Consider the following 112,737-nt stretch of genomic DNA (forward strand, 5'->3'; position numbering starts at 1 on the left):
GGACAAACGCTCGGTCAACGCCCTGCGCCTGATCTCGGCGCTGCTCGACGGTGGCTACAGCGGGCGCATCCCGGCGCAACTGGAACGCGGCGAAGAGCTGGTCTCCGGCGGCTCGTCGGACTATGACGCCTACACCCGTGGCGACAGCCTGTTCACCCTGTCGGCGACGCCAAATACGCAGAAGAAAAAGACCATCGCCCAGGCCGAAGCCGGCTTGTGGAAACTGCTTGAGCAACTGAAAACCACCGCGCCGTCTGCCGAAGAGCTGGAACGCGTCCGTGCTCAAGTCATCGCTGGCCTGGTTTACGAGCGTGACTCGATCACCAGCCAGGCCACCGCGATCGGTCAACTGGAAACGGTCGGTCTGTCGTGGAAGCTGATGGACACCGAACTGGCCGATCTGGAAAGCGTGACCCCGCAAGACATCCAGAACGCCGCGAAAAACTATTTCACCCGCGAACGTCTCAGCGTCGCCCACGTCCTGCCAATGGAGACGACTCATGAGTGAGCGCAAAACCCCACGCCTGATGCTGCTTGGCCTGCTCGCTGTCGCGGTGATCGGCTCGGCAGCGGTTTATTTGTCGCCAAGCGCTGACAGCAAGGCCAGCGAAGCACTGGATAACGCCAAGTCCAGCCAGAAACTGCAATCGCTGGCCGAACTCGACGGCAAGGCCCCGGCCAGCCGCAAGCTCGATGTGCAGACCTGGAACACCGCTGAAGGCGCGAAAGTGCTGTTCGTCGAAGCCCATGAACTGCCGATGTTCGACATGCGCCTGATCTTCGCCGCGGGCAGCAGCCAGGATGGCAACGTCCCCGGCCTCGCCGTGCTGACCAACGCCATGCTCAACGAAGGCATCGCCGGCAAAGACGTCGGCGCCATCGCTCAAGGGTTTGAAGGCCTCGGCGCCGACTTCGGCAACGGTGCGTTCAAGGACATGGCGCTGGCTTCGCTGCGCAGTCTGAGCGCACCTGAGCAGCGTGAACCGGCGTTGAAGCTGTTCGCCGATGTGGTCGGCAAACCGACCTTCCCCGCCGACTCCTTCGCGCGCATCAAGAACCAGCTGCTCGCCGGTTTCGAGTACCAGAAACAGAACCCCGGCAAACTCGCCAGCCTCGAGCTGATGAAGCGTCTGTACGGCGATCACCCATACGCGCATTCCAGCGATGGCAATGCGCAAAGCGTGCCGAAGATCACTGTCACGCAATTGCGCGAGTTTCATGCCAAGGCCTACGCCGCCGGCAACGCTGTGATTGCACTGGTCGGCGACCTGTCGCGAGCTGAAGCCGAAGCGATCGCCAATCAGGTCTCTTCTGCCCTGCCGAAAGGTCCGGCACTGGCGAAAATCGCCGCACCGCAGGAACCGAAAGCCAGCGTCAACCACATCGAGTTTCCGTCAAAACAGACCAACCTGATGCTCGCGCAACTGGGCATTGATCGCGACGATCCGGATTACGCCGCGCTGTCGCTGGGCAACCAGATCCTCGGCGGCGGTGGTTTCGGCACGCGCCTGATGAGCGAAGTGCGCGAGAAGCGTGGCCTCACCTACGGCGTGTATTCGGCGTTCAGCCCGATGCAGACCCGTGGGCCGTTCATGATCAATCTGCAGACCCGCGCCGAGATGAGCGAAGGCACCCTGAAGCTGGTGCAGGACGTGCTCGCCGACTACCTGAAAACCGGGCCGACACAGAAAGAACTCGACGATGCCAAGCGCGAACTGGCCGGCAGCTTCCCGCTGTCCACCGCGAGCAACGCCGACATCGTTGGCCAGCTCGGCGCGATGGGCTTCTATAATCTGCCGCTGAGCTATCTCGACGATTTCATGCGTCAGTCGCAGAGCCTGACTGTGGAGCAGGTCCGCGATGCGCTGAACAAACACCTGAGCACGGAGAAAATGGTCATCGTCACCGCTGGCCCGACCGTGCCGCAAAAGCCGTTACCGGCCCCATCTGATAAACCTGCCGAGCAACCGCTCGGGGTTCCGGAGCATTAATGGCCACTCGAGCACCGAAAAAACCTGTGCAAAACGTGCACAACGGCGTCAATCAGCTGCGCATCATTGGCGGCCAGTGGCGCAGCCGCAAGCTGAGCTTCCCCGACGCGCCGGGCCTGCGCCCGACCCCGGATCGCGTGCGCGAAACCCTGTTCAACTGGCTTGCGCCGTATGTCGAAGGGGCGAAAGTGCTCGACCCGTTCGCCGGCAGCGGCGCGCTGTTTCTCGAAGCGCTGTCCCGAGGTGCGGCTACCGCTCAGGCGCTGGACGCCAGCAACGTTGCAGTATCGAGCCTGAAAGAGCACCTCGGCACCCTGCGTTGCAGCAACGGCCAGGTGCAAACTGCCGATGCGCTGCGCTACCTGGAAACCCAAACCGCAACGCCGTTCGACCTGGTGTTCCTCGACCCGCCGTTCAACCAGAACCTGTTGCCAGCGGTTTGTACCTTGCTGGAAGAGCGCCAATGGCTGGCGGCCGATTCGTGGATCTACACTGAAAGCGAAACAGCGCCATCGACGCTGGGCCTGCCGGGCAACTGGCGCCTGCATCGTGAACAGAAATCCGGTCGGGTTTTTTACGCGCTGTGGCAGCGCACGGCGGACATCGCCGGCTGACAAGGTCGCAAGCAACCTGCGGCGAGGGGGCGAGCTTCCTCGCCACAAGCCCATCGAGAATCTCGTGCCCCCTTCGCCAGAACGCTTCATCCCCGCCTTCGGCCTCGGCAATCCGCATCTGCAAACCTTGTGGGGGCCGCTGTGGCGCAAGACCGTGCACATCGAGCGCGAACGCGAACGCCTGTGGCTCGAGGACGGCGATTTCCTCGACCTCGACTGGCACGGCCCGCACAGCGCCGAGGCGCCGTTGGTGCTGGTGCTGCACGGGCTGACCGGTTCTTCCAATTCGCCCTATGTGGCGGGCATTCAAAAGGCCTTGGCCGACCAGGGCTGGGCCAGCGTCGCACTGAACTGGCGCGGTTGTTCCGGCGAGCCGAATCTGTTGCCGCGCAGCTACCACTCCGGCGCCAGCGAAGACCTTGCCGAAGCCATCCAGCACCTGCGCGCGAAACGACCGTTGGCGCCGTTGTACGCGGTCGGCTATTCGCTGGGCGGTAATGTGCTGCTCAAGCATCTGGGTGAAACCGGCAGCGACAGCGGCGTGCTCGGCGCGGTGGCCGTGTCGGTGCCGTTCAGGCTCGACCAGTGCGCAGACCGGATTGGCCAGGGGTTTTCGCGGGTTTATCAGGCGCATTTCATGCGCGAAATGGTCGCCTACATCAAGAACAAGCAGCGCCAGTTCCAGCATGACGGGCGTGAAGACGGCCTGGCGAAACTGGCCGCGCTCGGCTCGCTGGAAAACATGCGTACGTTCTGGGATTTCGACGGCCGGATCACCGCGCCGCTGCATGGATTCACCGATGCCGAGGATTACTACCGCCGCGCCTCAAGCCGCTACTACCTCGGCGAAATCCGCACGCCGACGCTGATCATTCAGGCGGCGGACGATCCGTTCGTATTTCCCCACAGCCTGCCGCAAGCCGACGAGTTGTCAGCCTGCACCCGGTTCGAATTGCAGGCGCGTGGCGGTCATGTCGGTTTTGTCGACGGCTCGGTGCGCAGGCCCGGGTATTACCTGGAACGGCGTATCCCGCAATGGCTGGCCGCACTCGGTCAATGAGCGCCGCATAACCCTTGCAGGAGTGAGCCTGCTCGCGATCGCGGTGTGTCAGTCTGGAAATTCAATGCCTGACAGGACGCCTTCGCGAGCAGGCTCGCTCCCACAGGGATTTGTTTCGGCATCAAAATGTATGGCACAACCTGGTTCATTGTGGGAGCGAGCCTGCTCGCGAAAGCGGTGAGTCAGTTGGCTTTTAACTCACAGACATACCGCTATCGCGAGCAGGCTCACTCCTACAGGAGATCGCTGTGTTTATTCGCCGGTGGCAATGCCGCGCGACGGCTCGTTGATCCACTCGCTCCACGATCCCGCATACAGCGCCCCCAGCGGATAACCGGCCAGGCACAGTGCAAACAGGTTGTGACACGCCGTCACCCCGGACCCGCAGTAGGCGACCAGTTCCGACGGTGAGCGATCGCCCAGTTTCGCGGCAAAGCGCTGCTTGAGCTGCTCGGCCGGCAAGAAGCGCCCATCACTGCCGAGGTTGTCGGTGAACGCCGCGCACTGCGCGCCGGGAATGTGCCCGGCGACCGGATCGATGGGTTCCATTTCGCCCTTGAAGCGCGGCAAGGCGCGGGCGTCGAGCAGGGTCAGGATTGGCTGGCCGAGGCGCTGCTGCAATTGTTCGGCGCTGAGCAACAGGCTCATGTCCGGCTGACCACTGAAGTTACCCGGCGTCACGCTCGGCGGATCCAGGCTCAGCGGCAGGCCGGCCGCGTGCCAGGCCTTGAGCCCGCCATCGAGAATGAACACGCCGTCGCGCTTGCCCAGCCATGCCAGCAACCACCACGCCCGCGCCGCATACGCACCCGGACCGTCGTCGTACAAAACCACATCGCTGTCGTTGCTGATGCCCCAGGCTTGCAGGCGCTCGATCAACACCGCCGGCTCAGGCAACGGATGACGCCCGGTCACGCCCTTCTCGACTTTACCGCTCAGATCCCGCTCCAGATCGGCGAAACTCGCCCCGGCAATGTGCCCTTCGGCGTAGCTGCGCTGGCCGTAATCCGGATCTTCGAGGGCAAAACGACAATCGAGAATCACCAGCCCCGGCTGCTCTTTGCGAGCGTCCAGTGCTTGTGGGCTGATCAACTGCGCAATCGACATAACGGGCTCCTGTGGAATTCGGCTGAACGGTTTATTTCACGTCTTCAAGGGCCTGCGCCAGCGGCACATAGAACTCGTCGAACAGTGCGTTGACTTCATCCCGCGCCTGATCGGTAACAAACCCTGCTTCCAGCACCAGCACCTGATACACGCCACGCTTCACGGCCTGTTCGCTGAGGTGGTTGGAGTTTTCCCGCGTGGTGCACAGAAAACGCACCCACGACGTCAGGATGATCCACGCATTGAGGGTCAGCGATTCGATCTGCACACGATCCATTTTCAGAATGCCGGCGGCGACAAAACCTTCGTAAATTGCGGCCCCCTGGATCACGCAGCGCTGGGAGAAACGCCGATAACGCGCGGCCAGTTCCGCATCGCTGTCGAGCAGATGCTCGAGGTCGCGGTGCAAAAAGCGGTAGCGCCACATGGCCGAGAGCAGTTCCTTGAGATAGAAACGCTTGTCCTCGACGGTCGCCGGACGGCCCTGAGGCGGACGCAAAAAGCTGTCCACCAGGGCTTCGTACTCACTGAACAACACGGCGATGATCGCCTGCTTGTTGGGGAAGTGGTAGTACAGGTTGCCCGGAGAAATCTCCATGTGCGCGGCGATGTGGTTGGTGCTGACGCTGCGCTCGCCCTGCTGATTGAACAGCTCCAGGCTGTTCTGAACGATGCGCTCGCTGGTTTTTATTCGTGGGGCCATGGCTTGAGCTTTAATTCAGAGTGCGTTGACGGCGCATCTTACGACCTAACCGGAAATGGATAAAACACTGACGTGCGCGGAAGTCGTTTGACTTTCTAGAGCATCGACTCTAAAAAGTGCTCATTACAATAAAATCCGGAGCCTGCGATGACTGCCGACATTGCCTACCTGCAAACCCTGCAACAGCCTCTTGAAACGCTCGATCGGCAGTTCCAGGCGCAACGAGCCGCGTACTCGGCCAACCCGATGCCGCTGGCCGCGCAACGTCAACAGTGGCTTAAGGCTTTACGCGATTTGCTTAGCAGCGAGCGGCAGGCATTGATCGACGCGATCAGCGCCGATTTCAGTCACCGCAGCGCCGACGAAACCCTGCTCGCCGAGCTGATGCCGAGCCTGCACGGCATTCACTACGCCAGTCGTCACCTGAAAAAATGGATGCAGCCCTCGCGGCGCAAGGTAGGCATGGCGTTCCAGCCTGCTTCGGCGAAGGTGGTTTATCAGCCGCTGGGCGTGGTCGGCGTGATCGTGCCGTGGAACTACCCGCTGTATCTGGCTGTGGGGCCGATGGTCGGCGCCCTGGCTGCCGGCAATCGGGTAATGCTCAAGCTCAGCGAATCGACCCCGGCTACCGGGCTGCTGCTCAAAGAACTGCTGGCGCGGATCTTTCCCGAAGACCTGGTGTGCGTGGTGCTGGGTGAGGCGGATGTCGGCGTGGCGTTCTCGCGTCTACCGTTCGATCATTTGCTGTTCACCGGTTCCACCAGCATCGGCAGACACGTCATGCGCGCTGCGGCGGAAAACCTCACGCCGGTCACCCTGGAACTGGGCGGCAAGTCGCCGGCCATCGTCTCCAGAGACGTACCGCTCAAGGACGCCGCCGAACGCATCGCCTTCGGCAAAACCCTCAACGCCGGGCAGACCTGCGTCGCGCCCGATTACGTGTTGGTGCCGGAAGACCGCGTCGGCGCTTTCGTCGAGGCCTATCGTCAGGCTGTGAAAGGCTTTTACCCGACCCTGGCCGACAACACCGACTACACCGCGATCATCAACGAACGCCAACTGGCCCGGCTGAACGGATACGTCAGCGACGCGACCAGCAAGGGCGCGCTGCTGATCCCGCTGTTCGAACAAGGCCAGGGCCGACGCATGCCGCACAGCGTGCTGCTCAATGTCAGCGATGAGATGACCGTGATGCAGGACGAAATCTTCGGCCCATTGCTGCCAATCGTGCCTTACCGCGATCTGGAGCAGGCATTCGCTTACATCAACCAGCGGCCTCGTCCTCTGGCTCTTTACTACTTTGGCTACGACAAACGCGAGCAGCATCGCGTACTGCACGAGACCCATTCCGGCGGTGTGTGCCTGAACGACACCTTGTTGCATGTGGCTCAGGACGACATGCCCTTCGGTGGCATCGGCCCCTCGGGCATGGGCCATTACCACGGCCACGAAGGTTTCCTGACGTTCAGCAAGGCCAAGGGCGTGCTGATCAAACAGCGCTTCAACGCTGCCCGGCTGATTTACCCGCCCTACGGCACATCAATTCAGAAACTGATTCAGAAGCTGTTCATTCGCTAAACGTTCGTCGACGCCGGGTAATAACAACAATGCACTCAAGCCTGACCGAAACACCCGCCCTGTCGCGCCGTGGCCTGCTGAAATTCAGCCTCGGCGCCACCGCGTTTCTCGCCACCGCCGGCCTTGGCGCCAGCCTCACTGGCTGCTCGTCGAGCGTCAGCGCCAACGGCTTTGTCGTTTTGCGCGACGGCGATCTGCTGTTCCTGCGCGCGCTGGTCCCGGTGATGCTCGACGGCGCCGTCGCCGCCGGGGAAATGCCCGCAGCGGTCGACGGCACGCTGAAGTCGCTGGACTACAGCCTTAATCACGTGTCGCCGGAAATGCTCAAGCTCACTCGGCAACTGTTCGACGTGCTGGGTATGGCCGTGACCCGTGGCCCGCTCACCGGCATCTGGGGCAGTTGGGAAAACGCCAGCCCTGAAGCGATGCGGCATTTCCTCGAACGCTGGGAGAACAGTTCACTGAGCTTGCTGCGCATGGGCCATAGCTCATTGCAGCAGATGGTGATGATGGCCTGGTACACCCGCGCCGAGTCCTGGGCTCACTGCGGTTATCCCGGGCCGCCGAAGGTCTGAAACCGGGGCGCGGCCTTCGCGAGCAGGCTCGCTCCCCTATTTGAAATGCATGTCCCTGTGGGAGCGAGCCTGCTCGCGAAGGGGCCAACTGCATCACCTCAGCATCCAGAATAATAAAGAGAACCTGACCGATGCCCGTACCCGATCCCTTCCGTGAAGGCCTCGCCCGAGGCTGGAAAACCTACAACGGCGCGCAACTGAGCGACGACCTCCCCCTCGAAGCCGACGTGGCGATCATCGGCAGTGGCGCCGGCGGCGGCACCACGGCGGAGATCCTCAGCGCGGCCGGCTACAAAGTCCTGCTGATCGAAGAAGGCCCGCTGAAGACCAGTTCGGATTTCAAACTGCTCGAAGACGAGGCCTACAGCAGCCTCTATCAGGAAGGCATCGGGCGCATGAGCAAGGACGGCGCGATTACTATCCTGCAGGGCCGCGCGGTCGGCGGTACGACGCTGATCAACTGGACCTCGAGTTTCCGCACGCCCGAGCCGACCCTCGAACACTGGGCCAGCGAGCACAACGTCAGAGGCCATAGCCCGGCAGAGATGGCGCCGTGGTTCGAAAAAATGGAGCAGCGCCTCGGCGTCGCGCCGTGGATGGTGCCGCCCAATGCCAACAACGATGTGATCCGCAAAGGCTGCGAGCAACTCGGCTACAGCTGGCACGTGATCCCGCGCAACGTTCGCGGTTGCTGGAATCTCGGCTATTGCGGCATGGGCTGCCCGAGCAACGCCAAGCAATCAATGATGGTCACGACCATCCCGGCGACGCTGGAAAAGGGCGGTGAGCTGCTGTATCTGGCGCGTGTGAAGAAACTGCTGATCAGTGGCGACAAGGTCACCGGCCTGCATTGCGTGGCGATGGACGAGCGCTGCGTCGAGCCGACCGGGCGCAGCATCAGCGTCAAGGCGCGGCATTACGTGCTGGCCGGCGGCGGCATCAACAGCCCGGCGCTGTTGCTGCGCTCCGACGCACCGGATCCGCATGAGCGCGTGGGCAAGCGCACCTTTCTGCACCCGGTGAACATGTCCGCCGCGCGTTTCGCCGAGGTGGTCAATCCGTTTTACGGCGCGCCGCAGTCGATCTATTCCGACCATTTCCAGTGGAAGGACGGCACCACCGGGCCGATGGCGTTCAAACTCGAGGTGCCACCGCTGCACCCGGCGCTGGCAGCCACACTGCTCGGCGGTTTCGGCCAAGAGAACGCGCAACACATGGCTGATCTGCCGCACACACACGCGATGCTGGCACTGCTGCGCGACGGCTTCCACCCGGACAGCAGCGGCGGCTCGGTGGAGTTGCGCGGCGATGGCTCGCCAGTGCTCGATTATCAAGTCTCGCAGTACGCCTGGGACGGTTTGCGCCGGGCCTTTCACGTGATGGCCGAAATTCAGTTCGCCGGCGGCGCGCAATCGGTTATGCCGATGCACGCCGACGGCCGCTACGTGAAGACACTGACTGAGGCGCGCTCAATGATCGATGGATTGAGCCTGGAGCTATATCGCACGCGTTTGGGCAGCGCTCACGTCATGGGTGGTTGTGCGATGGGTGAAGATCCGCAAAGCGCGGTCGCTGACAGCCTCGGTCGCCATCATCAACTGCGCAATCTGTCGATTCACGACGGCTCGCTGTTCCCCACCAGCATCGGCGCCAACCCCCAGCTGTCGGTGTATGGCCTGACCGCGCAACTGGCGACAGCCTTGGCTGACCGACTGAAAAATCCATGAAAAAGCAGAATATTCCTATCGTCTATAGTGCTTACTTACCCAACAGGCGACTTGGCCGACCGGGAAGGCTGCGATACCATCCGACTCCCCAACGGACTCCCGCCAGGACGACGCGATGAACCGAGTGTTGTACCCAGGTACCTTCGACCCTATTACCAAGGGCCATGGCGATCTGGTCGAACGCGCCTCGCGCCTGTTCGATCACGTGATCATTGCGGTCGCCGCCAGCCCGAAAAAGAACCCGCTGTTCCCGCTGGAACAACGGGTCGAACTGGCTCGCGAGGTCACCAAACACCTGCCGAACGTGGAAGTGGTCGGTTTCTCGACGCTGCTCGCGCATTTCGCCAAAGAGCAGAACGCCAATGTGTTCCTGCGTGGTCTGCGTGCGGTGTCGGACTTCGAATACGAATTCCAGCTGGCCAACATGAACCGCCAACTGGCGCCGGATGTGGAAAGCCTGTTTCTCACGCCGTCGGAACGTTATTCGTTCATTTCCTCGACGCTGGTGCGTGAGATTGCCGCGCTGGGCGGCGATATCAGCAAGTTCGTCCACCCGGCCGTGGCCGACGCGCTGACCCTGCGCTTCAAGAAGTAGGAGCTGCTGCAGACTGCGATCTTTACTTTTAAAGATTGCAGTCTCGTGCCCTTGATCGCCCCCGCGTGCACTGCGCTCGCCAATGCGGCACAATTGCGCGCATTGATTTATAGCGCCCGGGCCTGCCGCCCCGGCTGGAGTTAGCATGTCCCTGATCATCACCGACGATTGCATCAACTGCGACGTCTGCGAACCCGAGTGCCCGAACGCCGCCATTTCCCAAGGCGAAGAGATCTACGTGATCGACCCGAACCTGTGCACCCAGTGCGTCGGCCACTACGACGAGCCGCAGTGCCAGCAGGTCTGCCCGGTGGATTGCATTCCACTGGACGAAGCCCATCCGGAGACTGAAGAACAGTTGATGGAGAAGTACCGCAAGATCACCGGCAAGGCCTGATCACTTCAGCGCCTATACCGCCCTCTTCGCGAGCAGGCTCGCTCCCACATTTGCAATGCATTCCCCTGTGGGAGCGAGCCTGCTCGCGAATGGGCCATCAGCCACACCACTGAAACCCGATCAGCTCACTCGCGCTGCTCAAACCCCTCCCCTGTACACCCCAGACACCGCACAAACGCCGCTTTCGCCGGGTCAACCACCAGCGCCTGTCCCGCATCGCCAACACCGCCGCCCAGCGCGGTAAACGGCAACGACACCACAAACGCTCCCGCACCGATCACCGTGGCCACCACCAGCAAGGGCCGGGCAATCAGCAGGTCGCCAAGCATGGCGTAGGCCGGGGGATTCTGGATGGTGTAACGCGGATCACCGCTGCCGGTTTCCGAGGCCTGAACGGCCAGGCTGGAACACAACAGCAGCGTGACGAAGAAAACTTGCAGGACTTTCATGGCACGATCCTTCGAGCTGAGCAGTGAGACTTCTCACTATAGACCGAAGGATTTTTTCAGGTCTGGCAGCGCGGGCAAAACACACTGGCGCGCTGGCCCAGCTTCACTTCGCGCAGGCCCGTGCCGCAAACCTTGCAGTGCTGACCGCCGCGGCCGTAGACAAACAGTTCTTGCTGGAAGTATCCCGGCTGACCGTCACCGCCAATGAAATCGCGCAATGTCGTGCCGCCACGCTCGATGGCGGCAGCAAGGATGCGCTTGATCTCGATCGCCAGTTTCAGATAACGCCCGCGGGAAATCCCCCCGGCTTCGCGGCGCGGGTCGATGCCGGCGGCGAACAGCGCTTCAGTCGCGTAGATATTGCCGACCCCGACCACCACGGCGTTGTCCATGATGAACGGCTTGACCGCCATCGAGCGCCCGCGTGACAGCTGGAACAGGCGCTCGCCATCGAACAGATCGGTCAGCGGCTCCGGCCCGAGGCGAATCAGCAATTCGTGATTGAGCGGGTCATTGCTCCATAGCATCGCGCCGAACCGTCGCGGATCGGTGTAGCGCAGGGCCAGACCCGATTCCAGTTCGATATCGACGTGCTCGTGCTTCAACGCCGGCAACCCGGCCTCGACCAGGCGCAGATTGCCGGACATGCCCAAATGGCTGATCAGCGTGCCGATCTCGGCGTTGATCAACAGGTACTTGGCGCGCCGCTCGACCAGCACGATGCGCTGCCCGGACAGGCGCACATCGAGGTCTTCCGGGATAGGCCAGCGCAAACGCCGGTCACGAACGATGACGCGGCTGACCCGCTGGCCTTCCAGGTGCGGGGCGATCCCGCGACGGGTGGTTTCGACTTCCGGCAGTTCAGGCATGGTGTCCTCGGGATCAATGCGCGCCGAGGTCGCGAATCGTTTGTTTGAGTGTTTCGAAGTCGTAGTCCGACAGACCGACATAATCGAGCACCAGCGGGCCCACCGCGCTCCACTCGAAATCTTCGCTCTGGTTGCCGAGCACCCGATACGAGGCGCAGATGTGCTCGGCCATTTTCAGAATCGCCAGCAAGTTTTTCAGTTGGCTGTTCTTCGACGATTCGTCGCTGAAAATCGCCAGCGCATTGTGGTGGTTGGCGATGGCAGCGCTGACATGCTCCGGCAGGCGCCAGGACTTGGCGGTGTAGTAGCCGACCACGGCGTGGTTGGTGTTGAACACACGGTTTTCCGTATCGACCACGCGGCATTCCGGGCTGGCGCTGGCGTAGGCCTCTTCCAGCACGGTCATGTAATTGGGGAAGCGCTGCAGCATCAATGGCACGCCGCAATCGTGGAACAGGCCCAAGGCATAGGCTTCGTCACCGGCCTGGGTGCCAATGCGCTTGGCCAAGGTCAGGCAAGTCATCGCCACATCCTGCGCGGTGTCCCAGAAACGGTTGAGGGTGACGATGGTGTCATCGTTCATCTCGCCCTTGATCGACTGCGCGTTGATCAGGTTGATGATCGAGCGGCTGCCCAACAGGTTCACCGCACGCTGGATCGAGGTGATCTTGTTGCTCAGGCCGTAATACGGCGAGTTGACGATTTTCAGCAGCGCGCCGGACAGGCCCGGATCTTGGGAGATCAGCTTGGCGATCACCTCCAGGTCCGGGTCGGGCATGTACTGCTCCATTTGCAGATCCACCATGATCTGCGGTTGCGCCGGCACACTGATGCCTTGCAGCGATTGTTGAATCTGTTCGGTGGTCAGCTCTTGGGACATAAGTACACACTCCGGGGCAGGCGGCGATTCTAACCGCTGAAACCGCAGGGCGACACACCGATGGGCACATCGCCGGAACTTTCATCTGTGCCCAGGCTTCGGAATCTGTAGGGCGCAGCGGACCTCAACGGTTCGCTGCGAGGGCAAAATCTCCACAGACTCAGGAGCTTACCGATGGCAACTTCCCTCAATGGCAAACGCGTCGCTATTTTGGTTACCGATGGTTTCGAACAGGTCGAAATGACCGGCCCCAAGGATGCCCTGGAGCAGGCCGGCGTGCAGGTCGATATCCTCTCGGCCGAAGCCGGCACGGTGAAAGGCTGGAACCATGACAAACCGGCGGACGACTTCCCCGTCGCCAACACTTTCCAGGCGGTGAGCATCGATCAATACGATGCCGTGCTGCTGCCCGGAGGCGTGCAGAATTCCGACACCATCCGTATCGACCAGGATGCTCAGCATCTGGTCAAGACTGCCGCTTCGGCGGGCAAGCCGATTGCCGTGATTTGCCACGGCAGCTGGTTGCTGATCTCGGCGGGACTGGTCAATGGCAAGACCATGACCAGCTACAAAACGGTCAAGGACGATCTGGTCAATGCCGGGGTCAACTGGGTCGATCAGGAAGTGGTCAAGGACGGCAATCTGATCAGCAGCCGCCAGCCGGATGATGTGCCGGCGTTCAGTCAAGCGCTGATCGACGCACTGGCTGCATAAGGACTGACATCCCTTTCGCGAGCAGGCTCGCTCCCACAATGGTTTGGTGTTCACCTATGGGAGCGAGCCTGCTCGCGAAGGCATCAGCGTTTCATCGCATCCTCAGCCCTGCGCAGACCTCGACACGCTATACTCCCGCTCTTTTTTCCGGAGCGACGTCATGTCCCTGCCTAGCCTGCGCCTCAAAGCCAACGCCGACCGTCGCCTGCGCAACGGCCACTTGTGGGTCTACAGCAACGAAATCGACGTGGCCGCCACGCCTCTGCACGGCTTCAAGGCCGGCGATCAGGCGGTGCTCGAAGCCGCTGGCGGCAAGCCGTTGGGCATCGTCGCCATGAGCCCGAACAACCTGATCTGCGCGCGCCTGCTGTCGCGCGACATCAAACTGGCACTCGACAAGTCGCTGCTGGTGCACCGTCTGAACGTCGCGCTGTCGTTGCGCGAGCGTCTGTTCGACAAGCCGTTCTATCGTCTGGTCTACGGCGACTCCGACCTGCTGCCGGGTCTGGTGGTCGATCGTTTCGGCGACATCCTCGTGGTGCAGATCGCCTCGGCGACCATGGAAGCGCACAAAGACGACGTGATCGCCGCGTTGACCCAGGTGCTCAAGCCAAGCGGCATCCTGTTCAAGAACGATTCCGCCGCCCGCGACGCCGAAGGCCTCAACCGCTACGTCGAGACCGTGTTCGGTCTCGTCCCGGAGTGGGTCGCGCTGGAAGAGAACGGCGTGAAGTTCGAAGCGCCGGTCATTCAAGGGCAGAAAACCGGCTGGTTCTACGACCACCGCATGAATCGCGCGCGCCTGGCGCCTTATGCCAAAGGCAAACGCGTACTTGATCTCTATAGCTACATTGGTGGCTGGGGCGTGCAGGCCGCTGCGTTCGGCGCCAGCGAAGTGTTCTGCGTCGACGCCTCTGCATTCGCCCTCGACGGTGTCGAACGCAACGCGGCGTTGAACGGCTTCGCTGACAAGATGACCTGCATCGAAGGCGACGTCTTCGAAGCGTTGAAGGAACTGAAAGCCAGCGAAGAGCGCTTCGACGTGATCGTTGCTGATCCGCCAGCCTTCATCAAGCGCAAGAAAGACATGAAGAACGGCGAAGGCGCCTACCGTCGTCTGAATGAGCAAGCCATGCGCTTGCTGACCAAGGACGGCATTCTGGTCAGTGCTTCGTGCTCCATGCACCTGCCGGAAGACGACCTGCAGAATATTCTGCTGACCAGCGCGCGCCATTTGGACCGCAACATCCAAATGCTCGAGCGTGGCGGTCAGGGCCCTGATCATCCGGTGCACCCGGCCATCGCCGAAACCCGCTACATCAAGAGCATTACCTGCCGCCTGCTGCCCAACAGCTGATTGCGATAGAACACGGGGAGCCGCTGAGCTCCCCGTTTTTTTCCACCACCCTCCCCTCTTTCCTTCACACTCAACATGAGTGTTTTGTCGTCTTCCTACAATTACTTTCCAGCTTCCTTGCAGGACGTTTCGCCATACCTGTTAGTTGCGGGAAATTAACCTACAGCGTAGATATCCAACACTCGATCACTCCGACAGAATTACTGGAATATTCCTACTTAATATCCCCTTGCCAATATTCGATTACAAACTATTATGAAGTTGTCGCCATGAGGCGACTTCAACTACTGATGAACAAGGAGTTCACATCATGAAAACCATTTATCTGGAAACAAATAAACTCGCCAACCTCGCCTTCCTGGTTGCAGCCAACGCCCGCTAAGTAAGTCTGGACGCCGGAGAGTGCCGGCACTTCGGCGTCCTCATGACTTTCCCTGAGTGATCTGAACCAATGCATATCAATCCCTTTCTGTTTATATTGCCGCGCCCGCCTGGACAAGTTGTGTGGAACTACAAGAACCATACTCAGCACGAGCTTGATCTTGACTATTCCCACCGCCTCGCCATTCTTATAGACAACCCAAACCTGTTTGACCCAAACAACATAATAGATACACAACTTCTGGACGCAGGCATTCTAACAGTTTCAAAACTAGACAGCCCAACTTGGGGCTGGGATGAACTGTCGAAGATTTATCACATCGGCACGCAAAATATCCCCTGCGAATATACGCCACAGAATATTCAGGAGTGGTCCAGACACTATCTGGCGCACTGCAGCGAAGTATTGGCGAAGCAGAACCCTCAACAGGCAGCAAGCGCCGGCCAGCGGAGGCGCTCATCAACTTGCCTGCACCCGGCGCAATGATCGATGACAGCCTGACTCAGGCATTGCGGACACGCAAAACCTGTCGCTCCTACACCGGTGCGGCGGTGACACTGGCCGAGGTTGCAACGCTGTTGTATTTCACGCTCGGCTATCTTCCCAAGCGCAATCATTCGCAGGACGACCCTGTCGCACCCGGCCTTGAGGCCCGCCGGAGCAGTCCCTCAGGTGGTGGTCTGAACGCTTGCGAAGGCTTTCTTCTGGCTCAGAACATCGTCGGGCTTGAACCGGGCATCTACGCCTACCATTGTGGCGAGCATGCCTTGAGCCGGATCAACCCTTTGCCTGAACCGGCGTTGGGTCAAATGCTCGGCGGCCAGCATTTCATCAACAATCTGCCGCTGGGCGTATTCATCACCGCCAGGTTTGATCGACTCTGGTGGAAGTACGAACACTCGCGCGCCTATCGAATGGCGTTCATCGAGGCTGGCCATCTTTCGCAAACCTTCCAGCTCGTCGCAACGACGCTGGGGCTCAATACCTGGCTGACCGGCGCGTTTGCCGACGCCCAGGTTGAAACCCTGCTCGGGCTCGAAGGCAGCGCTGAGCAACCGTTGTTTTTTGTCGGTTGCGGCGAAAGCGATGGCCAAGCCATGTGCCAGGAAATGCGTGATTTGCTTGCCGGGGTACCGTCATGATTTCCACAGCGCTGGATGAGGGCGAGGCACCGGTGTCGTGGTCGCTCAAATTCACCCTTCCCGACTGGGAAAGCCGCGCATCGGTGCGCAGCAGTACCCATGACTATCGTTTGCCGGGCGATGTCGAGCAGCAACTGCAAAATCGCTATTGGTTTCCCCCGGCCTTTCTGCCTTATCTGGGGCATCCGGCGATCCAGGCCAAAGGTCGCGAAACATTGCACCGTCTGACCGCCAGTCATCTGGTGTATTTCCTCGATTACACCACCCTGCTCGAACACCGCATCGTCAACCGCGCAGTGGAGGTCATCGTCCACCGCGAACTGCCCATCTATATACCGCTGCCAATGAAACACGCTGCATTGCAGCTGTACACCGACGAGGGTTACCACGCGCTTTTCTCCAACCAGATAGCCGAGCAGATCGCCGCGTTCTACAGCATCACCCGGCGACCGGTCATTCCGAAGCGGATCACACGCATGAACGCTCTGATCGCGCGCACGCCGGAGAAGAACCGCGCGCTGGCCTGGTTTCTGCTCGGATTTGTCTCGGAAACCATCATCGCCCGGGAGTTGCTCGAGGTCTGCCGCAACACGATGGTTTCAAGTGTGAACGACATGCTGCGTGATCATCTTGCCGACGAAGCCCGGCACAGCCGTTACTTCGCAGAAGCCTTCCATTACTTCTGGATTGCGATGAACAGTCGCCAGCGCCTGTTCGCCGCCAGGACTCTTGTGGAGATCATCCCCCTCTTCTTCGAGGTCGACGAGAGCTGGCTGCAACAAAGCTTGCGCTCGGCGGGTATTGCCGAAAGTGACATGAAAGAGATTGTCGGTGCGATGGCAACTGTGCAGGCCAGCCGTGCTCGCGCTCGCGCCGGCTGCAAACCCACGCTGGCGGCCCTGCACAAGGCTGGTTTTTTTGCCCTGCCCCATAACCAGACACTTTTCGCCAAAGCAGGATTGATCGATGAATAAACACAGCTGTGCAGTCAGCCGCAGACAACGGCGCGGAGCAGTCAGGCTGTTACTGGCAATGATCCTGCTCGGCGTGTTCCCGCTGGATGTTCTGCTGCCCTCGTTCCCGGCGCTGGCGGCACACTTTGGTCGATCACCGAGCGACATCGCGCTGTCGATCAGTCTGTTCGCCGTCGGTATTGCCTTCGCTCAGCTACTGATCGGCCCGCTATCGGACGTGATTGGACGCAAGGGTTTGCTGCTGGCCGGCATGAGCGTGTCGCTGCTCGGAGCCCTTGGCTGCGTGCTGAGCAATGACTACACGCTGTTCCTCGTTTTCCGGGTGATGCAGGCGATGGGGTGCGGTTGTTTCGTGCTGTCTCAGGCACTGGTGCAGGATCTGTTTGAAGGCCAGGAGCGTGACCGGTTGCGGATCCTGATGGTCACTGCCACGGGCATCTTCATTTCGCTCTCGCCGCTGGCGGGTACGTTTCTGCAAGCCACGCTCGGCTGGCGCGGCAGCTTCTGGGTATTCATCGCCCTTGCGGCTGTGGTTCTGATCAAAACCTGGCGACTGCTCGACAACAGCCGGCCTGTTCAGAACGGTCCACACCTGGGTTTCATTCAGTCCTACAGAAGGGTGCTGAGCAACTTCCCGTTTGTCGGCTATTGGCTGATTTCCGCGTTCGCTTTCGCCTGCCACTTTTCCTTCATCGTCACTTCGCCGCTGATCTTCATGGAGCAGTTGCAGATGGCGCCTTACGATTTCGCCTTGATTCTGCTGATCTATGGCGCCGCTTATGTCTTCGGCGGCCTGCTCGCCAGCGTGCTGAACCGGATTATCAATGCGCAACAGCAGATTTTCACCGGCCTGAGCCTGATCCTGCTCTCGGGTCTGGTGATGCTCTATCTGGCCACCAACCATGAGCTGTCAGCCGCGGCGGTGCTGGTCCCAATGCTCATCTGCACCGTGGGCACCACCATTGCGCGCCCCCCGGCTACCTCCCGCGCCATGAGCGTGTTTGCCGAAAATGCCGGCGCATCGGCATCCGCCGGTAGCACCATCATTTTTATCTGTGGCGGGCTGGTCAGCGCCCTGATCAGCCTCGGCCCGGCCAACCTGCAAGCGACGCTGGGTTACGGTTTTGTGGTGTTGAGCGGCGTATCGCTGTTGCTCAACAGCGTGATTGGCCGTCGCGTCAGCAACCTGCGCAGCAATCCGGTGATGCCGGGAGGCGACCATTGACCCTGCCAGTCGTCATTGCACCGGCCCCTTCAGCACGGGAACAACGCTTTGCGCCATTCCCTCGCGACGCCAGCGGTGTAGAATCGCCTCATTCATCGCCATTCATCCCCGGCGGGTTTATGAGCTCAGGCTGAGACCAGCGGCGATCCCGCAACGTCATCGGCAGCTTCCGGACACACGGCCATTTTTCGGGTGTTTCAGAGGTCAACAGAAGCTCACTCCCCTTTAGTACGTGATTAGCCGCCCGGAGTGCTCCATGCCAGATTACCGCTCGAAAACTTCCACCCACGGCCGCAACATGGCCGGCGCCCGCGCCCTGTGGCGCGCCACCGGCATGAAAGATGACGACTTCAAGAAGCCGATCATTGCCATCGCCAACTCGTTCACCCAGTTCGTCCCGGGGCATGTGCACCTGAAGGACCTGGGTCAGCTGGTCGCCCGCGAGATCGAACGCGCCGGTGGCGTGGCCAAGGAATTCAATACCATCGCCGTCGATGACGGCATCGCCATGGGCCACGACGGCATGCTGTATTCGCTGCCGAGCCGCGAGATCATCGCCGACTCCGTCGAGTACATGGTCAACGCCCACTGCGCCGACGCCATCGTCTGCATTTCCAACTGCGACAAGATCACCCCCGGCATGTTGATGGCTGCATTGCGCCTGAACATTCCGGTGATCTTCGTTTCCGGCGGCCCGATGGAAGCCGGCAAGACCAAACTCGCCTCCCACGGTCTCGATCTGGTCGACGCCATGGTGATCGCCGCCGACTCCAGCGCTTCTGACGAGAAAGTCGCCGAGTACGAGCGCAGCGCCTGTCCGACCTGCGGTTCGTGCTCCGGCATGTTCACCGCCAACTCGATGAACTGCCTGACCGAAGCACTGGGCCTGGCCTTGCCAGGCAACGGTTCGACCCTGGCCACCCACAGTGATCGTGAACAGCTGTTCCTGCAGGCCGGGCGCACCATCGTCGAGTTGTGCAAGCGTTACTACGGCGAGAACGATGACTCCGTATTGCCGCGCAACATCGCCAACTTCAAGGCGTTCGAGAACGCGATGATGCTCGACATCGCCATGGGCGGTTCGACCAACACCATCCTGCACTTGCTCGCAGCCGCCCAGGAAGCCGAGATCGATTTCGACCTGCGCGACATCGACCGTCTTTCGCGCAGCGTGCCGCAGCTGTGCAAAGTCGCGCCGAACATTCAGAAGTACCACATGGAAGACGTGCACCGCGCCGGCGGCATTTTCAGCATCCTCGGTTCGCTGGCCCGTGGCGGCCTGCTGCACACCGACCTGCCGACCGTGCACAGCCGCAGCATGGAAGAAGCCATCGCCAAGTGGGACATCACCCAGACCAGCGACGAGGCCGTGCATCACTTCTTCAAGGCAGGTCCTGCGGGCATCCCGACCCAGACCGCGTTCAGCCAGTCGACCCGTTGGGAAACCCTGGACGACGATCGTGAAAACGGCTGCATCCGCAGTTTCGAGCACGCCTATTCGAAAGAAGGCGGCCTCGCCGTGCTGTACGGCAACATCGCGCAGGACGGCTGCGTGGTGAAAACCGCCGGGGTTGATGAGTCGATCCACGTCTTCGAAGGCAACGCGAAGATTTTTGAAAGCCAGGACAGCGCCGTGCGCGGCATCCTCGCTGACGAAGTGAAGGCAGGCGACATCGTCATCATTCGTTACGAAGGCCCGAAAGGCGGCCCGGGCATGCAGGAAATGCTCTACCCGACTTCCTACCTGAAATCCAAAGGCCTGGGCAAAGCCTGTGCACTGCTCACCGACGGGCGTTTCTCCGGCGGTACTTCCGGCCTGTCGATTGGTCACGCTTCGCCAGAGGCCGCGGCCGGTGGCGCGATCGGTCTGGTGCAGGATGGCGACAAGGTGCTGATCGACATTCCAAACCGCTCGATCAACCTGTTGGTCAGCGACGAAGAACTGGCGGCACGCCGCGCCGAGCAGGACAAGAAAGGCTGGAAACCGGTTGAAGTGCGCCCACGCAAAGTGACCACCGCGCTCAAGGCCTACGCCCTGCTGGCGACCAGTGCCGACAAGGGTGCTGTGCGCAACAAAGCGATGCTCGACGGGATATAAAAACAGCTGCGAGCTTCAAGCTTCAAGCAAGAGCCAAGTTGCTCTTTCTTGCAGCTTGCAGCTCGCAGCTCGCTTCTTCTTTATTGAATATCTTCCGGTTTGACGATCACCCAGTTCTTGTCCGCTGTCACCGGCAAGCCTTCCTTGGCCTGCGCCGCTGCGTGCTTGGCCATCATGCCGTTGATCTGGGTCATGTACTTGTCCTTGCGGTTGATCCACAAGTGAATGCCGCCCTTGGCTACGTCGACGCCATGGAACAGCATGTAACCGTCGCTCGTCGGGGTATCGCCGCCGACCAGTACCGGTTTTTTCCATTCATCGATGTAGGTCAGGATCGCCGCGTGCTTGCCGGCCATCCAGGTTGCCGGGGTCCACAGGTACGGCGTCAGTTCGAGCCCGAGGTTGGCCTTCTCGTCATATTTGCCGGCGGTGATCTGTTTGCGCGCAGTGGTCAGCTCGCCAGTCTTCTGATCCTTGAGCAGCAGTGAAACGCCGATGACGTTCTGCGGTTTGACGTTGTAGCCGTACTTGGGATCCGCCGCGACCATGCGCACCAGTTCCTCTGAGGCGGCGGTCATTACGTAGACCTCGATGCCGTTCTCCATCAGCTTGTTGTACAGCTCCTGCTGGCCAGTGAAGATCTTCGGCGGATTGACGTCGAGTTTCTTCACCACATTGCCTTCGTAATACGTCGCCGGCACCGGTTTGCCCGAAGCCATCAGCTCATCGACGTAGCCCTTGAGCTCCTTGAGGGTGAAGCCGGAGAACACCTGCGCCACCCACGGGTAGCAGACCATGTCGTCGACTTCGCAAAGGCGGTAGTAATAACTGAACAGGCTTTCCTTGTGCTCGGCGGTGTCCTTGAAGGGCATCAGTTTCAGCGAGGGATCGAGCTTGTCGCGGGTGATCAGGCCCTTGTTTTCCATGAACGGCAGCAGGGATTCTTCGAGGTCGTAGCGGTAACTGGTGTTGTCCATGTCGAACACCGCGTAATTACCCTTGTTGGCGTTGGCAGCGATCATCGCGTCCAGCGCCTTGGCCTGATCCGCCGGCCAATGCTTGAGGTCCGTGGCCAATGCATGGCCAGCGAGGCCAGCCGCCAGTGCCACAGCCAACAACGTGCGTGCAATTTTCATAGCGCTACTCCCCGATGCAAAGAGTTCGACGCTAACAAATAAGTGTGACAACCCTCGCCTGTCAGCGACCGCCTGCGTCCCCTGCGCGCCAATTTCATTGCCGACAGCGACACAGGCTTATTCCAAAAACGACGGACGCCCTGCGATTTTGGTATTAATTCATTGCAAATCAAGCTGTTAGGCTTGCCGGTTCGCAGCAGCCCCGGATGGCTGTTGGCACAGTCTTTACTGGAGTCCTCATGAATCTACCGCTGATTCTCAACCTGCTGGTGTTCCTTGCCCTGCTCTTCGGTCTGGCGCAAACCCGCCACACCACCTGGAGCCTGGCGAAAAAAGTCCTGCTCGCACTGGTCCTCGGCGTGGCGTTCGGCGTTGCGCTGCACACGATTTACGGTGCCGGCAACCCGGTGCTGAAAGCCTCGATCGGCTGGTTCGATCTGGTCGGCAACGGTTACGTGCAGTTGCTGCAAATGATCGTGATCCCGCTGGTGTTCGCTTCGATCCTCAGCGCCGTGGCCCGTCTGCACAACGCCTCGTCGCTGGGCAAGATCAGTTTCCTGACCATCGGCACGCTGCTGTTCACCACTGCCATCGCGGCGCTGATCGGCATCGGCCTGACCAACCTGTTCGGCCTCAGCGCTGAAGGTCTGATCGCCGGCACTCAGGAAATGGCGCGCCTGCAAACCATTCAGAACGACTACGCCGGCAAGGTCGCCGACCTCAATGTGCCGCAACTGCTGCTGTCGTTCATTCCGCAGAACCCGTTTGCCGACCTGGCCCGGGCCAAGCCGACTTCGATCATCAGTGTGGTGATTTTTGCCGCGTTCCTTGGGGTTGCTGCACTGCAACTGCTCAAGGACGACGTCGAGAAAGGTCAGAAAGTGATCAACGCCATCGACACCCTGCAAGCCTGGGTGATGCGACTGGTGCGTCTGGTGATGAAGCTGACCCCCTACGGCGTGCTGGCGCTGATGACCAAAGTGGTCGCCGGTTCCAACCTGCAGGACATCATCAAGCTCGGCAGTTTCGTCGTGGTCTCGTATATCGGCCTGGGCCTGATGTTCGTTGTGCACGGCGTGCTGGTGTCGGCCGCCGGGATCAACCCGCTGCGCTTCTTCCGCAAGATCTGGCCGGTGCTGACGTTTGCTTTCACCAGTCGCTCCAGCGCGGCGACCATCCCGCTGAGCATTGAAGCGCAGACCCGCCGCCTGGGTATTCCGTCGTCGGTCGCCAGTTTCGCTGCCTCGTTCGGTGCGACGATTGGCCAGAACGGGTGTGCCGGCCTGTACCCGGCGATGTTGGCCGTGATGGTCGCGCCAACTGTTGGCATCAACCCGCTGGATCCGCTGTGGATCGCGACGCTGGTGGCGATTGTCACGTTGAGTTCGGCCGGTGTCGCCGGAGTTGGCGGCGGCGCAACGTTCGCCGCCCTGATCGTACTGCCGGCGATGGGCTTGCCGGTGTCACTGGTGGCACTGCTGATTTCGGTCGAGCCGCTGATCGATATGGGCCGCACGGCGTTGAACGTGAGTGGCTCGATTACCGCCGGGGCGATTACCAGTCAGGTCATGCAGCAGACGGATAAAGCGCTGCTGGATGCCGATGAACACGCGCAGCTAGTCAGCTGAAGCTGCAAGCTGCAAGCTGCAAGCTGCAAGCCAAGAGCCAATCAGCTTTTACTTGCAGCTTGCAGCTTGAGGCTTAAAGCTGCTTTTTCTCCCAGACTTCGAAGTTGTACGCGGGTTTATCTTCAACCGCCGGGTTTTCAACATTCGACACCAGCTTCCATTCGCTCAGATCAAACTCCGGAAACCACGCATCCCCTTCCGGGCTCAGCGCCACGCGGGTCAGGTACAGCCGATCGGCCTGCGCCAGTCCCTGCGCATACAACTGCGCGCCGCCAATCAGCATCAGCTCATCAACGCCCTGGGCTTTCGCCCATTCCTCGGCGCGGGCCACGGCGGCTTCCAGCGACGGATAGACCTCGGCGCCTTCGAGTTGCAGATCGGTCTGGCGGCTGACCACGATGTTCAAGCGCCCCGGCAGCGGCCGGCCGAGCGAATCCCAGGTCTTGCGACCCATGATGATCGGCTTGCCGAGCGTGGTCGCCTTGAAGTATTTGAAGTCCCCCGGCAGGTGCCAGGGCATGCTGTTGTCGACGCCGATCACGCGGTTTTCACCGAGGGCTGCGATCAGGCTGAGGGGCAGTGATTTAGTCATGCCGGCGAGGATACCAGAGCCGCGCTTACCCCGATAAGCGCCACAGCGGTTATGCTCAGCGCTCGATTTAGCGACGGGACGCCGCGTGACTGAACTGACTCCACTGCAAAACCTCTGGCTCACCGAAACCATCCGCCTGCGCGAAGAACACGCGGGGCCGCTGGATGATCTGGAAGCCAATCGTCTGGCCCGTGCCGCTGGCGGCGATCTGCCGAGCCGCATTGCGCGCCGGGCGCTATGGCTGGCCGAGCGCGACGGACTCACCGCCGCGCTCAGGCACTGGCTGCAAGGCGCGCGCCTGGCGTTGGTGTTGCTGGTGATTTTCGCCGTGCTCAGCGGCGCTGGTCTGGCATTCGCCGCACTTGGCCAGTCGCCGGTGAATGTGTTCTGGGCGCTGGGCAGTCTGCTGGGGATCAATCTGATTTTGCTGCTGAGCTGGGCGCTGGGCTTGATTTTCGCTGGCGAACACGGCGCCACCCTTGGGCGCTTGTGGCTGTGGCTCAGCGAAAAATTCGCCCGCGACGCCAAAGCCGCGCAACTGGCGCCGGCCCTGCTGTTGCTGCTGCAACGCAAGAAACTCAACCGCTGGGCACTCGGCGCCTTGGTCAATGGCTTGTGGCTGCTGGCAATGCTCAGCGCGCTGATCCTGCTGCTGACGCTGATGGCCACGCGGCGCTACGGCTTTGTCTGGGAAACCACGATCCTCGGCGCCGACACTTTCATCCACGTCACCCAGGCCCTTGGCTATCTGCCGTCGCTGCTCGGCTTCAACGTGCCGACCGAGGAAATGATCCGCGCCAGCGGCGACGGTGCCCTCGACATCGAAAGCGCACGACAGGCCTGGGCGACCTGGCTGGTCGGTGTGCTGGTGGTCTACGGCGTGCTGCCGCGCCTGCTGCTCGCGCTGTTGTGCCTGTGGCGCTGGAACAGCGGCAAAGCCGCGCTGCGTCTGGATCTGAATCTGCCCGGCTACGCGCAACTGCGCGAACGGTTGATGCCAACCAGCGAACGCCTCGGCGTCAACGACCCGGAGCCGGCGCAACTGCATCGCGTCGAAAGCAACGTCGGCGAACTCGCCAGTGAAGGCGCGCTGCTGGTGGCGATCGAGTTGGACGAACAGCGCCCATGGCCACCCGCGCTGCCGAAAAACGTCAGCAACGCAGGCATCCTCGACAGTCGCGAATCGCGGCACAAACTGCTCGAACAACTCAGTCGCTTCCCGCCGGCGCGGCTGGCCATCGCTTGCGATCCACGACGTTCGCCGGATCGCGGCAGCCTCGCATTGATCGCCGAACTCGCGCGCAACGCCGGCGCCACTCGGATCTGGCTGCTGCAAGCGCCGCCTGGCGAAGCGCTGGACGGGCAACGTCTGGGTGACTGGCACGCGGCGCTGCAACAGCTGGAACTGCCGTTCGCCGATTGCGCGCCGATGAACTGGCTGGAGAGCGGACATGACTGATGCACGCAAGGCCCCGCTGAAACTCGCGGTGGTCGGCCACACCAACGTCGGCAAGACCTCGCTGCTGCGCACGCTGACCCGCGATGTCGGCTTCGGCGAAGTCTCGCACCGGCCGAGCACCACCCGACATGTCGAAGGCGCGCGGTTGTCGGTGGATGGCGAGCCGTTGCTCGATCTGTACGACACGCCGGGGCTGGAAGATGCGATCGCCCTGCTGGATTTTCTCGAGCGTCTGGAACGCCCCGGCGAACGTCTCGACGGCCCGGCGCGGCTGGCGCGGTTTCTCGACGGCAGCGAGGCGCGCCAGCGTTTCGAACAGGAAGCCAAGGTACTGCGGCAGTTGCTCGCCTCCGACGCCGGTCTGTATGTGATCGACGCCCGTGAACCGGTGCTGGCCAAGTACCGCGACGAACTGGAAGTGCTCGCCAGTTGCGGCAAGCCGCTGCTGCCGGTGCTGAATTTCGTCAGCAGCGCCAACCATCGCGAACCCGATTGGCGCGAGGCGCTGGCGCGGCTGGGGCTGCATGCGCTGGTACGTTTCGACAGCGTCGCACCGCCCGAGGATGGCGAGCGGCGCTTGTACGAGAGCCTCGCCCTGCTATTGGAAAACGCCCGGCCGCAGCTGGAGCGGTTGATCGCCGACCAGCAGGCGCAGCGCCTCGCCCGTCAGCAAAGTGCCGCGCGCCTGATTGCCGAATTGCTGATCGATTGCGCCGCGTGCCGGCGCAGTGTGGTCAGCGAAGCCGAGCAGGAACAGCAGGCGATCAGCGAACTGCGCAAAGCTGTACGCCAGCGTGAGCAGAAGTGCGTTGAGGCGCTGCTCAAGCTCTACGCGTTTCGCCCGCAGGACGCGGCGGCCAGTGACTTGCCGTTGCTCGACGGGCGCTGGGGCGATGACCTGTTCAATCCGGAAACCCTGAAACAACTCGGCGTGCGCGTCGGCGGCGGCGTTGCTGCCGGTGCGGCGGCCGGGGCTGGCGTGGATTTACTGGTCGGCGGGATTACTCTCGGCGCAGCGGCACTGGCCGGCGCGATTGCCGGTGGCGCGCTGCAAACGGCGCGCAGTTATGGCAGTCGCCTGCTCGGCAAGATCAAAGGCCAGCGGGAATTGACCGTGGATGACGCCGTGCTGCGCCTGTTGGCGTTGCGCCAGCGCCAGTTGTTGCTGGCACTCGATCAGCGTGGGCATGCGGCGATGGACAGCATTCAGGTGGCCACGCCTGTGGATAAAACCTGGCGCGAAGGCAAGTTGCCCGAGGCCTTGGGCAAGGCCCGGGCGCATCCGCAGTGGTCGTCGCTCAATCCGCAGGCGAAGTTGAACCAGGCGCAAAGGCAGGAGCAGGTTGAGGCGCTGGCGGAACAGATCTGATGCGGCGGATCATCAGCGCCATTTGAATTTTACGTAACTGGTACTCAGCTGCGAAACAAGCTTGCGATCCACGGCATCCTGATCACCATCGTTATCCACATCGAAACTGATGATCCAGTCCAGCGTTCCATCATTGTCGGTGTCGTAGTGGGAGGCGGTGTAGACGATGGTGTTGTCCTGAGGTTTGCCGGTGCCCTCGTGGAAATGCAGGCGCACCGTGTCCGGTGAACCGTCCTTGGCGAAATCCTCTGTGAAAATCTTCAGATACCGGTCCCAGGTATTACCACGATTGAACCAGTTGAGTTGCAGGTAGGTGTTGGCAAATGACTTGAGCAGGCGCTCGTCCTTGATATCTTCCTTGCCGTCGGAGTTTGCATCGCCGGCCTGGAAATCGACTTTTCCATCGGCGGTGATATCCAGTGCATAGGCGCGGTGCACGAGCGTGTCTTCAGCGCCGCTGCTTTCCTCGAAAAAATGCAGGAGCACGGTATCAGCTCTGTTGTTGGTACTCCGATCTTGGGCGGTTACTTTCAAATAACGCATACAGGTCAGTCTCGTGAGATGAGCGGACAATCAACCTAGCCCGTCCGTGCCGGATTATCTGCACGATTGTTCTTTTTATACCGTAGGACAATTCATCCGCACCGACCTTGCCTGTCTCTCAAGACAAAACGGCGCAGGCCTTGCGCTTCAGCACCGCAAGATCCATCACCGGCACTGCCTCCTTTTTGGCCAACTCATCCCAGCGCCGCATGCGCAAACTCAGCGCACACAACGGATCAGCCTCAAACGCATCCGCCTCAGCCGCGCTCATTACCCCGCCCTGATATTCCAGCGTCCTGCGACTCGCCTCACTCAACCGCGCGTAATACCCCGGCTCGCGCAAGGTCAGATAGCGCTTGGCCTGGACGTGATATTCCACCAGTCGCGCCAGCCGTTCGCTGAAACCTGCCTCGCGCAGATAATCGGCACCGAGCCGTTCATGGCTGACCACGCCATAGCCACCCATGTTTTCTGCGCCCTCGGCACATAGATGGCCGATGTCATGAAAGAACGCCGCCAGCACCACTTCGTCATCACAGCCTTCAGCCATGGCCAGTTCTGCGGTTTGGGACATGTGCTCGAATTGCGACACCGGTTCGCCGATGTAATCGCTGGCGCCGAAGCGTTCATACAGGCCGAACACCCGCGCGATCACCTGCTCGTGATTCATGCCCCCTCCAGTAGCTGCGCGACGTTGCGTTCGGCCAGCGCCGGGCCGACGCTCATGCCGACGCCGGTGTGCATCAGCGCCACGCTCAGGCCCGGTGCCGGACGCAGGAACGAGAACGGGCCCGGTCCGCGAGCGCCATAAACGCCCTGCCAGCGTTCTACTACTTGCACCTTGCAGCCCAGCGTCTGCTCGGCGAGTTCGAGCATCCAGTTGTCGACCTGCTCAGCGTTGAACGGTGAAGCATCGCTGCCGTAATCATGCGAATCGCCGATGATCAGTTCGCCATACGGCGTCGGGCTGATCAGCAGGTGAATGCCGTTGGCGTGCAGGTGCGGTTGTTCACGGAGAATCTGCGCCTGCACCGCTGCGGCTTGCGGCAAATCGGCGAAAGCGCCGTAGTGCACGCAGCTCAGGCCGGTGAGCACGGCGTGTTGCAGGTTCAACTCGATGCTTGGTCTGGCGCGGAGCATTTGCAAACGACAGATCTGCGGATTGAGCGCGGCAATCGGCTCCGCCAGCAAGGTCTGATAGTCGTGGCCGGAGCAGACGATGATCTGCTTGGCGCAGAACTCACCGGCAGTGCTGCGCAGTCGCTCCGGCTCGACGTCGCGCACCAGCGTGGAAAAGTGAAACTCGACGCCGAGCTCGCGGCGCAAATAATCGATCAGCGCCGGAATCGCTTCGCGCGAGTACAACTGCTGATCATCGACACCGTGCAGCGCGGCGCGGTGATGGCTGAACTGGCCGCCATACAGATCACGCAACGCCGCGCCGCGCAGCAGCTCGACGTCGTAGCCATGCTCGAGGGCACGGCCGGCGCAGAAGGCTTCGAGCAGGTGTTCTTCGGCTTCGCTGCGGGCGAACAGGTACGAGCCGTTGCGCTTGATCTCCAGGCCGGCCAGTTGCGCCCAGTCGCCCCAGATCTCGCGGCTGGCCTTGGCCAGGTCGAGCATGATGCCGGGCGGCTGGCCGGTCACCAGCGCCTGGCCGAAGTTGCGCACCGAAGCGCCAAGGGGCGTGGCGGTGCGTTCGAATACCGCGACTTTCAGGCCGCGTTTGGCAGCGGCATAGGCGTGGGACAGACCGAGGATGCCGGCGCCGATGATGATCAGGTCTTTGGGTTGTGTCATGGAGAGGTGCTCTGAATGAGAAACCGCTTTCGCGAGCAGGCTCGCTCCCACAGGGGACAGCATTGCAACTGTGGGAGCGAGCCTGCTCGCGAAGGGGCCTTGTCAGTCGATAACGATCTTACTTGGCGACAACTTTCTCGGACTTGCCGTCATACCGCTTGCGCCATTCAGCCAGGATCTCGTCGCGATTCTTCGAGGCCCAGGCAAAGTCGTTCTTGATCAGGCGCTGCTCATAGTCGGCGGGCAATTCGGTTTGCGGCTTGGCAATCCCCGGCTGGGCGAGCACGGCGAAGTTTTCCTTGTACAGATCCATCGCCTCGGCGCTGGCGGAGAAATCGGCGAGCTTCTTCGCCGCTTCTTCATGCGGTGTGCCTTTAATCACCGCCGTCGCTTCGATCTCCCAGCCCAGACCTTCCTTCGGCAGGATGATGTCCAGCGGCGCGCCCTGGCGTTTCAACTGTACGGCTGGATATTCAAAGGAAATCCCGATCGGAAACTCCCCCGCCGCCGCCAGTTTGCACGGTTTGGAACCTGAGTGAACGTACTGGCCGATGTTCTGGTGCAAGCCGTCCATGTAGGCCCAGCCCTGCTTCTCGCCAAAGGTTTGCAGCCAGGCGCTGACGTCGAGGAAACCGGTGCCGGACGACGCCGGGTTGGGCATGACGATCTTGCCCTTGTACTCAGGCTTGGTCAGGTCCTGCCAGCTCACCGGTTTGCTCAGCCCCTGCTTCTCGGCTTCGACAGTGTTGAAGCAAATGGTCGCGGCCCACACGTCCATGCCGACCCAGGCTGGCGGGTTGGCGGCGTCGCGGTAGTTCGCGCCGATCTTGCCGAGATCCTTCGGTGCATAGCTTTGCAGCATGCCTTGCTGATCGAGAATCGCCAGGCTCGACGCGGCCAGGCCCCATACCGCGTCGGCCTGCGGACGAGCCTTTTCGGCGAGCAGTTTGGCGGTGATGATCCCGGTGGAATCGCGTACCCACTTGATCTCGACGTCCGGGTTGGCCTTTTCGAAGGCCTCCTTGTAGGACTTCAGTTGTTCGGCTTCGAGGGCGGTGTACACCGTCAACTCGGTTTTTGCCGCGAAGGCATTCAGGCTGAAAGTCGCGAGCACAGCAGCGGCCAGGGCCATAGGCTTGAACATGAGCGTTTTCCTGTAGATGAGTTGATCGGGTTTGCAATCAGTGACCGGGCGCGGTTTGCCGCCAGGCCTGGGAACGGCGCAGCAAGCCGCGCGAAGCCCACGCCAGCAGCAAGGACACGCCCGCCGAGGTGAACAGAATCAGGGTCGACATCGCCGCCGCGCCGCCGACGTTGCCGGCATCGTCCATGTTCAGCACCGCCACCGCCGCGAGGATGGTGTCGGGGCTGTAGAGGAAGATCGCGGCGGAAACCGTGGTCATCGCCGAGACGAACAGGTAACGCACGATGTCGAGTAGCGCCGGCAGGCAGATCGGCACGGTGACACGCAGGTAATGCCGGTACAGCGGCGCCTTGAGCGACAGCGCGGCGGCTTCGAACTCGGCGTCGAGCTGGCGCAGCGCGGTGGTCGCGGTCATTTGTGCGGTGGTCAGATAGTGCGCAATGGTGCAGACGATCAGCAGCGTCATCGTCCCGTAGAGCACGTGCAGCGGGTTGCCTGTCAGGTTGAAGAAAAAGACGTAGCCCAGGCCCAGTACCAGCCCCGGCACCGCCATCGGCACGAAGCTGAGCATGCGCAAAGCCAGGTTGAGCCCGCGCTGAGTGCGGGTTTTCTCCATCAGATAGGCGCCGGTGAAAATCAGCACGCTGCCAATCAGCGCCGTGCCCAGCGCCATTTTCAGACTGTTGCCGTAGGCGAGCCAGCCACCGCCGGCGGTCTCGTTGAACTGATAGTGGTTGAGCGACAGCGACAGGTTGTACGGCCAGAATTTCACCAGCGACGAGAATACCGCCATGCCGAACACCAGCAGCAGCGCGGCGCAGATCAGCAAAACGATCGCCAGGTAGCAGCCGTCGCGCAGCCTCGATGGCAGCGGTTTGAACACCTGCGCGCGCCCGCTCATGGAATCGCCGTGACGCCGACGCAACCACGCATCGACGCCGAAGCTGAACAGCGCCGGCAGCAACAGCACCATGCCGATCAACGCGCCGCGGCCGAATTGCTGTTGGCCGACCACGGCCTTATAGGCTTCCAGCGCCAGCACCTGATAATCGCCACCGACCACCACCGGCACACCGAAATCGGTGATGGTCAGGGTGAACACCAGACAGAACGCCGCAAATACCGCCTGGCGGGTGGCCGGCCAGGTGATGCTGCGAAACGCCTTGGCCGGACTGGCGCCCATGCTCGATGCGGCATCGAACAAACGCGCATCGGCCAGCGACAACGCCGAGAGCAAAATCATCAGCGCATGGGGAAAGGTGTAGATCACCTCGCCGAGCACGATGCCCCAGAACCCGTAGATATTGTCCGAGAGCAGCCCACGCAGCATGCCTTGGTTGCCGAACAGATAGACCAGCGCAATCCCCGGTAGCATCGACGGCGCCATCAGCGGCAGCAGGGAAATCCCGCGCCAGATGCCTTTGCCCGGAATCAGCGTGCGTTGCAGCGCGTAGGCAAACAGGTAGGCCAGCGGTACGACAATGGCCGCAACGCCGAGGGACACTTTCAGGCTATTGCCGAGGAGCCAGTGGAAATTGGCGCTGGTCACCAACTCCTTCGCCGCGAGCCAGCCACCGCCCTGCCCGGCGTCATTGCTGAAGCCGCGCCAGAAGATCGCCAGCAACGGCAGCAGCACCGCGAGGCCGAGCAAGACCAGCAGGAGGATTTTGCCGCCGACCACGAACAGGCGATCGCCGATCTCGGCTTTCGAGGACTGTCGCACCTGCTTGTGCGGTAGCGGCAGCGCGAGGTTGCTGTTCATCAGGCGAACACCTGCAAACTGCGCGGCGGCAAGGCGACCATGATCTGCTGGGCGCCGAGGCGCGGCATGGCTTCTGGCGCGAGTTCGGCGAGCAGCGCATGGCCCGGCAGTTGATCGAGTTCGAAGCTCATCCGGCAGCGGTTGCCGAGGAAAGTGATTTCGCGAACCTTGGCGGGGAACAGGTTCTCTTCGTGTACCAGCGGGTTGACGTTGATCGCCTCCGGGCGGCAGAACAGTCGACCCGATGCGCCGTGCACGCTGCCATCGGCCAGACGCAGATTCATCCCGCCGACCCGGGCGTGACTGTCGCTGCTGCGCTGAAACGGTAGCCAGTTGCCCTGGCCGACAAACTCGGCCACGAACGGCGTGGCCGGGCGGTTGTAGATTTCCTGCGGCGTGGCGTACTGCTCGACGCGGCCGTTGTTCATCACTGCGATGCGATCGGCCATCAACATCGCTTCGTCCTGATTGTGCGTGACCATCAGCGTGGTGATGCCGAGATTGCGTTGCAGCTGGCGCAGCTCGGTGCACAGATGCTCGCGCACCCGCGCGTCGAGGGCCGACATCGGTTCGTCGAGTAATAACAGCGACGGCGCCGGCGCCAATGCGCGAGCGAGCGCTACTCGCTGTTGCTGACCGCCGGACAATTGGCCGGGGTACTTTTTCTCACTGCCGGTGAGACCGACCAGTTCCAGCATCTGACCGACTCGCCGGCGCACTTCATCGCGGCCGCTGCCGCCGAGGCCGTAGGCAATATTCGCCTCGACCGTCAGATTGGGGAACAACGCGTAGGACTGGAACAGGATCCCGTAATCCCGCGCTTGCGGGGCAAGATGCGAGACATCGCGATCGCCCAGATACAGCTCGCCGCTGTCCTGCTGCTCCAGCCCGGCAATGCAGCGCAGCAACGTGGTCTTGCCACAGCCCGACGGGCCGAGCAGACACACCAGTTCGCCGGCGGCGACGTCGAGGGAAACGTTATCCAGCGCAGTGAACGCACCGAAACGCTTGTGCACGCCGCGCACTTTCATCGGCGCGCCGGGGTGGGTCAGGGCTGTTGCGATGGCAGGATTCATGGACGGACCTCAGCAAACGGATGAGGCCAATCCTAGAGTTGTAATGCGTCCGTCATGTGGCAGCGAGGCAAAAACCGCTGATAGTGGTATTCGGGGATTTTGGTTCGCCGCCGATCGTTCCCACGCTCCGCGTGGGAATGCCTCAACGGACGCTCCGCGTTCGGCTTTTGGGACGCAGAGCGTCCCGGGCTGCATTCCCACGCGGAGCGTGGGAACGATCATTACGCGGGAGACATCTCTTGGGCCAAGCCTAGGAACGCCGCCGGCAACCGCGCACCCTTGCGCTCTTTGAGGCAATACAGATACTCCGGAATCTGCGGCGCATTCTCGATGGTCAGCACCCTCAGTTGCGGATCATGCGGCACCTCCTGGCGGGCAATGATGCTGATGCCGATATTGCGCAGCACGGCTTCACGGATCGACTCGCGGCTACCAATTTCCAGCAACGGCCCGAAGCTGACCCCGGCGCTGGCCAGCAACTCTTCGGTCAAGCGCCGCGTGGTCGAACCCGGCTCGCGCATCAACAACGTATGCCCGGCCAGCGCACTCAGCGTCACATGCTCCTGCGCGGCCAATGGATGATTGCGATGCACCGCCAGCACCAGCGGATCGGTGCCGAGTACCCGGCGAATCAGCCGCGCATCGTCGAGCAGCTGTGACGACGCCGCGACATCCACGCGGTAATCCTCCAGCGCTTCCAGGACCTGCTGCGAATTGCCGATTTCCACCGACACTTCCACCTGCGGCAAACGCTCGCGGAAGGTCTTCACCAGATCGAGGATGTAATACGGCGCCGTCGCGGCAATACGCAGCGTGCCCTGCACCTGACCGCTGTTGCGCAGGAAGAACTCGATGTGCGCCTCTTGCTGCAACAGGGTCTTGACCATCGGCAGCAGCCGCGCGCCTTCGTCACTGACGCTTAAACGGCGCCCGCCACGGTAGAACAGTTCCACCGAATACTGACTCTCCAGATTGCGGATTTGCGTGGTCACGGTCGGTTGGCTGAGGCCGAGTTTTTTCGCCGCCAGCGTAATGCTGCCCAGGCGGGCGACCATGTAAAACGCTTTCAGCTCGGCACTCAGCACAACCATCCCTCACGTTTATTTGCGCAACAGACGCAACCCGTTGAACACCACCAGCAGGCTCACGCCCATATCGGCAAACACCGCCATCCACATGGTGGCGAGCCCGGCGAAGGTTACCGCAAGAAAGATCGCCTTGATCACCAGCGCCAGTGCGATGTTCTGTTTGAGGATGCTCGCGGTGTTGCGCGACAGGCTGATGAACGCAGGGATCTTGCGCAAATCGTCGTCCATCAGGGCGACATCGGCGGTTTCGATCGCGGTGTCGGTGCCGGCCGCGGCCATGGCGAAACCGATTTCGGCGCGGGCCAATGCCGGGGCGTCATTGATGCCGTCGCCGACCATACCGACCCGGTGACCCTGCTTGTACAGATCTTCAACGGCTTGCAGCTTGTCGGTCGGCAGCAAATCGCCGCGCGCCTCGTCGATCCCGACCTGGGCGGCAATCGCTTGCGCGGTGTGGACGTTGTCGCCGGTCAGCATCAGGGTTTTCACGCCGAGCTCATGCAACTGACGAATCGCTTCGCGGCTGGTTTCCTTCATCGTGTCGGCCACGGCGAACAGCGCCAGTGGGCCTGAGCTGTCGAGCAGCAGGACCACGGATTTGCCCTGCTTTTCCAGCGCGAACAGCTTCTCTTCCAGTTGCGGCGAGCAAAGGCCCAATTCTTCGACCAGACGATGATTGCCCAGGTGATAGGTCTGGCCATTGATGTCGCCCTTGACGCCCCGCCCGCCTAATGCTGCGAAGTTATCCACATCCAGCGCGGCGGAATTCTTATCCACAGCGGCACTGGCAATCGCCAGCGACACCGGATGATCGGAGCGCCCGGCCAGCGCGGCAGCGATGGCCGGCGCGCTGGCATCGGCTGTCGGATCAAGCGACAGGTAATCGGTCTGCACCGGTTTGCCGTGGGTGATGGTGCCGGTTTTATCAAGCGCCAGGTAATCGAGCTTGAAGCCGCCCTCCAGATACACGCCGCCCTTGACCAGAATGCCCTTGCGCGCCGCCGCCGCGAGGCCGCTGACGATGGTCACCGGCGTGGAAATCACCAGTGCGCACGGGCAGGCAACCACCAGCAACACCAGCGCGCGGTAGATCCAGTCGAACCAAGCCGCGCCCATGAACAACGGCGGGATCACCGCCACCGCCAAAGCGAAGACGAATACCGCTGGGGTATAAACTTTCGAGAATTGATCAACGAAGCGCTGAGTCGGCGCCCGCGCGCCCTGGGCCTGTTCGACGGCGTGAATGATCCGCGCCAGCGTCGAATTGTTCGCCGCTGCGGTCACCGTATATTCCAGCGACCCGGCCTGATTGATCGTGCCTGCGAAGACTTTGTCTCCGATGGTTTTCTCCACCGGCAAGCTTTCCCCGGTGATCGGTGCCTGATCGATGGTCGAGCTGCCACTGATCACCGCGCCGTCGAGCGCAATGCGCTCGCCGGGTTTCACCCGCACACGGGCGCCCAGTTCGACGCTTTTTACCTCTTGTTCGAGCCAGTTGCCGTCGGCCTGCAAGACCGTGGCCTGCTCGGGGGTCATCTGCATCAGGCCGCTGATCGCATTGCGCGCGCGGTCCAGCGAGCGTGCTTCGATCAGCTCGGCGACGGTGAACAGGAACATCACCATCGCCGCTTCCGGCCACTGACCGATGAGGATGGCGCCGGTTACGGCGATGCTCATCAGCGCATTGATGTTGAGGTTAAGGTTCTTCAGGGCGATCCAGCCCTTTTTATAAGTGCCGAGGCCGCCGCTGAGGATCGACACCAGCGCAACGACTGCCACCACCCAGTCGGGTGCGGCGCTGGTGAAGTGGATGACTTCGGCGCCCAGCGCGGTCAGGCCGGACAGCGCCAGTGGCCACCAGTGCTTTTTCACCGCAGCCGGGGCTGGCGCATCGACACCCGCCTCCAGCGGCTCGGCGTGCATGCCGAGGGATTTGATCGCTGCGGTGATCGGCTCGGTGCCCGGCAGATTATGGGTCACGCCGAGTACGCGATTGATCAGGTTGAATTCCAGCTGCTGCACACCGGCCAGTTTGCCCAGCTTGTTCTGGATCAGCGTCTGCTCGGTCGGGCAGTCCATCGCCTCGATGCGGAAGCTGCTCAGGCGCGCGTCGGCGCTGGTCTTTTCGCTCAGTTGCACCAAGGCAGGCGCTGCGGCTTTCGACGAGCAGCAGGAATCTTCGTGCGAATGAACCGGGGCCGGCGCAGCTTTCGACGCGCAGCAGGAATCGCCGCCGTGGGAGTGTTTATGCACAGGCTGCAATTTATGACTGTGATCGTGGCCGTCGCCGGGCTTGTGGGTGTGCAGGGAATCGCTCATTGGTCGCGTCCATGAAGGTGCCTGTTGCCAAGTAAAGACCCTGTAGCCACTATAGGGTCAAGCACCCTTTTGGAGATGGCCGTCATGAAGATCGGCGAACTGGCGAAACTCACCGACTGCGCGGTGGAAACCATCCGCTACTACGAGCGCGAAAACCTCCTGCCGGAACCGGCGCGCAGCGATGGCAACTACCGCGTCTACACCCAGGCCCACGCCGAGCGGCTGACCTTCATCCGCAACTGCCGCACCCTCGACATGACCCTCGAAGAAATCCGCAGCCTCCTCGCCCTGCGCGACAGCCCGCAGGATCAGTGCGAGAGCGTCAATGCGCTGATCGACGAACATATTCAGCACGTAAAGGCGCGAATTGATGGGTTATTGGCGTTGCAGACACAACTGCTCGACCTGCGCCAACGCTGTGGCGAAGGGCCGGAGGCAGATCAATGTGGGATCTTGCAGCGGCTGGAAGTCAGTGGCGGGGTTGTCGCGACCGAAGTTGAACATTCCCATGTGGGCCGTAGCCACGGCCACTGAGCCCTGCACAAAGCCAAATGTGGGAGCGGGCTTGCTCGCGAAGGCAGTATGTCAGTCGACATCATCGTTAACTGATACACCGCTTTCGCGAGCAAGCCCACTCCCACAAGGGTTGTGCGTGAGGACCGTCAGACCGCCATCGGCGCGGTCATCGGCGCATGGTGCTCGTAACCTTCCAGCGAGAAGTCGCTCGGTTCTACCAGTTCCAGCCACTCCGGCTGGTACACGCCAGTCTTGGCAAACTCCGGCACGCGGTCGGAGATCTTCAGTTTCGGCATGGCAAACGGCTCGCGCTTGAGCTGTTCGTTGAGCATGTCGAGGTGGTTTTCGTAAACGTGCGCGTCGCCGATGAAATAGGTGAACCAGCGCGGCGTGTAGCCGGTCAGGCGACCGATCAGGCTCAGCAGGGCGGCGCCTTCGGTGAGGTTGAACGGCGTGCCCAGCCCCAGATCGTTGGAGCGGATGTAGAGAGTAAGGGAGATTTCCTTGGTCTCGACGTTCGGGTGGAACTGGTACAGCAGATGGCACGGCGGCAGGGCCATTTCATCGAGCTGGGCGACGTTCCAGCCGTGGAACAGAATGCGCCGGCTGCCCGGATCCTTGATGATCGTGTCGACGCACTGGCGTACTTGGTCGATCGCTTTGTACAGCACGACGTAGGCCTGGCCGTCTTCTTCGCCCTGAGCGATCTGCTTGTAGCCGTTGGCCAGGGTTTGTTCAATGGCGGCGGTGTTGCTCAGCGGGATTTGCTTGTACGCCGGCCATTTGCGCCATTGCACGCCGTAGATTTCGCCGAGGTCGTCGTCGCCCTGACGGAACGGGTTGGCCAGCCACTGCGCATTTTCGTTGGCGTTCTGGTCCCAGACCTTGCAGCCCAGCGCGCGGAATTCAGCGGCGTTGTTCACGCCACGCAGAAACCCGCACATCTCGCCGATGGCCGATTTGAAGGCCATTTTGCGCGTGGTGATCGCCGGGAAACCTTCCTGCAGATCGAAACGCAGCATCGCTCCCGGGAAACTGATGGCGTTGATGCCGGTGCGGTTGGCCTGCTTGGTGCCGTTCTGAATGACGTGCGAGACCAGTTCGAGATATTGCTTCATGAGTTACCTGTGTCCTTGGAGCCCCGGCGTCGCGCGCCGGGGTTCGTAGTTTAAGCCGTCGGCGCGAGCGGCGCTGCCGGGGCGCGACGATAGGCCAGCCAGATCAGCAACAGCCCGCCGACAATCATCGGCACGCAGAGCACCTGACCCATGGTCAGCCAGTTCCACGCCAGATAGCCCAGCTGTGCATCAGGCACGCGGACGAATTCGACGATGAAACGGAAGATGCCGTAGAACAGCGCGAACATGCCGGAGACCGCCATGGTCGGACGCGGTTTGCGCGAGAAGATCCACAGGATCAGGAACAGCGCCACGCCTTCGAGGGCGAACTGGTAAAGCTGCGACGGGTGACGCGGCAGTTGCGCCGGATCGCTGAACGGCGGGAACACCATCGCCCATGGCACATCGGTGGCCTTGCCCCACAGCTCGGCGTTGATGAAGTTGCCGATGCGCCCGGCGCCCAGGCCGATCGGCACCATCGGCGCGACGAAGTCCATCAACTGGAAGAACGACTTGCCATTGCGCTTGCCGAACCACAAGGCCGCGAGCATCACGCCGATGAATCCGCCGTGGAACGACATGCCGCCCTTCCACACTTCGAAAATCAGCGTCGGGTTGGCCAGGTACGCGCTCAGATCATAGAACAGCACGTAACCCAGACGGCCGCCGACGATCACACCCATTGATAGCCAGAACACCAGATCGGAGAGTTTCTCCTTGGTCCAGCTCGGGTCGAAGCGGTTGAGCCGGCGCGACGCCAACAGCCACGCGCCGCCGATGCCGATCAGGTACATCAGACCGTACCAGTGGATTTTCAGCGGACCGATGGCCAGGGCCACCGGGTCGATCTGCGGGTAAGGCAGCATTGCGACTCCTTGTTAGAGTGGAAAGCGAAATTCCCGGGCGACGCTGCCACCTCAGGATTAAGCCAGGATTGCCACGCGGTCAGAGCAGAAAGCTCAAACCCACGCAGAACAGCAAAGCGGCGAACAGCCTTTTCAGCAAGCGCGGCGACAACCTGTGCGCCAGACGCGCGCCGAGCCGAGCAAACACCATGCTGGTCAGGGCGATGCCCAACAATGCCGGCAAATACACAAAACCGAGACTATGGGCCGGCAACAACGGATCGTGCCACCCCAGAATCATGAAACTTGCTGCACTGGCCAGAGCGATCGGCAAGCCGCAGGCCGATGAGGTTGCCACGGCCTGCTGCATCGGCACGCTGCGCCAGGTCAGAAACGGCACCGTCAGCGAGCCGCCACCAATGCCGAAAATCGCCGAGGCCCAGCCAATCACCGTACCAGCGGCAGTCAGACCGAGTTTGCCCGGCACCGTTCGGCTGGCCTTGGGCTTGACGTCCAGCGCCAGTTGCACGGCGATAATCAGTGCGAATACGCCGATGATCTTTTGCAGGTTCGGCCCGGAGATCGCTTCTGCGGTCAGCGCACCGAAACCGGCACCGAGCAGAATGCCCACGGTCATCCAGCGAAAAATCGCCCAGCGCACCGCGCCCCGGCGGTGATGTTCACGTACGGCGTTGACCGAGGTGAAAATGATCGTCGCCAGCGACGTGCCCACCGCCAGGTGCGTGAGAATCGACTGATCGAAACCCTGCAGGGTAAAGCTGAACACCAGCACCGGGACGATGATGATCCCGCCGCCAACGCCAAACAGCCCGGCGAGCACGCCCGCACAGGCGCCGAGCGCCAGGTAGAGCAGAAATTCCATGACCGTCTCCAGCACGCATCGGCAAAACAGGAGCGGCATGTTAACGGATGCGCAGCCTTCTGCTCCACTGGCGATGGATGCACGGACGCCGGATGCGTAGAGTGGGCAAAAAACACACAAGGACCACCTTATGTGCCTGATTGTTTTCGCCTGGCGCCCGGGCCATGCCCAGCCACTGATCGTCGCGGCCAACCGCGACGAGTTCTACGCCCGCCCCAGTCTGCCATTGGCGCCGTGGCCCGAGGCGCCGCATGTGCATGCCGGGCGCGATCTTGAAGCCGGCGGCACCTGGCTGGGGATCGGCGTCAACGGACGCTTCGCCGCGCTGACCAATATCCGCGATCCGCAACAGCCGCCGGCAACCAAATCCCGCGGCGAGCTGGTGGCGCGCTTTCTCACCGGTGATCTGTCGATTGATGATTATTTGAGCGATGTGGTGGGTCGTGCAGCGGAATATGCCGGGTTCAATCTGCTGCTGGGCAACGCCCATGAGCTGTGGCATTTCAATGCGAGGGCGTCAGAGCCGGTGATGTTGCAGCCTGGAGTTTATGGGCTATCCAACGCGGGGCTGGATACGCCGTGGCCGAAACTGCTCAAGGCCAGGGCGGCGTTGAGCGCGGTGCTGGACTATCCGCAGCCTGAGCGCTTGCTGGCCTTGCTGAGCGATGCGCAGACCGCACCCGAGGCGGAGTTGCCGGATACCGGGGTAGGCATGGCGACGGAGTCGTTGCTGTCGAGCGTGTTTATTGCCAGCCAGAGTTATGGCACGCGAGCGAGTACAGCGTTGATCGTGCGCGCGGACGGCACGCGGCGGATGGTAGAGCGCAGTTTTGGGCCGTATGGCGGTCATTTGGGCGAGGTGGAGGTTGTGGTTTAGCGGTGCCTGAACTGGCGCCTTCGCGAGCAAGCTCGCTCCCACATGGGTTTCGTGATCGATACGAATCCCTGTGGGAGCGAGCCTGCTCCGGGCGGCGTTCCGACGAAGAGGACATCAGCCTGTTAGAGAGCCTTGGTCACCACCGGCGAATTCATCTTCGCCAATCCTAGATTCTTCAGCGCCAGTTGCAGCGAGCTGTGGATAACCTGCGGGTTATCGATCTTCATCAGTTCCGCCAGCATCTCCTGCGCCTTGCTCAGGTTCACCTGGCGCAACATCCACTTCACCTTCGGCAGGTTGGTGGCGTTCATCGACAGGCTGTCGAAACCCATCGCCATCAACAATACTGCTGCCGCCGGATCACCGGCCATTTCACCGCAGATGCTCACCGGTTTGCCTTCGGCGTGGGCGTCAGTGACCACGGTTTGCAGGGCTTGCAGCACCGCCGGATGCAGATAGTCGTAGAGGTCGGCGACGCGCGGGTTGTTGCGGTCTACCGCCAGCAGGTACTGGGTCAGGTCGTTGGAGCCGACGGAGAGGAAATCGACCATCCGCGCCAGTTCCTTGGTCTGGTACACCGCTGCCGGGATTTCGATCATCACGCCGATCGGCGGCATCGGCACGTCGGTGCCCTCGTCGCGCACTTCGCCCCAGGCACGGTGGATCAGGTGCAAGGCTTCTTCGAGTTCGTGGGTGCCGGAGATCATCGGCAGCAGAATCCGCAGGTTGTTCAGGCCTTCGCTGGCCTTGAGCATCGCGCGGGTCTGCACCAGGAAGATTTCCGGGTGGTCGAGGGTTACACGGATACCGCGCCAGCCGAGGAACGGGTTGTCTTCCTTGATCGGGAAGTACGACAGCGACTTGTCACCGCCGATGTCGAGGCTGCGCATGGTCACCGGTTGCGGGTGGAACGCGGCGAGCTGTTCACGGTAGATCGCCAGTTGTTCCTTCTCGCTCGGGAAGCGCTGGTTGATCATGAACGGCACTTCGGTGCGGTACAGACCGACCCCTTCGGCGCCACGCTTCTGTGCCCGCGCCACATCGGCGAGCAAACCAGTGTTGACCCACAGCGGCATGCGGTGGCCATCGAGAGTCACGCACGGCAGGTCGCGCAGGGTGTCGAGGCCCAGCGCCAGTTGTTTCTCTTCTTCGACGACTTCGGCGAACTGCTTGCGCAGCACTTCGCTGGGGTTGGTATAGACCTCGCCACGGGTGCCGTCGACGATCATTTCGATGCCGTCGACCTTGGCGTACGGCAGGTCGACCAGGCCCATCACCGTCGGAATGCCCATGGCCCGGGCCAGAATCGCGACGTGGGAGTTACCTGAACCGAGCACCGAGACCAGACCGACCAGCGTGCCTTCCGGTACCTCGCCGAGCATCGCCGGCGTCAGCTCTTCGCTGACCAGAATGGTTTTTTCCGGGTAGACCAGGTTCTGCTGACGCTCTTCCTGCAAATAGGCGAGCAGTCGACGGCCAAGGTCTTTGACGTCCGAGGCGCGCTCGCGCAGGTAGGCGTCATCCATCAGTTCGAAACGGTTGACGTGCTCAGTGACCACCTGACGCAGCGCGCCCTGGGCCCACTGACCGGTCTTGATCACGGTGGTGATTTCGCTGCCCAGCGAGGCATCGTCGAGCATCATCAGGTAGACGTCGAACAGCGCGCGCTCTTCCGGGCGCAGTTGGGTCGCGAGTTTGGCGGACAACGCGCGCATGTCGGCGCGCACGCCTTCGATGGCGGTCTTGAACAGCGCCAGCTCGGCGTTGATGTCGGTGATGGTCTTGTCCGGCACCACGTCCAGGTCCGCCGGCGGCAGCATGACCACCGCGGTACCGACGGCCGCACCCGGCGAGCCCGGCACGCCGACGAACTTGGCTTCCTGAATGCCCTTGCCCTGACGGCCCAGACCACGGATCGAACCGGTGGCCTCGGCGTGGGCGATTACGCCGGCGAGCTGCGCGCTCATGGTCACGAGGAAGGCTTCTTCACCTTCGTCGAACTGGCGGCGTTCTTTCTGCTGGATGACCAACACGCCGACGACGCGGCGGTGGTGAATGATCGGTGCACCGAGGAACGAGGCGTAACGCTCTTCACCGGTTTCGGCGAAGTAGCGATAGCGCGGGTGAACCGAAGCGTTTTCGAGGTTCAGGGGTTCTTCACGCGTGCCGACCAGACCGACCAGCCCCTCGTTGGGGGCCATGCTGACCTTGCCGATCGAGCGCTTGTTCAAGCCCTCGGTGGCCATCAGGACGAAGCGATTGGTTTCCGGATCAAGCAGGTAGACCGAGCAGACCTGGCTGCCCATGGCCTCTTTGACGCGCAACACAATAATCCCCAACGCCGCCTTGAGATCCTTGGCGGAGTTAACTTCCTGGACGATCTTGCGCAGCGTATTGAGCATGGCTCGGGGTCGAACTCCGTCGTCAGTCGCGCGCTAAAAGGCGCGGGGCAAGCTCTTTGAGAGCGCGTCGATACACCTCGCGCTTGAATGTCACCACCTGGCCCAACGGATACCAATAGCTGACCCAGCGCCAGCCATCGAACTCCGGTTTACCGGTCAGATCCATCCGCACCCGCTGCTCGTTGGAGATCAGGCGCAGGAGAAACCATTTCTGTTTCTGGCCGATGCACAGCGGTTGGCTGTGGGTACGCACCAGGCGTTGCGGCAAACGATAGCGCAACCAGCCTCGGGTACAGGCCAGTATTTCAACATCTTCACGTTCCAGGCCAACTTCTTCGTTCAGCTCGCGGTACAAGGCGTCTTCCGGCGTCTCCTCGGGGTTGATCCCCCCTTGCGGAAACTGCCAGGCGTCCTGATTGATACGGCGAGCCCATAGCACCTGGCCGGCGTCATTCGTCAGAATGATCCCGACATTGGGGCGGAAACCATCGGGGTCGATCACGGCAACAACCTCGCAAACGCATGTCGCCGCATTGTTCCACAAAGCTTGAGCAGGCGGCAACGAAGGTTCCTACCTTATGTGCACTCTTGTGAAAAGACCGTATTCTTGTCGCCTTTTTACTGACTTTTCAGCGGGTAACTGCAATGCGCCTGGCTTTATTCGATTTGGACAACACCCTTCTGGGCGGCGACAGCGATCACGCCTGGGGCGATTATCTGTGCGAGCGCGGCTTCCTCGACCCGATCGCCTACAAGGCGCGCAACGACGAGTTCTATCAGGATTACCTGGCCGGCAAGCTGGACAACGCCGCCTACCTGAACTTCTGCCTGGAAATTCTCGGCCGCACCGAAATGGCCGTGCTCGACGCCTGGCACAGCGATTACATGCGCGACTGCATCGAGCCGATCGTGCTGCCCAAGGCACTCGAGCTGCTGAAAAAGCACCGCGACGCCGGCGACAAACTGGTGATCATCACCGCGACCAACCGTTTCGTGACGGCGCCGATCGCCGTGCGCCTGGGCGTGGAAACCCTGATCGCCACCGAATGCGAAATGATCGACGGCCGCTACAGCGGGCGCAGCACCGACATTCCATGCTTCCGTGAAGGCAAGGTCACGCGCCTGAATCGTTGGTTGGAAGAGACCGGGTATTCGCTTGAGGACAGCTATTTCTATAGCGACTCGATGAATGATCTGCCGTTGCTGGAGCAGGTGGCGAATCCAGTGGCGGTTGATCCTGACCCGAATTTGCGTGCCGAGGCCGAGAAGCGGGGCTGGCCGGTGATCAGTCTGCGCGGCTGAAATGGCCATCGCTGGCAAGCCAGCTCCCACAGGTTTTTCGGGTGGTCACACAATCTGTGTTCACTGAAAATCCTTGTGGGAGCTGGCTTGCCAGCGATAGGGGCGCCCCGGTCTCCAGCCTTAAACCGGCTTGGCCCCCATCAACGCCGCTATGGCGACAAACCCGACGCCGCTGACAATCGCCAGGGCCAGATTGAATGCGCGGTTGCCCACCCCGCTGGTCCAAAGCCGATCCAGCCGGACCAGCAGCCAGACCGCACTGAATGTGGCCACGGCATAGATCACGCTGGACCCCAGAATCCACAATTGGCCCAATGGCCAGCCAACCAGATGCACCAGCCACCAGCCGGTGAAAGGCATGCTGAGCATGCCGATCAGCATCAGGCACCAGATGAACAGCCACGGACGGCGCATCGTACTGGCCGGCCCTTCGCTGCGATTACGCCAGGTCAGGGCGGCGAGCCCCAGCCCGCTCGCGAGGATGACCACGGTCGCCGCGACGTGGAGGACTTTCAGAGTGGTCAGGGTTTCCATGTCATTCTCTTCCGTAGATCCATGCCCATCAGCGTAGCCGCTCAGCCAAGAAACAGCTGATAGGCCGGGTTGTCGCTTTCATCCCAATACGGGTAGCCGATTTCCGCCAGTGCCGCCGGCACCAGATGACGCTCGTCATGGGGCACTTGCAGGCCGGCAACCACACGGCCGTCCGCCGCGCCGTGGTTGCGGTAGTGGAACATCGAGATATTCCAGCGCCCGCCGAGCTTGTTGAGGAAGTTGAACAGCGCGCCCGGACGCTCCGGGAATTCGAAACGCAGCACCACTTCATCGACCACCTGCGCCGCGCGGCCGCCGACCATGTGGCGGATGTGCAGCTTGGCCAGTTCGTTGTCGGTCAGGTCGATGACCGGGAAACCCTGCTCGGTCAGGCTCGCCAGCAAGGCGCTGCGCGGATCGTTGTCCGGGTGGGTCTGCACGCCGACGAAGATGTGCGCTTCGCTGCCGGTGTTGTAGCGGTAGTTGAATTCGGTGATCTGGCGCTTGCCGATGGCTTCGCAGAACGCTTTGAAGCTGCCGGCCTTTTCCGGAATGGTCACGGCGATGATCGCCTCGCGACCTTCGCCCAGTTCGGCGCGCTCGGCGACGTGGCGCAGGCGGTCGAAGTTGACGTTGGCGCCGGAGTCGATGGCGACGAAGGTCTGGCCGCTGACGCCACGCTGCTCGACGTATTTCTTGATCCCTGCCACGCCCAGCGCACCGGCAGGTTCAGTGATCGAGCGGGTATCGTCGTAGATATCCTTGATCGCCGCGCAGATTTCGTCGGTGCTGACAGTGATCACTTCATCGACGTAATCCTTGCAGATCTCGAAGGTGTACTGGCCGATCTGCGCCACCGCCACGCCGTCGGCGAAGATGCCCACGGTCGGCAGAACCACGCGCTCGCCCGCCGCCATCGCGGCTTGCAGGCAGTTGGAATCGTCCGGCTCGACGCCAATCACCTTGATGTCCGGCCGCAGGTATTTCACGTACGCCGCAATACCGGCGATCAGCCCGCCACCGCCGACCGGGACGAAAATCGCGTCCAGCGGCTGCGGGTGCTGACGGAGGATTTCCATGGCCACGGTGCCCTGCCCGGCAATGGTGTGCGGATCGTCGTACGGGTGGATGTAGACGTAGCCTTTTTCATCGACCAGTTTCAGCGAGTAGGCCAGCGCTTCCGGGAACGAGTCACCGTGCAGCACCACTTTGCCGCCGCGCGAACGCACGCCTTCGACTTTGATTTCCGGGGTCGTCTTGGGCATGACGATGGTGGCTTTGACGCCCAACACTTTCGCCGCCAGAGCCAGACCCTGCGCATGATTGCCCGCCGACGCGGTGACCACGCCACGGGCGCGCTCCTCGTCAGTCAGTTGGGTGAGTTTGTTGTAGGCACCGCGAATCTTGAACGAGAACACCGGCTGCAAGTCTTCGCGCTTGAGCCAGATGTCGTTGCCCAGCCGCTCGGAGAGCTGGCGAGCGTTCTGCAGCGGGGTTTCTACGGCAACGTCATAAACGCGCGAGGTGAGGATCTTTTTGACGTACTGTTCGAGCATCGGAAAGCATCACTGGCGATTGGGCGGGACCAGCGAGTCTAACCCGCCTTTTGCCGAGGCGACCACACTAAACAGGTGGTTTTAAGGTCTGGCAACCCATTCTTGAGTGAGCACCGTTGTGGCGAGGGGATTTATCCCCGTTGGAGTGCGAAGCGCTCCCCTGCTTTTTTTCAGTCACACCGCGTTCCTGGGTTTTACGACGACTGCGTCGCCGAACGGGGATAAATCCCCTCGCCACAGCTTGTTTCCCCCCGTACCACCGCGAGGCCTATAATGCCGGCCTTCTGCCCACCCCTTGCCCGCTTCGGAGCCCGCATGACCCAGGATCAACTCAAACAGGCCGTGGCCCAGGCCGCCGTCGACTTCATCCTGCCGAAACTCGACGACAAGAGCATCGTCGGCGTCGGCACCGGCTCCACCGCCAACTGCTTCATCGACGCCCTGGCCCAGCACAAGGGCGCGTTCGATGGCGCGGTCGCCAGCTCCGAAGCCACCGCCGCGCGCCTCAAGGGCCACGGGATTCCGGTGTATGAGCTGAACACCGTCAGCGACCTGGAGTTCTACATCGACGGCGCCGATGAGAGCGACGCGCACCTGAACCTGATCAAGGGCGGCGGCGCGGCCCTGACCCGCGAGAAGATTGTCGCCGCCGTGGCCAAGACTTTCATCTGCATCGCCGACGCCAGCAAACTGGTGCCGGTACTCGGCGAGTTCCCGCTGCCGGTGGAAGTAATCCCGATGGCCCGCAGCCACGTAGCCCGCCAACTGGTAAAGCTGGGCGGCGACCCGGTGTACCGCGAAGGCGTGCTGACCGACAACGGCAACATCATCCTCGACGTGTTCAACTTGCAGATCACCAACCCGGTGGAGCTGGAAGCGCAGATCAATGCCATCGTCGGCGTGGTCACCAACGGCCTGTTCGCCGCGCGCCCGGCGGATCTGTTGTTGCTGGGCACCAGCGAAGGCGTGAAGACGCTGAAGGCTGAGTAAATACTCTTCAGGCACTGAAATCCCCCTGTGGGAGTGAGCCTGCTCGCGATAGCGGTCTGTCAGTCACCATCAATATCAACTGACGGACCGCTATCGCGAGCAGGCTCACTCCTACAAAGGTTTTGGGGTGTTGGTCAGTTTTGCGTGGGCTTTTTGAAGACGTAAAACAGATTCGGCTCGCTCACCAGGTACAACGTGCCGTCATCATCCATCGCAATTCCCTCGGCCTGCGGCACGGTTTTCTGTAACCCCTGGCGCCCACCGCTGATCGACATGGTGCTCAACGGACGGCCGTCGACATCCAGCTCGATAATCAACCGCGACTCGTCCGACAGTGCCAGCAAGTGCCCGCTGCGTTCGTCGTACTGCAGACTCGACAGATCACGCACGAACATCCCGGCATCGCGCTTGGGGTTGTTGATCACGTGCACGGCGTAGGTCTTGTCGGGTTTGAAATGCGGGAAACCGTGGACTTCGTAAATCAGCATCGGGTCGCGTTCTTTCGCCACGAACAGCCGCTTGCCCACCGAGTCGTAAGCCAGCCCCTCGAAACCCTTGTTGCTGGCCATGTGCACACCGAGAGTCATCTGCTCGGCGTCTTCGGCATCGAGGAAAGTGGTGTCGGCTTCAAGGTGGATCTTGATCAGGCGTTGCTGGCGCTCGTCGGTGATCACGTAAGTGTCGGCACTGATGTACTCGACCGCTTCCGGATCGCCGAACCCGACCAGGGCAATGCGCCGCAGGATCTTGCCTTCCAGCGACAGTTCGATCAGTTCGGAATTCTTGTTGGTCACGGTGAACAGGCTTTTGCGCACCGGATCGTAGGTCAGCGCCGAAACGTCATCGTCGAGCCCCTCAATCGGCCGCGCTTCGATGGTCACCCGATATTGATCCAGGCCAATCGCCTCGCTGCTCAACGGCTGCCACAGCGTGTGCAGGTTGAACCAGGCGCGCTCGAACAGGCGCAGGTATTGGCCGAGCGCGAGCAACGTGATCAGGGCAATCATCAACAGGACAAGAATCAGCGGTTTGGGACGGGCAAGTCGACGCATTGGGGGGGCTCGGATTCAAAACAGGCCGATGAAATATCACGCCTGTCTGAACTGAAGCTTAATGGCCACTTGCCTGCCACTACAACCGCACAATTCCGCGATTGTCGTAGGGAAAATTACCGGTGTTTTTCGAAGCGGTAGAACAGGTTCGGTTCGCTGACCATGTACAGCGTGCCGTCCTCGTCCATCGTCACCCCTTCGGCGCGGGGAATGGTGTCTTTCAAACCGTTGAAATTGCCGAGCAGGGTCATGAAGCTGACCTGCTCGCCGCTCTCGTCCAGTTCCAGTAGAAGGTGCGAATCGGCTGACAGCACCAGCAGATGGCCAGTGCGTGGGTCGACCGCCAGCGCTGAGAGGTTGCGAATATCGAGCTCGTCACTGGCCAGCTTCTGCTTGTCGCCGGTCAGTGTCTGGCTGCCGTCGCTCTTCCAGGTGAACAGCGCTGGCGGGCGTTCTTCCCCCAACACCAGCTGTCGATTACGCGGATCCCACGTGATGGCTTCAAAGGCTTTGTTCTGGTCTTTCGACGGCCCGAGGTCGTACTTCGGAAAGTCGGCCATGTTCAGCTCGCGTGTACCGGCGTCGACCTTGACGATCGACAGTGTGTGCTGACGTTCATCAACGATCGCCAGCAGGCCGTTTTCCATGACCGTCAGGCCTTCCGGATTGCTCCAGCCCACCAGCGGCATCTTGCGCAGGACATCGCCCTGCAGTGTCAGCTCAGCGAGGAACGGATTTTTGCCCATCACCGAAAACAGGGTTTTGGTCTGCGGGTTGTAAGCCAGGTCGGAAGCTTCGTCCTTTTCCATGCCCGGCAGCGGCTTGGCATCAATCACCACCTGATAATCGGGCAGCCACACACTCTCCTTCTGCTCGGCCTTGCTCTCGAAACGCTCCAGCACCCACAGCACGCCGCGATCATCCCAGTGCATGGCGAACGCCAGCCCATAGGCTGCCGCGATGACCAGCAACAGCCAGACATACCAGCGCAGGACGAAGCGGGATCGGAGGGAGGGTTTCTGCTGAGTTGGAGATGCCATCGAGGGATGCGTTCCGTTAATTCAGGCCAAGGGTAATAGCACAAAGAGGCCGGCTGAGACGCCAGAATCGCGGAAATTATCCAGAGAGGATGTGAAAAAAACGGGAAATGGCGGGATTGCCGTGTGCATTTTGCCAGCAGCAACACATTACAGATATGGAATGGCCCTTGTGGCGAGGGGATTCATCCCCGTTGGACTGCGCAGCAGGCCCCTCTTTAAGATCAAGAGGGGCCCGCTTCGCGCGCCACCGGGGATAAATCCCCTCACCACAAAGCTCACCCCCTACAAGGGGTTCTGCGGTTAGCGCACGCTGCTGCTGAAGCTGCTCGCTCCCGGCAGTTCGAGGACGATCTCATCGCCGACGTTCAGCGGGCCGACGCCCACTGGCGTACCGGTGAGGATCACGTCACCGGCCTGCAGCGAGAAGCAGCCGGCCATGTGCTGGATCATCGGCACGATCGGGTTGAGCATCGCGCTGCTGTTGCCGTCCTGGCGCACTTCGCCGTTGATGGTCAGGCGGATGCCGATATCGGTCAGGTCAGCGAAGGTGCTGCCGACCACGAAGGGGGCGATCACCGCCGCGCCATCGAACGACTTGGCGATTTCCCATGGCAGGCCCTTGGCTTTCAGCTCGGCCTGCTTGTCGCGCAGGGTCAGGTCCAGCGCCGGGGCGAAGCCGGAGATCGCATCGAGGACTTCTTCACGGCTCGGCTTGGTCGACAACGGCTTGCCGATCAATACGGCGATTTCCGCTTCGTAGTGCACCGAACCGCGCTCGGTCGGAATGCTGAAACCGCCTTCCAGCGGCACCACGCAACTGCCCGGCTTGATGAACAGCAGCGGCTCGGTCGGCACCGGGTTATCCAGTTCCTTGGCGTGTTCGGCGTAATTGCGGCCAATGCACACGACTTTCCCGATCGGGAAGTGAATGCGCGTGCCGTCGACGTACTGGTGCTGATAGCTCATTTACCGACTCCTGCCTTCATTGATTCAACAGAGATTACCGATCACACCGGGAAAATCTTCCCCGGGTTCATGATGCCGTTCGGGTCGAACACTGCCTTGACCGCTTTCATGTACTCGATCTCGGCCGGCGAGCGGCTGTAGGTCAGGTAATCACGCTTGGTCATGCCCACGCCATGTTCGGCCGAGATCGAGCCGTTGTACTTCTCGACGGTTTCGAACACCCACTTGTTGACGGTGGCGCACTTGGCAAAGAACTCGTCCTTGCTCAGGTTTTCCGGCTTGAGGATGTTCAGGTGCAGATTGCCGTCGCCGATGTGGCCGAACCAGACGATTTCGAAATCCGGATAGTGCTCACCGACGATCGCGTCGATTTCGCGCAGGAACGCCGGCACCCTGGAAACGGTCACCGAGATGTCGTTCTTGTACGGCGTCCAGTGGGAGATGGTTTCGGAGATGTACTCGCGCAGCTTCCACAGATTATGCAGTTGGGTTTCGCTCTGGCTCATCACGCCGTCGAGTACCCAGCCTTGTTCGACACAGTGTTCGAAGGTTTCCAGCGCGCTGTTGGCCACTTCTTCAGTGGTCGCTTCGAATTCCAGCAGGGCGTAGAACGGGCAGTCGGTTTCGAACGGCGCCGGCACGTCGCCCCGGCCCATGACCTTGGCCAGGGCCTTGTCGGAGAAGAATTCGAACGCGGTCAGGTCGAGCTTGCCCTGGAAGGCGTGCAGCACCGGCATGATCGAATCGAAATCGGCGGTGCCGAGGACCATGGCGGTGAGGTTTTTCGGTGCGCGATCAAGGCGCATGGTTGCTTCGACGACGAAACCGAGGGTGCCTTCGGCGCCAATGAACAGCTGACGCAGGTCATAACCGGTGGCGTTCTTGATCAGGTCCTTGTTCAGTTCGAGCACGTCGCCCTTGCCGGTAACGACCTTCATGCCGGCGACCCAATTGCGCGTCATGCCGTAGCGAATCACTTTGATCCCGCCGGCATTGGTGCCGATGTTGCCGCCAATCTGGCTGGAACCCGCCGAGGCGAAGTCGACCGGGTAGTACAGGCCGTTTTCTTCAGCGACGTTCTGCAGATGCTCAGTGACCACACCTGGCTGGCACACGGCGGTGCGGTCGGTGAGGTTGACGTCGAGAATCTGGTTCATGTAATCGAACGACACCACCACTTCGCCATTGGCCGCCACCGCAGCGGCGGACAACCCGGTGCGCCCGCCGGACGGCACCAGCGCAACCTTGTGGGTGTTGGCCCAACGCACCACGGCCTGCACTTGCTCGATGGTCTTGGGAAACACGATAGCGCTCGGCGCCGGGGCGAAGTGCTTGGTCCAATCCTTGCCGTAAGCATTCAGGGAGTCGGCGTCGGTGAGGACTTTGCCGGGCTCAACCAGGGTCTTCAGTTCATCAATCAGCGCAGGATTGGTCATCGACAGAACTCTCGAACAATTCATGGTCATCCTGAGAACGCTTCACGTCGCAGGAATGAGTGTTTAGCGGGGTGGCTATGCTAGCATACCGACCCCGCAGGACAGTGCCCAAGGCCAGATCCGCGGTGACGGCTTTGTTGCCGTGCGGGTCAGCTCCAGGCTGCTCCCTCCCTGCCATTTTTCTCCGGGATACAGGTTTACGCAGATGAGCAAGACTTCTCTCGATAAGAGCAAGATCAAGTTCCTTCTTCTCGAAGGCGTCCACCAATCGGCTGTCGACGTCCTCAAGGCGGCGGGCTACACCAGCATTGAATACCTGACTGGTTCCTTGCCGGAAGCCCAGCTAAAGGAAAAGATCGCTGACGCTCACTTCATCGGCATTCGCTCGCGCACGCAACTGACCGAAGAGATCTTCGATCACGCGAAGAAACTGGTCGCGGTCGGCTGTTTCTGCATCGGCACCAACCAGGTTGACCTCAGTGCGGCCCGCGAGCGCGGTATCGCCGTGTTCAACGCGCCGTACTCCAACACTCGTTCCGTAGCGGAACTGGTACTGGCCGAAGCGATCCTGCTGCTGCGCGGCATCCCTGAGAAAAACGCTTCCTGCCACCGTGGCGGCTGGATCAAATCCGCGGCCAACTCGTTCGAGATCCGTGGCAAGAAGCTCGGCATCGTCGGCTACGGCTCGATCGGCACGCAGTTGTCGGTTCTGGCGGAAGGCCTGGGCATGCAGGTGTTCTTCTATGACACCGTGACCAAGTTGCCACTGGGCAACGCTACCCAGGTCGGCAATCTGCATGAGCTGCTGGGCATGTCCGACATCGTCACCCTGCACGTTCCGGAAACCGCGGCGACCCAGTGGATGATCGGCGAGAAGGAAATCCGCGCCATCAAGAAGGGCGGCATCCTGATCAACGCTGCACGCGGCACCGTGGTCGAGCTCGACGCCCTGGCGGACGCGATCAAGGACAAGCACCTGATCGGCGCAGCCATCGACGTGTTCCCGGTGGAACCACGCTCCAACGACGAAGAGTTCGAAAGCCCGTTGCGTGGCCTCGACAACGTGATCCTGACCCCGCACATCGGTGGCTCGACCGCCGAAGCGCAAGCCAACATCGGTCTGGAAGTGGCAGAGAAACTGGTCAAGTACAGCGACAACGGTACCTCGGTGTCGTCGGTGAACTTCCCGGAAGTGGCCCTGCCGGCTCACCCTGGCAAGCACCGCCTGCTGCACATCCACGAAAACATCCCGGGTGTGATGAGCGAGATCAACAAGGTCTTTGCCGAAAACGGCATCAACATTTCCGGTCAGTTCCTGCAGACCAACGAGAAAGTCGGCTATGTGGTGATCGACGTAGACGCCGAATATTCCGAGCTGGCGCAAGAGAAGCTGCAACACGTCAACGGTACTATCCGTAGTCGGGTGCTTTTCTAAAAGCAGCTACAAGCGGCAAGTGAAAGCGCTTTGCCGTTACTTGCCGCTTGCAGGTAGCCACTCGAAGCTGAATGAAAAAAGGGAGCCCCGCAGGGCTCCCTTTTTTTATTTCACGTTAACCGTGATTTTTTCCGAAACGATCGATGGGTCGAACGGCATGTGGCCGCTGTCGCCGAGGATCAGTTGCAAGGTGTGCTTGCCCGGGGCCAGTTTGATCGTGGCTTCGGTCTGCGCCTTGCCGAAATGCATGTGGTGGGCGTCAGTCGGGATCGGCGCGCCCTCGGCCGGCAAGTCGTCGACGTCGATCAGCAGATGGTGGTGGCCGGTGTTCTTGGTGGTGTCCCCCGCCGGGGCCAGCGCGATGTTCTTGACGCCGAACTTGACCTTGAATTCCTGGGAGACGGTAGCCCCATCCTCGGGAGAAACGATGAACACTTCAGCATCTTTCGGAGCCGGCGTCGCCGCACTGGCCAGTACCGAAACACCCATCAGCACACCGGCCAACGCTGCACGTGACATAAAGCTTTTCATTTTCTTCTCCAGTTTTTCCGTAAAATCCGCACGGTCATGACAACTTCATGACCATTCGTTGTCGAAGGCACTCGACAACCATAGCAAAGCGAGCCTGAATCAGAGCGTCGCGATAATGATTTCAAAGGAGTGACCATGCGCCTGCTGCCTGGCCTGTTCTGCCTGCTACCCCTTCTGAGCCCTCTGGTTCACGCCGAACTGATTGATGACGTCAACGACCGTGGCGAGCTGCGCATAGCCCTTGAGGCTAATACACCGCCCTTCAATTACAAGGAAGGCGACACCCTCACGGGGTTCGAGGTCGAGCTTGGGCAACTTCTGGCCCAGGAGCTGGATGTGCGCGCCGACTTCATCGTCACCGACGAGGGCGACCTGCTCCAGGGCGTTGAAAGCGGCAAGTACGACGTCGCGCTCAACCACATAGCACTGACACCCGAACTCAAGGATCGTTTCGACTTCAGCGAGCCGTACGGCGAGGTTGATGGGCAGTTGTTGGCGAAGAAGGACGAGACCCCGCGGCCGATGGTGCTGGTGCAGGCGTTGACCGAAGAGAAGCCGAAAGCGGCAGCGCCGGTCGAGCTGGCGATTCCGTTCCAGAAGGGCAACCCGGCGTTTCAGGCCAGCCTCAAGAGTGCGCTGGAGAGGATCAAGGCGGATGGGCGATTGGCGGCGTTGTCGCAGAAGTGGCTCACCGAACCGTAGGAGCTGCCGCAGGCTGCGATCTTTTGATGTTGATTTTGAAGATCAAAAGATCGCAGCCTCGTTTCACTCGTCAGCTCCTACAGCTGGATTTGCGATGAAGCTTTTAATCGAGTCGGGTCAGGGCTTGCGCGGCTTGCCGTAGTTCAAGCTCACTGAAAACCCGAACCCCATGACGCTTGAGCAACGCCGCCGTCACCCCTTCGCCTTTCACCTTGACCCCACTGAACGTACCGTCATAGGTCAGCAGATTCCCGCACGACGGACTGTTGGCCTTGAGCACCGCCACGCGAATGCCGTGCTTTTGCACCAGTTCCAGCGCTTGCCGCGCGCCCTCGAGAAACTGCGCACTGACATTCTCGCCTTCGGTGGTGATGACAGCAGCAGTGCCATCGAGCACCTCACCGCCCTGCCCGCCGGGAATCTCCGCCGCCGCTCTCGGCGTCGGCAAACCACCGGCCACTTCCGGACACAACGGCACCACGCGTCCTTCTTCGATCCATTGCTCAAGTAGATCAAACGGCCCGCTCGCGCCACCGTCATAACGCACGCGATGGCCCAACAGGCAGCGGCTGACCAGGATTTTTTCCATGTTCAGAACGGCTCGTTGCCACGGCGACGGAACCAGCCGGTCAACGACAGCCGCTCGCGATGGGCCGGCAATACTTCGTGGGGTACTTCGCCGGAGAGAAACACCACCAGGCAGCCGCCGGTAGGCTGTACGTCATGCACGCGCTCATCACCCAGATACATGCGCAACTGGCCACCGTCCTCCGGCAGCCATGCGTCATTGAGATAGATCACCGCCGACACCATGCGCCGGTCGTCATCGCGAAAGCGGTCGACGTGCTTGAGGTAAAACGCGCCGGGCGGGTATAGGGCGAAATGGCATTCGAAATCTTCCAGGCCCAGAAACAGACCGCGATTGAGCGCCTCGCGCAGACTGTCCATCAGGCTCAGATAGCGATCAGTGGCCTCGGCCTGGCCCGGGTCGATCCACTGAATGTGATCGCCACGAATGCCCTCGCGAATCTCCGAAAACGGCCCGCGCCCGACCGCCGCCGGCGCCAGCTCCCCTTCGGCTTCACGTTTACGGCACTCGGCCGCCAGTGCCCGGGTCAGATCGGCGGGCAGGAAGATGTTCTGCTGCGACCAGCCGTGTTCGGCGAGGTCGTCGACAATGCGTAACAGCAGCGGGTGTTCAGAGGATATCGGCATGGCGCGCATAGTATGCCGACGGCAACAAATCCGACAGAGCCACGCAGCGGCTTGCTACGAATTCTCGACAAGTACCGGCACCGCACGGACAATAGTCCGCTGCTGACAGGAGTCCCTATGCGCCGTTTGCTTTTTTCACTGTTGATGTTCTGCGTATTGCCCGCCTGGGCGGACGGCCACGATCAGTTGTACAAGGTCGCCGGCTGGCCAGAACAACGCGCGCATTTCAACGATGCCCTGAGCGCCGCCCAGCAGCGCTATCAGAACAGCCTGCCGCCTGCGGTGTTTCAGGCACTGGTCAACAACAGCAACCAGCGCTTCGCCGCACAGGCCATGGATCAACGCGCCGAAGCGCAACTGCGGCAGAAACTCGCCGACCCGAAACCGGCGCTGACCTTCTTCCAGTCGCCGCTGGGCAAGAAAATCGTCGCCGCCGAGTTGCTAGCGACTCGTCGCGATCAACTGGCAAAAAATGCCCAGGGCCTGCCAAAAATGCAGGCGAGCGACAGTCGTTTGCTGATCATCGGCCATCTCGCTCAGGCCCTGCCGGCCCGTGAGGCTGGCGCCGAGGTCAGTCTGGCGATTGCCGGCGTGGCGGCGGACAGTTTGAGTTCGATGATCCCGGGATTGCTCGGTGGCGGTCAGGCACAGGGCATGTTGAACGGTCAGCGCCAGCGGCTGATGGATCAGATCGGCGCGGATCTGAACAATACGCTGCTCTACGTTTATCGCGATTTGTCGGATGAAGAGCTGGAAGAGTTTGCGACGTTTGCCGAGTCGACCGAGGGCAAGGCTTATTACCAGGCGGCGCTGGCGGCGATTCGGGCGGGGTTGGCGGTAGGCCAGTGATCTTCGTTGCCTGACAGACCGCATTCGCGAGCAGGCTCGCTCCCACATTGGGTCTCCAGCGGACACAAAATTTGTGAACAGCCCAACTCCCCTGTGGGAGCGAGCCTGCTCGCGAAGAGGCCCTCACAAGCGCTAAAGGTTTCGGCCCCTGATCCGCTTGCTCAAGAACTCGAAATACTCCTCACGCATCTCCGCCGTCTCATTGGCCAGGTGATGCCGTGCCTCGGCCAACAGCAGAATCTGCGGGCGGTCGAACTTCCATTTCAATACCTGCAGATTGTGCTGCCAATCGACAGTCATGTCCGCCTGCCCCTGAATGATCAGCGGCCGTCGCGGGCTTTTTTTCGCGTGCTCGACGCGAATGATCCAGCGCGACAGCGCGCCCACCCATTTCGTCGGCAGACGCCTTGGCTGTAACGGATCGGCCTGCAGAAACGGCAGGAAATCCGGATCGTTGGAGTTCTCGCTGAAGCGTCGCGCCACACCGCGTACAAACGGCCGCAGCAGGTAATAACTCAACTGCGACCAGCCCCACGCCCTTGGTCGCACCAATGGCGCCAGCAGAATCACTTGCCCCTGCGCCGGACTGTTCTCGCCATGATTAAGCAGATGATCGACGACAATCGCGCCACCGGTGCTCTGCCCACACAAATGCCACGGCTGCGGCAGCGTGATCGAATGAGCTTCGGCAAACAGCGCCTGCAGCATGTGCTGATATTCGGCGAAATCGCGAATGCTCGCCCGCGGCCCGCTCGACAGACCATGCCCCGGCAAGTCGCAGGCGATCACGGCGAAATCCTGATCCAGCGCCCACTCGATCACATGCCGGTACAGGCCGATGTGATCGTAATAACCGTGGAGCAGAAACAGCGTCGCCTTGACCTTCTCCGGCCACCAGCAATGGCTGACCAGCTCGTAGCCATCGACTTCGAAACGACCCATGCCGCGCCACACATCGCGCTCGACGAAGTCGGTCTTGTAGAAGCGCTGATAAGCCTTCGCCTCATCCGATAACGGCTGCCACTCGGCCAACGGCTTGAGGCTCGCGCGTAAATGATCGGGGTCGAAAGTATCAGGCATGCGGGCATTCCAGAGCGGTAAACGGACTTTATCGGCCTGCGATATTCATCTGTAGAGACAGACATGGCAAGCTAGCTCGCCTCTGAGGAAGCAAATCCATGCGTTCGCCGTACCGCACCGCACTGTTCGCCAGCCTGCTCGCGCTGATCTGCGCCGGGGTGCTGTGGGCGGCGTATGACTGGTTTCAGGGCCGCTATCTGCGTGCATTCAGCGAGCACACCGCGGTGTTTTCCGGTGACCCGCTGCGCTTGCCGGACAACCTCGCCGGGCCAGGCAATATTCGCCTGGTGCACTTCTGGGACCCGGCTTGCCCATGCAACGTCGGCAATCAACAGCACCTGAGCGAGATGGTCGAACAGTTCGGTCCTCGCGGCGTGGAGTTCTTCGCCGTGCAAAAGCCTGGCAGCCACGGCCAGTTGCCCGCCACCCTCGCCAGCCTGAAAACCATCATCGTCCTGCCCGGCTCCGAACAAATACCCGCCAGTCCCGCCGTGGCGATCTGGGATCGCAGCGGCAAACTTGCTTACTTCGGCCCGTACAGCGAAGGCCTGGCCTGCAACTCGAGCAACAGCTTTATCGAACCGATCCTGCATGCCCTGACCGAGGATCGCCCGGTCAATGCCACGCATACGCTGGCGGTGGGGTGTTATTGCCCGTGGCCGGCGGACGCGAAGTAAGGCATTCCGGACTTTTCAAGGACAGCGCTGCAGCGCACAGATGCTCTGTGCTAAATGTTTGCAGCCCGATGGGCGGCCCGCCCGCCTGCACAAGGAGTCACCATGAAGCGTGCGTTCACCGTTGTTGCCCTGCTCATCGTTGTCCTGCTCTGCGCCGTTGGCGGCTATATCTACAGCAAGCAGCCAACGCGCCAGGGCCAGGTCGAGCTGCGCAATCTGCAAGGCTCGGTGACCGTGCTCTACGACGAGCGCGGGGTGCCGCATATCCGCGCCGAGAACGAAACCGACCTCTATCGCGCCCTCGGATATGTCCACGCGCAGGACCGGTTGTTCCAGATGGAAGCCATGCGCCGCCTCGCCCGCGGTGAACTGGCCGAAGTGCTCGGGCCGAAGCTGCTCGACACCGATAAGCTGTTTCGCAGCCTGCGCATCCGCGAGCGCGCGGCCAGTTACGTCGCCAGCCTCGACAGGCAGTCGCCGGCGTGGAAGGGCCTGCAAGCTTATCTGGACGGCATCAACCAATATCAGGACAGCCACGCCGCGCCGATCGAGTTCGACGTGCTGGGCATCCCCAAGCGGCCGTTCACGGCAGAAGACAGCATCAGCGTCGCCGGTTACATGGCCTACAGCTTTGCCGCCGCGTTTCGCACCGAGCCGTTGCTGACTTACGTGCGCGATCAGCTCGGTGCCGATTATCTCAATGTGTTCGATCTGGACTGGCAGGCCAAAGGCGTTCTGGCTACCGATCACACCCGGCACGCGCCGGCCCTCGCCGCCGGCGACTGGCAGGACCTCACCGCCCTCGCCCGCCTCAGCGAACAGGCGCTGCTCGACAACGGCCTGCCGCAGTTTGAGGGCAGCAACGCCTGGGTGATTGCCGGCAGCCGCAGCCAGAGCGGCAAGCCATTGCTGGCCGGCGATCCGCATATCCGTTTCTCGGTGCCGTCGGTGTGGTACGAGGCGCAGCTGTCGGCGCCGGGTTTCGAGTTGTACGGCCATCATCAGGCGCTGGTGCCGTTCGCGTTTCTGGGGCACAACCTCGATTTCGGCTGGAGCCTGACCATGTTCCAGAACGACGATCTCGATCTGATCGCCGAGAAGGTCAACCCGGACAACCCCAATCAGGTCTGGTATCGCGGCCAGTGGACCGACCTGCTCGTGAGCGAGCAGCAGATCAATGTGAAGGGACAGGCGCCGGTGACGATAACCCTGCGCCAGTCCCCGCACGGGCCGATCGTCAACGATGCGCTGGGCACTGCTGCCGGGAAAACACCGATCGCCATGTGGTGGGCCTTTCTGGAAACGCCGAACCCGATCCTTGAAGGCTTCTACCAGCTCAACCGTGCCGACACCCTGACCAAGGCCCGCGCGGCTGCGGCCAAGGTCCAGGCACCGGGGCTGAATCTGATTTACGCCAACGCCAAAGGTGATATCGCCTGGTGGGCGTCGGCGCTGCTGCCCAAGCGGCCGGCCGGGGTGAAACCGGAATTCATTCTCGATGGCAGCACCAATCAGGCGGACAAGGACGGTTACTACCCGTTCAGCGCCAACCCGCAGGAAGAGAACCCGGCGCGGGGCTATATCGTCTCGGCCAACTTCCAGCCCGTGTCGCCGACCGGCATGGAGATTCCCGGTTACTACAACCTTGCCGATCGCGGCCAGCGGCTCGATCGTCAACTCAGCGACAACCGGGTGAAGTGGAGCAACGAGGCCAACCAGAAACTGCAACTGGGCACGGCGACAAGTTATGGACCGCGTCTGTTGGCGCCGCTGCTGCCGGTGTTGCGTGAAGTGGTGAGCGATCCGGCGCAACGCAAACTGGTCGAGCAATTGGCGCAATGGCCCGGCGACTATCCGCTGGATTCGGTCAGCGCGACGGTGTTCAACCAGTTCCTCTACGACCTTGCCGACGCGGCGATGCGCGATGAGTTGGGCAATGACTTTTTCGAGACACTGCTGTCGACGCGGGTAATCGATTCCGCCTTGCCACGCCTGGCGGCGAAAGCTGATTCACCGTGGTGGGACAATCGCAGCACGCCAGCCAAAGAAACCCGCGCCGATGTCGTGCGCACGGCGTGGTTGGCAAGCATGCAGCATCTGAAACTGACCCTCGGCGACAACGTGGCCGGTTGGCAGTGGGGCGCGGCGCACACCCTGACCCACGGCCATCCACTGGGGCAGCAGAAGCCGCTGGATCGCCTGTTCAACGTCGGGCCGTTCGCAGCGCCGGGCAGTCATGAAGTGCCGAACAACCTCTCGGCGAAGATCGGCCCGGCGCCTTGGCCGGTGACCTATGGACCGTCGACCCGGCGTCTGGTGGACTTTGCCGATCCGGTGCATGGCTTGACGATCAACCCGGTCGGCCAGAGTGGCGTACCGTTGGACAGTCACTATGACGACCAGGCCGAGGCGTATGTGGAGGGGATTTATGTGCAGGCGCATTTCAGCGAGGAAGAGGTGCTGGCGAATACGCGCAGTACGTTGAAGCTGTTGCCTGCGCGGGCTGCGCAATAGATTAATGCCGTCTCGACCGGCCCCTTCGCGAGCAGGCTCGCTCCCACATTGAAATGCGTTCTCCTGTGGGAGCGAGCCTGCTCGCGAAAGGGCCATCAGCGACGCCGCAAAACGTCAGAGCTTCACGGCAAAATTCAGCCGAAACTGCTGCGGCGTCACGCCTAATCTGCGATTGAACACACTGCGCATATGCTGCGCATCACGAAATCCGCACTGATACGCCACGGTCTTCAACGGCGCCGTGGTGCTTTCCAGCATGACCCGCGCCGCATCCACCCGCGCCCGTTCGACAAACTCCGCCGGGGTCACTTTCGCTTCCCGCGCGAACACCCGGGAGAAATTGCGCGCACTCATGTTCGCCGCATTGGCCAGATCGGCGATCGTCAAGTCGCCGGTGAGATTGGCCAGCACATACAACTGCACCAGCGCCACCGCTGACGTCGGTTCGGCATGCGGCGTGAGGAACGGGCTGAACTGCGATTGCCCGCCCGAGCGCTGGGTGAACACCACCAGCCGTTTCGCCACACTCAGCGCCACCTCGGCGCCGTGGTCGCGCGCCAGCAGGTACAGCGACAGATCGATGCCCGCCGTGACCCCGGCCGACGTGTAGAGCGCGCCGTCCTCGACATACAGACGATCCGCCTCGACCCGCGTGGTCGGGCACAACTGCGCCAAAGCTTCGGCATCGTTCCAGTGCGTGGTGACGGTGCGCCCCTCAAGCAAACCGGCGCGGGCGAGCATGAACGCGCCATTGCAGATCGAGCCGAAACGCCGGGCGCGGCCACAGGCTTCACGCAGCCAGGCATCGAACGTAGGGCCAAAATCCATGAACGGCAATTGCGGTCCACCGGCGACCAGCAGCAGGTCACAGGCCTGCGTAGATTCGCTGAAATGGCGGTGGGCATGCAGGCTGAGTCCATTGGAACAGGCCATCGCCCCGTGCTCCACGCCGATCACTTCCAGCCGATAGTGATCCTGCGGCGCAAGAAAGCGGTTGGCTTCGGCGAACACGTCCATGGGACCGCTGACGTCCAGTGACTGCACGCCGGGGAACACCACAATGGCGACGGCTTTGCTCATGACTCAAATGTCCTCAATACCTGTGACAAACACACAAGCCTGTGGGAGCGAGCCTGCTCGCGAAGAGGCCGTCACACGCAACATAGCTGTCGAATGACACACCGCCTTCGCGAGCAGGCTCGCTCCCACATGGGCCGTGCCTGGCTTGTTGCCCGGGTCACCCTAGCCAATCCACACCCGACAAGCGAGCCTGGCACGATTTGCAGGTGGATTGGCAAGGATCGCAGCCATGCCTCGATTGTTCGCTATGCGCGCCGGGAACAGACTTTCTCCAGCAGCGCCACGACGGCGTTTTCGACGAGGAAACCGTTATGACCAGCACCGTCGCCGGCATCAAGATCCCTGATAGCGCCCTCGCCCGGGCCACCACCGAATACATCCGCGACATTGAATCCGACCTGCTTTATCACCACTCGCGCCGGGTGTTTCTGTTCGGTGCCTTGAGCGGCGAGCGCCAGCAACTGGCCTATAACCCGGAGCTGCTGTATGTCGGCGCGATGTTCCACGACCTTGGTCTGGTCGCAGGTCATCGCAGCGATGACGAGCGCTTTGAAGTGGACGGCGCAAATGCCGCCGCAGCCTTTCTCACACCGTACGGGCTGAGCGACGACGATATCGAGCAAGTCTGGCTGTCGATCGCATTGCACACCACGCCGGGCGTACCCAGGCATCTGCGCCCGACCGTCGCGCTGGTGACGGCCGGGGTGGAGATGGACGTGCTGGGCATGGACTACGCGGCGTTCAGCAGCGTGCAGCGCGAAGCCGTGGTGCATGCGCATCCGCGTGGGGAGGGTTTCAAGGAGTGCATCATCTGCGCGTTTGCCGACGGCTTGCGTCATCGACCGCAGACCACGTTTGGCAATGTGAAGACCGATGTGCTGGTGGATCAGGAGCCGGGGTTCAAACCGATGAATTTCGTCGAGGTCATCCGCCAGTCTCCCTGGACTGCTTAAAACCAGATTTGGAACTGGGCTCTGTGGCGAGGGGATTTATCCCCGTTGGGTCGCGAAGCGACCCCCAAAAAAAGGCCTGCTGCGCAGTCCATCGGGGATAAATCCCCTCACCACAAAAGCCCGCTCCCACATTTTGATTTGGGTTGGCCTCGGGAATGAAACCAACCCGCCGGCTCACACAGTCTGTGGCGCAGGCGCGCGGCGTGCGTCCGGTTGCTTCCACGAATCAGCCGCGCTTTCTTCGATGGCCTGCTGGATGGCTTTCTTGCGTGCTTCTTCGGCGCGGCGGCTGAAGAACCAGACGAGGAAGGTCACCAGCGACACCGCCAGCAGAATCAGACTGGCCACGGCGTTGATTTCCGGCTTCACGCCCAAGCGCACGGCCGAGAACACTTCCATCGGCAGGGTCGTCGAACCCGGGCCGGACACGAAGCTTGCCAGCACCAGGTCATCCAGCGACAGCGCGAACGACATCATCCCGCCCGCCGCCAGTGACGGCGCGATCATCGGGATGGTGATCAGGAAGAACACCTTCCACGGTCGCGCGCCCAGGTCCATCGCCGCCTCTTCGATCGACAGGTCCAGCTCACGCAAGCGCGCCGACACCACGACTGCCACATACGCCGCGCAGAACGTGGTGTGGGCGATCCAGATGGTGACGATGCCGCGTTCCTGCGGCCAGCCGATCATCTGCGCCATGGCCACGAACAGCAGCAACAGCGACAGACCGGTGATCACTTCCGGCATCACCAAGGGCGCAGTCACCAGGCCGCCGAACAGCGTGCGACCCTTGAAGTGGGTGATACGCGTGAGCACGAATGCCGCCAGCGTACCCAGCGCCACCGCGGCAACCGCCGTGTAGCAGGCGATTTCCAGCGAGCGCAACACCGAGCCCATCAGTTGCGAGTTGTCGAGCAGGCCGACGTACCACTTGATCGACCAGCCGCCCCACACCGTTACCAGTTTCGAGGCGTTGAACGAGTAGATCACCAGGATCAGCATCGGCAGATAGATGAACAGCAGACCCATTACCAGCATCAGGCTGGAGAAACGGAAGCGCTTCATTCTTTACCCTCCATTTCCTTGGCCTGACTGCGGTTGAACAGGATGATCGGCACAATCAGGATCGCCAGCATCACCACCGCCAGCGCGGATGCCACCGGCCAGTCGCGGTTGTTGAAGAACTCTTGCCACAACACCTTACCGATCATCAGGGTTTCCGGGCCGCCGAGCAGTTCCGGAATCACGAACTCGCCGACCACCGGAATGAACACCAGCATGCAGCCGGCAATGATCCCGTTCTTGGACAGCGGAATGGTGATTTTCCAGAAGCTGTTGAAGGTGCTCGAACCGAGGTCGGAAGCTGCTTCCAGCAAGCTTTGATCGTGCTTCACCAGGTTGGCGTACAGCGGCAGGATCATGAACGGCAGGTACGAATAGACCACGCCGATGTACACGGCGAGGTTGGTGTTGAGGATCTGCAGCGGCTCGTCGATCAGGCCCATGCTCATCAGGAAACCGTTGAGCAGACCGTTGTTGCTGAGAATGCCCATCCACGCATAGACGCGGATCAGGATCGCCGTCCAGGTCGGCATCATGATCAGCAGCACCAGCACCGTTTGCAGCTCTTTGCGCGCGCTGGCGATGGCATAGGCCATCGGGTAACCGATCAGCAGGCAGAGCACGGTGCTGATAAAGGCCATTTTCAGCGAGCCGAGGTAGGCGGCGATGTACAGCTCGTCGTCGCCGAGCATCGCGTAGTTGCCGAGGTTCAGCAGCAGTTGCAGCTTCTGTTCGGCGTAGGTGTAGATCTCGGTGTACGGCGGGATCGCCACGTCGGCTTCGGCAAAGCTGATCTTCAGAACGATGAAGAACGGCAGCATGAAGAACAGGAACAGCCAGATGAACGGCACCCCGATGACCATTTGCCGGCCATTGGGGATGATTCGGTTTATACGGCGTTTGAATTTGCGCATGTTCATGAGCGAAGTACCACGCCGCTATCGTCTTCCCACCAAACGTAGACCTGATCGCCCCAGGTCGGACGCGCGCCGCGACGTTCGGCGTTGGCGACGAACGACTGCACCAGTTTGCCGCTCGGCAATTCGACGTAGAACACCGAGTGCCCGCCCAGATAAGCGATGTCGTGGACCTTGCCGCTCGACCAGTTGTACTCGCAGGTCGGCATGTCGGCGGTGACCAGCAGTTTTTCCGGGCGAATCGCGTAGGTGACCGACTTGTCCTGGACCGAGGTGCTGATGCCGTGGCCGACGTAGATCTGCCGGTCGAGGTCCTTGCACGTGATGGTCGCGTGGCCTTCGGCGTCGTCGATCACTTCACCTTCGAAGATGTTGACGTTGCCGATGAATTCGCAGACCAGACGGCTGGTCGGGGTTTCGTAGATGTCGATCGGACTGCCGATCTGGGCGATCCAGCCCAGGTGCATGATCGCGATGCGCTCGGCCATGGTCATGGCCTCTTCCTGATCGTGAGTCACCATCACGCAGGTCACGCCGACGCGCTCGATGATTTCCACCAGTTCCAGCTGCATCTGCGAACGCAGTTTCTTGTCCAGTGCGCCCATCGGTTCGTCGAGCAGCAGCAGCTTCGGGCGCTTGGCCAGCGAACGGGCCAGGGCCACGCGCTGACGCTGGCCGCCGGACAGTTGATGCGGCTTGCGCTTGGCGTACTGGCTCATCTGCACCAGCTTGAGCATCTCGGCCACGCGGGCGTCGATCTCGGCCTTGGGAATCTTGTCCTGTTGCAGGCCGAAGGCGATGTTCTGCGCCACGGTCATGTGCGGGAACAAGGCGTAGGACTGAAACATCATGTTGATCGGACGGTCGTACGGCGGCATGTCGGTGATGTCGACGCCGTCGAGGAAAATCCGCCCTTCCGTGGGCCGTTCGAAGCCTGCAAGCATCCGTAGCAAGGTGGATTTGCCCGATCCCGAACCGCCGAGCAGGGCAAAGATCTCGCCCTTCTTGATTTCCAGGGACACGTCGTCCACGGCAATCGTCTCGTCGAACTTCTTCGTGACCCGGTCGATTTTGACCAGCACCTGTTTTGGTGTCTGGTCGCCCTCGAGGGCTTTCTTGTAGGCGCCGGAGGCAACTGCCATTTACGAAACTCCCAACAGAAGCAGCAGTTCGCCCCGCAAGACGAACCCTGGATAGTTTGTGCGTTATTTGCCCGACTTGACCTTGGTCCAGCTGCGGGTCATCAAACGCTGAATATTGGCTGGCAACTCGGTCGACACGTAGGTCTTGTCGAGGACTGCTTGCGGTGGGTAAACCGCTTCATCGGTGCGAATGGATTGTTCCATCAGCTTGTCCGAACCCGGGTTGGGGTTGGCGTAACCGACGTAATCACTGACCTGGGCGATCACCTCAGGTTTCAGCAAATAGTTGATGAAGGCGTGGGCCTCTTTGACGTTGGACGAATCCTTGGGGATCGCCAGCATGTCGAACCACAGCGCGCCGCCCTCTTTCGGAATCGAATAGGCGATGTTGACGCCCTTCTTGGCTTCCTCGGCACGGTTCTTCGCCTGGAAGATATCGCCGGAGAAACCGATGGCCACGCAGATGTCGCCGTTGGCCAGATCGCCGATGTACTTCGAGGAATGGAAATAGGTCACGTATGGACGCACCGCGAGCAACTTGGCGGTGGCCTTTTCGTAGTCCTTGGTGTTGGTGCTGTTGGCGTTCAGGCCCAGGTAATTGAGCATGGTCGGCATCATTTCATCAGCCGAATCGAGGAACGCGACACCGCAGCTGTGCAGCTTCTTGATGTTTTCCGGCTCGAACAGCACGGCCCAGGAATCGATCTTGTCGATACCGAGCACGGCTTTGACCTTGTCGACGTTGTAGCCGATGCCGTTGGTGCCCCACAGATACGGGACGGCGTAGAGGTTGCCGGGATCGTTCTGCTCCAGGCGCTTGAGCAGCACCGGGTCGAGGTTGGAATAATTCGGCAGCTGCGCCTTGTCGAGCTTCTGGAACGCGCCCGCCTTGATCTGCTTGCCGAGGAAGTGGTTCGACGGCACGACCACATCGTAACCGGTACGCCCGGCGAGCAGCTTGCCTTCCAGGGTTTCGTTGGAGTCGAAAACGTCGTAGACCGGTTTGATCCCGGTCTCTTTCTCAAAGTCGGCCAGGGTCGATTCGCCGATGTAATCGGACCAGTTATAAATATGCACCGTACCGGCGGCCTGGGCTCCGACAGCGATTGTCAGGCCGGCAGCGGCCAGCAGGGCTTTGCGCAAAGAAGAAAATACAGGCAAGTGGAGGTCCTCTAAATGGATTGGGCCCAAGTTGCCCCGCGCTGCATGACAGCCATGGCTGCCCGACAACAAAACCGGCGCGCAACTTACCCTCGAAAAACCGATCCAGCAAAACTTTCTGTCATTTAATTATCCGCTGGCCGCCGTCGCAGCGACGACGGCCAGTGGTTGTGGCAACAAACCGGCTTATTTGCCCGATTTGATCTTGGTCCAGCTACGGGTGATCAGACGCAGTGTGGCGGCGTCCAGATCGCTGATCGCATAGAGCTGTTTCTTCACTTCAGCCGACGGGTAGATGCTCGGGTCGCTGGTGATGTCCTTGTCCACCATAGGCGTCGCCGCCTTGTTGCCGTTCGGGAAACGCACGGCGTTGGTGATGCCGGCCATCACTTGCGGCTCCATCAGGTAGTTCATGAACTTGTAGGCGGCTTCGACGTTTTCGGCATCCTTGGGAATGGCGACCATGTCATAGAAAGTACCGGCGCCTTCTTTCGGAATGGTGTAGGCCAGTTTGACCTTGTCACCGGCTTCCTGAGCGCGGGTCTTGGATTGCTCCAGGTCACCCGAGTAACCGACGGCGACGCAGATGTTGCCGTTGGCCAGGTCGGAGATGTACTTGGAGGAGTGGAAGTAGGCGACCGAAGGACGGATCTTCAGGAACAGGTCTTCGGCGGCTTTCAGGTCAGCCTTGTCCTTGCTGTTGGTCGGCTTGCCCAGATAGTGCAATGCCGCCGGAATCATTTCGGTCGGAGCATCGAGGAAGCTCACACCGCAGCTTTTGAGTTTCTCGATGTTTTCAGGCTTGAACACCACGTCCCACGAATCGATCTTGTCGATACCCAGCGCAGCCTTGACCTTGGCCGGGTTGTAGCCGATGCCGATCGAGCCCCACATGTACGGGAAGGCGTGTTTGTTGCCTTGGTCGCTGGCATCGCCAACGGCCTTGAGCAGGTCTTCGTCGAGGTTTTTCCAGTTAGGCAGCTTGGACTTGTCCAGCTCCTGGTAAACGCCGGCCTTGATCTGCTTGGCGAGGAAATTGTTGGAAGGCACCACGATGTCGTAACCGGACTTGCCGGCCAGCAGCTTGGCTTCCAGGGTTTCGTTACTGTCGAAGACGTCGTAGACGACTTTGATCCCGGTGGCTTTTTCGAAGTTGGCCACGGTGTCCGGCGCGATGTAGTCGGACCAGTTGTAGACGTGCAGTACCTTGTCGTCCGCGTGCACCGCACCCGCCATCATGCCCGCCATGGACAGCGCGAGCAGAGTCTTGCCAGCTAGCTTTTTACCTAATGCCTTCATGCGTCATGCTCCAAATTTTTCTTTTTTGAACCACTTTGTTCAGCGGCCGAACCCGGACAACTGGAACCGCGGCTAGTCTGGCAAGATCCGAGGCGGTCTTTCAACAAAAGACCAGCCTTTCTGACAGCTTTGAGCGAGTGCGCCGCAGCTCCCCCGCCCAAAGCCTAGCACCTAGGCCTGCAGCGCACCGAGGGTCAGGTCCAGACACTTGCGTGCCTTTGTAACCAACTCATCGATCTCGGCTTTGCTGATCACCAGCGGCGGCGCGATGATCATGGTGTCGCCTACCGCGCGCATGATCAGGCCATTGTCGAAGCAGAACTGCCGGCAGATCATGCCCACGCCCTTGCCCTCGTAACGCTTGCGCGTGGCCTTGTCCTGCACCAGCTCGATCGCCCCCAGCAGACCGACGCCGCGAACTTCACCCACCAACGGGTGATCGTTCAGCTCGCGCAGACGTTTCTGCAAATACGGTGCCGTTTCGTTGTGGGCGTTCTCGATAATTTTTTCGTCGCGCAGGATGCGGATGTTTTCCAGGCCCACCGCTGCGGCCACCGGGTGGCCGGAGTAAGTGAAGCCGTGGTTGAAATCGCCGCCTTCATTGAGCACGGCCACCACCGAGTCACGCACGATCAACCCGCCCATCGGGATGTAGCCGGAAGTCAGGCCTTTGGCGATGGTCATCATGTGCGGCTTGAGGTCGTAGAAATCGCTACCGAACCACTCACCGGTACGGCCGAAGCCGCAGATCACTTCGTCGGCAACAAAGAGGATGTCGTACTTGGCGAGGATTTCCTTGATGCGCGGCCAGTAGGTATCAGGCGGAATGATCACGCCGCCGGCACCCTGGATCGGCTCGGCAATAAAGGCACCGACGTTGTCGACGCCGACTTCGAGAATCTTTTCTTCGAGCTGATTGGCCGCCCAGATGCCGAACTCTTCCGGTGACATGTCACCGCCTTCGGCGAACCAGTACGGCTGCGCGATGTGGACAATGCCCGGAATCGGCAGGTCGCCCTGCTCGTGCATATAAGTCATGCCGCCGAGGCTCGCGCCGGCCACGGTAGAACCGTGATAACCGTTCTTGCGGCTGATGATGACTTTCTTGTTCGGCTGGCCCTTGATCGCCCAGTAGTGACGGACCATGCGCAGCATGGTGTCGTTGCCTTCGGAGCCGGAACCGGTGAAGAACACGTGGTTCATGCCTTCCGGCGCCACGTCAGCAATCGCCTTGGCCAGTTCCAGCGCCGGCGGGTGTGCGGTCTGGAAGAACAGGTTGTAGTAAGGCAGTTCGCGCATCTGTTTGGCGGCGGCATCGGCCAGCTCATCGCGACCGTAACCGATCGCCACGCACCAGAGGCCGGCCATGCCGTCGAGGATCTTGTTGCCTTCGCTGTCCCACAGATAAACGCCCTTGGCGTTGGTGATGATCCGCGGGCCCTTCTCTTTCAGTTGCTTGAAGTCGCTGAACGGGGCCAGGTGGTGATCGCTGCTCAGCGCTTGCCACTCACGGGTTTGCGGGTTGTTGCTGGTCATGCCAATTCTCCTTGTTATCGGTGAAGGCGCGACGGCTGGCCGCCGCGCCCGGCGCATCAGACGGCGAAGAGCAGGTACTCACGCTCCCAGGAACTGATCACGCGCTTGAAGTTTTCATGCTCGGCCCGCTTGACCGCGACGTAGCCGGTGATGAAGGTCTTGCCGAGGTACTTCTCGATGGTCGCGCTGTTTTCCATGCGCTCCAGCGCGTCCTCAATGGTCAGCGGCAGGCGCAGGTTGCGGCGCTCGTATCCACGGCCGACCACAGGCGCGCTCGGGTTCAGGCCCTCGACCATGCCGATGTAACCGCAGAGCAGGCTCGCGGCAATCGCCAGGTATGGGTTGGCGTCGGCGCCCGGCAGGCGATTTTCCACGCGACGGTTCTGCGGGCCGGCATCCGGCACGCGCAAGCCAACGGTGCGGTTCTCCTCGCCCCACTCGACGTTCACCGGTGCCGAAGTGTCCGGGAGGAAGCGGCGAAACGAGTTGACGTTCGGCGCGAACAGCGGCAACAGCTCGGGGATCAGCTTCTGCAAACCACCGATGTGGTGCAGGAACAGTTGGCTCATCGTCCCGTCTTCATTGGAGAAGACGTTCTTGCCGGTCTGAATGTCGATGATGCTCTGGTGCAGGTGCATGGCGCTGCCCGGCTCGCCGGTCATCGGCTTGGCCATGAACGTCGCCGCTACATCGTGTTTGAGCGCGGCTTCGCGCATGGTGCGCTTGAACACCAGAATCTGATCGGCCAGCGACAGCGCGTCACCGTGACGGAAGTTGATTTCCATCTGCGCCGTGCCGTCTTCGTGGATCAGCGTATCGAGGTCCAGCTCCTGCAATTCGCACCAGTCGTAGACGTCTTCGAACAGCGGGTCGAATTCGTTCGCCGCTTCAATGGAGAACGACTGTCGACCGATTTCCGGACGGCCCGAGCGGCCGATCGGCGGCTGCAACGGATAGTCGGGGTCGTCGCTGCGCTTGGTCAGGTAGAACTCCATTTCCGGCGCGACGATCGGCTGCCAGCCCTTGTCGGCATACAGCTTCAAGACTTTCTTGAGGACGTTGCGCGGCGACAGCTCGATCGGGTTGCCTTGCTTGTCGTAGGTGTCGTGGATCACCTGCGCGGTCGGCTCGATGGCCCACGGCACCAGGTACACGGCGTTCTGGTCGGGACGGCAGATCATGTCGATGTCGGCCGGGTCGAGCAGTTCGTAATAGATGTCGTCTTCGACGTAGTCGCCGGTCACGGTCTGCAGCAGCACGCTCTCCGGCAGACGCATGCCTTTCTCGGCGATGAACTTGTTGGTCGGCGAAATCTTGCCCCGGGTGATCCCGGTCAAATCGCCGATCATGCATTCGACTTCTGTGATCTTGCGGTCTTTCAACCAATCGGTGAGCTGGTCGAGGTTGTTACTCATAAATGCCTCTGGGCTGAGTCTCCTGACGCAATGTCAGGCAATTTTGACGCTTGCGGCGTCGCGTTAAAGGGGGCTTGCTCGCGCAGTGCCGGCTTACGCCTGGCACCGCGCATAGACAATGAAAGAGGAGCTTACCTGCCCTTGACGCTGGCGTTGCATTTCCCGTGCACTTTGCAAACGTGCAGAATCACAGGCACGACGCTGAGTGCGGCACGGGCTTTGGGAGGGAAAGAGTTCTATAGTGGAAGGAGACGCCATAAAGCGGAAGCTGTGTCCGACGTCCAGAATATCGGACGCTGCCGTTTTTCCGGATGCTGACGAGAGTCTCGTCGACAGGCTGCGCGCCTTGCTGGCTGCGCTACGGACGGATGGATCGCCACTGATGTGATGAGCATGCAGACCGGACTGTTGCGAGCAGTCGGTGATGCCGATTAACGGCAGGCGAGACATGAAGCACCCCGGTATTATTGCTGTTATGGGTTTGACCGGAGCTTAGCCTTGTTCATTTTTTTACACAACACCCCCGTAAAAAATACAACACGGCCTGCTCAAGCCCGCAGCTGAGCAACGTTCAAGGTTGGAAAAAACGCCCCAAAGTGCCCCATAAATGCCCCTCAAGCGCTTTTTCGGGGCAAAAAAGGCCTCGCTTGACTTCGGCAGGCCGTTCGGGTTGACTGAAACCAGAAAAGATCAATGATTGATATTTTTAACAACAAAGGTGTTGCATCATGTCGGTACCCCCGCGTGCCGTTCAGCTTAACGAAGCGAACGCGTTCCTTAAGGAACATCCTGAGGTTCTGTACGTTGACCTTCTGATTGCGGATATGAATGGTGTGGTGCGCGGCAAGCGCATTGAACGCACCAGCCTCCACAAGGTTTACGAGAAAGGCATCAACCTGCCGGCCTCTCTATTTGCCCTGGATATCAACGGCTCCACGGTGGAAAGCACCGGTCTGGGCCTGGACATCGGCGACGCCGATCGTATCTGCTATCCGATCCCCGATACCCTGTGCAACGAGCCATGGCAGAAGCGCCCGACCGCGCAGCTGTTGATGACCATGCACGAACTCGAAGGCGATCCGTTCTTCGCCGATCCCCGTGAAGTGCTGCGCCAAGTGGTGACCAAGTTCGACGAGCTCGGCCTGACCATCTGCGCCGCCTTCGAACTCGAGTTCTACCTGATCGACCAGGAAAACGTGAACGGCCGTCCGCAGCCGCCACGCTCGCCGATCTCCGGCAAACGCCCGCACTCGACCCAGGTCTACCTGATCGATGACCTCGACGAATACGTCGATTGCCTCCAGGACATTCTGGAAGGCGCCAAAGAGCAAGGCATCCCGGCCGATGCGATCGTCAAGGAAAGTGCCCCGGCGCAGTTCGAAGTGAACCTGCACCACGTCGCCGACCCGATCAAGGCCTGCGACTACGCCGTCCTGCTCAAGCGTCTGATCAAGAACATCGCCTACGACCATGAAATGGACACCACCTTCATGGCCAAGCCGTATCCGGGCCAGGCGGGCAATGGTCTGCACGTACACATTTCGATTCTGGACAAAGCCGGCAAAAACATTTTTGCCAGCGAGGATCCCGAGCAGAACGCCGCGCTGCGTCACGCGATCGGCGGTGTGCTCGAGACCCTGCCGGCGCAGATGGCTTTCCTCTGCCCGAACGTCAACTCCTACCGTCGCTTCGGCGCGCAGTTCTACGTACCGAACTCGCCGTGCTGGGGCCTGGACAACCGCACCGTGGCGATCCGCGTACCGACCGGCTCTGCCGATGCCGTACGTATCGAGCACCGTGTGGCCGGCGCCGACGCCAACCCGTACCTGCTGATGGCTTCGGTACTGGCCGGCGTGCACCATGGCCTGGTCAACCAGATCGAACCGGGCGCGCCTGTCGAAGGCAACAGCTACGAACAGAACGAACAGAGCCTGCCGAACAACTTGCGCGATGCCCTGCGCGAGCTGGACGACAGCGAGGTGATGGCCAAGTACATCGATCCGAAGTACATCGATATCTTCGTCGCTTGCAAGGAAAGCGAGCTGGAGGAGTTCGAACACTCCATCTCCGACCTTGAGTACAACTGGTATCTGCATACCGTTTAAGCGGCTATAGCGTCCAAAGGAACGCCGTTGGCTTCGCGCCCACGGCGTTTTTTATGGCCGCCTGCGGCGGTTCGCGAGCAGGCTCGCTCCCACAGGGATGTCGTGCGGGGTGAAGATCTGGATTCGCTGGAGATCCATGTGGGAGCGAGCCTGCTCGCGAAAGCAGCCGACAAGACAACACAGGAACCGCCTCGTACAATGCCCGCTGCCCCGCAGGAGACTTCCATGACGCGTCCCGCCACCGTCCGCAAACCCCGCGCCCGCAGTCAGGCGCGGATCGATTCGATACTCGATGCCGCACGCACGCTGCTGGCGGCCGAGGGCGTGGCCAGTCTGTCGATCTACAGCGTCGCCGAGCGCGCGCAGATTCCGCCCTCCTCCGTGTATCACTTCTTCGCCAGCGTCCCGGCGCTGCTCGAAGCGCTGACCGCCGATGTCCACGCAGCCTTCCGGGCCTGCCTGCAAGCGCCGATCGATCACGATGCGTTGCGCGACTGGCGTGATCTGTCGCGACTGGTCGAACAGCGCATGCTCGAGATTTACGACCAGGATGCGGCCGCACGGCAATTGATCCTGGCGCAACACGGCCTGACCGAAGTGACCCAGGCTGACCGCCAGCACGACCTCGAACTGGGCGACCTGATGCACAAGCTGTTCGACCAGCATTTCGAGTTGCCGAGGCTGCCGGACGATGTCGATGTGTTTGCCCTGGCGATGGAACTCGGCGACCGGGTGTATGCACGTTCGGTGCAGCAACACGGACAGATCACCTCGCGCATGGCCGAGGAAGGGATGCGGGTGTTTGATGCCTATATCGGGTTGTACCTTCCGCCATATTTACCCAAAAGAAATCTCTAGCGCATGCACCGGCCCTTTCGCGAGCAGGCTCGCTCCCACATTTGAAATGCGTTCCCCTGTGGGAGCGAGCCTGCTCGCGAAAGCCGCGCCGCCGAATCCGCGACAGGCACAAGAAACCCCGCAGGGCACACACCCTCCGGGGTTGTTTTTTGTTCACCGGCTTACAACTTGGCGATCGACACCTCGGTGGATTTCACAAAGGCGATCACTTCGCTACCCACGACCAACTCCAACTCCTTGACCGAGCGGGTAGTGATCACCGAAGTAACGATGCCCGAAGCGGTCTGCACGTCGATTTCCGACAGCACGTCACCGAGAACGATTTCCTTGATCGAGCCTTTGAACTGGTTGCGCACGTTGATGGCTTTGATAGTCATGATATTTCTCCTGAGGTCGAAATAAGCTGCAAGGGGCAAGCTACAAGCGGCAAGTAAAAGCAGTGCTTCTACTTGCAGCTTGTAGCTTGTAGCTTGCAGCTGCGTCATTGCGCCCAACGCAATTGCGTAGGCAGGGGTGAAACGGGTTCCGGCGCCGGCGGTTCACCGGGCAGGGACAGAACACGGTTGAGCACTTCGGTTTCCAGTGCGGCGAGGCGATGCGAGCCACGGACCCGCGGGCGCGGCAGTTCAACGTGCAGGTCGAGGCCGACTTCGCCGTCCTCGATCAGGATCACCCGATCGGCAATCGCCACCGCTTCGCTGACGTCGTGGGTCACCAGCAGCACGGTAAAACCGTGTTGCTGCCAGAGCCGTTCGATCAGTTGCTGCATCTCGATTCGGGTCAGCGCATCCAGCGCGCCGAGCGGCTCATCGAGCAGCAGCAGACGCGGTTGATGGATCAGCGCCCGGGCCAGCGCGACGCGCTGCTTCTGGCCACCGGACAATGCCGCCGGCCATTCATTGGCGCGATCAGCCAGACCCACGGCTTCCAGTGCATCCAGCGCTTGCTGGCGCCAGTAGCCCTTGAGGCCGAGACCGACGTTGTCGATGATCCTTTTCCACGGCAGCAGCCGCGCTTCCTGGAACATCAGCCGCGTATCGTCGCGCGCCTGGCTGAGCGCTGCGGAGCCGGCGAGGAGGTCGCCGCCAGTGGGTTGATCGAGGCCGGCGAGCAAGCGCAAGAACGTGCTCTTGCCACAACCGCTGCGCCCCACCACGGCGACAAACTGCCCCGCCGGAATGTGCAGATCGATGTCGCGCAGCACTTGGCGCGTGCCGAAGGTTTTCTGCAGGTTGCGCACCGCCAGCGGAATCCCGCGCAACAGGCGTGGAGGTTGTTGAGCGGTCATGCCGCACCTCCTTTGGCAACCTGATAGGCCGGATGCCAGCGCAACCACACGCGCTCAAGTCCACGGGCGGCGAGGTCGGCGAGTTTGCCCAGCACCGCATAAAGCAAAATCGCCAGCACCACCACGTCAGTCTGCAAAAACTCTCGAGCGTTCATCGCCAGATAGCCGATGCCGGAGCTGGCCGAGATGGTTTCAGCGACGATCAGCGTCAGCCACATGAAGCCCAGGGCGAAGCGCACGCCGACCAGAATCGACGGCAGCGCACCCGGCAGAATCACCTGCCAGAACAGGCTGAAACCGCTCAAGCCATAACTGCGCGCCATCTCCACCAACGCCGGGTCAACGTTGCGGATGCCGTGATACGTGTTCAGGTAAATCGGGAACAACGTGCCCAGCGCCACAAGAAAAATCTTTGCCGACTCGTCAATGCCGAACCACAGGATCACCAGCGGAATCAGCGCCAGATGCGGCACGTTGCGGATCATCTGTACCGAGCTGTCGAGCAGGCGCTCGCCCCATTTTGACAGGCCGGTGATGAAACCCAGCACCAGGCCAATGCTGCCGCCGATGGTAAACCCGAGTGCCGCGCGCCAGCCGCTGATCGCCAGGTGCGTCCAGATCTCGCCGCTGCGTACCAGACTGACGCCGGCCTCGATCACCGCCACCGGTGCCGGCAGAATCCGTGTCGACAACCAGCCCGCCGACACCGACAGCTGCCACACCGCCAGCAGCAACACCGGCAACGCCCAAGGCGCGAGGCTGTGGATAAATTTGTTCATGGCCGCGCCTCAGCTCTGCGATGCGGCTTTGGGCAGGATGTCGTTCGCGACCATCTCGCCGAACGGGCTCACATAACCGGCGCTCTTCGGCAGTTCCGGGCGTTCGACGTCGAGGTGCGGGAACAGCAGCTCGGCCACCCGATACGATTCTTCGAGGTGTGGATAACCGGAGAAGATGAAGGTGTCGATGCCCAGATCCGCATATTCCTTGACCCGCGCTGCCACGGTCGGGCCATCGCCGACCAGCGCGGTACCGGCACCGCCGCGCACCAGACCCACTCCGGCCCAGAGGTTCGGGCTGACTTCAAGGTTGTCGCGGCTGCCGCCGTGCAGCGCGGCCATGCGTTGCTGGCCGACCGAGTCAAAACGCGCCAGCGACGCCTGGGCACGCTGGATGGTGTCGTCGTCCAGGTGCGAGATCAGCCGGTCCGCCGCCTGCCAGGCTTCGGCGTTGGTTTCACGGACGATCACATGCAGACGAATGCCGAAGCGCACGGTACGGCCGAGTTTGGCGGCTTTGGCCCGGACTTGTGCGATCTTCTCGGCCACCGCGGCCGGCGGCTCGCCCCAGGTCAGGACCATTTCCACTTGCTCGGCAGCCAGATCCTGCGCCGCTTCCGAAGAACCACCGAAATACAGCGGCGGACGCGGTTGCTGGATCGGCGGATAGAGCAGCTTGGCGCCCTTCACGCTGATGTGCTCGCCGTCGTAATCGACGGTTTCGCCTTCCAGCACACGGCGCCAGATGCGGGTGAATTCCACCGAGGCTTGATAGCGTTCTTCATGGTTGAGGAACAGCCCGTCGCCGGCCAGTTCTTCCGGGTCGCCACCGGTGACCAGATTGAACAGCGCACGGCCGCCCGACAAACGATCCAGCGTGGCTGCCTGGCGCGCCGCGACCGTCGGGGAAATGATCCCGGGGCGCAGGGCGACGAGGAATTTCAGACGCTGGGTGACCGGAATCAGCGAGGCCGCGACCAGCCATGAGTCCTCGCAGGAACGCCCGGTGGGAATCAGCACACCGCCAAACCCCAGACGATCCGCCGCTTGGGCGACCTGTTGCAGATAACCGTGATCAACCGCGCGGGCGCCTTCGGCGGTGCCAAGGTAATGGCCGTCGCCGTGAGTAGGCAGGAACCAGAAAATATTGAGGCTCATGGAGTGGTCTCCTTATGGATTCGAATTACTGGGCTGGGGAGCTTTGGGCCACAGCGGCCGGCGGGGTCCAGATCACATCCTTGATGCTCAACGGCTTGGGAATAAGCTTGAGCTGGAAGAACGTGTCGGCGATTTTCTGTTGCGCGGCGACCACTTCCGGGGTCAGGAACAGCGCGCCGTAACCCTGGCGTTTCACCGAGGTCAGGGTGATGTCCGCCGGCAGGCCCAGCAGCGGCGCGACCTGTTGGGTCACGTCTTCGGGATTGGCTTTCGACCATTCACCCACCGCGCGCACTTCTTCGACGAGGGTCTTGATCACCTCGGGATTTTTCTGCGCGTAAGGTTTGGTCGCGAGATAGAACTGGTGGTTGTCGACGATGCCTTTGCCGTCACGCAGGGTGTGCGCTTGCAGTTGTTTCTCGGCAGCGGCCTGGTACGGATCCCAGATGACCCAGGCGTCGACACTGCCACGCTCGAACGCGGCCCGTGCATCTGCTGGCGGCAGGAATACCGTCTGTATGTCGCTGTACTTGAGGCCGGCGTCTTCCAGTGCACGCACCAAAAGGTAGTGCACGTTGGAGCCTTTATTCAGAGCAACTTTCTTGCCCTTGAGGTCGGCCACCGATTTGATCGGCGAGTCCTTCGCCACGAGGATCGCTTCACTGTTCGGCGCTGGCGGTTCGTAGGCAACGTAGAGCAGATCCGCGCCAGCGGCCTGGGCGAAAACCGGCGGGGTTTCGCCGGTCACGCCGAAATCGATCGAGCCGACATTGAGACCTTCAAGCAGTTGCGGGCCGCCGGGAAACTCGGTCCATTGCACATCGACACCTTGCGCCGCCAGACGTTTTTCCAGCGTGCCTTTGGCTTTGAGCAGCACCAGCGTGCCGTACTTCTGATAACCGATCCGCAATGTCTCGGCTTGAGCTTGAGTGATGGCGCCGAAGGTGACAGCCGCAGCAAACAGAGCGACCAGACCACGACGCAAAAATACGGTGCGCATAGCGCTCTCCTTTTTGCTGTTGGGTTTTGGCTGCACCTGCTTGCCCGTTGGCGGGCGAGTAAGGCCAGTACTTCAAATTCCGGTGAGGCTTAAATGCTCCAGCGAGCACTCAACAAACGTTCGTTCAACAGGCCCGGCTCCAGCGGTTTCGGCCGGCGCGCCATGGCGCCGATGAACTGGTCCAGAGCCTCGTGCAAACGCTGCTCCAGGGCCGGCGCCAGTTGCGCGGTGGCACTGCCTTCGCCGTAAGCGATCTGGCTGTCCTCGGCGAAAATGCCCTGAAGCATTTCCTGCGCTTTGAGTGCCGACAGCACAGGCTTGAGGGCGTAATCGACCACCAGCATGTGGGCGATGCTGCCGCCGGTGGCCATCGGCAAGACGACCTTGTGATTCAACGCACGCTCGGGGAGCAGATCCAGCAGGGTCTTCAGCGCCCCGGAAAACGATGCCTTGTAAACCGGCGTGGCGATCAGCAGGCCGTCGGCGTTTGCGATCTGTTGCAGCAGGTCGAGGACCTTCGGGCTGTCGAAGCGGGCGTGGAGCAGATCCTCGGCCGGGAAATCCCGTACCTGATAACTCACCACTTCCACCCCTTGCTGTTGCAACCAGCGTTGCGAGCGCTCCAGCAGCACCCCAGAACGGGAGCGCAGGCTGGGGCTGCCACCGAGTGAGACGACCAGCATTGCAGATTCCTTTAAGCGTTACAGGCGATTCGCAGGCTGCGATCTCGCTTCAATGGCAGTGACCTTACCAGCTGATTTATATATCCATAAATCATATTTATTCATTTGGTTATGCATTTAAGAGATATGCGGACGGACAGAATGCAGGCGAAAAAAAAGGCCGTCGAAACGGCCGAATTCCCCTGCGTTGTAGTCACACGAAGATCGTTCCCACGCTCTGCGTGGGAATGAATCCATGGACGCTCCGCGTCCACTGTGACGCGGAGCGTCACGGGCGGCATTCCCACGCAGAGCGTGGGAACGATCAAAATCTCACTGACTTATCTGTTCGGCTGCGGCGTCAGGCGCAGGTACGGCTTCACCGCGCGATAGCCTTTCGGGAAGCGCTGCTTGATCTCGTCTTCGTCCTTGAGCGACGGCACGATCACCACCTCTTCACCGTCCTGCCAGTTGGCCGGGGTGGCGACCTTGTAGTTGTCGGTGAGCTGCAGCGAGTCGATCACCCGCAGAATCTCGTGGAAGTTGCGCCCGGTGCTCGCCGGGTAGGTGATGGTCAAGCGGATCTTCTTGTTCGGATCGATCACGAACAGTGAACGCACGGTCAACGTGTCATTGGCGTTCGGATGGATCAGGTCGTAGAGATCGGAGACCTTGCGATCGGCATCGGCCAGGATCGGGAAGTTGACGATAGTGTTCTGGGTTTCGTTGATGTCCTCGATCCACTTGTGGTGCGAGTCCACCGGGTCGACCGACAGCGCGATGGCCTTGACGCCGCGTTGGCTGAATTCATCCTTGAGCTTGGCGGTGAAACCCAGCTCGGTGGTGCACACCGGGGTGAAATCCGCCGGATGGGAAAACAGCACGCCCCAGCTGTCGCCCAGCCATTCGTGGAAACGAATCTTGCCGGCGCTGGAATCCTGTTCGAAATCGGGGGCGATGTCGCCGAGTCTGAGGCTCATGGTGCTGCTCCTGATGAGGGATGGGAGACAACAACTGTAGCTCGTGATCGGTCAGCGTGAAAAAGAATAAATAACTAGATATCTAGATCATTAATGAATATTAAACATCTGTTCATTGGACACCGACCGGCATCGCGACGAACATCCAACGCAAGGTTCGAGAAGGCCTTGAGTTGCAGCAAAGAGGGAAATCGAGAAGGGCTTACGGGGGTGAGCCTGACTCGAAACGCAAAAGCCCCGTCCGGCGCGATGCCGGACGGGGCTTTTTTTGTCTGCGTGTCGAGCCGCGTGATTACAGCAGCGGGATCGAGTAGCTGACGATCAGGCGGTTTTCATCCTGCGAACGGGTGTTCGGCAGGTCGGTGCGCCATACAGCGTTTTTCCACATCAGGCCGACGTTCTTGAACGGGCCTTCCGGTACTACGTAACCGATGGTGAAGTCGCGTTCCCACTCGGAGCGGTTCGACGCGCTCTCACGACCATTGGTGCCCACGGTGTCGATGCTGTCACCTTTCAGGTAAACCACACCGGCGGTCAGGCCAGGTACGCCGACCTTGGCGAAGTCGTAGGAGTAGCGAGCCTGCCAGGTTTTCTCACCGGCACGACCGAACTTCTGGATCTGCATATCGGTGATGGTGTAGTTCGACGAACCGTCACCCTGGTTCAGCCAAGGGAAGTCGCTGCTGCCGTTGGAAACCTGGTAACCGCCACCGAAGGTGTGACCGGCAACGGTGTACAGGAACAGGCCGCTGTACAGGTTGTTGTCGACTTCACCACGGCCGTTACGGAAACCGGTGTAGTTACCCGAGCTGTAGTAAGCCGAGTCAGTGCCATTCTTGCCGTCGTCGGAGCTGTTGAAGTAACGCAGGTCAGACTTCAACACACCCGGGCCGATCGACCAGTTGTGTACCAGACCGAGGAAGTGCTGCTTGTAGAAATCTTCCAGGTTGCCGTAGTAGTACTGGGCAGTCAGGTCTTTGGTGATCTTGTAGTCACCACCGGCGTAGATGAACTTGTTGCTGTCACGGAAAGCCGTGCCGCGGGTGTTGGCGCCGCCGATCGACAAGTTTTCGTTGTTGCTGGAGTTACGACCTTTTACCGCTTCGATCTGACCACCGACCAGGGTCAGGTCCTTGATCTCGCCGGAAGTGATCTGACCGCCCTGCCAGGTTTGTGGCAGCAGGCGGCCGTCGTTGGTGACGATGACTGGCAGTTTCGGCTGCAGGGTGCCGAGCTTCAATTCAGTCTGGGAGATCTTGGCTTTGGCCGTCAGACCCAGGCTGGAGAAGTTGTCCACGGCTTTACCGTTGGACTCGCTCGGGAACACGGTGCCGCCGTAAGCGGTGCCGCTGTTGCCGTTGGTGCCGCCGCCCGAATCAAGACGGATGCCGAGCAGGCCGATGGCGTCGAGACCGAAACCTACGGTGCCTTGGGTGTAACCGGAGATGAAACGCAGATCGAAGCCTTGACCCCACTCTTCGTTCTTGTTGGCGCCAGCGCCGTCACGGTTGTCAGTGTTGATATAGAAGTTGCGCAGACCCAGAGTAGCCTTGCTGTCTTCGATGAAACCGGCGGCGCCTGCCTGCTGCGCCATAACCCCAACGGCCACAGCCAGGGCCAAGGTGGACTTGTTCATGTATCGCTCCTCTCGTTCTAATTCTTGTGTTCCTGGTTCGGGGTCGATTTGCCCTGAATCCTAAGATTCGCGATTAGCGCCAGACCGTGACTGCCAAGTCAATCGTAACCTTGTGTGTCTACGACCATCGTCTAATCGCAAGTGATTGGGTCCCTGCAGCGTAAAGACTTCCTGATAATCCCAAAAAGAATTTATTCATTCTTTTTCATACCATTCGGGTATATGGCCCATTAATGGCCATCCACGCCGGGAAACAGCGTATCGGCGCCTAAGCTCATTCCTAAATGGTATTTGTTGACCTTTTTTTAGATCGATTAGCTTTGCCGTACTCCCAACACGTCAAACCCCATCGAAAAGGCGACGCATCATGGCGAAACGCGCACTATCAAGTCAATTTGTTACAGTTTGTGTGTCGGCACTGTTTTGTTTTTCCGCACATGCCGCCGGTCTGACGGTCGGCTACCAGACCGGGATTGATCCGAGCAAAGTGCCGCAGGCCGATGGTGTCTATGAAAAAACCATCGGCGAAAAGATCGACTGGCGACGCTTCAACAGCGGCCCGGAAGTAGTGACAGCCATTGCTTCTGGCGACGTACAGATCGGCAACCTCGGCTCGAGTCCCTTGGCAGCGGCTGCCTCGCGCAATTTACCGATCGTGGCTTTCATCGTCTCGGCGCAGATCAATGCCGCCGAAGCCTTGGTGGTGCGCAACGGCAGCGGCATCGACAAGCCGCAGGATCTGATCGGTAAAACCATCGCCACGCCGTTCGTGTCGACCTCGCACTACAGTCTGCTTGGGGCGCTGAAGCACTGGGGCCTGACGACTTCGCAAGTCAAAGTGGTCAATCTGCAACCGGCCGAGATCGCCGCCGCGTGGAAGCGCGGCGACATCGACGGGGCGTTTGTCTGGTCACCAGCGCTGGGCGAGATCCGCAAGACCGGCAAGACCCTGACCGATGCTGCCCAAGTCGGCCAGTGGGGCGCGCCGACCTTCGAAGTGTGGGTGGCGCGCAAGGACTTTGCCGAGAAGCATCCCGAGGTCGTGGCCAAGTTTGCCAGGGTCACCCTGGACTCGTTCGCTGATTACGCCGCGCACAAGGACAGCTGGACGGCGGACTCGGTGCCTGTGCAGAAAATCGCCAAATTGACCGGCGCCAATGCGGCGGATGTACCGGAACTGCTGGCCGGGTCGGCATTCCCCGACGCGCAGGCGCAGCAAACCACGGCGCTGCTGGACGGCGGCACCGCGAAGGCCATTGCCGAAACGGCAAAATTCTTGAAGGAACAGGGCAAGGTCGAGACGGTGCTGCCGGATTACTCGCCGTACGTCAGCGCTAAATTCATCACTGACTGAATGCAGAACCCTGTGGTGAGGGGATTTATCCCCGTTGGACTGCGCAGCAGTCCCCTTGCGTTTCCAGGTGAAAACACAGGGGGCCGCTACGCGACCCAGCGGGGATGAATCCCCTCGCCACAGGAGACCTCGCTGTTGTTCAGAGAGTCTTTTCGAAGATCTTCGAGTTGCGCTGATAGTTGTACAGCGATGCCCGCGCTGCTGGCAGGCGTTCTACGCTGCTTGGCTCGAACCCGCGCTCGCGGAACCAGTGCGCCGTTCGGGTGGTAAGCACGAACAGGGTTTTCAAACCCTGCGCCCGCGCCCGGGTTTCGATGCGTTCGAGCAACTCATCACCGCGGCCGCCGTGGCGGTACTCCGGATTCACCGCCAGACACGCCAGCTCGCCAGCATCGGAATCGGCAATCTGATACAGCGCCGCACAGGCGATGATCATGCCTTCCCGTTCAACCACGCTGAACTGTTCGATCTCGCGCTCCAGTACTTCCCGCGAGCGACGCACCAGAATGCCCTGCTCTTCCAGCGGACTGATCAGGTCGAGCAGGCCGCCGACGTCTTCAATCGCCGCCTCGCGCACCCTTTCGAATTGCTCCTGCGCGACCAGCGTACCGCCACCGTCACGGGTGAATAGCTCGGTCAGCAGCGCGCCGTCTTCGGCGTAACTGACGATATGACTGCGCGCCACGCCGCCACGGCAAGCTTCGGCGGCGGCATCGAGCAACTCCGCTTGATAGTTGCTCATGCCCAGACGCTGCAAATGGGCTGGCACTTGTTGCGGGCGCAGTTCGCGCACCAGTTTGCCGTTCTCGTCGATCAGGCCGAGTTCGGCGCCGAACAACAGCAGCTTGTCCGCGCCCAGATCGATCGCGGCGCGGGTGGCGACGTCTTCACAGGCGAGGTTGAAGATCTCGCCGGTCGGCGAATAGCCCAACGGCGACAGCAGCACGATCGAGCGCTCGTCGAGCAGGCGGTTGATGCCCTTGCGATCGACCCGACGCACTTCGCCGGTGTGGTGATAGTCGACACCTTCCAGCACGCCGATCGGCCGCGCGGTGACGAGATTGCCGCTGGCCACGCGCAGACGCGAGCCCTGCATCGGCGACGAGGCCATGTCCATCGACAGCCGCGCTTCGATAGCGATGCGCAACTGGCCGACCGCATCGATCACACACTCCAGCGTTGCGGCATCGGTGATGCGCATGCCGTGATGGTAATGCGGGGTCAGGCCACGGGCGGCGAGGCGGGTTTCGATCTGCGGGCGCGAACCGTGCACCAGCACCAGGCGCACGCCGAGGCTGTGCAGCAAGACCAGATCGTGGACGATGTTGCCGAAATTCGGATGCTCGACGCCGTCGCCGGGCAGCATGACGACGAAGGTGCAATCGCGGTGGGCATTGATGTAAGGAGACGCGTGGCGGAGCCAATTGACGTATTCGGGCATGAACCTGGGCCTGTAATAAAGAGCAGCCGAAAAAAGGGGCGAAACGAAAAACGCACAGCGGGCTGATGGTTATCGTCGGAACAGGCTTGGCGACACGCGCGCTCTCCTCATGAATACGGGTTGTGGTGCAGGCAATTTACCGGGTTGATGCAAGACATTTAACCCTGTGGGAGCGAGCCTGCTCGCGAAAGCGGTGGATCAGGTTCATCAATGGCGACTGACAAAACGCTTTCGCGAGCAGGCTCGCTCCCACACAGGGCCGTCATCGTTCGTCTGTCGTCAGGCAATAATGTTCAATCAACTGCCGGATCAGATGCACGGTAGGCTGCAAACGTGACATTTCAAGGTACTCGCCGGGTTGATGCGCACAGGCAATGTCACCGGGGCCGAGGACGATGGTTTCGCAGCCGAGGCGCTGAAGATAAGGCGCTTCGGTACCAAACGCCACTGCTTCGGCGCGATGGCCGGTGAGCTTTTCGGCGATACGCACCAATTCTGCGTCCTCGGCCTGCTCGAAGGGCGGCACTTCCGGGAACAGCGGCTTGTAGTCGATCTTCACCTTGTGCCGCTCGGCTACCGGGTTGAGCTTGCGCAGGATTTCCGCGCGCAGCAGGTTCGGGTCCATGCCCGGCAGCGGCCGCAGGTCAAACTCCAGCGAGCATTGGCCGCAGATGCGATTGGGGTTGTCGCCACCATGGATGCAACCGAAGTTCATCGTCGGTTGCGGCACGCTGAATTGTGGATTGCTGAATTCGCGCTGCCACAACAGGCGCAAACCGCGCAATTCGCCGATGGCATCGTGCATCGCTTCAAGGGCGCTGTGGCCCAGACGCGGATCAGACGAGTGGCCACTCTGCCCGAGGATGTCGATGCGCTCCATCATGATGCCTTTGTGCATGCGAATCGGCTTGAGCCCGGTCGGCTCGCCGATCACCGCCGCGCGGCCCAACGGTTGCCCGGCCTCGGCCAGCGCTCGGGCGCCGGACATCGAGCTTTCTTCGTCGCAGGTGGCGAGGATCAGCAGCGGTTGCTTGAACGGCTGATCAAGCAGCGGCCGCACGGCTTCGATGATCAGCGCAAAAAAGCCCTTCATGTCGCAGCTGCCCAGTCCGACCCAGCGACCGTCGACTTCGGTGAGCTTCAGCGGGTCGGTCTGCCACAACGCGTCGTCGTACGGCACAGTGTCGCTGTGCCCGGCCAGCACCAGGCCACCGGGGCCGCTGCCGAAACTGGCAAGCAGATTGAATTTGCCGGGGCTGACCTGCTGGATATCGCAGCTGAAACCCAGGTCACCGAGCCAGCCAGCGAGCAAATCAATGACGGCGCGGTTGGACTGGTCCAGGTTCGGTTGAGTACAGCTGACCGATGGCGCGGCAATCAGCGCGGCGAACTGGTCTTGCATGGACGGCAATGGCATCACTGACTCCAGGTCCCGGATTGAGGCCCACTATAGAACCATCCGGCGCGCGGAATAAACCGCCGCAGGGCGTAGGAAGTTTGACTCCTGTACACTGCACGGCCTTGGCAGCCACCCATCCCCCCGGCTGCGCTCCCGATTCTGGATGTTCCGGCCATGCAAAAAGAAACTGAAATCAAACTCCGCGTCAGCCGCGAAACCCTCGCTGCCCTGCGCGAGCACCCGCTGCTGAAGAAACGCAACAAAAGTGGCTGGGAACGCCGTGAGTTGATGAACCAGTACTTCGACACCCCCGAGCGCGACCTCGCCCAGGCCAAAGTCGCCCTGCGCCTGCGCAAGGACGGTGACGAAGTGATTCAGACCCTCAAGACCCGTGGCCAAAGCGTCGCCGGTCTGTCCGAGCGTAACGAGTACGACTGGAAACTGCCGAAAGCCAAGCTCGACGTAAAGAAACTCGACGGCGAATGCTGGCCCGAGGCACTGGCCGAGCTGGACAAGAAAACCCTCAAGCCGATCTTCACCACCGATTTCGTCCGCGAGCGCGCCGAAATCGCCTGGGGCCGTGGCAAGACCAAAGTGGTCATCGAAGCCGCCCTGGACCTCGGTCATGTGGTGGTCGGCAAGCAGAAGGAAGAAATCTGCGAGCTGGAACTGGAACTGCGCGAAGGCGAGCCGGCCGCGCTGCTGGAACTGGCTGCCGAACTGGCCGAAACCCTGGCGCTGATGCCGTGCGATATCAGCAAGGCCGAGCGCGGCTATCGTCTTCACGATGCAAACAGCTATTCGCTGAGCCTGCCGGCGCCGCAGTTGACCAGCGAAACCCGCCTCGACGACGCCTTCGCCGCGCTGAGCTGGCATCTGCTCGGCAGCAGCCAGCGGCTGGCCGAGCAATATCGTTTCAACGGCCACTGGCGCCTGCTGCAAGACTGGGTCGAGAACCTTGCGGAAATGCGCGCCCTGCTCAGCAGCCTCGGCCAGGCCGCACCGCGTCAGTCGACCCACGACCTGCGCGCGGCCCTCGATGCCTTGCTGGAAGACTGGCGCCCGCTGGTGCAAGTCGGCATCGAAGACGAAGACGTGCGCAAGGCCGCGCCGGAGCAGTTCCTTGAAGAGCTGGAAGACCCGCGCTGGGGCCAGTTCTCGCTGAACGCTTCACGCTGGCTGCTCGCCCGCACCTGGACCGCCGACCGCAACACCCGTGGCAACCGTCAGGGTGACGCGCAATTGCACAGCTGGTTGCCGCGTCTGTTGGGCGAAGAAGCCACCGCTCTGCAGCTGCAGCGCTATCAGCAGCAGCCGGAAGATCTCGCCGAGCAACTGCCGCGTATCGAGCGCATTCAGGTCTGGTTGCACCATGCGCGCAACGTGCTGGACATTCCGGAAATGGATCGCCTGTACGGTGAGCTGAACAAACTGGCGCAACTGGCCAACGAGCCGACCATCACTGACGAACTGCTCGATGCGCGCAAGCATCAGGCGATTGCGGTGTACCAGAACCGCGCCTGGAAAATCCTCCTGCGCATGTAATACCGCTTTCGCGAGCAGGCTCGCTCCCACATTGGAATGCAATCTCCTGTGGGAGCGAGCCTGCTCGCGAAGAGGCCAGCTGCCTTACCTCAAACCGGCAGGCTGGTGGTGGACTTGATCTCCGACAGCGCCACGATCGAGTTCACTTCCTGTATCCCCGGCACCAGCGATAGCTTCTCGAAGAAGAACCGCTCGTACGCCTCAATGTCCGCCGCGACAATGCGCAACATGAAGTCCACCGCGCCCATCAGCACATAACACTCCAGCACTTCCGGAAAGCCGCGAATCGCCTCGGTGAATTCGGTGAAGTTCGAGCGGCCGTGAGCGTTGAGTTTGATCTCGGCAAAGATCTGCGTGTTCAGGCCGATCTTCTTGCGATCAAGCAAGGTCACCTGACCGCGAATGATGCCCTCCTCCTTCATCCGCTGAATCCGCCGCCAGCACGGCGATTGCGATAGGCCGACCTGCTCGGCGATCTGCGCGCTCGACAGCGAAGCGTCTTCCTGCAGCAGGGCGAGGATCTTCCGGTCGTAAGCGTCCAGCTCGCTGTGCATAACAATTCCTCCAAGATCGCCTTTAACGAATTATCCGTTTCGACAAATCGCTATAAAGGCCGATCATAGCCAAGAAATACCCCGCACCGAATGTAAAAATTTCTCCACTGATCTGGAGATTCGCCATGCCGCACCTTGAAGCCGTGAACAGCGCGCCTGCCCGCGCCGATGTCTGGAACGTCAACAACGCCCACTGCCTGGCGCAATACCAAATCCTCGCCGAGGCCGAGCCGGATCTGCTGGTGCGCGTGCTGAATCTGTTCGCCTTGCAGTTTCTGACTCCGGAGCAGGTCAACGTCCAGCGCCAGGACGATCTGCTGTCGATCGATCTGCTCATGAGCGGCCTGAGCTGGCACCGCGCGCAAGTGATCGCGGAAAAACTGCGCAACCTGATCAGCGTCTGCGCGGTGGACCTGCACAACGCCGACGCGGCCTGGCAGGCGCCCGCCCAGGCTACCGGCTGACAAATCCGGCAACGGCTTCGTCGGGTAGTGGCCCAACGGTCAGCGGGGCCACGACTATCCTTTTGCGCATGACGCTCAAAAAGGAAAGCCGCATGTCCGTTCAATTTGTCACTCAGGACCGCTGGCTCGACCTCAACGATGTGTTGCGAGAACTGGTCGCCCAAGGCTTCATCTGCCAGGACGCGGCGGAACAGGCGCTCAATGCCCGCCGTCGCCATGCGGCTCACGGGCAGATGCATCCGCTGGAATTCATCGCCAGCCAGCAACTCGACGACCTCAGCCGTCCGGGCAAATATCTGGATCTGGAAAGCCTGACCCTGTGGCTGGCGCAGCAGGCCGGCCAGCCGTACTTGCGCATCGATCCGCTGAAAATCAATGTCGCGGCGATCACGCCGCTGATGTCGTATGCCTTCGCCCAGCGCCACAAAATTCTCGCCGTCGCCGTGGACCGCGACTCGGTCACCGTGGCCAGCGCTCAGCCCTACGTCAGCGGTTGGGAAGCCGATCTGACCCACGTATTGAAGCTGCCGATCAAACGGGTCGTGGCCAACCCGGTCGACATCCAGCGCTTCAGCGTCGAGTTTTTCCGGCTGGCCAAATCGGTCAGCGGCGCCAGCAATGCCGACGCCCAGGGCGGCAACCTCGGCAATTTCGAACAACTGCTCAACCTCGGCGCCAGCGACCAGGAGCCGGACGCCAACGACGCGCACATCGTCAACATCGTCGACTGGCTGTTCCAGTACGCTTTCCAGCAGCGCGCCAGCGATATCCATATCGAACCGCGCCGTGAGCACGGCACCGTGCGCTTTCGCATCGACGGCGTGCTGCACAACGTCTATCAATTCCCGCCGCAGGTGACCATGGCGATTGTCAGCCGCCTGAAAAGCCTCGGCCGCATGAACGTCGCGGAAAAGCGCAAACCCCAGGACGGCCGGGTCAAGACCAAGACCCCCGATGGCGGCGAAGTGGAGCTGCGGCTATCGACCTTGCCGACGGCGTTCGGCGAAAAAATGGTCATGCGGATTTTCGACCCGGAAGTGCTGCTGAAGAATTTTGACCAGTTGGGTTTCAGCGTCGACGATTTGCGCCGCTGGCAGGACATGACCCGTCAACCCAACGGCATCATTCTGGTCACCGGGCCGACCGGTTCGGGCAAGACCACGACCCTGTACACCACGCTGAAAAAACTGGCGACACCGGAGGTCAACCTCTGCACCATCGAAGATCCGATCGAAATGGTCGAGCCGGCCTTCAACCAGATGCAGGTGCAGCACAACATCGAGCTGACCTTCGCCGCCGGGGTCCGGGCGCTGATGCGGCAGGACCCGGACATCATCATGATCGGCGAGATCCGCGATCTGGAAACTGCGGAAATGGCGATTCAGGCCGCGCTCACTGGGCACCTGGTTCTGTCGACGCTGCACACCAACGATGCGCCAAGCGCCATCAGCCGTTTGCTCGAACTGGGCGTGCCGCATTACCTGATCAAGGCCACCGTGCTCGGCGTCATGGCCCAGCGTCTGGTGCGCACGTTGTGCCCGCACTGCAAGGCGCCGTTGACGCTCGATGAAGAAGACTGGCAAACCCTGACCCGACCCTGGCAGGCGCCACTGCCGAGCAATGCGCAGCGGGCTATCGGCTGCCTGGAATGCCGCGACACCGGTTATCGCGGCCGCGCCGGCGTTTACGAAATCATGCAACTGAGCGACAGCCTCAAGGCGCTGATCACCCCGGATACCGACCTCACCGCGATTCGCCGCCAGGCCTTCAAGGAAGGCATGCGCAGCCTGCGCCTCTCAGGGGCGCAGAAAGTCGCGGCAGGGCTGACCACGGTGGAAGAAGTGCTGCGGGTGACGCCACAAAGTGAGTTGAAATAGCTCGGCACGGAACTGGACCGGGGAATCGCCTATCCAACGCCGTAGTCAATCCCCAGGAGTCACCTCATCATGCGTCTCAAACTTGCTGTCGCCACCTTGGCCCTGCTGTCGCTTCCCGTTGGTTCGGCCATGGCGGACAGCTTTTGGCGTAACGTCATCTCCTCCGGTGCCACCACCGGTTCGACCTACCTGACCTTCAAGGATCACAAGCTGATCGTCGCCGCCCAGGACGACGCCGGCAGCTTCGTCGCCAGCGACGGCGGTATCCGTGGCCCGTACCTGGAAGCGGCGATGCAGAAAGTCCGCGCCGACAACCCGGCCCTGCAGGCTTCGGACATGGAACTGGCGAACGCGATCCTGGCGAAGAACGCCGTGGCTTCGGAGTAATAAAAAATGCCGCTCAAACGAGCGGCATTTTTTTGCCCAAATTACCGCCTCATCACCATCCCTTGTGGGAGCGAGCCTGCTCGCGATAGCGGTGAGCCAGTCACCGAAAATGCTGGCTGGACGATTGCTTTCGCGAGCAGGCTCGCTCCCACAGGGACGGTGGTGGATTTAGAGATCAGCGGTAATCATCCACCGGCACACAAGCGCAATACAGATTGCGATCGCCGTAAACGTTATCCACCCGATTCACTGCCGGCCAATATTTGTGCAAGCGCGTGTGCGCATCCGGGGTGATGGCCTGTTCCAGGCTGTAGGGCCGTTCCCAGAGTCCAGTGACATCGGCCAAGGTATGCGGCGCGCGTTTCAGCGGGTTATCTTCCGCCGGCCAGTTGCCCTTCTGCACTTCATTGATCTCGGCGCGAATGCTCAGCATCGCCGCGATGAAGCGGTCGAGCTCTGCCTTGGACTCGCTCTCGGTCGGCTCGACCATCAACGTCCCCGGCACCGGGAAGGACATGGTCGGCGCGTGGAAACCGTAATCCATCAGCCGCTTGGCGACGTCTTCCTCGCTGATGCCGGTCTGCGCCTTCAGCGGGCGCAGATCAAGAATGCATTCATGCGCCACGCGGCCATTGCGCCCGGTATACAGCACCGGAAACGCGCCAGATAAATGCTGCGCCAGATAATTCGCCACCAGAATCGCCACCTCGCTGGCGTCCGCCAGTTGCGGGCCCATCATGGCGATGTACATCCAGCTGATCGGTAAAATGCTCGCGCTACCCCACGGCGCTGCGCTGACCGCGCCGTTCTGCGCCAGCGGCCCGTCGATCGGCACCACCGGGTGGTTGGCCACAAACGGCGCCAAGTGCGCACGAACGCCGATCGGGCCCATGCCCGGCCCGCCGCCGCCATGGGGAATGCAGAAGGTCTTGTGCAAATTCATGTGCGACACGTCGGCGCCGATGTCCGCCGGTCTGGCCAGGCCGACCTGGGCATTGAGATTGGCGCCATCCATGTACACCTGGCCGCCATGCTGGTGAATCACTGCGCAGATTTCGCTGATGCCCTCCTCGTAAACCCCGTGGGTCGACGGGTAGGTCGCCATGAGGCACGACAACTTGTTCCCGGCCTCGGCGGCTTTCAGCATCAAATCATCCAGATCGACATTGCCCGCCTCATCACATTCGACAATCACCACACGCATCCCGGCCATCTGCGCCGAGGCCGGGTTGGTGCCGTGGGCCGACGACGGAATCAGGCAGATATCCCGCGCGCCCTCGCGCCGGCTTTCATGATATTTGCGAATCGCCAAAAGCCCGGCGTACTCGCCCTGCGCGCCGGAGTTTGGCTGCATGCAGATCGCATCGAAACCGGTAATCGCGCAGAGCCAACGCTCAAGCTCCTCGATCATCAGCGTGTAACCGACCGCCTGCTCCCTCGGCACGAACGGATGCAGATGGGCGAACTGCGGCCAGGTGATCGGGATCATCTCGCTGGTGGCGTTGAGTTTCATCGTGCACGAGCCCAGCGGGATCATCGACTGGTTGAGCGCCAGATCCTTGTTTTCCAGCTGCTTGAGGTAACGCAACATCTCGGTTTCGCTGTGGTGCGCATTGAACACTGGATGGCGCAGATATGGTGTGCTGCGCCGGAGTTCGTCGGGAAGTCCCGAGGCAATGTCTTGCGCATCCAGCGCATCAACGCTGAAGCCGTGATCGGCGCCGAGCAGCACATCGAACAGTTTCGCCACGGTGTGCTCATCACAGGTCTCGTCCAGACTCAGCCCAACGCGACCGCGCCCGAGAATGCGCAGGTTGATCTGCGCTGCCTGAGCACTTTCGATGATCGCCGTCTGTGCACCGCCGACCTCCAGAGTCAGCGTGTCGAAGAAGTGCCTGTTGAGCCGTTTGATGCCGTTGCGCTGGAGCCCTTCCGCGAGGAGGCAGGTCAGGCGATGCACGCGCTGGGCAATCCGCTTCAAGCCCTCGGGGCCGTGATACACCGCGTAGCAACTGGCGATATTGGCCAGCAGCACCTGCGCCGTGCAGATGTTCGAATTGGCTTTCTCGCGGCGGATGTGTTGCTCGCGGGTTTGCAGGGCCATGCGCAGCGCGACGTTGCCGCGAGCATCTTTCGATACACCGATGATTCGCCCCGGAATCGCCCGTTTGTATTCCTCGCGGCTGGCGAAGAACGCCGCGTGCGGGCCGCCATAACCCATCGGCACACCGAAACGCTGGGACGAACCGAACACCACATCGGCACCCAACTCACCCGGCGGCGTCAGCACCAGCAGGCTGAGCAAATCGGTGGCGACACAGGCCAGGGCCTGATGCGCGTGCAGGTGATCGATCAGCGGTTTGAGGTCGCGGATTTCGCCGTGGGTGTCGGGATATTGCAGCAGCGCGCCGAACACCTCGTGCTGCGCCAGGTTATCCACCGCGTCGACGATCAGCTCGAAGCCGAAACCTTCGGCACGGGTCTGCACTACTGAGAGGGTCTGCGGATGGCAGTTTTCGTCAACAAAGAACAGATTGCTCTTGGACTTCGCTACGCGCTTGGCCAAAGCCATGGCTTCGGCCGCTGCGGTGGCCTCATCGAGTAGCGAGGCGTTGGCCAGTTCCAAGCCGGTGAGGTCGATGGTCAGTTGCTGAAAATTGAGCAGCGCTTCGAGCCGGCCCTGGGCGATCTCCGGTTGGTACGGGGTGTACGCGGTGTACCAGCCGGGATTTTCCAGGACGTTGCGCAAAATGACGGTTGGCGTGACGGTGCCGTGATAGCCCATGCCGATCAGGCTGGTGAACAGCTGATTCTGCTCGGCATAACCGCGCAGCTTCGCCAGCGCAGCCTGTTCGTCGAGGGCCGGCGGCAGATCCAGTGCGCGATTGAAGCGAATGCCTGGCGGCACGGTCTGTTCGATCAGCTCGGCGCGACTGCCCAGGCCGAGGCTGTCGAGCATCGCCTGCTGCTCGGCGGCATCCGGGCCGAGATGGCGGCGCAGAAAGGCTTCGGGATCGCGTAACTGGCTCAGGGACGGCGACTGGGACATGACGGGCTCTCTCTTGGCTTGCGCTCGGCGTCATTGCAACACGGTCAAACCAGCATAGCAGCCCGTATCGCGCCCAATATTCCAGTATCAGACGCATTTCCATTGTGGGAGCGGGCTTGCTCGCGAAGGCGGTTTGTCAGTCGACATGAATGTGTCTGATACACCGCCTTCGCGAGCAAGCCCGCTCCCACAGGGGGAAATCATCGTGCACAAAAAAGCCCCGACAGGTCGGGGCTTTGCGGTGTTGCTTAACGCTTACTCGCCAATGGCAGCCTTGTACGCGCCAGCATCGAGCAGCTTGTCCAGCTCGGCCTTGTCGCTTGGCTTGAGCTTGAAAATCCACGCGCCGTACGGGTCGGAGTTCAGCAGCTCGGGCGAGCCGCTCAGGTCTTCGTTGATCGCGATGACCTCACCGCTGACCGGGGCGTAGATGTCGGAGGCGGCTTTTACCGACTCGACCACACCGGATTGATCACCGGCAGCGAAGACCTTGCCGACTTCGGTCAGTTCGACGAATACCACGTCGCCCAGCGCTTCCTGCGCGTGATCGCTGATGCCCACGGTGACGGTGCCGTCGGCTTCCAGACGCGCCCATTCATGACTCTCGGCAAATCGCAGTTCGGCAGGGATATCGCTCATCTTCGGTTTCCTCAGGAATTGGTCAGCGGTCGTGCCCGCCAAAAAAGGTTAGATCAAAGTCTTGCCATGGCGTACGAAGGTCGGTTTGACCACCCGTACCGGGTACCACTTGCCACGGATTTCCACTTCGGCGCGGTCGGCGGTTGCCATCGGTACACGCGCCAGGGCAATCGATTTGCTCAGCGTAGGAGAGAAACTACCACTGGTGATCTCCCCTTCGCCAACATCGGCGATGCGAACCACCTGGTGAGCACGCAAAACCCCGCGCTCTTCCAGCACCAGACCGACCAGTTTGTGCGCCACGCCGGTGGCTTTTTCCGCCTCCAGCGCCGCACGGCCGATGAACTGCCGCGAGGCCGGCTCCCAGGCGATGCTCCAGGCCATGTTCGAGGCCAGCGGCGAAACGTCCTGATGAATGTCCTGACCGTACAGGTTCATTCCGGCCTCGACACGCAAGGTGTCACGGGCACCGAGGCCGATCGGCGAAATGCCGGCGCCGACGAGGTCGTTGAAGAAACCCGGCGCCTGATTCGCCGGCAGGCAGATTTCCAGGCCATCCTCGCCGGTGTAGCCGGTACGCGCGATGAACCAGTCGCCGTCAATGGCGCCTTCGAAAGGTTTGAGTTGCTGGATCAGCGTGGCGCGCGACTGGGTGACCAGTTCGGCAATCTTGTGCCGCGCCTGCGGGCCCTGAATGGCGAGCATCGCCAGCTCGGCGCGCTCGTGCAACTGCACGTCGTAAGCGCCGAGCTGGGCGTTCATCCAGGCCAGATCCTGATCGCGGGTGGAGGCGTTGAATACCAGCCGGTACGCATCGTCGAGGCGATAGACGATCATGTCGTCGACGATGCCGCCACGCTCGTTGAGCATGGTGCTGTACAACGCCCGGCCGGGGCTGTGCAGACGTTCGACGTCGTTGGCCAGCAAATGCTGAAGCCAGGCCTTGGCCTGGGCGCCGGTGACATCGATCACGGTCATATGGGAAACATCGAACACCCCGCAATCGCGGCGCACTTCGTGGTGCTCCTCGACCTGCGAGCCGTAATGCAATGGCATGTCCCAACCGCCAAAATCGACCATCTTCGCGCCAAGCGCGAGGTGCAGGTCATACAGAGGCGTACGCTGTCCCATGGGTTTCTCCTTCCGGGCGTGGCGAGGGTGCGGACCGCCGCTATACGGCTGAAAGCCTTGATGGATAAGGCTTTCAGTCGATTCCAGCGCACGGGTCTGTCAGACGAACCGCACCGAATGCCGCGCATTGTAGCCGCATGATGTAGGACTCACTACTACGGGGGCGTTCTCAATTGGTTTCCCCACCGCGTTGTCGCCTAAAAGCGAGCCAGGCTAGGCGCAGGCCGCTGGGAATGGTATTCCCTTTTCAAGGCCTGCAACGCAGGCTGGCTCGCTTTTAGGCACAACCCGGAGGGCCGGGCCTGCTGTTGTGCAGGGCTGCGTTGCTCGAAGCTTATTTGGAACAACCAAACCACGCTTCTCGCGTCTTGCCCTGCACAACAGCAGACCCGGCGCGGTGGGGAAACCAATCGAGAACGCCCCCTAGTTTCGGTGCGCGGAACGTCGAATCAATCCGATCACCGGCAACAGGCCAACCAGCACCAGCGTCAATGCCGGCAATGAGGCGCGCGCCCATTCGCCTTCGCTGGTCATTTCGAAGATGCGCACCGCCAGCGTGTCCCAGCCAAACGGGCGCATCAGCAGGGTCGCGGGCATTTCCTTGAGCACATCGACGAACACCAGCAACGCGGCGCTCAAGGTGCCGGGCAGCAACAGCGGCAGATACACTTTGAAAAACAGTCGCGGCCCACTGACACCCAGGCTACGTGCCGCTTCGGGCAAAGATGGCCGTATACGCGCCAGACTGCTTTCCAGAGGTCCATACGCCACGGCAATGAAGCGCACCAGATACGCCATCAGCAACGCCGCGAGGCTGCCAAGCAGCAACGGTTTGCCGGCACCACCGAGCCAGGCGGAGAGCGGAATCACCAGTTCACGATCCAGATAACTGAAGGCGAGCATGATCGACACCGCCAGCACCGAACCAGGCAAGGCGTAGCCGAGATTGGCCAGGCCGACGCCGGAGTTGATGGCTGGGGTCGGCGCCAGACGCCGGGCGAACGCCAACAACAGCGCAACGCTGACGGTGATCAGAGCGGCCATCGCGCCCAGATACAGCGTGTGCAGAATCAGCCCGGCGTAGCGTTCATCCAGATCGAAGCGTCCGCGCTGCCAGAACCAGACGACCAGTTGCAGAACCGGAATGACGAAGGCGCAGGCGAATACCAATCCACACCAGCCTGTCGCCGCGAACGCTTTGAGCCCGCGCAAGTGATACAGCGCCTTCACCCGTGGCCGCTCATTGCTGGCCCGATTCGCCCCGCGCGCGCGGCGCTCGCCGTACAGCACCAGCATCACCACGAGCAGCAACAGACTGGCCAGTTGCGCAGCGCTGGGCAGGCTGAAGAAGCCGTACCAGGTCTTGTAGATGGCCGTTGTGAAGGTGTCGAAATTGAACACCGATACAGCGCCAAAATCGGCGAGGGTTTCCATCAGCGCCAGCGCCACGCCCGCGCCGATCGCCGGACGCGCCATCGGCAGCGCAACCCGCCAGAACGCCTGCCACGGCGATTGCCCGAGCACCCGCGCCGCTTCCATCAGGCCTTTGCCCTGAGCCAGAAACGCAGTACGCGCCAGCAGGTAAACGTAGGGGTAGAAGACCAGCACCAGCACCACGATCACCCCGCCGGTGGAGCGCACTCGCGGCAGGCGCAGGCCGCTGCCGAACCATTCGCGCAGCAGGGTTTGCACCGGGCCGGCGAAATCCAGCAGGCCGACGAAGACAAACGCCAGTACATAGGCAGGGATGGCGAAGGGCAGCATCAGCGCCCAGTCGAGCCAGCGCCGACCGGGGAATTCGCAGAGGCTGGTGAGCCAGGCGAGACTGACGCCAAGCAGGGTTACACCGACACCGACGCCGAGGATCAGCGTCAGGGTATTACCGAGCAGACGCGGCATCTGGGTTTGCCACAGGTGCGACCAGATCTGCTGGTCGATGGTTTGCCACGACAGCAGCAGCACGCTCAGCGGCAACAGCACCAGCGCGGCGATGGCGAAGACGATGGGGTACCAGCGGCGCTGGGCGGGGTGGGCCAAGGAAACAATCTCGTTCAAATGATTGTGCCCACGCTCTGCGTGGGCACACATCCTGTGACGCTCCGCGTCACGCTTTCAGCGGCACGACGCAGAGCGTCGAAGGCTGCATTCCCACGCGGAGCGTGGGAACGATCAATCGCAAACGCCTCAGTTCCACCCCGCCCGATCCATCATCCGGATCGCCTCAGCCTGACGTTTGCCCGCCACCTCAACCGGCAAGGTATCGGCGACAAACTTGCCCCACGCCGCCACTTCTTCCGAAGGCGCCACCGCCGGGTTGGCCGGGAATTCCTGGTTCACATCTGCAAAAATCTTCTGTGCCTCAGGCGTGGTCATCCATTCAACCAGAGCCTTGGCCGCTTCCGGGTGCGGTGCATGTTTGGTCAGGCCGATGCCCGACAGATTCACGTGCACGCCGCGATCGGCTTGGTTCGGCCAGAACAGCTTCACTGGCAATTCTGGCTTTTGCTTGTGCAGGCGACCGTAGTAGTAGGTGTTGACGATGCCGACGTCGCACTGCCCGGCGTTGATCGCTTCCAGCACTGCAACGTCATCGGAGAACACGTCGGTGGACAGGTTGTTGACCCAGCCCTTGAGGATCTGCTCGGTCTTCTCGGCGCCGTGGACTTCAATCATGGTCGCGGTCAGCGACTGGTTGTAGACCTTCTTCGCCGTACGCAGGCACAGGCGGCCTTCCCAGTTCTTGTCGGCCAGCGCTTCGTAGGTGGTCAGTTCGCCCGGTTTCACTCGCTCGGTGGAATAGGCGATGGTCCGCGCGCGCAGGCTCAGGCCGGTCCAGGCGTGGGTGGACGAGCGATATTGCAGGGGGATGTTGGCGTCGATGGTCTTTGAAGTGAACGGCTGGAGGATGCCCATCTGCTCGGCCTGCCAGAGGTTGCCGGCATCGACGGTGAGCAGCAGGTCGGCGGTGGCGTTTTCACCTTCGGCCTTGATGCGTTGCATCAGCGGCGCTTCCTTGTCGGTGATGAACTTGATCTTCACCCCGGTCTTGGCGGTGTAGGCGTCGAATACCGGTTTGATCAGCTCATCGATACGCGACGAGTAAACCACCACCTCATCGGCAGCCTGGGCAGTGGTGCTGCCGATCAGGGTCAAGGCCAGTGCGGTCAGAAGACGCTTGGGTGCCAACATGGGAGTGGTCTCTCGCTCGGGAAATGTGGGCCAAATGATAAGGACTCACATTTACCACCACAATCGAACACTGGGGGAAGGCGTTACCAGATGTTGCACGGCTCAAAACTGCGGTAAGTGGGCGGACGCTTTCGCGAGCAGGCTCGCTCCCACATTGGAATGCATCTCAACTGTGGGAGCGAGCCTGCTCGCGAAGGGGCCATCAGCCTCAATGAGGCGGTCAGGGCTTTGCCAGAGCTGGAAGATCCCCAGTCAACCCCAGCGCCTCGCGCACAAACAACGCCTTCGCCTCGGGCATCTGCTCGACCAGTTTCAACCCGGCATTGCGCAACCAGCGCAGTGGCAGCGGGTCGGCCTGGAACAACCGCTCGAAGCCCTCCATCGCCGCCATCAGCGCCAGATTGTGCGGCATGCGCCGGCGCTCGTAGCGACTCAACACTTTCACGTCCGCCAGCCGCTCGCCACGTTCATGCGCTTGCAGCAGCACTTGCGCCAGCACCGCTGCATCGAGGAAACCCAGGTTCACACCCTGCCCCGCCAACGGGTGAATGGTATGCGCCGCATCACCGATCAACGCCAGGCCCTCAGCGACATAACGCTTAGCGTGACGCTGACGCAGCGGCACGCACAGACGCGGATCGGCGCTGAGGACCTCACCGAGACGCCCTTCGAAGGCTCGCTCCAGCTCAGCGCAAAACGCAGTCTCCTCCAGCGCCATCAAGCGCTCGGCTTCACCCGGTGTGGTCGACCAGACGATCGAGCACCAGTCCTGCTGACCATCACGCTCCAGCGGCAGAAACGCCAACGGTCCGTGATCGGTAAAGCGCTGCCAGGCGGTTTTGCGGTGCGGCTGGCTGCAGCGCACGCTCGTCACGATGGCGTGATGCAGATAATCCCACTCGCGAGTCGCCACGCCGGTCAGACGGCGCACCGCTGAATTGGCGCCATCGGCCGCGATCACCAGCGGCGCGCGCAAGGTGCGGCCATCGGCCAGGGTCAGCAGCCAGTCATCGCCGGAGCGACGCATCTGTTCCAGCCGCGCATTGGCCAGCATGCCCAGGTCACAGTCATGCAAACGCTCGAGCAGCGCATCCTGCACCACGCGGTTTTCGACGATGTGGCCGAGCACATCGGCATGCACACTGCTCGCCGAGAAATGAATCTGCCCGGTGCCGCTGCCGTCCCAGACGTGCATGTCGGTGTACGGGCTGCTGCGCCGCTGGACGATGCCGTCCCAGACGCCGAGGCGTTCGAGGATGCGCTGGCTCGCCGCCGACAATGCACTGACGCGCGGTTCGAATGCAGCGTCGGCAGCGAAGGGTTTGACACTCAGCGGGCTACCGTCGAGCAACAGCACTTCCAGCCCACTGTCCTGTAACGCCAGCGCCAGGGCGCTGCCGACCATTCCGGCTCCGACAATCAGCACATCTGCGCGCATTTCCATGCTTTAGGCCTGTCTCGCTTGCGGCTTGAGCCGCACGTAAAGGGTTTTACCGACCCGCGCCACGAGGTTGCCGGCGCCGTCATGAATGTCGACCTGCAACTGCGGCAGGTATTTCTCGCCGTTGGCGGTCTGCCGGCGGATCTCGTCGAGCAGAGTCTGGTCGATGTTGAACCGGGCGAACACCGGGCCTTTGCCCGGCGCAATGAAATCGATGTCGGCGGCCTTGTCCCAGACGATGTACTTCGGACCGAGGTTTTCCATGAGCATCAACATGAAGAACGGGTCGACCATCGAATACAGACTGCCGCCAAACTGGGTGCCGACGTAGTTGCGGTTGTACCAACCCAAACCCATGGACACCTGCACATCGCGAAAGTCGTCACTGATGTGCCGAACGCGCACTCCAGCGCCGAGATACGGTGGGTAGAAGGTCATTACCCAGCGCATCAACCGCGCCTTGCCGAATGTGTTGCTCAGCCACTCAAGCATCCGGACGGGTTCCCAGGCCCATTGCCTGGCGGGCGAACCAGCGTTTGGCCGGTGGCAGCAGGTCGAGCCCGAGCAGGCCGAGGTTGCGCCCCAGCGACACCAGCGGCTGGGTGCTGCCGAACAGCCGCGTGACCTGATCGGAGAAGCCCACGGTCAGGTCCTGATCGAGGCGCTGCCGTTCGCGATAGGCCTGCAACGTGGCGAAGTCGCCCAGCGGCTTGTCGCTGGCCAGCAGCGCGGCAGCCAAGGCGTCGGCGTCACGCAGCGACAGGTTGAAGCCCTGTCCGGCGATCGGGTGCAGGCTATGTGCGGCGTTGCCAAGCACGGCCAGATGCGAGCGCACCTGTTCTTCAGCTTCGATCAGCGATAGCGGATACAGATGCCGTGCGCCGACCTGTTTCAAAGTGCCGAGGCGGTAACCGAACACGCTTTGCAATTCGCTGAGAAAATCACGCTCGCTCAACTCGGTCAGACGCTGCGCATCCATGCCCAGTCGCGTCCACACCAGTGCGCAGCGATTGTCCGGCAACGGCAGCAGGGCCATCGGCCCCTCGTCGGTGAAGCGCTCGAAGGCCATGCCGTTGTGCGCTTCGCTCGGGCTGATGTTGGCGATCAGTGCGCTCTGGTTGTAAGGGCGCGTGCGCACGTTGATGCCCAACTGTTCGCGCAGCCCGGAGCGGCCGCCATCGGCGAGCACCGCGAGGTCGCATTCCAGCGTGGTTTCATCGTTGAGGGTCAGGCGATAGCCATCGGCCAACGGCTCCATGCGCGTGACCTCCGCCGGGCAGCGCCACGTGATCACGTCTTTGTCGAGGTGCTGCCACAGGCACTGGCCGAGCCAGGCGTTTTCCACCACGTAACCGAGCGCTGGCACACCCTCTTCCATCGCCGACAAGCGCGCGGTGGAGAAGCGGCCACGGTCGGAGACATGAATCTGTTTGATCGGCTCGGCGCGGCGGGAGATTTCCTGCCACACGCCCAGGCGCTGATAAATCTGCCGCGAGCCGTACGACAGCGCCGAGGAGCGGGCGTCGTAGCTCGGCTGCCAGCTGTCGCCGGGGGCGAACGGTTCGATCAGGACGATTTTCCAGCCCTGCGCCTTGGCCCCGGCCTGCAACGCTAACGCCAGACTGGCGCCGACCAGACCGCCACCGATGATTGCCAGATTGACTCGACTCATGCTGCATGTGTCCTTGCTTGTGCCATCAGCGCTTCGATCTCGGCGACGGTTTTCGGCACGCCGCTGGTGAGGATTTCACAGCCGGATCGGGTCACGACCACGTCATCCTCGATGCGCACGCCAATGCCGCGCCATTTCTTCGCCACGTTCTGATTGTCCGCGGCGATGTAGATACCCGGCTCCACGGTCAGCGCCATGCCGACCTCCAGCACGCGCCATTCGCCGCCGACCTTGTACTCGCCAACATCATGCACATCCATGCCCAGCCAGTGGCCGGCGCGGTGCATATAAAAAGCCTTGTAGGCTTCGCTGGCGATCAGCTCGTCAACTTCGCCCTGCAACAAGCCAAGCTTGACCAGACCCGTGGTGATCACCCGCACCGTGGCTTCGTGCGCCTGATTCCAGTGCTTGTTCGGTGCGATCTCGGCGAACGCGGCTTCCTGTGACGCCAGCACCAACTCGTAGATCGCCTTCTGCTCCGGCGAGAACTTGCCGTTGACCGGCCACGTGCGGGTGATGTCACTGGCATAGCAGTCGATCTCGCAGCCGGCGTCGATCAACACCAGATCGCCGTCCTTGAGCAAGGCGTCATTCTGCTGGTAATGCAGGATGCAGCTGTTGCGCCCGGCGGCGACGATCGAACCGTAGGCCGGCATCTTCGCCCCGCCCTTGCGGAATTCATAATCCAGTTCGGCTTCGAGGCTGTATTCATAAAGCCCCGGACGACTGGCCTGCATCGCGCGGATATGCGCCTGCGCCGAAATCCGCGCGGCTTCGCGCATCACCTTCACTTCTGCCGCCGATTTATACAGGCGCATGTCGTGCAGCAGATGATCCAGGGCAACGAATTCATTCGGCGGCTGCGCGCCGAGGTGCGCCTTGGAGCGGATCACGTTGATCCAGTCCATCAAATGCCGATCGAATTCAGGGTTGCTGCCCATCGCCGAATACACCCGGTCGCGGCCTTCGATCAGGCCGGGAAGAATGTCGTCGATGTCAGTAATCGGAAAGGCGTCGTCGGCACCGTACTCGCGGATCGCGCCTTCCTGACCGGCACGCAGGCCATCCCACAATTCGCGTTCGGCGTTGCGCTCACGGCAGAAGAGGATGTACTCGCCGTGCTCGCGACCGGGCATCAGGACGATGACGGCCTGTGGCTCGGGGAAACCACTGAGGTACTGGAAATCGCTGTCCTGCCGGTAGACGTGCTCGACGTCGCGGTTGCGGATGGCCACCGCGGCGGCGGGCAGGATCGCGATGCTGTTGGGTTCCATCTGCGCCATCAGGGCCTTGCGGCGACGGCTGTATTCCGCTTTCGGGATATAGGTCATGGGCAGATGGCTTTCCCTGGCACGCGATTAATGCAGCGACGGTTTGGCGGCTGGCGGCACATCGGTTTTTTTGGTTTCCGAGAACAGCAGCAACGGCGCAACGCGCAGGTATTCCATGACTTCCATGTAGTCGGATTCGCCGTCTTCGGATTCTTCCAGCGCGTCCTGCACCTGGGAAATGGCCGCCAGATCCTGCAGCACTTCGGTGGCTTCGGTGCTGAGCATGCTGCTGTCGCGGCAGTTCAGGCCGAACCCGCTGAGGAAGCCCTGGCACCACTCGCCCAGTGCAGCAGCGCGGTCGGCCAGCGGCGCATCGTCGGTCGGCAGCAGCAGAACGACAGTGACGTCGTCGCCAGTCAGCTCGCCCTTGACCATCTCCTGCAGGCCGATCAGGGCGTTGCGGACGTTATCCTGGATATCGCCTTCGAGCAGTTCGGCGGCGTCGATCAGCCAGCCTTCGTGATCGAAGCCGGCCCCGGCGCAACTGCGCCCGAGCAGCACGCCGTGCAATTCGGCAGGCGAGACGTTGTGGCCGCTGGCAGTCAGCAGGGTGGCAAAGGCTTGGTACGGGGAATTCGCAATGGTCATGGGCAGCTAGGCGCCAGACGGCGCTATGTCTAGAATGAAGGCCTTGTATCCTACATCGACAGCCCCGCCAAGACCATTAAAGGCTGTCCGCCAGTCACCACCCATCAGACGAACACGTGGACCCAATGGAAGACACCGACCTGCAAGCGCTGATGGCCAGACTCGAACTGCTGATTGGCCGAGTCGAGCAACTTAAGAGTCAAAACGCACTCTTACTAGCTCAGGAAAAAACCTGGCGCGAGGAACGCGCTCACCTCATTGAAAAAAACGAAATCGCCCGGCGTAAGGTCGAATCGATGATTTCGCGCCTCAAGGCCCTGGAGCAAGACTCATGAGTTCAAGCAATAGCGTTACCGTGCAGATCCTCGACAAAGAGTATTCGATCATCTGCCCGCCGGAAGAACGCAGCAATCTGGTCAGCGCCGCCCGCTACCTGGACGGCAAGATGCGCGAGATCCGCAGCAGCGGCAAAGTCATCGGCGCCGACCGCATTGCCGTGATGGCCGCGCTGAACATCACCCACGACCTGTTGCACAAAGAAGAGCGTCCGGACATCCAGGCCAGCGGTTCGACCCGCGAACAGGTGCGCGACTTGCTCGATCGTGTCGATCTGGTCCTGGCCGACGATCAGAATACCGCCAAGGGCTGATTCGACTGGCAGCTTGAGGTATACTCGCGGCACTCCCTGGGGTGCTTGCCAGTTGACGATGTCCCGGAGCCGATTCGCACTACCCTGGAAGTTGCACGTTGGGCTGGTGTGCATGTCCGCTAGACGGAAAGCCTTAAAGTCTACTGCTTCTTCCACCTTGAACTTTCGGGTTCAAGGGCTGAGTTGACAGCGGTTCATCCGGGGAGCCTGATTCGAATCCGATGTCGGTGTATGCCGACATCGGATTTTTTATGCGTACGTTTTCGTCCAACCTGCCGAAGCCGAACCATGACCGAACCCGCGCTGCTGCCCCGCCCGCAACTCCGCCGCCTGCTGCGCAAGGCGCGCCGCGCACTGACGCCGGGCGAACAACGCCAGGCCGCCAAAGGCCTGTTCCGGCAACTGGCCCAAGACCCGCATTTTCGCCGGGCGAAACATATCTCTCTGTATTTACCCACCGACGGTGAAATCGATCCGCGCCTGTTGCTGCGCGAGGCCCAGCGGCGTGGCAAGGCGACTTATCTGCCGGTGCTCAGCGCCTGGCCGCGAACGAAGATGGTCTTCCAGCGCATCCGCCCCGACGAGAAGCTCAAGCCCAATCGTTTCCGGATTCTTGAACCCCGGGCCAATCTGGCTCGGCAACGCAAGGTCTGGGCGCTGGATCTGGTGTTGTTGCCGCTGGTGGGGTTTGACGATGTCGGCGGGCGCCTGGGCATGGGCGGCGGATTCTATGATCGCAGCCTCGCCTATCTGGCCCGGCGCAAGAACTGGCGCAAGCCGACGCTGCTGGGCCTGGCCCATGAATGTCAGAAGGTCGAGCGTCTGGCGCAGGCGAGCTGGGATGTCCCGTTACAAGGCACGGTCACCGACAAGGCATGGTATTTCGCAGAGTAGACGCCGCACAGAACAGCGGCGTCGAAGAGACAGGTTCAGCGTTTGAAAGCAGTCGACTGTTGTACTTGTTGCGCCACTTCAATCGGCGCGTCGGCCTTGTTCGCCCACAGACTCTGCGCGTAACCGGTGGTTACCACGCCCAGGCCAAACAAAATTACCAAAGTCCATAGCAAATCCGGTTTGCGTTTCATCGATTGCCCCCCTCAAGGCACATCATCACGATGACAGCAGCGGTTTCCGTTCGTAGGCCGTGCAGCAGCGTCAAGCTTTAAAGGCCGGCATTTTGCGGCAACGTGAACCTGTGCGCAAACGCTGACGTCAACCGACTGTCGGTTTGTCATAAAATTGCCCGACAACCTGCCCAATGACCGCTTCAGGAGCACACGACATGGCCTACTGGCTGATGAAATCAGAGCCCGACGAACTCTCGATCAAGGGTCTGGAAAAGCTCGGCAAGGCGCGCTGGGATGGGGTTCGCAACTATCAGGCACGCAACTTCCTGCGAGCGATGGCGGTCGGTGACGAGTTCTTTTTCTACCATTCCAGCTGCCCGGAGCCGGGGATTGCCGGGATCGGCAAGATAATCGAAGCAGCGTATCCCGATCCGACGGCACTGGAGCCGGACAGCCATTACTTCGATCCGAAGGCTACGCTGGAGAAAAATGCCTGGAGCGCGATCGATGTCGAGCATGTCGAGACGTTCAAACGGGTGTTGAAGCTGGATTATCTGAAGCAGCAGACGGCGCTGGCGGAGCTGCCGCTGGTGCAGAAGGGCTCACGGTTGTCGGTGATGCCGGTTACACCAGAACAGTGGACGGCGGTTATCGGGCTCAAACCCTGATTCATTTTTGCCTGATAAATAGCTTTCGCGAGCAGGCTTGCTCCCACAGGAACATGCAGTCCAATGTGGGAGCGAGCCTGCTCGCGAAGAGGCCAGCCCGGACAGCGAATGACTTACTGAATGATCAGGTTGTTGAACAACAGATCCTCAACAACAGGCTTGCCGGTCTCGTCATTCATGACCTGCTGGGTCTGCTTCAACGCTTCCTGACGGAGCTTTTCCTTGCCTTCAATGCTGCCCATCGCCTCGGTGGTCTGCTGAGTGAACAACGCCACCAGCTGATTGCGGATCAGCGGCTCGTTGGCCTTGACCAGTTTGGTCGCCTCTTCGCCAGTGACGCGCAGGGCCACGTCAGCTTTGTAGACTTTGAGCTTGGCGGTGCCGTCGAGGCCATAGTTGCCGACGAACGGCGGGCTCAGGGTGATGTAATTGACCTTCGGCGCCTCGCCTTCTTTGGCTTCTTCGGCCAGTGCTGCCACAGGCAGAGACAGGGCCAGCAACAACATGATCCACGCTTTCACAATTCGCTCCTTATCCGGTTTGCGGCCTAGCATAGCGACCCGCCGCGCAAGCACAAGCTTATGGCTGACTATCAGGGCCGGGCATGCTCGTTGACCCGTTGATTCACACACCTACACTTATCGGCCATCACTCCCAAAGGAATAGCCCTGATGAAAGCCGTGCTGTGCAAAGCCTTCGGCCCTGCCGAATCGCTGGTGCTGGAAGACGTCGCCAGCCCTGTCGCCAAGAAAAACGAAATCCTGCTGGACGTACACGCCGCCGGGGTCAATTTCCCGGACACGCTGATCATCGAGGGCAAATACCAGTTCAAGCCGCCCTTCCCCTTCTCGCCGGGCGGTGAAGCGGCGGGCGTCGTGCGCGAAGTCGGCGAAAAGGTCAGCCACCTGACAGTCGGCGACCGGGTCATGGCCCTGACCGGTTGGGGCAGTTTTGCCGAGCAGGTGGCGGTGCCGGGCTACAACGTCCTGCCGATTCCGCCGTCGATGGATTTCAACGTCGCCGCTGCATTCAGCATGACCTACGGCACGTCGATGCACGCGCTCAAACAACGCGCCAACCTGCAACCGGGCGAAACCCTGCTGGTCCTCGGCGCATCCGGTGGTGTCGGCCTCGCCGCGGTGGAGATCGGCAAAGCCATGGGCGCCCGCGTGATCGCCGCCGCCAGCAGTGCCGAGAAACTCGCGGTGGCCAAGGCTGCCGGCGCCGATGAACTGATCAACTACAGCGAAGCCAGCCTCAAGGACGAGATCAAACGCCTCACCGACGGCCAGGGCGCCGACGTGATCTACGACCCGGTCGGCGGCGACCTGTTCGACCAGGCCATCCGCGCCATCGCCTGGAACGGCCGCCTGCTCGTAGTCGGCTTCGCCAGCGGCCGCATCCCCGAACTGCCGGTCAACCTCGCGCTGCTCAAAGGCGCGGCGGTGCTCGGCGTGTTCTGGGGCTCCTTTGCCCAGCGCCAACCCCAGGACAACGCAGCCAACTTTCAGCAGCTGTTCGCCTGGTTTGCCGAGGGCAAGCTCAAACCGCTGGTGTCACAGGTGTACCCACTGAGCAACGCCGCACAGGCAATCGATGATCTTGGCCAGCGCAAAGCCGTGGGCAAGGTTGTCGTTCAGGTTCGTTGAGAACATGGAGCGATCCGGAGCAGCGATCCGGATCGCCTCAGCACTGACATGCGCCTCTGAAATACGCAAAACCGCAGAAACCCACCCGAGCCACCATTCCCTCCGCGCCCCGTACTTGTCTCAGAGCGACATGTTCATAAAGGAACGCTCACCTGCCCAAATTTCCGCTGTTTTGCCGACGTGAAGCGATGCTATTTTCGGTAACGAAACTGTAACATTCGCATCCGCAGTCAAAACAAGAAAACTGGAGCTCTTGAATGTTTGCTTTCTTTCGTCCTGCCGCACATCAGGCTCCTTTGCCTGAAGAAAAAATAGACAGCACCTACCGCCGCCTGCGCTGGCAGATCTTCGCCGGTATCTTTATCGGCTACGCCGGTTACTACCTGCTGCGCAAGAACTTCTCCCTGGCCATGCCGTACCTGATCGATGAAGGCTACAGCCGTGGCGACCTCGGTCTGGCGATGTCGGCGATCGCCATTGCGTATGGTTTGTCGAAATTCCTCATGGGCCTGGTGTCCGACCGCTCCAACCCGCGCTTCTTCCTGCCGTTCGGCCTGCTGGTGTCGGCCGGGGTGATGTTCATTTTCGGTTTCGCGCCGTGGGCAACGTCCAGCGTGACGATGATGTTCATTCTGTTGTTCATCAACGGCTGGGCGCAGGGCATGGGCTGGCCGCCGAGCGGGCGGACCATGGTGCATTGGTGGTCGCAGAAGGAACGCGGTGGCGTGGTCTCGGTGTGGAACGTGGCGCATAACGTCGGCGGCGGTCTGATCGGCCCGCTGTTCCTGATCGGCATGGGCCTGTTCAATGACTGGCACGCGGCGTTCTACGTACCGGCAGCGGTAGCGCTGGGCGTGGCGGTATTCGCCTTCATCACCATGCGTGACACCCCGCAATCGGTCGGCCTGCCGCCGATCGAGCAGTACAAGAACGATTACCCGGAAGGCTACGACGCCAGCCACGAAGACGAATTCAGCGCCAAGGAAATCTTCGTCAAGTACGTGCTGCGCAACAAAATGCTTTGGTACATCGCCATGGCCAACGTTTTCGTCTACCTGCTGCGCTACGGCGTGCTGGACTGGGCGCCGACCTACTTGAAGGAAGCCAAGGGCTTCACCGTGGATAAAACCTCGTGGGCCTATTTCTTCTACGAGTGGGCGGGGATTCCAGGCACGCTGCTGTGCGGCTGGATGTCGGACAAGATCTTCCGTGGCAATCGTGGCCTGACCGGCATGGTGTTCATGGCGCTGGTGACTGTTGCGACCCTGGTGTACTGGCTGAATCCGGCCGGCAACCCGATGGTCGACATGATCGCCCTGCTGTCGATCGGGTTCCTGATCTACGGTCCGGTGATGCTGATCGGTCTGCAGGCGCTGGAACTGGCGCCGAAGAAAGCCGCCGGTACCGCAGCGGGCTTCACCGGCCTGTTCGGTTATCTGGGCGGTTCGGTCGCAGCCAGTGCGGCGATGGGCTACACCGTCGACCACTTCGGCTGGGATGGCGGTTTCGTCCTGCTGGTCGGCGCTTGCCTGCTGGCGATGGCCTTCCTTGCGCCAACGCTATGGCACAAGCAAGTTGCCAGTCAAAGCCGTGAAGCGGTCGCCTGATCGCTGTGTGATTTACAGCGCTTGAGCCGCGCCTCCAGATTTCGATCCGGCATGGCGTGGCTGCGCAGGGCGTGCACGGTCTGCTCGACATAATCGCGAGTGGTGCCGTAACGCCCGCTGGCGCTGGCAAAGACCTGGCTGAGCACATGATCCGGCAAGTTGCCGGCATAGCTCGGCAGGTGACGCTCCAGAACAAATCCCAAGGCCTGCACCTGAGTGCCATCTTCAAGCCGGCAATTGAGCCAGTGCGGGCGATACGACGGAAACGGCATCTCGCGTTTCCACAAGGCATACAGCGCCGTATCGAGATCGTCTTCCGGCAAACGGTAGGCAAAGCCACTGCATGAGCCACCGCGATCCAGACCGAATACCAGGCCGGGCATTTCCGGCGTACCCCGGTGCTCGTGGGACCACAGGTACAAACCACGATGATAGCCATGCACGCGACCGCGCATGCGCTCGACTGCCGTGCATTCCGGGCGCCAGATCAGCGAGCCATACGCGAACAGCCACACCGGCCCGCCCTTGTGGCGCGCCATGGTCGATTGCATGGAAGCGAGAAGTTGTTCGTGCGTCAGCTGCGGCCCAAGATCGAGCCGCGGAGGGTAAGCCAGGTTCAGAATTGCGTTTTCAATGGCGCTCATGGCGAATAGCGTTCAGCTCCCCGCGGGTGAAGAATTACTTAATAGAACGCACCGCTGTAACAATAAGGCACATATGTTTCAAGGCAATTTAAGTGCCACTGATTAATCGCCTGATTGATATATAACCTAGCGGTATTTATGCAATTAGATAAATACCGATCGGCTATATGTAGAGTTATAACGCGTTGCGAGCGCTACGCATTAAACCAGTGTGGGAGCGCGCTTGTTCCCACATTTTCAAGAGCGCGGCGCGTAGGCGAACACATCGGCGCGCATCTGATGCGCATCCATGCCCGCCTCGACCAGCGCGTCCAGCGTGCCGTAGACCATCGCTGGCGAACCGCTGGCATAGACGTGCAGCGGCTTCAGGTCGGGGAAATCCTCGCAAACCGCCTCGTGCAACATCCCGCAGCGCCCCTCCCAGCCGCACTGGTCGCTGACCACCTTGTGCAGGAACAGATTGGGCAGCTTCAGCCATTCGTCCCAGTGCTCGATCTGATAGAAATCCTCGGGCCGGCGCACGCCCCAATACAGATGCACTGGATGCTTGAAGCCTTCGGCGCGGCAATGTTCGATCAGGCTGTGAATCTGGCCCATGCCGGTACCGGCGGCGATCAGCACCAGCGGACCATCAGGCAACTCGGCGAGATGCGTATCGCCGAAAGGCAGTTCGACACGCACCATAGGGTTGCGTTGCAACTGCTCGATCAGGCTCAACGCACTGGTTTCGCGCGCCAGCACATGGATTTCCAGATCACGTCCGCCGTGGGGTGCCGATGCCATGGAGAACGCCGATTTCTCGCCGCTCTCGCGCTCGATCATCAAATATTGCCCGGCGTGATAGCGCGGCGGCTTGCCCGCCGGTGCGCGCAGACGCACGCGCCAGGTGTCGCCGCCGACCTCGCGGCACTCGATTACCTGACACGAGAGGCTACGCACCGGCAGCTCACCCAGCGCGAGCACGCCATCCCACAACAGCACGCAGTCTTCCAGCGGTGCGGCGATGCAGGTGTAGAACTCGCCATGGTCGTGGACTTTGCCGGCCTGCTCGACGCGCCCCTCGACCAGCAGCGCGGCACACACGTGGCAATTGCCGTTGCGGCAGCTTTGCGGGCAGTCATAGCCCAGGCGCCGCGCGCCGTCGAGAATCCGCTCACCGGGTTGTATCTCGAGCACGGCTCCGGAAGGCTGCAGGGTTACACGCATCAATCTATTCCTAACTGGTTCCAGATGGCATCGATCCGTTGGGTGACGGCGTCGTCCTTGACGATCACGCGGCCCCACTCGCGGGTGGTTTCGCCCGGCCACTTGTGGGTGGCATCCAGGCCCATTTTCGAGCCCAGGCCGGAGATCGGCGAGGCGAAGTCGAGGTAGTCGATCGGCGTGTTATCAATCATCACCGTGTCGCGCTTGGGGTCCATGCGCGTGGTGATGGCCCAGATCACGTCGTTCCAGTCGCGGGCGTTGATATCGTCGTCGGTGACGATAACGAACTTGGTGTACATGAACTGTCGCAAAAACGACCAGACGCCGAGCATCACGCGCTTGGCATGCCCCGGATACGACTTCTTCATCGTCACCACGGCCATGCGGTACGAGCAGCCTTCCGGCGGCAGGTAGAAATCGGTGATCTCCGGGAACTGCTTCTGCAGGATCGGCACGAACACTTCGTTCAGCGCCACGCCGAGAATCGCCGGCTCATCCGGCGGACGGCCGGTGTAAGTGCTGTGGTAGATCGGCTTGATCCGGTGGGTGATGCGCTCGACGGTGAACACCGGGAAGCTGTCGACTTCGTTGTAGTAACCGGTGTGGTCGCCATACGGACCTTCGTCGGCCATTTCGCCGGGATGAATCACGCCTTCAAGGATAATTTCCGCGGTGGCCGGCACTTGCAGGTCGTTGCCACGGCACTTGACCAGTTCCGTGCGATTGCCGCGCAAGAGCCCTGCGAAAGCATATTCGGAGAGGCTGTCCGGTACCGGCGTCACCGCACCGAGAATCGTCGCCGGATCGGCGCCAAGGGCCACGGACACCGGGAACGGCTGGCCCGGATGTTTCTCGCACCACTCGCGAAAGTCGAGGGCGCCGCCACGGTGGCTGAGCCAGCGCATGATCACCTTGTTGCGGCCGATCACTTGCTGGCGATAGATACCGAGGTTCTGGCGTTCCTTGTTCGGGCCTTTGGTGACGGTCAGACCCCAAGTGATCAACGGGCCGACGTCGCCGGGCCAGCAGGTCTGCACCGGCAACATAGCCAGATCGACGTCGTCGCCTTCGATGACCACTTCCTGGCACACCGCGTCTTTGACCACTTTCGGCGCCATGGAAATGATCTTGCGGAAGATAGGCAGTTTCGACCAGGCGTCCTTCAAGCCCTTCGGCGGCTCCGGCTCCTTGAGAAAGGCCAGCAGCTTGCCGATTTCACGCAGCTCGCTGACCGACTCGGCGCCCATGCCCATGGCCACCCGCTCGGGGGTGCCGAACAGGT

The 112,737-nt window shown here is 61.2% G+C and carries 104 protein-coding genes, 1 other RNA gene and 1 pseudogene (2 of these 106 cut by a window edge); 42 read left to right on the forward strand and 64 right to left on the reverse strand.

Annotated elements, in window-relative coordinates; translation table 11 throughout:
* The 4 genes from ACZ0AZ_RS07160 to ACZ0AZ_RS07175 form a co-directional block, all read left to right on the forward strand.
* Positions 1-508: the 3' end of a M16 family metallopeptidase gene (locus ACZ0AZ_RS07160; protein WP_310403389.1), read on the forward strand. It extends 848 nt beyond the left edge of the window; 508 of the gene's 1,356 nt are visible here — the last part of the coding sequence; the start codon falls outside the window, past its left edge; the stop codon is at positions 506-508.
* Positions 501-1,991, forward strand: coding sequence for a M16 family metallopeptidase (locus tag ACZ0AZ_RS07165; RefSeq protein ID WP_129997836.1), 1,491 nt, complete (start codon positions 501-503; stop codon positions 1,989-1,991). The genes ACZ0AZ_RS07160 and ACZ0AZ_RS07165 overlap by 8 nt, the downstream gene beginning before the upstream one ends.
* Positions 1,991-2,605, forward strand: coding sequence for a 16S rRNA (guanine(966)-N(2))-methyltransferase RsmD (rsmD, locus tag ACZ0AZ_RS07170; RefSeq protein WP_016772711.1), 615 nt, complete (start codon positions 1,991-1,993; stop codon positions 2,603-2,605). Before ACZ0AZ_RS07165 ends, rsmD begins: the two co-directional genes overlap by 1 nt.
* Positions 2,606-2,669: 64 nt before the next feature.
* The gene (locus tag ACZ0AZ_RS07175) at positions 2,670-3,665 is read left to right on the forward strand and encodes a hydrolase (protein WP_039757532.1); all 996 of its coding nucleotides are present in this window, start codon (positions 2,670-2,672) and stop codon (positions 3,663-3,665) included.
* Between the two features lie 252 nt (positions 3,666-3,917).
* Here the strand turns inward: ACZ0AZ_RS07175 and ACZ0AZ_RS07180 are convergent, their stop codons facing one another.
* Together ACZ0AZ_RS07180 and ACZ0AZ_RS07185 are read right to left on the reverse strand one after the other, a co-directional pair.
* Positions 3,918-4,772 (reverse strand): sulfurtransferase, encoded by an 855-nt coding sequence (locus ACZ0AZ_RS07180; RefSeq protein ID WP_129997839.1) that lies wholly within the window; start codon positions 4,770-4,772, stop codon positions 3,918-3,920.
* Between the two features lie 31 nt (positions 4,773-4,803).
* The gene (locus ACZ0AZ_RS07185; RefSeq protein WP_016772708.1) at positions 4,804-5,475 is read right to left on the reverse strand and encodes a TetR/AcrR family transcriptional regulator; all 672 of its coding nucleotides are present in this window, start codon (positions 5,473-5,475) and stop codon (positions 4,804-4,806) included.
* 147 nt (positions 5,476-5,622) lie between these two features.
* On the opposite strand from ACZ0AZ_RS07185, the gene ACZ0AZ_RS07190 reads away from it, so the two are divergent.
* From ACZ0AZ_RS07190 to ACZ0AZ_RS07210, 5 genes are all read left to right on the forward strand, one after another.
* Positions 5,623-7,053: a coniferyl aldehyde dehydrogenase gene (locus tag ACZ0AZ_RS07190; protein ID WP_129997840.1), complete on the forward strand. Its 1,431-nt coding sequence runs from the start codon at positions 5,623-5,625 to the stop codon at positions 7,051-7,053.
* Positions 7,054-7,082: 29 nt separating this feature from the next.
* Positions 7,083-7,628, forward strand: a complete 546-nt coding sequence (locus tag ACZ0AZ_RS07195; RefSeq protein ID WP_129997841.1) for a twin-arginine translocation pathway signal protein — start codon at positions 7,083-7,085, stop codon at positions 7,626-7,628.
* 131 nt (positions 7,629-7,759) lie between these two features.
* Positions 7,760-9,355: a GMC family oxidoreductase gene (locus ACZ0AZ_RS07200; protein WP_129997842.1), complete on the forward strand. Its 1,596-nt coding sequence runs from the start codon at positions 7,760-7,762 to the stop codon at positions 9,353-9,355.
* A 115-nt stretch (positions 9,356-9,470) separates the two neighbouring features.
* Positions 9,471-9,950, forward strand: a complete 480-nt coding sequence (gene coaD / locus ACZ0AZ_RS07205; protein WP_003229157.1) for a pantetheine-phosphate adenylyltransferase — start codon at positions 9,471-9,473, stop codon at positions 9,948-9,950.
* Positions 9,951-10,095: 145 nt separating this feature from the next.
* On the forward strand, positions 10,096-10,347 hold the full coding sequence (locus ACZ0AZ_RS07210) for a YfhL family 4Fe-4S dicluster ferredoxin (RefSeq protein WP_003195146.1): 252 nt from the start codon (positions 10,096-10,098) through the stop codon (positions 10,345-10,347).
* Between the two features lie 125 nt (positions 10,348-10,472).
* On the opposite strand, the gene ACZ0AZ_RS07215 is transcribed toward ACZ0AZ_RS07210, so the two are convergent.
* From ACZ0AZ_RS07215 to ACZ0AZ_RS07225, 3 genes are read right to left on the reverse strand one after another with little or no spacing between them, the layout of a single operon-like run.
* Positions 10,473-10,796 carry a multidrug transporter gene (locus ACZ0AZ_RS07215; protein WP_076564452.1) on the reverse strand — a complete coding sequence of 108 codons (324 nt, stop codon included), beginning with the start codon at positions 10,794-10,796 and terminating at the stop codon, positions 10,473-10,475.
* A 56-nt stretch (positions 10,797-10,852) separates the two neighbouring features.
* Positions 10,853-11,665, reverse strand: a complete 813-nt coding sequence (gene mutM / locus ACZ0AZ_RS07220) for a bifunctional DNA-formamidopyrimidine glycosylase/DNA-(apurinic or apyrimidinic site) lyase (RefSeq protein ID WP_016772703.1) — start codon at positions 11,663-11,665, stop codon at positions 10,853-10,855.
* A gap of 13 nt (positions 11,666-11,678) precedes the next feature.
* Complete coding sequence (locus ACZ0AZ_RS07225; RefSeq protein ID WP_160769650.1) at positions 11,679-12,491, reverse strand: HDOD domain-containing protein; 813 nt, start codon at positions 12,489-12,491, stop codon at positions 11,679-11,681.
* 228 nt (positions 12,492-12,719) lie between these two features.
* Between ACZ0AZ_RS07225 and ACZ0AZ_RS07230 the strand changes: the two genes are divergently transcribed.
* The 6 genes and pseudogenes from ACZ0AZ_RS07230 (at position 12,720) to ilvD (ending at position 20,437) form a co-directional block, all read left to right on the forward strand.
* A complete protein-coding gene (locus ACZ0AZ_RS07230) occupies positions 12,720-13,259 on the forward strand; it encodes a type 1 glutamine amidotransferase domain-containing protein (protein WP_039757526.1) in 540 nt (179 codons plus the stop codon).
* Positions 13,260-13,419: 160 nt separating this feature from the next.
* The gene (locus ACZ0AZ_RS07235; RefSeq protein WP_016772700.1) at positions 13,420-14,616 is read left to right on the forward strand and encodes a class I SAM-dependent rRNA methyltransferase; all 1,197 of its coding nucleotides are present in this window, start codon (positions 13,420-13,422) and stop codon (positions 14,614-14,616) included.
* Positions 14,617-15,067: 451 nt separating this feature from the next.
* Positions 15,068-16,140: pseudogene (locus ACZ0AZ_RS07240) on the forward strand (SagB family peptide dehydrogenase).
* Positions 16,137-17,114 carry a diiron oxygenase gene (locus ACZ0AZ_RS07245; RefSeq protein ID WP_129997843.1) on the forward strand — a complete coding sequence of 326 codons (978 nt, stop codon included), beginning with the start codon at positions 16,137-16,139 and terminating at the stop codon, positions 17,112-17,114. Before ACZ0AZ_RS07240 ends, ACZ0AZ_RS07245 begins: the two are co-directional and overlap by 4 nt.
* Positions 17,107-18,339, forward strand: coding sequence for a multidrug effflux MFS transporter (locus ACZ0AZ_RS07250; RefSeq protein ID WP_129997844.1), 1,233 nt, complete (start codon positions 17,107-17,109; stop codon positions 18,337-18,339). Before ACZ0AZ_RS07245 ends, ACZ0AZ_RS07250 begins: the two co-directional genes overlap by 8 nt.
* A gap of 256 nt (positions 18,340-18,595) precedes the next feature.
* A complete protein-coding gene (ilvD, locus tag ACZ0AZ_RS07255; protein ID WP_129997845.1) occupies positions 18,596-20,437 on the forward strand; it encodes a dihydroxy-acid dehydratase in 1,842 nt (613 codons plus the stop codon).
* Positions 20,438-20,517: 80 nt separating this feature from the next.
* Here the strand turns inward: ilvD and ACZ0AZ_RS07260 are convergent, their stop codons facing one another.
* On the reverse strand, positions 20,518-21,573 hold the full coding sequence (locus tag ACZ0AZ_RS07260) for an HAD family hydrolase (RefSeq protein ID WP_129997846.1): 1,056 nt from the start codon (positions 21,571-21,573) through the stop codon (positions 20,518-20,520).
* Between the two features lie 239 nt (positions 21,574-21,812).
* On the opposite strand from ACZ0AZ_RS07260, the gene ACZ0AZ_RS07265 reads away from it, so the two are divergent.
* Positions 21,813-23,201, forward strand: a complete 1,389-nt coding sequence (locus tag ACZ0AZ_RS07265) for an L-cystine transporter (RefSeq protein WP_122698607.1) — start codon at positions 21,813-21,815, stop codon at positions 23,199-23,201.
* A gap of 73 nt (positions 23,202-23,274) precedes the next feature.
* Here the strand turns inward: ACZ0AZ_RS07265 and ACZ0AZ_RS07270 are convergent, their stop codons facing one another.
* Positions 23,275-23,793: a dihydrofolate reductase gene (locus tag ACZ0AZ_RS07270; protein ID WP_129997847.1), complete on the reverse strand. Its 519-nt coding sequence runs from the start codon at positions 23,791-23,793 to the stop codon at positions 23,275-23,277.
* An 85-nt stretch (positions 23,794-23,878) separates the two neighbouring features.
* On the opposite strand from ACZ0AZ_RS07270, the gene ACZ0AZ_RS07275 reads away from it, so the two are divergent.
* Together ACZ0AZ_RS07275 and ACZ0AZ_RS07280 are read left to right on the forward strand one after the other, a co-directional pair.
* Positions 23,879-25,252, forward strand: a complete 1,374-nt coding sequence (locus tag ACZ0AZ_RS07275; RefSeq protein ID WP_129997848.1) for a DUF2868 domain-containing protein — start codon at positions 23,879-23,881, stop codon at positions 25,250-25,252.
* Positions 25,245-26,621 carry a GTPase/DUF3482 domain-containing protein gene (locus tag ACZ0AZ_RS07280; protein ID WP_129997849.1) on the forward strand — a complete coding sequence of 459 codons (1,377 nt, stop codon included), beginning with the start codon at positions 25,245-25,247 and terminating at the stop codon, positions 26,619-26,621. Before ACZ0AZ_RS07275 ends, ACZ0AZ_RS07280 begins: the two co-directional genes overlap by 8 nt.
* A 12-nt stretch (positions 26,622-26,633) precedes the next feature.
* Here ACZ0AZ_RS07280 and ACZ0AZ_RS07285 read toward each other — a convergent pair whose 3' ends face one another.
* The 8 genes from ACZ0AZ_RS07285 to ACZ0AZ_RS07320 all read right to left on the reverse strand — a co-directional run bounded on the left by ACZ0AZ_RS07285 (position 26,634) and on the right by ACZ0AZ_RS07320 (position 36,353).
* Positions 26,634-27,164 (reverse strand): hypothetical protein, encoded by a 531-nt coding sequence (locus ACZ0AZ_RS07285; RefSeq protein ID WP_129997850.1) that lies wholly within the window; start codon positions 27,162-27,164, stop codon positions 26,634-26,636.
* 118 nt (positions 27,165-27,282) lie between these two features.
* Positions 27,283-27,834, reverse strand: coding sequence for a phosphonate degradation HD-domain oxygenase (locus ACZ0AZ_RS07290; RefSeq protein ID WP_129997851.1), 552 nt, complete (start codon positions 27,832-27,834; stop codon positions 27,283-27,285).
* Positions 27,831-28,964 (reverse strand): TIGR03364 family FAD-dependent oxidoreductase, encoded by a 1,134-nt coding sequence (locus tag ACZ0AZ_RS07295; RefSeq protein WP_463570923.1) that lies wholly within the window; start codon positions 28,962-28,964, stop codon positions 27,831-27,833. The genes ACZ0AZ_RS07290 and ACZ0AZ_RS07295 overlap by 4 nt, the downstream gene beginning before the upstream one ends.
* A 118-nt stretch (positions 28,965-29,082) precedes the next feature.
* The gene (locus tag ACZ0AZ_RS07300) at positions 29,083-30,108 is read right to left on the reverse strand and encodes a putative 2-aminoethylphosphonate ABC transporter substrate-binding protein (protein WP_042606530.1); all 1,026 of its coding nucleotides are present in this window, start codon (positions 30,106-30,108) and stop codon (positions 29,083-29,085) included.
* Positions 30,109-30,145: 37 nt separating this feature from the next.
* Complete coding sequence (locus ACZ0AZ_RS07305; protein ID WP_463537140.1) at positions 30,146-31,870, reverse strand: putative 2-aminoethylphosphonate ABC transporter permease subunit; 1,725 nt, start codon at positions 31,868-31,870, stop codon at positions 30,146-30,148.
* Positions 31,870-32,946 (reverse strand): putative 2-aminoethylphosphonate ABC transporter ATP-binding protein, encoded by a 1,077-nt coding sequence (locus ACZ0AZ_RS07310; protein ID WP_129997855.1) that lies wholly within the window; start codon positions 32,944-32,946, stop codon positions 31,870-31,872. Before ACZ0AZ_RS07310 ends, ACZ0AZ_RS07305 begins: the two co-directional genes overlap by 1 nt.
* Positions 32,947-33,167: 221 nt before the next feature.
* The gene (locus ACZ0AZ_RS07315) at positions 33,168-34,031 is read right to left on the reverse strand and encodes a LysR family transcriptional regulator (protein WP_463538766.1); all 864 of its coding nucleotides are present in this window, start codon (positions 34,029-34,031) and stop codon (positions 33,168-33,170) included.
* Between the two features lie 15 nt (positions 34,032-34,046).
* On the reverse strand, positions 34,047-36,353 hold the full coding sequence (locus ACZ0AZ_RS07320) for a heavy metal translocating P-type ATPase (RefSeq protein ID WP_463537141.1): 2,307 nt from the start codon (positions 36,351-36,353) through the stop codon (positions 34,047-34,049).
* An 84-nt stretch (positions 36,354-36,437) separates the two neighbouring features.
* On the opposite strand from ACZ0AZ_RS07320, the gene cadR reads away from it, so the two are divergent.
* The gene (gene cadR / locus ACZ0AZ_RS07325) at positions 36,438-36,887 is read left to right on the forward strand and encodes a Cd(II)/Pb(II)-responsive transcriptional regulator (protein WP_016772685.1); all 450 of its coding nucleotides are present in this window, start codon (positions 36,438-36,440) and stop codon (positions 36,885-36,887) included.
* Positions 36,888-37,015: 128 nt separating this feature from the next.
* Here cadR and ACZ0AZ_RS07330 read toward each other — a convergent pair whose 3' ends face one another.
* From ACZ0AZ_RS07330 to ACZ0AZ_RS07340, 3 genes are all read right to left on the reverse strand, one after another.
* The gene (locus tag ACZ0AZ_RS07330) at positions 37,016-37,987 is read right to left on the reverse strand and encodes a thymidylate synthase (RefSeq protein WP_463572192.1); all 972 of its coding nucleotides are present in this window, start codon (positions 37,985-37,987) and stop codon (positions 37,016-37,018) included.
* 50 nt (positions 37,988-38,037) lie between these two features.
* A complete protein-coding gene (gene lgt / locus ACZ0AZ_RS07335) occupies positions 38,038-38,853 on the reverse strand; it encodes a prolipoprotein diacylglyceryl transferase (RefSeq protein ID WP_039757505.1) in 816 nt (271 codons plus the stop codon).
* Positions 38,854-38,932: 79 nt separating this feature from the next.
* Complete coding sequence (locus ACZ0AZ_RS07340; protein WP_039757504.1) at positions 38,933-39,715, reverse strand: sulfite exporter TauE/SafE family protein; 783 nt, start codon at positions 39,713-39,715, stop codon at positions 38,933-38,935.
* Positions 39,716-39,845: 130 nt separating this feature from the next.
* Here ACZ0AZ_RS07340 and ACZ0AZ_RS07345 point away from each other — a divergent pair, with 130 nt between their 5' ends.
* The gene (locus ACZ0AZ_RS07345; protein ID WP_463537142.1) at positions 39,846-40,592 is read left to right on the forward strand and encodes an NRDE family protein; all 747 of its coding nucleotides are present in this window, start codon (positions 39,846-39,848) and stop codon (positions 40,590-40,592) included.
* A 122-nt stretch (positions 40,593-40,714) separates the two neighbouring features.
* On the opposite strand, the gene ptsP is transcribed toward ACZ0AZ_RS07345, so the two are convergent.
* Both ptsP and ACZ0AZ_RS07355 read right to left on the reverse strand, forming a co-directional pair.
* Positions 40,715-42,994 carry a phosphoenolpyruvate--protein phosphotransferase gene (ptsP, locus tag ACZ0AZ_RS07350; protein ID WP_024014698.1) on the reverse strand — a complete coding sequence of 760 codons (2,280 nt, stop codon included), beginning with the start codon at positions 42,992-42,994 and terminating at the stop codon, positions 40,715-40,717.
* A 22-nt stretch (positions 42,995-43,016) separates the two neighbouring features.
* Positions 43,017-43,496: an RNA pyrophosphohydrolase gene (locus ACZ0AZ_RS07355; protein WP_003229203.1), complete on the reverse strand. Its 480-nt coding sequence runs from the start codon at positions 43,494-43,496 to the stop codon at positions 43,017-43,019.
* A gap of 143 nt (positions 43,497-43,639) precedes the next feature.
* Between ACZ0AZ_RS07355 and ACZ0AZ_RS07360 the strand changes: the two genes are divergently transcribed.
* Positions 43,640-44,296: a histidinol-phosphatase gene (locus tag ACZ0AZ_RS07360; protein ID WP_024014700.1), complete on the forward strand. Its 657-nt coding sequence runs from the start codon at positions 43,640-43,642 to the stop codon at positions 44,294-44,296.
* Between the two features lie 120 nt (positions 44,297-44,416).
* On the opposite strand, the gene ACZ0AZ_RS07365 is transcribed toward ACZ0AZ_RS07360, so the two are convergent.
* Together ACZ0AZ_RS07365 and ilvA are read right to left on the reverse strand one after the other, a co-directional pair.
* Positions 44,417-44,830 carry a DUF2269 family protein gene (locus tag ACZ0AZ_RS07365; RefSeq protein ID WP_129997860.1) on the reverse strand — a complete coding sequence of 138 codons (414 nt, stop codon included), beginning with the start codon at positions 44,828-44,830 and terminating at the stop codon, positions 44,417-44,419.
* Between the two features lie 41 nt (positions 44,831-44,871).
* Positions 44,872-46,386: a threonine ammonia-lyase, biosynthetic gene (gene ilvA, locus ACZ0AZ_RS07370; protein ID WP_039757497.1), complete on the reverse strand. Its 1,515-nt coding sequence runs from the start codon at positions 46,384-46,386 to the stop codon at positions 44,872-44,874.
* A gap of 315 nt (positions 46,387-46,701) precedes the next feature.
* Between ilvA and rpiA the strand changes: the two genes are divergently transcribed.
* Positions 46,702-47,376 carry a ribose-5-phosphate isomerase RpiA gene (gene rpiA / locus ACZ0AZ_RS07375; protein WP_039757496.1) on the forward strand — a complete coding sequence of 225 codons (675 nt, stop codon included), beginning with the start codon at positions 46,702-46,704 and terminating at the stop codon, positions 47,374-47,376.
* A 134-nt stretch (positions 47,377-47,510) separates the two neighbouring features.
* Here rpiA and ACZ0AZ_RS07380 read toward each other — a convergent pair whose 3' ends face one another.
* From ACZ0AZ_RS07380 to ACZ0AZ_RS07395, 4 genes are all read right to left on the reverse strand, one after another.
* On the reverse strand, positions 47,511-48,428 hold the full coding sequence (locus ACZ0AZ_RS07380) for an SdiA-regulated domain-containing protein (RefSeq protein ID WP_129997861.1): 918 nt from the start codon (positions 48,426-48,428) through the stop codon (positions 47,511-47,513).
* A 116-nt stretch (positions 48,429-48,544) separates the two neighbouring features.
* Positions 48,545-49,468: an SdiA-regulated domain-containing protein gene (locus tag ACZ0AZ_RS07385; RefSeq protein WP_129997862.1), complete on the reverse strand. Its 924-nt coding sequence runs from the start codon at positions 49,466-49,468 to the stop codon at positions 48,545-48,547.
* 300 nt (positions 49,469-49,768) lie between these two features.
* Entirely contained in the window at positions 49,769-50,434 is a 666-nt protein-coding gene (locus ACZ0AZ_RS07390) for a fumarylacetoacetate hydrolase family protein (RefSeq protein WP_024014705.1), read from the reverse strand.
* A 41-nt stretch (positions 50,435-50,475) separates the two neighbouring features.
* A complete protein-coding gene (locus ACZ0AZ_RS07395) occupies positions 50,476-51,870 on the reverse strand; it encodes an FAD-binding oxidoreductase (RefSeq protein WP_463537143.1) in 1,395 nt (464 codons plus the stop codon).
* 205 nt (positions 51,871-52,075) lie between these two features.
* On the opposite strand from ACZ0AZ_RS07395, the gene serA reads away from it, so the two are divergent.
* A complete protein-coding gene (serA, locus tag ACZ0AZ_RS07400) occupies positions 52,076-53,305 on the forward strand; it encodes a phosphoglycerate dehydrogenase (protein WP_025112046.1) in 1,230 nt (409 codons plus the stop codon).
* A 105-nt stretch (positions 53,306-53,410) separates the two neighbouring features.
* Here the strand turns inward: serA and ACZ0AZ_RS07405 are convergent, their stop codons facing one another.
* A complete protein-coding gene (locus tag ACZ0AZ_RS07405; RefSeq protein ID WP_039757489.1) occupies positions 53,411-53,836 on the reverse strand; it encodes a DUF4399 domain-containing protein in 426 nt (141 codons plus the stop codon).
* A 135-nt stretch (positions 53,837-53,971) separates the two neighbouring features.
* Here ACZ0AZ_RS07405 and ACZ0AZ_RS07410 point away from each other — a divergent pair, with 135 nt between their 5' ends.
* Positions 53,972-54,538: a transporter substrate-binding domain-containing protein gene (locus ACZ0AZ_RS07410; RefSeq protein ID WP_039757488.1), complete on the forward strand. Its 567-nt coding sequence runs from the start codon at positions 53,972-53,974 to the stop codon at positions 54,536-54,538.
* Between the two features lie 103 nt (positions 54,539-54,641).
* Here the strand turns inward: ACZ0AZ_RS07410 and ACZ0AZ_RS07415 are convergent, their stop codons facing one another.
* Together ACZ0AZ_RS07415 and ACZ0AZ_RS07420 are read right to left on the reverse strand one after the other, a co-directional pair.
* Positions 54,642-55,127 carry a 2-thiouracil desulfurase family protein gene (locus ACZ0AZ_RS07415; protein WP_129997865.1) on the reverse strand — a complete coding sequence of 162 codons (486 nt, stop codon included), beginning with the start codon at positions 55,125-55,127 and terminating at the stop codon, positions 54,642-54,644.
* 2 nt (positions 55,128-55,129) lie between these two features.
* Positions 55,130-55,762 carry a 2OG-Fe(II) oxygenase gene (locus ACZ0AZ_RS07420; RefSeq protein WP_039757483.1) on the reverse strand — a complete coding sequence of 211 codons (633 nt, stop codon included), beginning with the start codon at positions 55,760-55,762 and terminating at the stop codon, positions 55,130-55,132.
* 108 nt (positions 55,763-55,870) lie between these two features.
* On the opposite strand from ACZ0AZ_RS07420, the gene ACZ0AZ_RS07425 reads away from it, so the two are divergent.
* Positions 55,871-56,602 carry a DUF2059 domain-containing protein gene (locus tag ACZ0AZ_RS07425; RefSeq protein ID WP_024014712.1) on the forward strand — a complete coding sequence of 244 codons (732 nt, stop codon included), beginning with the start codon at positions 55,871-55,873 and terminating at the stop codon, positions 56,600-56,602.
* 132 nt (positions 56,603-56,734) lie between these two features.
* On the opposite strand, the gene bipL is transcribed toward ACZ0AZ_RS07425, so the two are convergent.
* Positions 56,735-57,682: a phospholipase BipL gene (gene bipL, locus ACZ0AZ_RS07430; RefSeq protein ID WP_039757480.1), complete on the reverse strand. Its 948-nt coding sequence runs from the start codon at positions 57,680-57,682 to the stop codon at positions 56,735-56,737.
* A 98-nt stretch (positions 57,683-57,780) separates the two neighbouring features.
* On the opposite strand from bipL, the gene ACZ0AZ_RS07435 reads away from it, so the two are divergent.
* Together ACZ0AZ_RS07435 and ACZ0AZ_RS07440 are read left to right on the forward strand one after the other, a co-directional pair.
* Positions 57,781-58,359 carry a DUF6436 domain-containing protein gene (locus ACZ0AZ_RS07435; protein WP_310403315.1) on the forward strand — a complete coding sequence of 193 codons (579 nt, stop codon included), beginning with the start codon at positions 57,781-57,783 and terminating at the stop codon, positions 58,357-58,359.
* 102 nt (positions 58,360-58,461) lie between these two features.
* Positions 58,462-60,873: a penicillin acylase family protein gene (locus ACZ0AZ_RS07440; protein ID WP_463537144.1), complete on the forward strand. Its 2,412-nt coding sequence runs from the start codon at positions 58,462-58,464 to the stop codon at positions 60,871-60,873.
* A 114-nt stretch (positions 60,874-60,987) separates the two neighbouring features.
* Here ACZ0AZ_RS07440 and ACZ0AZ_RS07445 read toward each other — a convergent pair whose 3' ends face one another.
* Positions 60,988-61,953, reverse strand: coding sequence for a GlxA family transcriptional regulator (locus ACZ0AZ_RS07445; protein ID WP_463537145.1), 966 nt, complete (start codon positions 61,951-61,953; stop codon positions 60,988-60,990).
* Positions 61,954-62,264: 311 nt separating this feature from the next.
* Between ACZ0AZ_RS07445 and ACZ0AZ_RS07450 the strand changes: the two genes are divergently transcribed.
* On the forward strand, positions 62,265-62,906 hold the full coding sequence (locus ACZ0AZ_RS07450) for an HD domain-containing protein (protein ID WP_463537146.1): 642 nt from the start codon (positions 62,265-62,267) through the stop codon (positions 62,904-62,906).
* A 174-nt stretch (positions 62,907-63,080) separates the two neighbouring features.
* Here the strand turns inward: ACZ0AZ_RS07450 and ACZ0AZ_RS07455 are convergent, their stop codons facing one another.
* The 7 genes from ACZ0AZ_RS07455 to ACZ0AZ_RS07485 form a co-directional block, all read right to left on the reverse strand.
* Positions 63,081-63,971, reverse strand: a complete 891-nt coding sequence (locus ACZ0AZ_RS07455) for an ABC transporter permease subunit (RefSeq protein WP_463537147.1) — start codon at positions 63,969-63,971, stop codon at positions 63,081-63,083.
* Entirely contained in the window at positions 63,968-64,849 is an 882-nt protein-coding gene (locus tag ACZ0AZ_RS07460; protein ID WP_178083722.1) for an ABC transporter permease subunit, read from the reverse strand. The genes ACZ0AZ_RS07455 and ACZ0AZ_RS07460 overlap by 4 nt, the downstream gene beginning before the upstream one ends.
* A 35-nt stretch (positions 64,850-64,884) precedes the next feature.
* Positions 64,885-66,027: an ABC transporter ATP-binding protein gene (locus tag ACZ0AZ_RS07465; protein ID WP_016772662.1), complete on the reverse strand. Its 1,143-nt coding sequence runs from the start codon at positions 66,025-66,027 to the stop codon at positions 64,885-64,887.
* Between the two features lie 63 nt (positions 66,028-66,090).
* Positions 66,091-67,188, reverse strand: a complete 1,098-nt coding sequence (locus ACZ0AZ_RS07470; RefSeq protein WP_038860901.1) for a polyamine ABC transporter substrate-binding protein — start codon at positions 67,186-67,188, stop codon at positions 66,091-66,093.
* A 186-nt stretch (positions 67,189-67,374) separates the two neighbouring features.
* Positions 67,375-68,487, reverse strand: coding sequence for a polyamine ABC transporter substrate-binding protein (locus tag ACZ0AZ_RS07475; RefSeq protein ID WP_016772660.1), 1,113 nt, complete (start codon positions 68,485-68,487; stop codon positions 67,375-67,377).
* 171 nt (positions 68,488-68,658) lie between these two features.
* On the reverse strand, positions 68,659-70,023 hold the full coding sequence (locus tag ACZ0AZ_RS07480) for an aspartate aminotransferase family protein (RefSeq protein WP_016772659.1): 1,365 nt from the start codon (positions 70,021-70,023) through the stop codon (positions 68,659-68,661).
* A 56-nt stretch (positions 70,024-70,079) separates the two neighbouring features.
* Positions 70,080-71,438, reverse strand: a complete 1,359-nt coding sequence (locus tag ACZ0AZ_RS07485; RefSeq protein WP_016772658.1) for a glutamine synthetase family protein — start codon at positions 71,436-71,438, stop codon at positions 70,080-70,082.
* A 728-nt stretch (positions 71,439-72,166) separates the two neighbouring features.
* On the opposite strand from ACZ0AZ_RS07485, the gene ACZ0AZ_RS07490 reads away from it, so the two are divergent.
* Both ACZ0AZ_RS07490 and ACZ0AZ_RS07495 read left to right on the forward strand, forming a co-directional pair.
* Positions 72,167-73,543 (forward strand): glutamine synthetase family protein, encoded by a 1,377-nt coding sequence (locus tag ACZ0AZ_RS07490; protein WP_039757469.1) that lies wholly within the window; start codon positions 72,167-72,169, stop codon positions 73,541-73,543.
* 225 nt (positions 73,544-73,768) lie between these two features.
* Positions 73,769-74,401: a TetR/AcrR family transcriptional regulator gene (locus tag ACZ0AZ_RS07495; protein ID WP_129997872.1), complete on the forward strand. Its 633-nt coding sequence runs from the start codon at positions 73,769-73,771 to the stop codon at positions 74,399-74,401.
* Between the two features lie 161 nt (positions 74,402-74,562).
* Here the strand turns inward: ACZ0AZ_RS07495 and ACZ0AZ_RS07500 are convergent, their stop codons facing one another.
* The 8 genes from ACZ0AZ_RS07500 to ACZ0AZ_RS07535 form a co-directional block, all read right to left on the reverse strand.
* Complete coding sequence (locus ACZ0AZ_RS07500; protein WP_003229256.1) at positions 74,563-74,778, reverse strand: TOBE domain-containing protein; 216 nt, start codon at positions 74,776-74,778, stop codon at positions 74,563-74,565.
* A 104-nt stretch (positions 74,779-74,882) separates the two neighbouring features.
* On the reverse strand, positions 74,883-75,689 hold the full coding sequence (ssuB, locus tag ACZ0AZ_RS07505; RefSeq protein ID WP_463537148.1) for an aliphatic sulfonates ABC transporter ATP-binding protein: 807 nt from the start codon (positions 75,687-75,689) through the stop codon (positions 74,883-74,885).
* Positions 75,686-76,468 carry an aliphatic sulfonate ABC transporter permease SsuC gene (gene ssuC / locus ACZ0AZ_RS07510; protein WP_027610511.1) on the reverse strand — a complete coding sequence of 261 codons (783 nt, stop codon included), beginning with the start codon at positions 76,466-76,468 and terminating at the stop codon, positions 75,686-75,688. The genes ssuB and ssuC overlap by 4 nt, the downstream gene beginning before the upstream one ends.
* Before the next feature lie 9 nt (positions 76,469-76,477).
* Positions 76,478-77,626 (reverse strand): FMNH2-dependent alkanesulfonate monooxygenase, encoded by a 1,149-nt coding sequence (gene ssuD, locus ACZ0AZ_RS07515; protein ID WP_016772653.1) that lies wholly within the window; start codon positions 77,624-77,626, stop codon positions 76,478-76,480.
* Between the two features lie 25 nt (positions 77,627-77,651).
* On the reverse strand, positions 77,652-78,626 hold the full coding sequence (locus ACZ0AZ_RS07520) for a sulfonate ABC transporter substrate-binding protein (RefSeq protein ID WP_039757456.1): 975 nt from the start codon (positions 78,624-78,626) through the stop codon (positions 77,652-77,654).
* 89 nt (positions 78,627-78,715) lie between these two features.
* Positions 78,716-79,309, reverse strand: a complete 594-nt coding sequence (ssuE, locus tag ACZ0AZ_RS07525) for an NADPH-dependent FMN reductase (protein WP_039757455.1) — start codon at positions 79,307-79,309, stop codon at positions 78,716-78,718.
* A gap of 320 nt (positions 79,310-79,629) precedes the next feature.
* Positions 79,630-80,268, reverse strand: a complete 639-nt coding sequence (locus ACZ0AZ_RS07530) for a peroxiredoxin (protein ID WP_129997875.1) — start codon at positions 80,266-80,268, stop codon at positions 79,630-79,632.
* Positions 80,269-80,560: 292 nt separating this feature from the next.
* Positions 80,561-81,904, reverse strand: coding sequence for an OprD family porin (locus ACZ0AZ_RS07535; RefSeq protein WP_039757452.1), 1,344 nt, complete (start codon positions 81,902-81,904; stop codon positions 80,561-80,563).
* A 364-nt stretch (positions 81,905-82,268) separates the two neighbouring features.
* Between ACZ0AZ_RS07535 and tauA the strand changes: the two genes are divergently transcribed.
* Positions 82,269-83,258 carry a taurine ABC transporter substrate-binding protein gene (gene tauA / locus ACZ0AZ_RS07540; RefSeq protein ID WP_129997876.1) on the forward strand — a complete coding sequence of 330 codons (990 nt, stop codon included), beginning with the start codon at positions 82,269-82,271 and terminating at the stop codon, positions 83,256-83,258.
* 139 nt (positions 83,259-83,397) lie between these two features.
* On the opposite strand, the gene argA is transcribed toward tauA, so the two are convergent.
* Entirely contained in the window at positions 83,398-84,699 is a 1,302-nt protein-coding gene (gene argA, locus ACZ0AZ_RS07545) for an amino-acid N-acetyltransferase (RefSeq protein ID WP_129997877.1), read from the reverse strand.
* A 262-nt stretch (positions 84,700-84,961) separates the two neighbouring features.
* Positions 84,962-86,116, reverse strand: a complete 1,155-nt coding sequence (gene argE / locus ACZ0AZ_RS07550) for an acetylornithine deacetylase (protein ID WP_463537149.1) — start codon at positions 86,114-86,116, stop codon at positions 84,962-84,964.
* A 156-nt stretch (positions 86,117-86,272) separates the two neighbouring features.
* On the opposite strand from argE, the gene ACZ0AZ_RS07555 reads away from it, so the two are divergent.
* Positions 86,273-87,643 (forward strand): CYTH domain-containing protein, encoded by a 1,371-nt coding sequence (locus ACZ0AZ_RS07555; RefSeq protein WP_129997879.1) that lies wholly within the window; start codon positions 86,273-86,275, stop codon positions 87,641-87,643.
* An 89-nt stretch (positions 87,644-87,732) separates the two neighbouring features.
* On the opposite strand, the gene ACZ0AZ_RS07560 is transcribed toward ACZ0AZ_RS07555, so the two are convergent.
* Positions 87,733-88,197: an Lrp/AsnC family transcriptional regulator gene (locus tag ACZ0AZ_RS07560; RefSeq protein ID WP_024014730.1), complete on the reverse strand. Its 465-nt coding sequence runs from the start codon at positions 88,195-88,197 to the stop codon at positions 87,733-87,735.
* Positions 88,198-88,322: 125 nt separating this feature from the next.
* Here ACZ0AZ_RS07560 and ACZ0AZ_RS07565 point away from each other — a divergent pair, with 125 nt between their 5' ends.
* The 3 genes from ACZ0AZ_RS07565 (at position 88,323) to ACZ0AZ_RS07575 (ending at position 90,925) form a co-directional block, all read left to right on the forward strand.
* Positions 88,323-88,661: a hypothetical protein gene (locus tag ACZ0AZ_RS07565; RefSeq protein WP_129997880.1), complete on the forward strand. Its 339-nt coding sequence runs from the start codon at positions 88,323-88,325 to the stop codon at positions 88,659-88,661.
* 92 nt (positions 88,662-88,753) lie between these two features.
* The gene (gene tfpB, locus ACZ0AZ_RS07570; protein ID WP_129997881.1) at positions 88,754-90,538 is read left to right on the forward strand and encodes a type IV pilus assembly ATPase TfpB; all 1,785 of its coding nucleotides are present in this window, start codon (positions 88,754-88,756) and stop codon (positions 90,536-90,538) included.
* Positions 90,539-90,604: 66 nt separating this feature from the next.
* Positions 90,605-90,925: a DUF2388 domain-containing protein gene (locus ACZ0AZ_RS07575; RefSeq protein WP_463538767.1), complete on the forward strand. Its 321-nt coding sequence runs from the start codon at positions 90,605-90,607 to the stop codon at positions 90,923-90,925.
* A 175-nt stretch (positions 90,926-91,100) separates the two neighbouring features.
* Here ACZ0AZ_RS07575 and gcvP read toward each other — a convergent pair whose 3' ends face one another.
* From gcvP to ACZ0AZ_RS07625, 10 genes are all read right to left on the reverse strand, one after another.
* Positions 91,101-93,974, reverse strand: coding sequence for an aminomethyl-transferring glycine dehydrogenase (gcvP, locus tag ACZ0AZ_RS07580; RefSeq protein ID WP_463537150.1), 2,874 nt, complete (start codon positions 93,972-93,974; stop codon positions 91,101-91,103).
* Positions 93,975-94,229: 255 nt separating this feature from the next.
* A complete protein-coding gene (gene gcvH / locus ACZ0AZ_RS07585; protein WP_463537151.1) occupies positions 94,230-94,613 on the reverse strand; it encodes a glycine cleavage system protein GcvH in 384 nt (127 codons plus the stop codon).
* A 48-nt stretch (positions 94,614-94,661) separates the two neighbouring features.
* A complete protein-coding gene (gcvT, locus tag ACZ0AZ_RS07590) occupies positions 94,662-95,744 on the reverse strand; it encodes a glycine cleavage system aminomethyltransferase GcvT (protein ID WP_039757440.1) in 1,083 nt (360 codons plus the stop codon).
* A gap of 423 nt (positions 95,745-96,167) precedes the next feature.
* Positions 96,168-97,781, reverse strand: coding sequence for an ABC transporter permease (locus ACZ0AZ_RS07595; protein WP_463537152.1), 1,614 nt, complete (start codon positions 97,779-97,781; stop codon positions 96,168-96,170).
* Between the two features lie 147 nt (positions 97,782-97,928).
* Positions 97,929-98,933, reverse strand: coding sequence for an extracellular solute-binding protein (locus ACZ0AZ_RS07600; protein ID WP_129997885.1), 1,005 nt, complete (start codon positions 98,931-98,933; stop codon positions 97,929-97,931).
* Positions 98,934-99,153: 220 nt separating this feature from the next.
* On the reverse strand, positions 99,154-100,371 hold the full coding sequence (locus ACZ0AZ_RS07605) for a 2-octaprenyl-3-methyl-6-methoxy-1,4-benzoquinol hydroxylase (protein ID WP_463538768.1): 1,218 nt from the start codon (positions 100,369-100,371) through the stop codon (positions 99,154-99,156).
* Between the two features lie 9 nt (positions 100,372-100,380).
* Positions 100,381-100,866, reverse strand: a complete 486-nt coding sequence (locus tag ACZ0AZ_RS07610) for a DUF4442 domain-containing protein (protein WP_129997887.1) — start codon at positions 100,864-100,866, stop codon at positions 100,381-100,383.
* A complete protein-coding gene (ubiH, locus tag ACZ0AZ_RS07615) occupies positions 100,859-102,046 on the reverse strand; it encodes a 2-octaprenyl-6-methoxyphenyl hydroxylase (RefSeq protein ID WP_129997888.1) in 1,188 nt (395 codons plus the stop codon). Before ubiH ends, ACZ0AZ_RS07610 begins: the two co-directional genes overlap by 8 nt.
* Positions 102,043-103,377 carry a Xaa-Pro aminopeptidase gene (gene pepP, locus ACZ0AZ_RS07620; RefSeq protein ID WP_129997889.1) on the reverse strand — a complete coding sequence of 445 codons (1,335 nt, stop codon included), beginning with the start codon at positions 103,375-103,377 and terminating at the stop codon, positions 102,043-102,045. The genes ubiH and pepP overlap by 4 nt, the downstream gene beginning before the upstream one ends.
* A 27-nt stretch (positions 103,378-103,404) precedes the next feature.
* Positions 103,405-103,965, reverse strand: coding sequence for a YecA/YgfB family protein (locus ACZ0AZ_RS07625; protein WP_129997890.1), 561 nt, complete (start codon positions 103,963-103,965; stop codon positions 103,405-103,407).
* Between the two features lie 125 nt (positions 103,966-104,090).
* On the opposite strand from ACZ0AZ_RS07625, the gene ACZ0AZ_RS07630 reads away from it, so the two are divergent.
* From ACZ0AZ_RS07630 to ACZ0AZ_RS07645, 4 genes are all read left to right on the forward strand, one after another.
* Positions 104,091-104,300 (forward strand): TIGR02449 family protein, encoded by a 210-nt coding sequence (locus ACZ0AZ_RS07630; RefSeq protein WP_007911197.1) that lies wholly within the window; start codon positions 104,091-104,093, stop codon positions 104,298-104,300.
* The gene (locus tag ACZ0AZ_RS07635; protein ID WP_016772632.1) at positions 104,297-104,614 is read left to right on the forward strand and encodes a cell division protein ZapA; all 318 of its coding nucleotides are present in this window, start codon (positions 104,297-104,299) and stop codon (positions 104,612-104,614) included. Before ACZ0AZ_RS07630 ends, ACZ0AZ_RS07635 begins: the two co-directional genes overlap by 4 nt.
* 30 nt (positions 104,615-104,644) lie before the next feature.
* Positions 104,645-104,823: non-coding RNA, 6S RNA (gene ssrS, locus ACZ0AZ_RS07640), on the forward strand.
* 79 nt (positions 104,824-104,902) lie between these two features.
* Positions 104,903-105,508: a 5-formyltetrahydrofolate cyclo-ligase gene (locus ACZ0AZ_RS07645; protein WP_039757434.1), complete on the forward strand. Its 606-nt coding sequence runs from the start codon at positions 104,903-104,905 to the stop codon at positions 105,506-105,508.
* A 35-nt stretch (positions 105,509-105,543) separates the two neighbouring features.
* Here ACZ0AZ_RS07645 and ACZ0AZ_RS07650 read toward each other — a convergent pair whose 3' ends face one another.
* Entirely contained in the window at positions 105,544-105,699 is a 156-nt protein-coding gene (locus ACZ0AZ_RS07650; protein ID WP_007911192.1) for a hypothetical protein, read from the reverse strand.
* Positions 105,700-105,896: 197 nt separating this feature from the next.
* Between ACZ0AZ_RS07650 and ACZ0AZ_RS07655 the strand changes: the two genes are divergently transcribed.
* Positions 105,897-106,349, forward strand: a complete 453-nt coding sequence (locus tag ACZ0AZ_RS07655) for an EVE domain-containing protein (protein ID WP_129997892.1) — start codon at positions 105,897-105,899, stop codon at positions 106,347-106,349.
* A 113-nt stretch (positions 106,350-106,462) separates the two neighbouring features.
* On the opposite strand, the gene ACZ0AZ_RS07660 is transcribed toward ACZ0AZ_RS07655, so the two are convergent.
* Positions 106,463-106,870, reverse strand: coding sequence for a flagellar basal body-associated protein FliL (locus tag ACZ0AZ_RS07660; protein WP_039757432.1), 408 nt, complete (start codon positions 106,868-106,870; stop codon positions 106,463-106,465).
* A gap of 150 nt (positions 106,871-107,020) precedes the next feature.
* Between ACZ0AZ_RS07660 and ACZ0AZ_RS07665 the strand changes: the two genes are divergently transcribed.
* The gene (locus ACZ0AZ_RS07665; RefSeq protein ID WP_129997893.1) at positions 107,021-107,998 is read left to right on the forward strand and encodes an NADPH:quinone oxidoreductase family protein; all 978 of its coding nucleotides are present in this window, start codon (positions 107,021-107,023) and stop codon (positions 107,996-107,998) included.
* 257 nt (positions 107,999-108,255) lie between these two features.
* Positions 108,256-109,605, forward strand: a complete 1,350-nt coding sequence (gene glpT, locus ACZ0AZ_RS07670; RefSeq protein WP_039757430.1) for a glycerol-3-phosphate transporter — start codon at positions 108,256-108,258, stop codon at positions 109,603-109,605.
* Here glpT and ACZ0AZ_RS07675 read toward each other — a convergent pair.
* From ACZ0AZ_RS07675 to ubiD, 3 genes are all read right to left on the reverse strand, one after another.
* Complete coding sequence (locus ACZ0AZ_RS07675; RefSeq protein ID WP_039757429.1) at positions 109,581-110,249, reverse strand: gamma-glutamylcyclotransferase; 669 nt, start codon at positions 110,247-110,249, stop codon at positions 109,581-109,583. The genes glpT and ACZ0AZ_RS07675 overlap by 25 nt on opposite strands.
* Positions 110,250-110,486: 237 nt before the next feature.
* A complete protein-coding gene (locus ACZ0AZ_RS07680) occupies positions 110,487-111,455 on the reverse strand; it encodes a CDP-6-deoxy-delta-3,4-glucoseen reductase (protein ID WP_101161513.1) in 969 nt (322 codons plus the stop codon).
* Positions 111,455-112,737: the 3' portion of a 4-hydroxy-3-polyprenylbenzoate decarboxylase gene (gene ubiD / locus ACZ0AZ_RS07685; protein ID WP_039757427.1), read on the reverse strand. 184 nt of this gene lie beyond the right edge of the window; only the last 1,283 of its 1,467 coding nucleotides appear in the window; its start codon lies beyond the right edge, outside the window — the gene reads right to left on this strand; the stop codon is at positions 111,455-111,457. Before ubiD ends, ACZ0AZ_RS07680 begins: the two co-directional genes overlap by 1 nt.

It is taken from the genome of Pseudomonas sp. AC239, from assembly GCF_979258545.1.

Bases quoted from the DNA above. Each gene is read 5' to 3' on its own strand.
- ACZ0AZ_RS07340 (WP_039757504.1), bottom strand. From the start codon at position 39,715: ATGGAATTTCTGCTCTACCTGGCGCTCGGCGCCTGTGCGGGCGTGCTC.
- ACZ0AZ_RS07215 (WP_076564452.1), bottom strand. From the start codon at position 10,796: ATGAAAGTCCTGCAAGTTTTCTTCGTCACGCTGCTGTTGTGTTCCAGC.
- ACZ0AZ_RS07365 (WP_129997860.1), bottom strand. From the start codon at position 44,830: ATGGAAACCCTGACCACTCTGAAAGTCCTCCACGTCGCGGCGACCGTG.
- ACZ0AZ_RS07655 (WP_129997892.1), top strand. From the start codon at position 105,897: ATGGCCTACTGGCTGATGAAATCAGAGCCCGACGAACTCTCGATCAAG.
- ACZ0AZ_RS07285 (WP_129997850.1), bottom strand. From the start codon at position 27,164: ATGCGTTATTTGAAAGTAACCGCCCAAGATCGGAGTACCAACAACAGA.
- ACZ0AZ_RS07230 (WP_039757526.1), top strand. From the start codon at position 12,720: ATGGCAACTTCCCTCAATGGCAAACGCGTCGCTATTTTGGTTACCGAT.
- ACZ0AZ_RS07680 (WP_101161513.1), bottom strand. From the start codon at position 111,455: ATGCGTGTAACCCTGCAGCCTTCCGGAGCCGTGCTCGAGATACAACCC.
- ACZ0AZ_RS07665 (WP_129997893.1), top strand. From the start codon at position 107,021: ATGAAAGCCGTGCTGTGCAAAGCCTTCGGCCCTGCCGAATCGCTGGTG.
- ssuE (WP_039757455.1), bottom strand. From the start codon at position 79,309: ATGCTGGTCGTCTCACTCGGTGGCAGCCCCAGCCTGCGCTCCCGTTCT.
- ACZ0AZ_RS07260 (WP_129997846.1), bottom strand. From the start codon at position 21,573: ATGAAAATTGCACGCACGTTGTTGGCTGTGGCACTGGCGGCTGGCCTC.
- ACZ0AZ_RS07250 (WP_129997844.1), top strand. From the start codon at position 17,107: ATGAATAAACACAGCTGTGCAGTCAGCCGCAGACAACGGCGCGGAGCA.
- ACZ0AZ_RS07330 (WP_463572192.1), bottom strand. From the start codon at position 37,987: ATGAAGCAATATCTCGAACTGGTCTCGCACGTCATTCAGAACGGCACC.
- ACZ0AZ_RS07445 (WP_463537145.1), bottom strand. From the start codon at position 61,953: ATGAGCAAAGCCGTCGCCATTGTGGTGTTCCCCGGCGTGCAGTCACTG.
- ACZ0AZ_RS07360 (WP_024014700.1), top strand. From the start codon at position 43,640: ATGCGCCTGGCTTTATTCGATTTGGACAACACCCTTCTGGGCGGCGAC.
- ACZ0AZ_RS07185 (WP_016772708.1), bottom strand. From the start codon at position 5,475: ATGGCCCCACGAATAAAAACCAGCGAGCGCATCGTTCAGAACAGCCTG.
- cadR (WP_016772685.1), top strand. From the start codon at position 36,438: ATGAAGATCGGCGAACTGGCGAAACTCACCGACTGCGCGGTGGAAACC.
- ACZ0AZ_RS07625 (WP_129997890.1), bottom strand. From the start codon at position 103,965: ATGACCATTGCGAATTCCCCGTACCAAGCCTTTGCCACCCTGCTGACT.
- ACZ0AZ_RS07675 (WP_039757429.1), bottom strand. From the start codon at position 110,249: ATGAGCGCCATTGAAAACGCAATTCTGAACCTGGCTTACCCTCCGCGG.
- ACZ0AZ_RS07345 (WP_463537142.1), top strand. From the start codon at position 39,846: ATGTGCCTGATTGTTTTCGCCTGGCGCCCGGGCCATGCCCAGCCACTG.
- gcvH (WP_463537151.1), bottom strand. From the start codon at position 94,613: ATGAGCGATATCCCTGCCGAACTGCGATTTGCCGAGAGTCATGAATGG.
- ACZ0AZ_RS07560 (WP_024014730.1), bottom strand. From the start codon at position 88,197: ATGCACAGCGAGCTGGACGCTTACGACCGGAAGATCCTCGCCCTGCTG.
- ubiH (WP_129997888.1), bottom strand. From the start codon at position 102,046: ATGAGTCGAGTCAATCTGGCAATCATCGGTGGCGGTCTGGTCGGCGCC.
- argA (WP_129997877.1), bottom strand. From the start codon at position 84,699: ATGCCCGAATACGTCAATTGGCTCCGCCACGCGTCTCCTTACATCAAT.
- ACZ0AZ_RS07385 (WP_129997862.1), bottom strand. From the start codon at position 49,468: ATGGCATCTCCAACTCAGCAGAAACCCTCCCTCCGATCCCGCTTCGTC.
- ACZ0AZ_RS07270 (WP_129997847.1), bottom strand. From the start codon at position 23,793: ATGACTAAATCACTGCCCCTCAGCCTGATCGCAGCCCTCGGTGAAAAC.
- ACZ0AZ_RS07415 (WP_129997865.1), bottom strand. From the start codon at position 55,127: ATGGAAAAAATCCTGGTCAGCCGCTGCCTGTTGGGCCATCGCGTGCGT.
- gcvP (WP_463537150.1), bottom strand. From the start codon at position 93,974: ATGTCCCAGTCGCCGTCCCTGAGCCAGTTACGCGATCCCGAAGCCTTT.
- ACZ0AZ_RS07290 (WP_129997851.1), bottom strand. From the start codon at position 27,834: ATGAATCACGAGCAGGTGATCGCGCGGGTGTTCGGCCTGTATGAACGC.
- tfpB (WP_129997881.1), top strand. From the start codon at position 88,754: ATGTCCGTTCAATTTGTCACTCAGGACCGCTGGCTCGACCTCAACGAT.
- ACZ0AZ_RS07645 (WP_039757434.1), top strand. From the start codon at position 104,903: ATGACCGAACCCGCGCTGCTGCCCCGCCCGCAACTCCGCCGCCTGCTG.
- ilvD (WP_129997845.1), top strand. From the start codon at position 18,596: ATGCCAGATTACCGCTCGAAAACTTCCACCCACGGCCGCAACATGGCC.
- ACZ0AZ_RS07190 (WP_129997840.1), top strand. From the start codon at position 5,623: ATGACTGCCGACATTGCCTACCTGCAAACCCTGCAACAGCCTCTTGAA.
- ssuB (WP_463537148.1), bottom strand. From the start codon at position 75,689: ATGACCGCTCAACAACCTCCACGCCTGTTGCGCGGGATTCCGCTGGCG.
- ACZ0AZ_RS07495 (WP_129997872.1), top strand. From the start codon at position 73,769: ATGACGCGTCCCGCCACCGTCCGCAAACCCCGCGCCCGCAGTCAGGCG.
- ssuC (WP_027610511.1), bottom strand. From the start codon at position 76,468: ATGAACAAATTTATCCACAGCCTCGCGCCTTGGGCGTTGCCGGTGTTG.
- ACZ0AZ_RS07310 (WP_129997855.1), bottom strand. From the start codon at position 32,946: ATGAATCCTGCCATCGCAACAGCCCTGACCCACCCCGGCGCGCCGATG.
- ACZ0AZ_RS07500 (WP_003229256.1), bottom strand. From the start codon at position 74,778: ATGACTATCAAAGCCATCAACGTGCGCAACCAGTTCAAAGGCTCGATC.
- ACZ0AZ_RS07465 (WP_016772662.1), bottom strand. From the start codon at position 66,027: ATGGCAGTTGCCTCCGGCGCCTACAAGAAAGCCCTCGAGGGCGACCAG.
- ACZ0AZ_RS07480 (WP_016772659.1), bottom strand. From the start codon at position 70,023: ATGACCAGCAACAACCCGCAAACCCGTGAGTGGCAAGCGCTGAGCAGC.
- ACZ0AZ_RS07455 (WP_463537147.1), bottom strand. From the start codon at position 63,971: ATGAAGCGCTTCCGTTTCTCCAGCCTGATGCTGGTAATGGGTCTGCTG.
- ACZ0AZ_RS07280 (WP_129997849.1), top strand. From the start codon at position 25,245: ATGACTGATGCACGCAAGGCCCCGCTGAAACTCGCGGTGGTCGGCCAC.
- ACZ0AZ_RS07200 (WP_129997842.1), top strand. From the start codon at position 7,760: ATGCCCGTACCCGATCCCTTCCGTGAAGGCCTCGCCCGAGGCTGGAAA.
- ACZ0AZ_RS07180 (WP_129997839.1), bottom strand. From the start codon at position 4,772: ATGTCGATTGCGCAGTTGATCAGCCCACAAGCACTGGACGCTCGCAAA.
- ACZ0AZ_RS07450 (WP_463537146.1), top strand. From the start codon at position 62,265: ATGACCAGCACCGTCGCCGGCATCAAGATCCCTGATAGCGCCCTCGCC.
- ilvA (WP_039757497.1), bottom strand. From the start codon at position 46,386: ATGCTCGAACAGTACGTCAAAAAGATCCTCACCTCGCGCGTTTATGAC.
- ACZ0AZ_RS07195 (WP_129997841.1), top strand. From the start codon at position 7,083: ATGCACTCAAGCCTGACCGAAACACCCGCCCTGTCGCGCCGTGGCCTG.
- ACZ0AZ_RS07475 (WP_016772660.1), bottom strand. From the start codon at position 68,487: ATGAAGGCATTAGGTAAAAAGCTAGCTGGCAAGACTCTGCTCGCGCTG.
- rpiA (WP_039757496.1), top strand. From the start codon at position 46,702: ATGACCCAGGATCAACTCAAACAGGCCGTGGCCCAGGCCGCCGTCGAC.
- ACZ0AZ_RS07565 (WP_129997880.1), top strand. From the start codon at position 88,323: ATGCCGCACCTTGAAGCCGTGAACAGCGCGCCTGCCCGCGCCGATGTC.
- serA (WP_025112046.1), top strand. From the start codon at position 52,076: ATGAGCAAGACTTCTCTCGATAAGAGCAAGATCAAGTTCCTTCTTCTC.
- ACZ0AZ_RS07245 (WP_129997843.1), top strand. From the start codon at position 16,137: ATGATTTCCACAGCGCTGGATGAGGGCGAGGCACCGGTGTCGTGGTCG.
- ssuD (WP_016772653.1), bottom strand. From the start codon at position 77,626: ATGAGCCTCAATATTTTCTGGTTCCTGCCTACTCACGGCGACGGCCAT.
- ACZ0AZ_RS07300 (WP_042606530.1), bottom strand. From the start codon at position 30,108: ATGTTCAAGCCTATGGCCCTGGCCGCTGCTGTGCTCGCGACTTTCAGC.
- ACZ0AZ_RS07420 (WP_039757483.1), bottom strand. From the start codon at position 55,762: ATGCGCGCCATGCCGATATCCTCTGAACACCCGCTGCTGTTACGCATT.
- ACZ0AZ_RS07600 (WP_129997885.1), bottom strand. From the start codon at position 98,933: ATGTTGGCACCCAAGCGTCTTCTGACCGCACTGGCCTTGACCCTGATC.
- ACZ0AZ_RS07605 (WP_463538768.1), bottom strand. From the start codon at position 100,371: ATGCGCGCAGATGTGCTGATTGTCGGAGCCGGAATGGTCGGCAGCGCC.
- bipL (WP_039757480.1), bottom strand. From the start codon at position 57,682: ATGCCTGATACTTTCGACCCCGATCATTTACGCGCGAGCCTCAAGCCG.
- ACZ0AZ_RS07295 (WP_463570923.1), bottom strand. From the start codon at position 28,964: ATGACACAACCCAAAGACCTGATCATCATCGGCGCCGGCATCCTCGGT.
- ACZ0AZ_RS07210 (WP_003195146.1), top strand. From the start codon at position 10,096: ATGTCCCTGATCATCACCGACGATTGCATCAACTGCGACGTCTGCGAA.
- ACZ0AZ_RS07405 (WP_039757489.1), bottom strand. From the start codon at position 53,836: ATGAAAAGCTTTATGTCACGTGCAGCGTTGGCCGGTGTGCTGATGGGT.
- ACZ0AZ_RS07490 (WP_039757469.1), top strand. From the start codon at position 72,167: ATGTCGGTACCCCCGCGTGCCGTTCAGCTTAACGAAGCGAACGCGTTC.
- coaD (WP_003229157.1), top strand. From the start codon at position 9,471: ATGAACCGAGTGTTGTACCCAGGTACCTTCGACCCTATTACCAAGGGC.
- glpT (WP_039757430.1), top strand. From the start codon at position 108,256: ATGTTTGCTTTCTTTCGTCCTGCCGCACATCAGGCTCCTTTGCCTGAA.
- ACZ0AZ_RS07305 (WP_463537140.1), bottom strand. From the start codon at position 31,870: ATGAACAGCAACCTCGCGCTGCCGCTACCGCACAAGCAGGTGCGACAG.
- ACZ0AZ_RS07165 (WP_129997836.1), top strand. From the start codon at position 501: ATGAGTGAGCGCAAAACCCCACGCCTGATGCTGCTTGGCCTGCTCGCT.
- ptsP (WP_024014698.1), bottom strand. From the start codon at position 42,994: ATGCTCAATACGCTGCGCAAGATCGTCCAGGAAGTTAACTCCGCCAAG.
- ACZ0AZ_RS07485 (WP_016772658.1), bottom strand. From the start codon at position 71,438: ATGAGTAACAACCTCGACCAGCTCACCGATTGGTTGAAAGACCGCAAG.
- ACZ0AZ_RS07535 (WP_039757452.1), bottom strand. From the start codon at position 81,904: ATGAACAAGTCCACCTTGGCCCTGGCTGTGGCCGTTGGGGTTATGGCG.
- lgt (WP_039757505.1), bottom strand. From the start codon at position 38,853: ATGCTGCCTTACCCGCAGATCGACCCGGTGGCCCTGGCCATCGGTCCG.
- ACZ0AZ_RS07520 (WP_039757456.1), bottom strand. From the start codon at position 78,626: ATGCGCACCGTATTTTTGCGTCGTGGTCTGGTCGCTCTGTTTGCTGCG.
- pepP (WP_129997889.1), bottom strand. From the start codon at position 103,377: ATGACCTATATCCCGAAAGCGGAATACAGCCGTCGCCGCAAGGCCCTG.
- ACZ0AZ_RS07265 (WP_122698607.1), top strand. From the start codon at position 21,813: ATGAATCTACCGCTGATTCTCAACCTGCTGGTGTTCCTTGCCCTGCTC.
- ACZ0AZ_RS07410 (WP_039757488.1), top strand. From the start codon at position 53,972: ATGCGCCTGCTGCCTGGCCTGTTCTGCCTGCTACCCCTTCTGAGCCCT.
- argE (WP_463537149.1), bottom strand. From the start codon at position 86,116: ATGCCATTGCCGTCCATGCAAGACCAGTTCGCCGCGCTGATTGCCGCG.
- ACZ0AZ_RS07555 (WP_129997879.1), top strand. From the start codon at position 86,273: ATGCAAAAAGAAACTGAAATCAAACTCCGCGTCAGCCGCGAAACCCTC.
- mutM (WP_016772703.1), bottom strand. From the start codon at position 11,665: ATGCCTGAACTGCCGGAAGTCGAAACCACCCGTCGCGGGATCGCCCCG.
- ACZ0AZ_RS07610 (WP_129997887.1), bottom strand. From the start codon at position 100,866: ATGCTTGAGTGGCTGAGCAACACATTCGGCAAGGCGCGGTTGATGCGC.
- gcvT (WP_039757440.1), bottom strand. From the start codon at position 95,744: ATGGGACAGCGTACGCCTCTGTATGACCTGCACCTCGCGCTTGGCGCG.
- ACZ0AZ_RS07630 (WP_007911197.1), top strand. From the start codon at position 104,091: ATGGAAGACACCGACCTGCAAGCGCTGATGGCCAGACTCGAACTGCTG.
- ACZ0AZ_RS07395 (WP_463537143.1), bottom strand. From the start codon at position 51,870: ATGACCAATCCTGCGCTGATTGATGAACTGAAGACCCTGGTTGAGCCC.
- ACZ0AZ_RS07530 (WP_129997875.1), bottom strand. From the start codon at position 80,268: ATGAGCCTCAGACTCGGCGACATCGCCCCCGATTTCGAACAGGATTCC.
- ACZ0AZ_RS07320 (WP_463537141.1), bottom strand. From the start codon at position 36,353: ATGAGCGATTCCCTGCACACCCACAAGCCCGGCGACGGCCACGATCAC.
- ACZ0AZ_RS07635 (WP_016772632.1), top strand. From the start codon at position 104,297: ATGAGTTCAAGCAATAGCGTTACCGTGCAGATCCTCGACAAAGAGTAT.
- ACZ0AZ_RS07425 (WP_024014712.1), top strand. From the start codon at position 55,871: ATGCGCCGTTTGCTTTTTTCACTGTTGATGTTCTGCGTATTGCCCGCC.
- rsmD (WP_016772711.1), top strand. From the start codon at position 1,991: ATGGCCACTCGAGCACCGAAAAAACCTGTGCAAAACGTGCACAACGGC.
- ACZ0AZ_RS07235 (WP_016772700.1), top strand. From the start codon at position 13,420: ATGTCCCTGCCTAGCCTGCGCCTCAAAGCCAACGCCGACCGTCGCCTG.
- ACZ0AZ_RS07440 (WP_463537144.1), top strand. From the start codon at position 58,462: ATGAAGCGTGCGTTCACCGTTGTTGCCCTGCTCATCGTTGTCCTGCTC.
- ACZ0AZ_RS07435 (WP_310403315.1), top strand. From the start codon at position 57,781: ATGCGTTCGCCGTACCGCACCGCACTGTTCGCCAGCCTGCTCGCGCTG.
- ACZ0AZ_RS07650 (WP_007911192.1), bottom strand. From the start codon at position 105,699: ATGAAACGCAAACCGGATTTGCTATGGACTTTGGTAATTTTGTTTGGC.
- ACZ0AZ_RS07390 (WP_024014705.1), bottom strand. From the start codon at position 50,434: ATGAGCTATCAGCACCAGTACGTCGACGGCACGCGCATTCACTTCCCG.
- ACZ0AZ_RS07380 (WP_129997861.1), bottom strand. From the start codon at position 48,428: ATGCGTCGACTTGCCCGTCCCAAACCGCTGATTCTTGTCCTGTTGATG.